The organism is Prochlorococcus marinus str. NATL2A, assembly GCF_000012465.1.
In the GTDB taxonomy this organism is placed as follows: Bacteria; Cyanobacteriota; Cyanobacteriia; order PCC-6307; family Cyanobiaceae; genus Prochlorococcus_B; species Prochlorococcus_B marinus_B.
Genome location: NC_007335.2, coordinates 739,282 through 851,388 on the forward strand (window position 1 = coordinate 739,282; position 112,107 = coordinate 851,388).

General features: G+C 33.8%; 129 protein-coding genes, 3 tRNA genes and 1 pseudogene (2 of these 133 cut by a window edge). 53 read left to right on the top strand and 80 right to left on the bottom strand.

Annotated features, from left to right (window positions below; all coding sequences use genetic code 11):
• The 4 genes from cobW to purQ all read left to right on the top strand — a co-directional run.
• Nucleotides 1-1,034, top strand: the 3' portion of a protein-coding gene (gene cobW, locus PMN2A_RS03870) for a cobalamin biosynthesis protein CobW (RefSeq protein ID WP_011293718.1). Its footprint begins 61 nt before the window's first position; only the last 1,034 of its 1,095 coding nucleotides appear in the window; the start codon falls outside the window, past its left edge; the stop codon is at nt 1,032-1,034.
• A gap of 119 nt (nt 1,035-1,153) precedes the next feature.
• Nucleotides 1,154-1,339 (top strand): hypothetical protein, encoded by a 186-nt coding sequence (locus PMN2A_RS10070; protein WP_011293719.1) that lies wholly within the window; start codon nt 1,154-1,156, stop codon nt 1,337-1,339.
• An 87-nt stretch (nt 1,340-1,426) separates the two neighbouring features.
• The gene (gene purS, locus PMN2A_RS03875; RefSeq protein ID WP_011293720.1) at nt 1,427-1,699 is read left to right on the top strand and encodes a phosphoribosylformylglycinamidine synthase subunit PurS; all 273 of its coding nucleotides are present in this window, start codon (nt 1,427-1,429) and stop codon (nt 1,697-1,699) included.
• Nucleotides 1,700-1,704: 5 nt separating this feature from the next.
• Nucleotides 1,705-2,358 carry a phosphoribosylformylglycinamidine synthase subunit PurQ gene (gene purQ, locus PMN2A_RS03880; RefSeq protein WP_011293721.1) on the top strand — a complete coding sequence of 218 codons (654 nt, stop codon included), beginning with the start codon at nt 1,705-1,707 and terminating at the stop codon, nt 2,356-2,358.
• A gap of 68 nt (nt 2,359-2,426) precedes the next feature.
• Here the strand turns inward: purQ and PMN2A_RS03885 are convergent, their stop codons facing one another.
• From PMN2A_RS03885 to hisA, 17 genes are all read right to left on the bottom strand, one after another.
• Nucleotides 2,427-3,494 carry a class I fructose-bisphosphate aldolase gene (locus PMN2A_RS03885; protein WP_011293722.1) on the bottom strand — a complete coding sequence of 356 codons (1,068 nt, stop codon included), beginning with the start codon at nt 3,492-3,494 and terminating at the stop codon, nt 2,427-2,429.
• A 141-nt stretch (nt 3,495-3,635) separates the two neighbouring features.
• Nucleotides 3,636-4,736: a Gfo/Idh/MocA family protein gene (locus PMN2A_RS03890; protein ID WP_011293723.1), complete on the bottom strand. Its 1,101-nt coding sequence runs from the start codon at nt 4,734-4,736 to the stop codon at nt 3,636-3,638.
• 21 nt (nt 4,737-4,757) lie between these two features.
• A complete protein-coding gene (locus tag PMN2A_RS03895) occupies nt 4,758-5,162 on the bottom strand; it encodes a hypothetical protein (RefSeq protein WP_011293724.1) in 405 nt (134 codons plus the stop codon).
• Nucleotides 5,155-6,039, bottom strand: coding sequence for an acetyl-CoA carboxylase, carboxyltransferase subunit beta (accD, locus tag PMN2A_RS03900; RefSeq protein WP_011293725.1), 885 nt, complete (start codon nt 6,037-6,039; stop codon nt 5,155-5,157). Before accD ends, PMN2A_RS03895 begins: the two co-directional genes overlap by 8 nt.
• Before the next feature lie 51 nt (nt 6,040-6,090).
• Nucleotides 6,091-6,576, bottom strand: a complete 486-nt coding sequence (locus tag PMN2A_RS03905) for a prepilin peptidase (protein WP_011293726.1) — start codon at nt 6,574-6,576, stop codon at nt 6,091-6,093.
• Nucleotides 6,577-6,637: 61 nt separating this feature from the next.
• Complete coding sequence (locus PMN2A_RS03910; RefSeq protein WP_011293727.1) at nt 6,638-7,540, bottom strand: phosphoribulokinase; 903 nt, start codon at nt 7,538-7,540, stop codon at nt 6,638-6,640.
• 87 nt (nt 7,541-7,627) lie between these two features.
• Complete coding sequence (gene leuB / locus PMN2A_RS03915; RefSeq protein WP_011293728.1) at nt 7,628-8,707, bottom strand: 3-isopropylmalate dehydrogenase; 1,080 nt, start codon at nt 8,705-8,707, stop codon at nt 7,628-7,630.
• A gap of 26 nt (nt 8,708-8,733) precedes the next feature.
• Nucleotides 8,734-9,786, bottom strand: a complete 1,053-nt coding sequence (gene lpxD / locus PMN2A_RS03920; protein ID WP_011293729.1) for a UDP-3-O-(3-hydroxymyristoyl)glucosamine N-acyltransferase — start codon at nt 9,784-9,786, stop codon at nt 8,734-8,736.
• Between the two features lie 45 nt (nt 9,787-9,831).
• Entirely contained in the window at nt 9,832-10,914 is a 1,083-nt protein-coding gene (proB, locus tag PMN2A_RS03925) for a glutamate 5-kinase (RefSeq protein ID WP_011293730.1), read from the bottom strand.
• Nucleotides 10,911-11,432, bottom strand: coding sequence for a YqeG family HAD IIIA-type phosphatase (locus tag PMN2A_RS11085; RefSeq protein ID WP_071813622.1), 522 nt, complete (start codon nt 11,430-11,432; stop codon nt 10,911-10,913). Before PMN2A_RS11085 ends, proB begins: the two co-directional genes overlap by 4 nt.
• Complete coding sequence (locus tag PMN2A_RS03935) at nt 11,420-11,956, bottom strand: DUF3727 domain-containing protein (RefSeq protein WP_011293732.1); 537 nt, start codon at nt 11,954-11,956, stop codon at nt 11,420-11,422. The genes PMN2A_RS11085 and PMN2A_RS03935 overlap by 13 nt, the downstream gene beginning before the upstream one ends.
• Before the next feature lie 64 nt (nt 11,957-12,020).
• Nucleotides 12,021-12,455, bottom strand: a complete 435-nt coding sequence (gene ruvX / locus PMN2A_RS03940; protein WP_011293733.1) for a Holliday junction resolvase RuvX — start codon at nt 12,453-12,455, stop codon at nt 12,021-12,023.
• Nucleotides 12,452-13,489 carry a hypothetical protein gene (locus PMN2A_RS03945; RefSeq protein WP_011293734.1) on the bottom strand — a complete coding sequence of 346 codons (1,038 nt, stop codon included), beginning with the start codon at nt 13,487-13,489 and terminating at the stop codon, nt 12,452-12,454. Before PMN2A_RS03945 ends, ruvX begins: the two co-directional genes overlap by 4 nt.
• 38 nt (nt 13,490-13,527) lie before the next feature.
• On the bottom strand, nt 13,528-14,493 hold the full coding sequence (locus tag PMN2A_RS03950) for a hypothetical protein (protein WP_225866331.1): 966 nt from the start codon (nt 14,491-14,493) through the stop codon (nt 13,528-13,530).
• Nucleotides 14,494-14,733: 240 nt separating this feature from the next.
• The gene (locus tag PMN2A_RS03955) at nt 14,734-15,291 is read right to left on the bottom strand and encodes a thylakoid membrane photosystem I accumulation factor (RefSeq protein ID WP_011293736.1); all 558 of its coding nucleotides are present in this window, start codon (nt 15,289-15,291) and stop codon (nt 14,734-14,736) included.
• A gap of 66 nt (nt 15,292-15,357) precedes the next feature.
• Nucleotides 15,358-16,953 carry a DUF3685 domain-containing protein gene (locus tag PMN2A_RS03960; protein ID WP_011293737.1) on the bottom strand — a complete coding sequence of 532 codons (1,596 nt, stop codon included), beginning with the start codon at nt 16,951-16,953 and terminating at the stop codon, nt 15,358-15,360.
• A 127-nt stretch (nt 16,954-17,080) separates the two neighbouring features.
• Nucleotides 17,081-17,851, bottom strand: coding sequence for a 1-(5-phosphoribosyl)-5-[(5-phosphoribosylamino)methylideneamino]imidazole-4-carboxamide isomerase (gene hisA, locus PMN2A_RS03965; protein ID WP_011293738.1), 771 nt, complete (start codon nt 17,849-17,851; stop codon nt 17,081-17,083).
• A gap of 87 nt (nt 17,852-17,938) precedes the next feature.
• Between hisA and PMN2A_RS03970 the strand changes: the two genes are divergently transcribed.
• On the top strand, nt 17,939-18,862 hold the full coding sequence (locus PMN2A_RS03970; RefSeq protein WP_011293739.1) for an NAD-dependent epimerase/dehydratase family protein: 924 nt from the start codon (nt 17,939-17,941) through the stop codon (nt 18,860-18,862).
• Here the strand turns inward: PMN2A_RS03970 and pgsA are convergent.
• Entirely contained in the window at nt 18,834-19,391 is a 558-nt protein-coding gene (gene pgsA / locus PMN2A_RS03975) for a CDP-diacylglycerol--glycerol-3-phosphate 3-phosphatidyltransferase (RefSeq protein ID WP_225866332.1), read from the bottom strand. The two genes, PMN2A_RS03970 and pgsA, sit on opposite strands and share 29 nt — an antisense overlap.
• 822 nt (nt 19,392-20,213) lie before the next feature.
• Between pgsA and PMN2A_RS03980 the strand changes: the two genes are divergently transcribed.
• Nucleotides 20,214-21,101 (top strand): GNAT family N-acetyltransferase, encoded by an 888-nt coding sequence (locus PMN2A_RS03980; protein WP_011293741.1) that lies wholly within the window; start codon nt 20,214-20,216, stop codon nt 21,099-21,101.
• A gap of 11 nt (nt 21,102-21,112) precedes the next feature.
• On the opposite strand, the gene PMN2A_RS03985 is transcribed toward PMN2A_RS03980, so the two are convergent.
• The 3 genes from PMN2A_RS03985 to nth all read right to left on the bottom strand — a co-directional run bounded on the left by PMN2A_RS03985 (nt 21,113) and on the right by nth (nt 22,737).
• On the bottom strand, nt 21,113-21,316 hold the full coding sequence (locus tag PMN2A_RS03985) for a hypothetical protein (protein ID WP_011293742.1): 204 nt from the start codon (nt 21,314-21,316) through the stop codon (nt 21,113-21,115).
• Between the two features lie 21 nt (nt 21,317-21,337).
• Nucleotides 21,338-22,006, bottom strand: a complete 669-nt coding sequence (locus PMN2A_RS03990) for an SDR family oxidoreductase (protein WP_011293743.1) — start codon at nt 22,004-22,006, stop codon at nt 21,338-21,340.
• A gap of 77 nt (nt 22,007-22,083) precedes the next feature.
• Nucleotides 22,084-22,737 (bottom strand): endonuclease III, encoded by a 654-nt coding sequence (gene nth / locus PMN2A_RS03995; protein WP_011293744.1) that lies wholly within the window; start codon nt 22,735-22,737, stop codon nt 22,084-22,086.
• A 190-nt stretch (nt 22,738-22,927) separates the two neighbouring features.
• On the opposite strand from nth, the gene PMN2A_RS04000 reads away from it, so the two are divergent.
• Together PMN2A_RS04000 and PMN2A_RS04005 are read left to right on the top strand one after the other, a co-directional pair.
• Nucleotides 22,928-23,986: an ABC transporter ATP-binding protein gene (locus PMN2A_RS04000; protein ID WP_011293745.1), complete on the top strand. Its 1,059-nt coding sequence runs from the start codon at nt 22,928-22,930 to the stop codon at nt 23,984-23,986.
• A 163-nt stretch (nt 23,987-24,149) separates the two neighbouring features.
• Nucleotides 24,150-24,701, top strand: a complete 552-nt coding sequence (locus PMN2A_RS04005; protein WP_011293746.1) for a ferritin — start codon at nt 24,150-24,152, stop codon at nt 24,699-24,701.
• Between the two features lie 316 nt (nt 24,702-25,017).
• Here PMN2A_RS04005 and PMN2A_RS04015 read toward each other — a convergent pair whose 3' ends face one another.
• Both PMN2A_RS04015 and PMN2A_RS04020 read right to left on the bottom strand, forming a co-directional pair.
• Complete coding sequence (locus PMN2A_RS04015; protein ID WP_011293748.1) at nt 25,018-25,614, bottom strand: Crp/Fnr family transcriptional regulator; 597 nt, start codon at nt 25,612-25,614, stop codon at nt 25,018-25,020.
• Nucleotides 25,615-25,897: 283 nt separating this feature from the next.
• Nucleotides 25,898-26,956: a chlorophyll a/b binding light-harvesting protein gene (locus tag PMN2A_RS04020; protein ID WP_011293749.1), complete on the bottom strand. Its 1,059-nt coding sequence runs from the start codon at nt 26,954-26,956 to the stop codon at nt 25,898-25,900.
• 253 nt (nt 26,957-27,209) lie between these two features.
• On the opposite strand from PMN2A_RS04020, the gene PMN2A_RS04025 reads away from it, so the two are divergent.
• A complete protein-coding gene (locus PMN2A_RS04025) occupies nt 27,210-27,935 on the top strand; it encodes an AhpC/TSA family protein (protein ID WP_225866333.1) in 726 nt (241 codons plus the stop codon).
• A 10-nt stretch (nt 27,936-27,945) separates the two neighbouring features.
• Complete coding sequence (locus PMN2A_RS10270; protein WP_144043264.1) at nt 27,946-28,161, top strand: transcriptional regulator; 216 nt, start codon at nt 27,946-27,948, stop codon at nt 28,159-28,161.
• On the opposite strand, the gene PMN2A_RS04030 is transcribed toward PMN2A_RS10270, so the two are convergent.
• The 4 genes from PMN2A_RS04030 to PMN2A_RS10455 form a co-directional block, all read right to left on the bottom strand.
• Nucleotides 28,158-28,970, bottom strand: coding sequence for an ABC transporter ATP-binding protein (locus PMN2A_RS04030; protein ID WP_011293751.1), 813 nt, complete (start codon nt 28,968-28,970; stop codon nt 28,158-28,160). The genes PMN2A_RS10270 and PMN2A_RS04030 overlap by 4 nt on opposite strands.
• Before the next feature lie 34 nt (nt 28,971-29,004).
• Nucleotides 29,005-30,339: a Rieske 2Fe-2S domain-containing protein gene (locus tag PMN2A_RS04035; RefSeq protein WP_011293752.1), complete on the bottom strand. Its 1,335-nt coding sequence runs from the start codon at nt 30,337-30,339 to the stop codon at nt 29,005-29,007.
• Between the two features lie 192 nt (nt 30,340-30,531).
• The gene (locus tag PMN2A_RS10080) at nt 30,532-30,723 is read right to left on the bottom strand and encodes a hypothetical protein (RefSeq protein ID WP_011293753.1); all 192 of its coding nucleotides are present in this window, start codon (nt 30,721-30,723) and stop codon (nt 30,532-30,534) included.
• A gap of 118 nt (nt 30,724-30,841) precedes the next feature.
• Nucleotides 30,842-31,012, bottom strand: coding sequence for a hypothetical protein (locus tag PMN2A_RS10455; RefSeq protein ID WP_011293754.1), 171 nt, complete (start codon nt 31,010-31,012; stop codon nt 30,842-30,844).
• Nucleotides 31,013-31,363: 351 nt separating this feature from the next.
• Between PMN2A_RS10455 and galE the strand changes: the two genes are divergently transcribed.
• A complete protein-coding gene (galE, locus tag PMN2A_RS04040) occupies nt 31,364-32,407 on the top strand; it encodes a UDP-glucose 4-epimerase GalE (RefSeq protein WP_011293755.1) in 1,044 nt (347 codons plus the stop codon).
• A gap of 597 nt (nt 32,408-33,004) precedes the next feature.
• Here the strand turns inward: galE and PMN2A_RS04045 are convergent.
• The 5 genes from PMN2A_RS04045 to PMN2A_RS04065 form a co-directional block, all read right to left on the bottom strand.
• Nucleotides 33,005-33,081, bottom strand: a tRNA-Met gene (locus PMN2A_RS04045).
• A 52-nt stretch (nt 33,082-33,133) separates the two neighbouring features.
• A complete protein-coding gene (locus tag PMN2A_RS04050) occupies nt 33,134-34,096 on the bottom strand; it encodes an asparaginase (protein ID WP_011293756.1) in 963 nt (320 codons plus the stop codon).
• 3 nt (nt 34,097-34,099) lie between these two features.
• On the bottom strand, nt 34,100-34,597 hold the full coding sequence (locus tag PMN2A_RS04055) for a CGLD27 family protein (protein WP_011293757.1): 498 nt from the start codon (nt 34,595-34,597) through the stop codon (nt 34,100-34,102).
• Nucleotides 34,590-34,964: a ribosome silencing factor gene (gene rsfS / locus PMN2A_RS04060; RefSeq protein WP_011293758.1), complete on the bottom strand. Its 375-nt coding sequence runs from the start codon at nt 34,962-34,964 to the stop codon at nt 34,590-34,592. The genes PMN2A_RS04055 and rsfS overlap by 8 nt, the downstream gene beginning before the upstream one ends.
• Nucleotides 34,957-35,592 carry a DUF3318 domain-containing protein gene (locus PMN2A_RS04065; RefSeq protein WP_011293759.1) on the bottom strand — a complete coding sequence of 212 codons (636 nt, stop codon included), beginning with the start codon at nt 35,590-35,592 and terminating at the stop codon, nt 34,957-34,959. The genes rsfS and PMN2A_RS04065 overlap by 8 nt, the downstream gene beginning before the upstream one ends.
• 120 nt (nt 35,593-35,712) lie before the next feature.
• On the opposite strand from PMN2A_RS04065, the gene carB reads away from it, so the two are divergent.
• Both carB and acsF read left to right on the top strand, forming a co-directional pair.
• Nucleotides 35,713-39,021 carry a carbamoyl-phosphate synthase large subunit gene (gene carB / locus PMN2A_RS04070; protein ID WP_011293760.1) on the top strand — a complete coding sequence of 1,103 codons (3,309 nt, stop codon included), beginning with the start codon at nt 35,713-35,715 and terminating at the stop codon, nt 39,019-39,021.
• 222 nt (nt 39,022-39,243) lie between these two features.
• Nucleotides 39,244-40,350 carry a magnesium-protoporphyrin IX monomethyl ester (oxidative) cyclase gene (gene acsF / locus PMN2A_RS04075; RefSeq protein ID WP_011293761.1) on the top strand — a complete coding sequence of 369 codons (1,107 nt, stop codon included), beginning with the start codon at nt 39,244-39,246 and terminating at the stop codon, nt 40,348-40,350.
• Nucleotides 40,351-40,365: 15 nt separating this feature from the next.
• On the opposite strand, the gene PMN2A_RS04080 is transcribed toward acsF, so the two are convergent.
• From PMN2A_RS04080 to PMN2A_RS04090, 3 genes are all read right to left on the bottom strand, one after another.
• Complete coding sequence (locus PMN2A_RS04080; RefSeq protein WP_011293762.1) at nt 40,366-40,752, bottom strand: 2Fe-2S iron-sulfur cluster-binding protein; 387 nt, start codon at nt 40,750-40,752, stop codon at nt 40,366-40,368.
• 7 nt (nt 40,753-40,759) lie between these two features.
• Complete coding sequence (locus PMN2A_RS04085) at nt 40,760-41,095, bottom strand: hypothetical protein (RefSeq protein WP_011293763.1); 336 nt, start codon at nt 41,093-41,095, stop codon at nt 40,760-40,762.
• Nucleotides 41,096-41,294: 199 nt separating this feature from the next.
• A complete protein-coding gene (locus PMN2A_RS04090; protein WP_011293764.1) occupies nt 41,295-41,513 on the bottom strand; it encodes a hypothetical protein in 219 nt (72 codons plus the stop codon).
• A gap of 136 nt (nt 41,514-41,649) precedes the next feature.
• On the opposite strand from PMN2A_RS04090, the gene PMN2A_RS04095 reads away from it, so the two are divergent.
• Nucleotides 41,650-42,513 carry an NAD(P)-dependent oxidoreductase gene (locus PMN2A_RS04095; RefSeq protein ID WP_011293765.1) on the top strand — a complete coding sequence of 288 codons (864 nt, stop codon included), beginning with the start codon at nt 41,650-41,652 and terminating at the stop codon, nt 42,511-42,513.
• A gap of 223 nt (nt 42,514-42,736) precedes the next feature.
• Here PMN2A_RS04095 and PMN2A_RS04100 read toward each other — a convergent pair whose 3' ends face one another.
• On the bottom strand, nt 42,737-43,135 hold the full coding sequence (locus PMN2A_RS04100; RefSeq protein ID WP_011293767.1) for a hypothetical protein: 399 nt from the start codon (nt 43,133-43,135) through the stop codon (nt 42,737-42,739).
• A gap of 96 nt (nt 43,136-43,231) precedes the next feature.
• Between PMN2A_RS04100 and PMN2A_RS04105 the strand changes: the two genes are divergently transcribed.
• The 3 genes from PMN2A_RS04105 to PMN2A_RS04115 are packed head-to-tail and all read left to right on the top strand — an operon-like array spanning nt 43,232 to nt 45,814.
• Nucleotides 43,232-44,230: an ABC transporter ATP-binding protein gene (locus tag PMN2A_RS04105; protein WP_011293768.1), complete on the top strand. Its 999-nt coding sequence runs from the start codon at nt 43,232-43,234 to the stop codon at nt 44,228-44,230.
• Nucleotides 44,227-45,024: an ABC transporter permease gene (locus tag PMN2A_RS04110; protein WP_011293769.1), complete on the top strand. Its 798-nt coding sequence runs from the start codon at nt 44,227-44,229 to the stop codon at nt 45,022-45,024. Before PMN2A_RS04105 ends, PMN2A_RS04110 begins: the two co-directional genes overlap by 4 nt.
• A gap of 1 nt (nt 45,025) precedes the next feature.
• The gene (locus tag PMN2A_RS04115) at nt 45,026-45,814 is read left to right on the top strand and encodes an ABC transporter permease (protein ID WP_011293770.1); all 789 of its coding nucleotides are present in this window, start codon (nt 45,026-45,028) and stop codon (nt 45,812-45,814) included.
• 56 nt (nt 45,815-45,870) lie between these two features.
• Here the strand turns inward: PMN2A_RS04115 and PMN2A_RS04120 are convergent, their stop codons facing one another.
• Nucleotides 45,871-47,184, bottom strand: coding sequence for an NRAMP family divalent metal transporter (locus PMN2A_RS04120; RefSeq protein ID WP_011293771.1), 1,314 nt, complete (start codon nt 47,182-47,184; stop codon nt 45,871-45,873).
• 149 nt (nt 47,185-47,333) lie between these two features.
• Here PMN2A_RS04120 and PMN2A_RS04125 point away from each other — a divergent pair, with 149 nt between their 5' ends.
• Nucleotides 47,334-47,840, top strand: a complete 507-nt coding sequence (locus tag PMN2A_RS04125; protein WP_011293772.1) for a hypothetical protein — start codon at nt 47,334-47,336, stop codon at nt 47,838-47,840.
• 7 nt (nt 47,841-47,847) lie between these two features.
• Here the strand turns inward: PMN2A_RS04125 and PMN2A_RS04130 are convergent, their stop codons facing one another.
• Complete coding sequence (locus tag PMN2A_RS04130) at nt 47,848-48,231, bottom strand: phosphoribosyltransferase (protein WP_011293773.1); 384 nt, start codon at nt 48,229-48,231, stop codon at nt 47,848-47,850.
• Nucleotides 48,232-48,558: 327 nt separating this feature from the next.
• Entirely contained in the window at nt 48,559-48,726 is a 168-nt protein-coding gene (locus tag PMN2A_RS10460) for a hypothetical protein (RefSeq protein ID WP_011293774.1), read from the bottom strand.
• 137 nt (nt 48,727-48,863) lie between these two features.
• Here PMN2A_RS10460 and PMN2A_RS04135 point away from each other — a divergent pair, with 137 nt between their 5' ends.
• A complete protein-coding gene (locus tag PMN2A_RS04135; protein ID WP_011293775.1) occupies nt 48,864-49,151 on the top strand; it encodes a hypothetical protein in 288 nt (95 codons plus the stop codon).
• A 4-nt stretch (nt 49,152-49,155) separates the two neighbouring features.
• On the opposite strand, the gene PMN2A_RS04140 is transcribed toward PMN2A_RS04135, so the two are convergent.
• Nucleotides 49,156-49,554: a DUF2862 domain-containing protein gene (locus tag PMN2A_RS04140; RefSeq protein ID WP_011293776.1), complete on the bottom strand. Its 399-nt coding sequence runs from the start codon at nt 49,552-49,554 to the stop codon at nt 49,156-49,158.
• Nucleotides 49,555-49,678: 124 nt separating this feature from the next.
• Entirely contained in the window at nt 49,679-49,861 is a 183-nt protein-coding gene (locus tag PMN2A_RS04145; protein WP_011295174.1) for a hypothetical protein, read from the bottom strand.
• Between the two features lie 155 nt (nt 49,862-50,016).
• Between PMN2A_RS04145 and PMN2A_RS04150 the strand changes: the two genes are divergently transcribed.
• Both PMN2A_RS04150 and PMN2A_RS04155 read left to right on the top strand, forming a co-directional pair.
• Complete coding sequence (locus PMN2A_RS04150; protein WP_011293777.1) at nt 50,017-50,226, top strand: hypothetical protein; 210 nt, start codon at nt 50,017-50,019, stop codon at nt 50,224-50,226.
• A gap of 48 nt (nt 50,227-50,274) precedes the next feature.
• Nucleotides 50,275-51,048 (top strand): sulfite exporter TauE/SafE family protein, encoded by a 774-nt coding sequence (locus PMN2A_RS04155; RefSeq protein WP_011293778.1) that lies wholly within the window; start codon nt 50,275-50,277, stop codon nt 51,046-51,048.
• On the opposite strand, the gene PMN2A_RS04160 is transcribed toward PMN2A_RS04155, so the two are convergent.
• Nucleotides 51,043-52,230, bottom strand: coding sequence for a glycosyl transferase (locus tag PMN2A_RS04160; RefSeq protein WP_011293779.1), 1,188 nt, complete (start codon nt 52,228-52,230; stop codon nt 51,043-51,045). The two genes, PMN2A_RS04155 and PMN2A_RS04160, sit on opposite strands and share 6 nt — an antisense overlap.
• Nucleotides 52,231-52,301: 71 nt before the next feature.
• Here PMN2A_RS04160 and PMN2A_RS04165 point away from each other — a divergent pair, with 71 nt between their 5' ends.
• From PMN2A_RS04165 to PMN2A_RS10980, 5 genes are all read left to right on the top strand, one after another.
• Complete coding sequence (locus PMN2A_RS04165) at nt 52,302-54,053, top strand: sugar phosphorylase (RefSeq protein ID WP_011293780.1); 1,752 nt, start codon at nt 52,302-52,304, stop codon at nt 54,051-54,053.
• Nucleotides 54,054-54,057: 4 nt separating this feature from the next.
• The gene (yedP, locus tag PMN2A_RS04170) at nt 54,058-54,855 is read left to right on the top strand and encodes a mannosyl-3-phosphoglycerate phosphatase-related protein YedP (protein WP_041711173.1); all 798 of its coding nucleotides are present in this window, start codon (nt 54,058-54,060) and stop codon (nt 54,853-54,855) included.
• Entirely contained in the window at nt 54,855-55,865 is a 1,011-nt protein-coding gene (locus tag PMN2A_RS04175; protein WP_011293782.1) for a uridine kinase, read from the top strand. The genes yedP and PMN2A_RS04175 overlap by 1 nt, the downstream gene beginning before the upstream one ends.
• Before the next feature lie 122 nt (nt 55,866-55,987).
• On the top strand, nt 55,988-56,365 hold the full coding sequence (locus tag PMN2A_RS04180) for a GIY-YIG nuclease family protein (RefSeq protein ID WP_011293783.1): 378 nt from the start codon (nt 55,988-55,990) through the stop codon (nt 56,363-56,365).
• A gap of 107 nt (nt 56,366-56,472) precedes the next feature.
• On the top strand, nt 56,473-56,607 hold the full coding sequence (locus tag PMN2A_RS10980) for a hypothetical protein (protein ID WP_011293784.1): 135 nt from the start codon (nt 56,473-56,475) through the stop codon (nt 56,605-56,607).
• Between the two features lie 42 nt (nt 56,608-56,649).
• Here the strand turns inward: PMN2A_RS10980 and PMN2A_RS04185 are convergent, their stop codons facing one another.
• On the bottom strand, nt 56,650-56,931 hold the full coding sequence (locus PMN2A_RS04185) for a hypothetical protein (RefSeq protein ID WP_011293785.1): 282 nt from the start codon (nt 56,929-56,931) through the stop codon (nt 56,650-56,652).
• 86 nt (nt 56,932-57,017) lie between these two features.
• On the opposite strand from PMN2A_RS04185, the gene PMN2A_RS04190 reads away from it, so the two are divergent.
• Complete coding sequence (locus PMN2A_RS04190; protein WP_011293786.1) at nt 57,018-57,857, top strand: undecaprenyl-diphosphate phosphatase; 840 nt, start codon at nt 57,018-57,020, stop codon at nt 57,855-57,857.
• A 234-nt stretch (nt 57,858-58,091) separates the two neighbouring features.
• On the opposite strand, the gene PMN2A_RS04195 is transcribed toward PMN2A_RS04190, so the two are convergent.
• The 6 genes from PMN2A_RS04195 to PMN2A_RS04215 form a co-directional block, all read right to left on the bottom strand.
• Nucleotides 58,092-58,165: transfer RNA gene (locus PMN2A_RS04195), tRNA-Pro, on the bottom strand.
• 13 nt (nt 58,166-58,178) lie between these two features.
• Nucleotides 58,179-58,532: a hypothetical protein gene (locus tag PMN2A_RS04200; protein WP_011293787.1), complete on the bottom strand. Its 354-nt coding sequence runs from the start codon at nt 58,530-58,532 to the stop codon at nt 58,179-58,181.
• A gap of 43 nt (nt 58,533-58,575) precedes the next feature.
• Nucleotides 58,576-58,740 carry a hypothetical protein gene (locus PMN2A_RS10465; protein ID WP_011295178.1) on the bottom strand — a complete coding sequence of 55 codons (165 nt, stop codon included), beginning with the start codon at nt 58,738-58,740 and terminating at the stop codon, nt 58,576-58,578.
• Nucleotides 58,740-59,489: a peptide-methionine (S)-S-oxide reductase MsrA gene (gene msrA, locus PMN2A_RS04205; RefSeq protein WP_011293788.1), complete on the bottom strand. Its 750-nt coding sequence runs from the start codon at nt 59,487-59,489 to the stop codon at nt 58,740-58,742. Before msrA ends, PMN2A_RS10465 begins: the two co-directional genes overlap by 1 nt.
• Before the next feature lie 4 nt (nt 59,490-59,493).
• Nucleotides 59,494-59,739 (bottom strand): hypothetical protein, encoded by a 246-nt coding sequence (locus tag PMN2A_RS04210; RefSeq protein ID WP_011293789.1) that lies wholly within the window; start codon nt 59,737-59,739, stop codon nt 59,494-59,496.
• A gap of 90 nt (nt 59,740-59,829) precedes the next feature.
• On the bottom strand, nt 59,830-61,581 hold the full coding sequence (locus PMN2A_RS04215) for an ABC transporter ATP-binding protein (protein ID WP_011293790.1): 1,752 nt from the start codon (nt 61,579-61,581) through the stop codon (nt 59,830-59,832).
• Between the two features lie 74 nt (nt 61,582-61,655).
• Between PMN2A_RS04215 and PMN2A_RS04220 the strand changes: the two genes are divergently transcribed.
• The 9 genes from PMN2A_RS04220 (at nt 61,656) to PMN2A_RS04260 (ending at nt 71,919) form a co-directional block, all read left to right on the top strand.
• On the top strand, nt 61,656-61,967 hold the full coding sequence (locus PMN2A_RS04220; protein ID WP_011293791.1) for a DUF3288 family protein: 312 nt from the start codon (nt 61,656-61,658) through the stop codon (nt 61,965-61,967).
• Between the two features lie 112 nt (nt 61,968-62,079).
• Nucleotides 62,080-63,117, top strand: coding sequence for an anthranilate phosphoribosyltransferase (gene trpD / locus PMN2A_RS04225; RefSeq protein WP_011293792.1), 1,038 nt, complete (start codon nt 62,080-62,082; stop codon nt 63,115-63,117).
• 29 nt (nt 63,118-63,146) lie between these two features.
• Entirely contained in the window at nt 63,147-64,301 is a 1,155-nt protein-coding gene (gene carA, locus PMN2A_RS04230; RefSeq protein WP_011293793.1) for a glutamine-hydrolyzing carbamoyl-phosphate synthase small subunit, read from the top strand.
• A gap of 51 nt (nt 64,302-64,352) precedes the next feature.
• On the top strand, nt 64,353-64,718 hold the full coding sequence (locus PMN2A_RS04235) for an STAS domain-containing protein (protein WP_071813624.1): 366 nt from the start codon (nt 64,353-64,355) through the stop codon (nt 64,716-64,718).
• Nucleotides 64,715-65,113 (top strand): Mini-ribonuclease 3, encoded by a 399-nt coding sequence (locus PMN2A_RS04240; protein ID WP_011293795.1) that lies wholly within the window; start codon nt 64,715-64,717, stop codon nt 65,111-65,113. The genes PMN2A_RS04235 and PMN2A_RS04240 overlap by 4 nt, the downstream gene beginning before the upstream one ends.
• Before the next feature lie 17 nt (nt 65,114-65,130).
• The gene (gene rlmB / locus PMN2A_RS04245) at nt 65,131-66,381 is read left to right on the top strand and encodes a 23S rRNA (guanosine(2251)-2'-O)-methyltransferase RlmB (protein WP_011293796.1); all 1,251 of its coding nucleotides are present in this window, start codon (nt 65,131-65,133) and stop codon (nt 66,379-66,381) included.
• Nucleotides 66,382-66,607: 226 nt separating this feature from the next.
• A complete protein-coding gene (locus PMN2A_RS04250; RefSeq protein ID WP_011293797.1) occupies nt 66,608-66,838 on the top strand; it encodes a DUF1816 domain-containing protein in 231 nt (76 codons plus the stop codon).
• Between the two features lie 30 nt (nt 66,839-66,868).
• Nucleotides 66,869-68,329, top strand: coding sequence for an Asp-tRNA(Asn)/Glu-tRNA(Gln) amidotransferase subunit GatA (gene gatA, locus PMN2A_RS04255; protein ID WP_011293798.1), 1,461 nt, complete (start codon nt 66,869-66,871; stop codon nt 68,327-68,329).
• 71 nt (nt 68,330-68,400) lie between these two features.
• Nucleotides 68,401-71,919 carry a DNA polymerase III subunit alpha gene (locus tag PMN2A_RS04260; protein WP_011293799.1) on the top strand — a complete coding sequence of 1,173 codons (3,519 nt, stop codon included), beginning with the start codon at nt 68,401-68,403 and terminating at the stop codon, nt 71,917-71,919.
• Between the two features lie 8 nt (nt 71,920-71,927).
• Here the strand turns inward: PMN2A_RS04260 and PMN2A_RS04265 are convergent, their stop codons facing one another.
• From PMN2A_RS04265 to PMN2A_RS04285, 5 genes are read right to left on the bottom strand one after another with little or no spacing between them, the layout of a single operon-like run.
• Entirely contained in the window at nt 71,928-72,368 is a 441-nt protein-coding gene (locus PMN2A_RS04265; RefSeq protein ID WP_011293800.1) for a PAM68 family protein, read from the bottom strand.
• A gap of 27 nt (nt 72,369-72,395) precedes the next feature.
• Nucleotides 72,396-72,665, bottom strand: a complete 270-nt coding sequence (gene rpsO, locus PMN2A_RS04270; protein WP_011293801.1) for a 30S ribosomal protein S15 — start codon at nt 72,663-72,665, stop codon at nt 72,396-72,398.
• 50 nt (nt 72,666-72,715) lie between these two features.
• Nucleotides 72,716-73,390: a Holliday junction branch migration protein RuvA gene (gene ruvA, locus PMN2A_RS04275; RefSeq protein ID WP_011293802.1), complete on the bottom strand. Its 675-nt coding sequence runs from the start codon at nt 73,388-73,390 to the stop codon at nt 72,716-72,718.
• A 39-nt stretch (nt 73,391-73,429) separates the two neighbouring features.
• On the bottom strand, nt 73,430-73,816 hold the full coding sequence (locus PMN2A_RS04280; protein ID WP_011293803.1) for a cAMP phosphodiesterase: 387 nt from the start codon (nt 73,814-73,816) through the stop codon (nt 73,430-73,432).
• On the bottom strand, nt 73,813-74,721 hold the full coding sequence (locus PMN2A_RS04285) for a DMT family transporter (protein ID WP_011293804.1): 909 nt from the start codon (nt 74,719-74,721) through the stop codon (nt 73,813-73,815). Before PMN2A_RS04285 ends, PMN2A_RS04280 begins: the two co-directional genes overlap by 4 nt.
• A 48-nt stretch (nt 74,722-74,769) precedes the next feature.
• Between PMN2A_RS04285 and dnaG the strand changes: the two genes are divergently transcribed.
• Both dnaG and PMN2A_RS04295 read left to right on the top strand, forming a co-directional pair.
• On the top strand, nt 74,770-76,797 hold the full coding sequence (gene dnaG / locus PMN2A_RS04290; protein ID WP_011293805.1) for a DNA primase: 2,028 nt from the start codon (nt 74,770-74,772) through the stop codon (nt 76,795-76,797).
• 19 nt (nt 76,798-76,816) lie between these two features.
• Nucleotides 76,817-77,116, top strand: coding sequence for a hypothetical protein (locus tag PMN2A_RS04295; protein WP_011293806.1), 300 nt, complete (start codon nt 76,817-76,819; stop codon nt 77,114-77,116).
• Between the two features lie 13 nt (nt 77,117-77,129).
• Here PMN2A_RS04295 and PMN2A_RS04300 read toward each other — a convergent pair whose 3' ends face one another.
• The 5 genes from PMN2A_RS04300 to PMN2A_RS04320 form a co-directional block, all read right to left on the bottom strand.
• Nucleotides 77,130-77,636, bottom strand: a complete 507-nt coding sequence (locus PMN2A_RS04300; RefSeq protein WP_011293807.1) for a hypothetical protein — start codon at nt 77,634-77,636, stop codon at nt 77,130-77,132.
• A gap of 50 nt (nt 77,637-77,686) precedes the next feature.
• Nucleotides 77,687-78,964: a Y-family DNA polymerase gene (locus tag PMN2A_RS04305; RefSeq protein WP_011293808.1), complete on the bottom strand. Its 1,278-nt coding sequence runs from the start codon at nt 78,962-78,964 to the stop codon at nt 77,687-77,689.
• Nucleotides 78,965-78,966: 2 nt separating this feature from the next.
• On the bottom strand, nt 78,967-79,401 hold the full coding sequence (locus tag PMN2A_RS04310; RefSeq protein ID WP_011293809.1) for a LexA family protein: 435 nt from the start codon (nt 79,399-79,401) through the stop codon (nt 78,967-78,969).
• 62 nt (nt 79,402-79,463) lie between these two features.
• The gene (locus PMN2A_RS04315; protein WP_041711182.1) at nt 79,464-79,901 is read right to left on the bottom strand and encodes a 23S rRNA (pseudouridine(1915)-N(3))-methyltransferase RlmH; all 438 of its coding nucleotides are present in this window, start codon (nt 79,899-79,901) and stop codon (nt 79,464-79,466) included.
• Between the two features lie 10 nt (nt 79,902-79,911).
• Nucleotides 79,912-80,277 (bottom strand): hypothetical protein, encoded by a 366-nt coding sequence (locus PMN2A_RS04320; RefSeq protein ID WP_011293811.1) that lies wholly within the window; start codon nt 80,275-80,277, stop codon nt 79,912-79,914.
• Between the two features lie 110 nt (nt 80,278-80,387).
• Here PMN2A_RS04320 and rsmA point away from each other — a divergent pair, with 110 nt between their 5' ends.
• The 6 genes from rsmA (at nt 80,388) to secF (ending at nt 86,214) form a co-directional block, all read left to right on the top strand.
• A complete protein-coding gene (rsmA, locus tag PMN2A_RS04325) occupies nt 80,388-81,263 on the top strand; it encodes a 16S rRNA (adenine(1518)-N(6)/adenine(1519)-N(6))-dimethyltransferase RsmA (RefSeq protein WP_011293812.1) in 876 nt (291 codons plus the stop codon).
• The gene (ispE, locus tag PMN2A_RS04330) at nt 81,241-82,200 is read left to right on the top strand and encodes a 4-(cytidine 5'-diphospho)-2-C-methyl-D-erythritol kinase (RefSeq protein WP_011293813.1); all 960 of its coding nucleotides are present in this window, start codon (nt 81,241-81,243) and stop codon (nt 82,198-82,200) included. Before rsmA ends, ispE begins: the two co-directional genes overlap by 23 nt.
• On the top strand, nt 82,187-82,549 hold the full coding sequence (locus tag PMN2A_RS04335) for a DUF3082 domain-containing protein (protein WP_011293814.1): 363 nt from the start codon (nt 82,187-82,189) through the stop codon (nt 82,547-82,549). Before ispE ends, PMN2A_RS04335 begins: the two co-directional genes overlap by 14 nt.
• Before the next feature lie 192 nt (nt 82,550-82,741).
• A complete protein-coding gene (locus PMN2A_RS04340; RefSeq protein WP_011293815.1) occupies nt 82,742-83,731 on the top strand; it encodes a pyruvate dehydrogenase complex E1 component subunit beta in 990 nt (329 codons plus the stop codon).
• Between the two features lie 2 nt (nt 83,732-83,733).
• On the top strand, nt 83,734-85,224 hold the full coding sequence (secD, locus tag PMN2A_RS04345) for a protein translocase subunit SecD (RefSeq protein WP_011293816.1): 1,491 nt from the start codon (nt 83,734-83,736) through the stop codon (nt 85,222-85,224).
• Nucleotides 85,225-85,248: 24 nt separating this feature from the next.
• On the top strand, nt 85,249-86,214 hold the full coding sequence (gene secF, locus PMN2A_RS04350; protein ID WP_011293817.1) for a protein translocase subunit SecF: 966 nt from the start codon (nt 85,249-85,251) through the stop codon (nt 86,212-86,214).
• A gap of 305 nt (nt 86,215-86,519) precedes the next feature.
• Here secF and PMN2A_RS04360 read toward each other — a convergent pair whose 3' ends face one another.
• Entirely contained in the window at nt 86,520-86,717 is a 198-nt protein-coding gene (locus tag PMN2A_RS04360; protein ID WP_011293819.1) for a hypothetical protein, read from the bottom strand.
• A 147-nt stretch (nt 86,718-86,864) separates the two neighbouring features.
• Between PMN2A_RS04360 and PMN2A_RS04365 the strand changes: the two genes are divergently transcribed.
• Entirely contained in the window at nt 86,865-88,514 is a 1,650-nt protein-coding gene (locus PMN2A_RS04365; protein WP_011293820.1) for an ArnT family glycosyltransferase, read from the top strand.
• Nucleotides 88,515-88,547: 33 nt separating this feature from the next.
• Nucleotides 88,548-88,691: a hypothetical protein gene (locus PMN2A_RS10470; RefSeq protein WP_011295059.1), complete on the top strand. Its 144-nt coding sequence runs from the start codon at nt 88,548-88,550 to the stop codon at nt 88,689-88,691.
• An 11-nt stretch (nt 88,692-88,702) separates the two neighbouring features.
• Here PMN2A_RS10470 and PMN2A_RS04370 read toward each other — a convergent pair whose 3' ends face one another.
• Nucleotides 88,703-89,047, bottom strand: coding sequence for a hypothetical protein (locus tag PMN2A_RS04370; protein WP_011293821.1), 345 nt, complete (start codon nt 89,045-89,047; stop codon nt 88,703-88,705).
• A 224-nt stretch (nt 89,048-89,271) separates the two neighbouring features.
• Here PMN2A_RS04370 and PMN2A_RS04375 point away from each other — a divergent pair, with 224 nt between their 5' ends.
• Nucleotides 89,272-89,541 (top strand): hypothetical protein, encoded by a 270-nt coding sequence (locus PMN2A_RS04375; RefSeq protein WP_011293822.1) that lies wholly within the window; start codon nt 89,272-89,274, stop codon nt 89,539-89,541.
• A 348-nt stretch (nt 89,542-89,889) separates the two neighbouring features.
• Here the strand turns inward: PMN2A_RS04375 and PMN2A_RS04380 are convergent, their stop codons facing one another.
• Complete coding sequence (locus tag PMN2A_RS04380; protein WP_011293823.1) at nt 89,890-90,192, bottom strand: DUF2103 domain-containing protein; 303 nt, start codon at nt 90,190-90,192, stop codon at nt 89,890-89,892.
• 102 nt (nt 90,193-90,294) lie between these two features.
• On the opposite strand from PMN2A_RS04380, the gene petN reads away from it, so the two are divergent.
• Nucleotides 90,295-90,396 (top strand): cytochrome b6-f complex subunit PetN, encoded by a 102-nt coding sequence (petN, locus tag PMN2A_RS10085; RefSeq protein WP_011293824.1) that lies wholly within the window; start codon nt 90,295-90,297, stop codon nt 90,394-90,396.
• 143 nt (nt 90,397-90,539) lie between these two features.
• Here the strand turns inward: petN and psb29 are convergent, their stop codons facing one another.
• The gene (gene psb29, locus PMN2A_RS04385) at nt 90,540-91,139 is read right to left on the bottom strand and encodes a photosystem II biogenesis protein Psp29 (protein ID WP_011293825.1); all 600 of its coding nucleotides are present in this window, start codon (nt 91,137-91,139) and stop codon (nt 90,540-90,542) included.
• 85 nt (nt 91,140-91,224) lie between these two features.
• Here psb29 and clpP point away from each other — a divergent pair, with 85 nt between their 5' ends.
• The gene (clpP, locus tag PMN2A_RS04390; protein ID WP_011293826.1) at nt 91,225-91,815 is read left to right on the top strand and encodes an ATP-dependent Clp endopeptidase proteolytic subunit ClpP; all 591 of its coding nucleotides are present in this window, start codon (nt 91,225-91,227) and stop codon (nt 91,813-91,815) included.
• A 10-nt stretch (nt 91,816-91,825) separates the two neighbouring features.
• Here clpP and ftsH read toward each other — a convergent pair whose 3' ends face one another.
• The 3 genes and pseudogenes from ftsH to pyk form a co-directional block, all read right to left on the bottom strand.
• On the bottom strand, nt 91,826-93,748 hold the full coding sequence (ftsH, locus tag PMN2A_RS04395) for an ATP-dependent zinc metalloprotease FtsH (RefSeq protein ID WP_011293827.1): 1,923 nt from the start codon (nt 93,746-93,748) through the stop codon (nt 91,826-91,828).
• Between the two features lie 140 nt (nt 93,749-93,888).
• The gene (locus PMN2A_RS04400) at nt 93,889-95,118 is read right to left on the bottom strand and encodes an ABC transporter permease (RefSeq protein ID WP_011293828.1); all 1,230 of its coding nucleotides are present in this window, start codon (nt 95,116-95,118) and stop codon (nt 93,889-93,891) included.
• A 39-nt stretch (nt 95,119-95,157) separates the two neighbouring features.
• Nucleotides 95,158-96,582: pseudogene (gene pyk / locus PMN2A_RS04405) on the bottom strand (pyruvate kinase); the annotation flags it as partial.
• 78 nt (nt 96,583-96,660) lie between these two features.
• On the opposite strand from pyk, the gene PMN2A_RS04410 reads away from it, so the two are divergent.
• Nucleotides 96,661-96,990: a nucleoside triphosphate pyrophosphohydrolase family protein gene (locus PMN2A_RS04410; RefSeq protein ID WP_011293830.1), complete on the top strand. Its 330-nt coding sequence runs from the start codon at nt 96,661-96,663 to the stop codon at nt 96,988-96,990.
• Nucleotides 96,991-96,997: 7 nt separating this feature from the next.
• Here PMN2A_RS04410 and PMN2A_RS04415 read toward each other — a convergent pair whose 3' ends face one another.
• The 3 genes from PMN2A_RS04415 to ilvA are packed head-to-tail and all read right to left on the bottom strand — an operon-like array spanning nt 96,998 to nt 99,423.
• Nucleotides 96,998-97,300, bottom strand: coding sequence for a YggT family protein (locus PMN2A_RS04415; RefSeq protein ID WP_011293831.1), 303 nt, complete (start codon nt 97,298-97,300; stop codon nt 96,998-97,000).
• Nucleotides 97,301-97,324: 24 nt separating this feature from the next.
• Nucleotides 97,325-97,831: an SMC-Scp complex subunit ScpB gene (gene scpB, locus PMN2A_RS04420; protein ID WP_011293832.1), complete on the bottom strand. Its 507-nt coding sequence runs from the start codon at nt 97,829-97,831 to the stop codon at nt 97,325-97,327.
• A gap of 56 nt (nt 97,832-97,887) precedes the next feature.
• Nucleotides 97,888-99,423 carry a threonine ammonia-lyase, biosynthetic gene (ilvA, locus tag PMN2A_RS04425; protein ID WP_011293833.1) on the bottom strand — a complete coding sequence of 512 codons (1,536 nt, stop codon included), beginning with the start codon at nt 99,421-99,423 and terminating at the stop codon, nt 97,888-97,890.
• 119 nt (nt 99,424-99,542) lie between these two features.
• Between ilvA and dxs the strand changes: the two genes are divergently transcribed.
• Nucleotides 99,543-101,429, top strand: coding sequence for a 1-deoxy-D-xylulose-5-phosphate synthase (dxs, locus tag PMN2A_RS04430; protein ID WP_011293834.1), 1,887 nt, complete (start codon nt 99,543-99,545; stop codon nt 101,427-101,429).
• A gap of 69 nt (nt 101,430-101,498) precedes the next feature.
• On the opposite strand, the gene psaK is transcribed toward dxs, so the two are convergent.
• The 8 genes from psaK to PMN2A_RS04470 all read right to left on the bottom strand — a co-directional run bounded on the left by psaK (nt 101,499) and on the right by PMN2A_RS04470 (nt 107,444).
• On the bottom strand, nt 101,499-101,759 hold the full coding sequence (psaK, locus tag PMN2A_RS04435; RefSeq protein WP_011293835.1) for a photosystem I reaction center subunit PsaK: 261 nt from the start codon (nt 101,757-101,759) through the stop codon (nt 101,499-101,501).
• Nucleotides 101,760-101,829: 70 nt separating this feature from the next.
• Complete coding sequence (locus PMN2A_RS04440; protein ID WP_011293836.1) at nt 101,830-102,174, bottom strand: DUF3593 domain-containing protein; 345 nt, start codon at nt 102,172-102,174, stop codon at nt 101,830-101,832.
• The gene (locus PMN2A_RS04445) at nt 102,171-102,479 is read right to left on the bottom strand and encodes a DUF2499 domain-containing protein (protein ID WP_011293837.1); all 309 of its coding nucleotides are present in this window, start codon (nt 102,477-102,479) and stop codon (nt 102,171-102,173) included. The genes PMN2A_RS04440 and PMN2A_RS04445 overlap by 4 nt, the downstream gene beginning before the upstream one ends.
• On the bottom strand, nt 102,472-103,026 hold the full coding sequence (locus PMN2A_RS04450; protein WP_011293838.1) for a peroxiredoxin: 555 nt from the start codon (nt 103,024-103,026) through the stop codon (nt 102,472-102,474). The genes PMN2A_RS04445 and PMN2A_RS04450 overlap by 8 nt, the downstream gene beginning before the upstream one ends.
• Before the next feature lie 16 nt (nt 103,027-103,042).
• A complete protein-coding gene (rpmB, locus tag PMN2A_RS04455) occupies nt 103,043-103,279 on the bottom strand; it encodes a 50S ribosomal protein L28 (RefSeq protein ID WP_011293839.1) in 237 nt (78 codons plus the stop codon).
• Between the two features lie 45 nt (nt 103,280-103,324).
• Entirely contained in the window at nt 103,325-105,229 is a 1,905-nt protein-coding gene (htpG, locus tag PMN2A_RS04460; RefSeq protein WP_011293840.1) for a molecular chaperone HtpG, read from the bottom strand.
• 130 nt (nt 105,230-105,359) lie between these two features.
• Nucleotides 105,360-106,535, bottom strand: coding sequence for an ATP phosphoribosyltransferase regulatory subunit (locus PMN2A_RS04465; protein WP_011293841.1), 1,176 nt, complete (start codon nt 106,533-106,535; stop codon nt 105,360-105,362).
• A 42-nt stretch (nt 106,536-106,577) separates the two neighbouring features.
• Nucleotides 106,578-107,444 (bottom strand): inositol monophosphatase family protein, encoded by an 867-nt coding sequence (locus PMN2A_RS04470; RefSeq protein ID WP_011293842.1) that lies wholly within the window; start codon nt 107,442-107,444, stop codon nt 106,578-106,580.
• Nucleotides 107,445-107,659: 215 nt separating this feature from the next.
• Here PMN2A_RS04470 and PMN2A_RS04475 point away from each other — a divergent pair.
• Nucleotides 107,660-107,746: transfer RNA gene (locus tag PMN2A_RS04475), tRNA-Ser, on the top strand.
• Nucleotides 107,747-107,782: 36 nt separating this feature from the next.
• Here PMN2A_RS04475 and pstB read toward each other — a convergent pair.
• Genes pstB through pstC form a run of 3 tightly spaced genes read right to left on the bottom strand, consistent with a single transcriptional unit; the run spans nt 107,783 to nt 110,486 of the window.
• Nucleotides 107,783-108,586: a phosphate ABC transporter ATP-binding protein PstB gene (pstB, locus tag PMN2A_RS04480; RefSeq protein WP_011293843.1), complete on the bottom strand. Its 804-nt coding sequence runs from the start codon at nt 108,584-108,586 to the stop codon at nt 107,783-107,785.
• 31 nt (nt 108,587-108,617) lie between these two features.
• A complete protein-coding gene (gene pstA / locus PMN2A_RS04485; RefSeq protein WP_011293844.1) occupies nt 108,618-109,532 on the bottom strand; it encodes a phosphate ABC transporter permease PstA in 915 nt (304 codons plus the stop codon).
• Nucleotides 109,533-110,486: a phosphate ABC transporter permease subunit PstC gene (gene pstC, locus PMN2A_RS04490; RefSeq protein WP_011293845.1), complete on the bottom strand. Its 954-nt coding sequence runs from the start codon at nt 110,484-110,486 to the stop codon at nt 109,533-109,535.
• Nucleotides 110,487-110,637: 151 nt separating this feature from the next.
• Here pstC and dnaK point away from each other — a divergent pair, with 151 nt between their 5' ends.
• Nucleotides 110,638-112,107: the 5' portion of a molecular chaperone DnaK gene (gene dnaK / locus PMN2A_RS04495; protein WP_011293846.1), read on the top strand. The gene runs 531 nt beyond the window's last position; 1,470 of the gene's 2,001 nt are visible here — the first part of the coding sequence; it begins with the start codon at nt 110,638-110,640; its stop codon lies beyond the right edge, outside the window.

Consider the following 112,107-nt stretch of genomic DNA (forward strand, 5'->3'; position numbering starts at 1 on the left):
CTCTCTTGAGGCATCTTTTACGTGAAGGGAATCAACGTCTAGCTGTAGTTGTTAATGAATTTGGAACAGTTGGTTTAGATGGAGACCTTCTTAAAAACTGTGGGCTTTGCCCTGATGATGAAGTAGATGAAAGAATAGTTGAGTTAAATAATGGCTGCTTATGTTGCACTGTTCAAGAGGACTTCCTTCCTGCAATGGAAGCTTTGCTTCTTAGATCAAATCAGCTTGATGGAATCATTATTGAAACCAGTGGGCTTGCTTTGCCAAAGCCTTTACTTCAAGCTCTTAATTGGCCGGCAATAAGAAATAAGGTTTTTATTAATGGAGTCGTCACTTTAGTTGATGGATATGCTCTCTCAAATGGAAGCCCAGTAAGTGATTTAAAGAGTATTAATGAACAGATGACAAATGATAATAGTATTGATCACATAACTCCAATAGATGAGCTTTTTAGAGATCAATTGATCTCTGCTGATCTTGTACTAGTTAGTAGGTCTGATTTGCTTTCTGCGAAAGATTTTTTATTTGTCGAAGAAGAGGTAAAAAAACGAGGAAATTCAAATGCTAATGTTCTGCCTATATCAAATGGAATAATTGAACCATCAGTCATTCTTGGTCTTTGTAAAGAACAAAATAATATTTATCGTCTAGATCAAAATAACCAAAACCAAAACCAAAACCAAAACCATGACCATGACCATGACCATGACCATGACCATGACCATGTTGATGTAATTAGTGATCATTTAAGAATGGAAACCCCAATTGATCAAGATGTTTTGAGAGAGATGTTTTTGAGACTTGTCCCGGAATATCAAATTCTTCGAGTAAAAGGTAAATGCTGGATTGAAGGCAAAGCCTTGCCTCTTCAGATCCAAATGGTTGGCCCACGATTTAATTCATGGTTTGAGGCGGCTAATGAAAACGCTTGGCAACCTCGTCAGTCAGGTATTGATATTGTCTTTTTGAGTTTGAGAGAGGGAGTTAAAGAAGCTGTTGTAAATTCTTTATGCATAAGCACTCGTATAAAGTAATTTCCCATACTTATGTTAAAAATCGGTTGTTTTTTTTGTTTTTCCCGCGATTCTGTGTGAGTTAGGAGATAATTCTCTCTACAAACGAAATTAATAGCTTCCAAGCGGACATCATCGTCGTGAGCCAAGCATCTTCTGCTACCAAAAAACATAAAGTTCAAAGTATTGCTAGTACTCTGATCAAAATTACCTGTGATAAATGTGGAGGTAACGGTTACATGAAAACTAGTGCAAATTGTTATCACACCTGTCTTCCATGCCTAGGAAAAGGATACGTAGATGTGCAGAAAGAAAATATCAATTAGAAATTTATCAAATATTATCTAGAATGATTCTGCAAGCTTATTAACTTGGGTTAACCAAGGAAAGTAAAATTCCATTGATTTTTAAAAGTGTCTTTATTTAAAGCAAGAGTTTTTGTTCATTTAAGACCTTCTGTTTTGGATCCAGCTGGAGAAGCTACTAGGTCAGCCACAAAGAGATTAGGAATAGATGGAGTTACTCAGCTAAGAATTGGTAAATCTATTGAACTTGAGATAGAAGCAGCAGACAAGGATGATGCACGTTCGAAGATTGAGTTAATGAGTGATCGATTACTTGCAAACCCCGTAATTGAGGATTGGACTTTGGAATTTAAGGACGAACAGAAAGCACTTAAGAATTAAATAATATGAATATCGGAATTATTGTTTTTCCTGGATCAAATTGCGACAGGGATGTTAGGTGGGCTACTGAGGGATGCCTTGGAGTTCCTACAAGTTTTCTTTGGCATGAGACTACTGATTTAGATGGTTTTGACGCGATTGTCATCCCTGGGGGTTTTAGTTATGGAGATTATCTACGTTGTGGAGCCATTGCAAGGTTTGCCCCTGTTTTAAATTCTTTAATCTCTTTTGTTGATAAAGGTGGAAAAGTTCTTGGCATTTGCAATGGGTTTCAAATACTTACTGAACTAGGACTCTTGCAAGGAGCTTTGACAAGAAATAAGAACCTTCATTTTATTTGTGATAGAGCAAATTTATCTATTGAAAGTACAAAATCTACTTGGATGAAAAACTATAAAAAACATGATTCTATTTCACTACCTATTGCACATGGAGAGGGGAGATATCAATGTAGTTCTGACGTCTTAAAAAAATTGCAGGATGATGACTCGGTTGCTCTTAGATACGCAGATAATCCAAATGGATCAATTCATGATATTGCTGGAATCACAAATAAAAAGGGAAATGTTTTGGGGATGATGCCACATCCTGAAAGAGCTTGTGATGATGCTTTGGGCGATATTGATGGTAAATCAATTCTTAGTACTCTCCTTTCTTGAATTTATAAATCTAAGCATTAAAAAAGCTGCTATCAAAAAGAGATAGCAGCTTTTTTAGCTGATCTGGTTTAGTACTTGTATCCAGCTACAAATAACTGTTCATCAGAAGAAGGCTGAGAACCTGCAACATACAATCCTTTTGATGCCTCAGAGTTTGCTTGAGCCCTTGCAATAAGTGCTTTTTGTCCATCAGCAGTATTGCTGCCTTTCCATGCTTTTAGACATGAATGTTGCAAAGCACGACCATATGAGAATGAAACATTCCACTTAGCCTTTCTGTCGATCTTATTCATCAGATTTAAATAAACTGATGCTGCTTCCTCGCTCAAGCCACCTGAAAGGAAAGTAATACCAGGTACACTTGCTGGTACGCATCGTTCCATTGTACGTATTGTCATCTCAGCGACTTGCTGTGGATCAGCTTTTGTTGAGCTGTCAGCACCTTGTACTGTCATTGATGGCTTTAGGAGAGTTCCTTCTAGAAGAACTCCGTTTACTTGGCAAGCTAGATAAACTTCCTTGATTACTTCTTCTTGGACTGCTGCAGTCTTTTCAATTGAATGTGAACCGTCCATTAGGATTTCTGGTTCAATAATTGGAACTAAGCCAGATTCTTGTACTGATCTAGCGTATCTAGCTAAACCCCAAGCATTTTCCCTTATAGAAAGTTTAGAAGGACAACCATCATCTGTTATTTGAAGTACTGCTCTCCATTTTGCGAATCTTGCACCTTGCTCGTAGTAGTCAGCAGCTCTTTCAACAAGTCCATCTAATCCTGAGCAGAAGGTCTCAACATCATGGCCACCGGCTAATGGTCTTAGACCTTTATCAACCTTGATTCCTGGGATAATGCCTAACTTTTCAAGCTTCTTAACCATTGGCTCACCATCAGGATGGTTTTGGAAAAGAGTTTCTTCAAAAAGAATTGCTCCACTTATGAAGTTTCCAAGACCTTCTGTTGTGAAAAGCATACCTCTATAAGCTTTTCTGTTCTCTTCAGAGTTCTCAACACCAATTGAAGCAAGCCTTTTACCTACTGTTTTCGTTGACTCATCAACAGCAAGAATCCCTTTGCCTGGCTGGGCTATGGCACTTGCGGTCTTCTTTAGTTCTTCTGCGTAGTACGAGAGTGCCATTTATGCAACAAAAATTTCATTAAGATTATTCCATATTGAAGGCCCCTTTTGTTGCTTATTACACTTAAAAAGTTTTTTATTTTTTTTTAATCCAATAATTAATTCTAAAAATTATTTTTACTTGAGTTGAATTGGATTTCTTCAATTGATTTCTATCTTCATACCTATTGAGTTTGATTCCTTTACCTTATCGCAAACTATTTGGCTAGCTAATCCCTCTACTAAGCCTGGAATTACTGGGGTTCCATCTGCAATACTTTGAGCCCACCAGTTTTGTATTCTTGCTACTGGAGCTATTCGACCATCTGTCCATATTTTTGAAAAAGATAGGTCAGAGTCAGGTTGGATATTTTTAAGAACGTCTCCTTTGTTTGAGTACCAAAGCCCAAATCCGTGAACATAATCGTTCTGGTTCTCGCTGCTAAGAACAAGAGTTCCATTGCTTCCATAGATTTCCAGACTAAAACCCCTGCTTTGTTTTGTTACTGCAGATAAATTTACTTGGGCTGGAATTAAATTGTTGTTAATGCTTTTTATTTGTAGTTGAGAAATACTTACATCTTCACTTGTCACTTTTTTAATGGTTTTTGATTGTGGACACTCTCTTTCTTCAATTGAAGTTGAATTTATTGCGCTCAAAGAATGAGTAGGACCAATTAGCCAATGAATCATGTCAAAAGCATGGGTTCCCAAGGCTCCCAGTACCCCTCCACCAGAATTTTCATCTGAATACCAATTCCATGGCCTATCTGGATTAGCCCTGCTACTCATTAGCCAATCAAGCTTTACAAAATATGGTTCATCTAGTTTCTTCTCGGTAATTATTCGCTTTGCTTGCATGAATAGCGGAACGGCACGATATTCGTAATCAACAGCTATTTTTAAATTTCTTTTGAGAGCGTTTCTTTGAAGCTCCATCACCTCATAAGCATTTAAACAAGTTGGCTTTTCAAGTAAAAGATGTTTTCCTCCTTTAATTGCCTCTAGTGCAAGCTCGTATCTGGGTGCTGGCGGAGTAGCTATGATTATTCCATCTACTTTGGAATCATTTACTAAATCCTCCCAGGTCTCGTAGGCACGAAGATTGTGCTTATTGCAGGCTTCTTTAAGCCTTTCTGGCCGAGGATGCCACAATCCCACAAGCTCAATATTCTTATTAGATAATGATGCAGGAATATGAACACTTTCACCGAAACCTAGCCCTGCAATTGCTATGCGAATCGGATGATCTGTATTGATCATTCTTTTAAATAATTTATGAGTTTAAACATTTTCGCAGCTATCTGAAATCACATCATCTAATAGTTTATCCCCATTAGGGTCTTCCCATTTTGGGTATAAATTTTTTTTACCATTAACTGAAATATCTTTGAATTTATTAGTCATACAATTGATTTTCATTATATAAATATTCTCCTCTATTTCCTTTGAAGTACTAGGGGCGATTTTTATGTATTTTGTAGTTAGTTCTATTATTCCATTTTCTTCAATATTAATACTATCTCTATCTAAATATTGAACTCCCGTAGGCATTCGACTAACTTCAACCCAATTAGTATTGGCTCCATATACTATATTTGTACTATTGAAAAAAATTAATAATATTAACACTAATATATTCAAGAGTAGATCAAATTTATTTTTTATTTTTTGATTTATTTTAAGCATTAGTTTGTAATTTTACTACTTGTGTCTTATGTAATCGAAGTATCTTTGCCAAAGTTTCTTTAAGTTCTGTTCTTGGTACAATGGTATCTACGAAACCATGATCTTGAAGATATTCTGCTGTTTGAAAATTATCAGGAAGTTTTTCTCTAAGTGTTTGTTCAATTACTCTTCTCCCTGCAAATCCAATAAGTGCTTTGGGTTCTGCAAGTATTAAATCTCCAAGCATTGCAAAACTAGCAGTAACTCCTCCAGTGGTGGGATGTGTAAGTAAAGGCATATAGAGCAACTGTGCATCTCTATGTCGTTCAAGCGCCCCTGAAATTTTTGCCATTTGCATCAGACTTAACATCCCTTCTTGCATTCGCGCACCACCCGAAGCGCAAACAATTAGCAATGGCAGCTTTTCTTTGGTTGAATGTTCGATAAGCCTTGTGATCTTCTCTCCTACAACAGATCCCATTGAGCCACCCATGAATCTGAAGTCCATTACGGCTAGTGCCATAGGAATAGAATTAACTTCGCATGTCCCTGTTAAAACACCATCTTTAAGACCAGTGCCAGCTTGACTTTCTCTTAGCCTGTCTGCGTAAGCTCGTCGATCTTTAAAACCAAGAGGGTCAACTGGAGTTAAATGATTATTGATTGATTTGAATGTATTTGGATCAGAAATTAGTCTTATTCTCTCTTTACTATCTATTCGATTGTGATGCCCACAGTTACTACAAACACTGCAATTATCTATTAAATCTTTTCTATAAACTACTTGTCCGCATTCTGGACATTTTTCCCATAGTCCATCACTTTCTTCAGATTCCTGAGTGACTTTGCCAACAAATTGGCCTTTCCTTCTATCAGCAAACCAGTCGAATAATGACACTGCTATTTTGTGATTGAAATTAATTTAATACCTTGAGTCCCCTTAAAGGGATTACAAAGTTTGAATCTTATCTATAATCCATGAAGAAAATATCCCAATTGATAGAAAAGGCGCAAATGGATACTGTTCAAATGGTATAAATCTTTTAGTAATTTTTCCATGTAAACTATATATAGCTGAAAGTAAAAATGAAATACACAATGACAAAAAGCTGAATTCAATACCAAGCCATATTGTACTAATTGAAGAGAGTTTTATATCACCCAGGCCTAATGAATTTATTCCAAAGATTTTATAGCTTATATAACTTATTGAATACATTATTATGAAGATAATAATCATTGATAAAGAATTATTTGTTATTAAGTCTGTAATATCTATTTTGTCGTTTGACAAGCCTAGACATGCCAAGTAAATAATACCTGATAGGGCAAAGATTATTAATTTACTTTCACTTATTAGCATTGTGTTTATATCTTCTATCGATATAGAAAACAAAATATATAAAAGTATAAAAGTAAACGATATGATAATCACTATTAATTATTTACTTTATCTATCAATAATAGATATTATTAGCTTTGATTGATTGAATTTGTTATCCTGCCGCCTTTTTCTCTTCTATCATTTTATGAATAATAGGTGTAAGAATAAGCTCCATAGCAAATCCCATTTTCCCTCCGTTAACAACAATACTTGTAGGACTTGACATGAAGGAATCGTGAATCATTCCTAATAAGTACTGGAAGTCAATTCCCCATTTTTCTCTTGAACCTTTTCTGAAATGAATAATTACGAAGCTTTCGTCAGGTGTTGGAATGTTTCTGCAGATAAATGGGTTGGACGTATCAATGGTCGGTACTCTCTGGAAGTTAATATCTGTAAGGCTAAATTGCGGACATATGTGATTAATGTAATCAGGCATTCTTCTCAGAATCGTATCTACGATAGTTTCGGCTGAGTATCCCCTTTCTGCGTTATCTCTATGGATTTTTTGTATCCATTCGAGATTGGTAATTGGTACTACACCAACAAGTAAATCAGCGAATGAGGCCACATCATAATCTTTTCCTACTACTCCACCATGTAGTCCCTCGTAAAACAAAAGGTCGGTTCCTGTTGGAATATCTTCCCAGGGAGTGAATTGACCTGGATCTAATTTTGTTCCTAAACGAGTGTTGTGTTCCTCGGCTTCTTCTGGGCTATGTAAATAATATCTTTTCTGACCCCCGCCAGTTTTTCCATATTGACTGAATAGGTCTTCTAATTTGTCGAATAAATTTGCCTCTGGTCCAAAATGAGAAAAGTTTTCACCTCTTGAAAGTGCCTCAGACATTGCCTTTTTCATAGGCATTCTTTCAAAACGGTGATAACTATCTCCTTCAACAACTGCAGGAACAATCTTTTCCCGAGCAAATATATGCTCAAAAGCTCTTTTAACGGTGCTTGTTCCTGCTCCTGATGAACCAGTTACAGCTACTACTGGGTGAAGCTTTGACATCGACGCTTATGTATTGACTTTCATTTTTACAGGTCAACTGACCCTCAAAGTGAAACTATTCGAAGAGTTTTTTAATTTGTGAACTAATTATTTTAATTTTTCCGCCAATAGTTCACCCATTTGAGAGCAACCAACCTGTTTAGTCGTCTGAATGCTCATTAAGTCAGAAGTTCTATAACCGTCATTAAGAATTTCGTTAATTGCATTTTCTAAAAAAGTTGCCGCTTCTGTTTCATTAAGGGCAATTTTTAACATCATTGCAGCAGATAAGAGCATTGCTATTGGATTAGCTATATCTTTTCCTGCGATGTCAGGAGCTGAGCCATGAACAGGTTCAAAGACACCTGGCCCATCAGTGGTTAACGAAGCAGAAGGAAGCATGCCAATTGATCCTGTCAGCATGGCTGCAATGTCGCTAAGAATATCTCCAAATAAATTACCTGTAAGAATCACATCAAATTGGCTTGGATTTCTAACAAGTTGCATTGCTGCATTGTCTACATATTGATGCGTAAGTTCTATATCTTTGTATTTGTTAGACACCAATATTGTTTCCTCTCTCCATAGTTGACTTACATCTAAAACATTAGCTTTATCAACTGAGCAAACTTTTTGATTTCTTTGTTTGGCTAATTTAAAAGCAATTTCTGCTATTCGATTCACTTCCTCGGAGGTGTATGTCATCGTGTTAAATGCCCTTTCTCCTTTATCTGTTTTTATCCTTCCTTTTGGTTCTCCAAAGTAAATACCGCTGGTAAGTTCTCTAACTACTACTAAATCAACTTCTTTAACAAAGTCTTCTTTCAAACTACTTGCTTTTGTTAAGGATGGAATTATTTTTACTGGCCTTATATTTGCAAAAAGATCCAAAGAAGATCGGAGATTGAGTAGGCCTGTCTCAGGCCTTTTCTCTCTAGGTAATTCGTCATACTTTGGGTCTCCTATTGCCGCTAACAAAACAGCATCAGAGTTCTTACATTCTTGAAGAGTTCTATCTGGGAAGGGGATACCATCTGAATCTATTGCTGATCCCCCGAAAGGCATTTCTTTAAATTTGATTTCAAAGCCAAATTTCCTTGAGACTAGGTCAAGGATTTTATGAGTGACGTTTGTTATCTCTGGACCAATTCCATCTCCTGGCAATAATGTTATTTTGTAAGACTTCATTTTGTGTTCTTAATCAAGAAGAAAACTTACCTGGATTTTTTTCGATCTAATTGACGAATAGCTTTTGCTATCTCAGGTAGTTTTTTGAAATTAGCAGAGCATCTCAACCATAATTTATTTGGAATAGCTGGGAAGCCGCTAACAACAGTTCCTGCCTCGATATTTGATACTATTCCTGTTTTAGAACTGGCTATCACTCCATCGCCAATTTTAACTCTATTGCTGATACCAACTTGTCCAGCAAGAATAACTCCGTCTCCAATCTGTGCTCCTCCAGCAATTCCAACTTGAGCAGCCATAGCACATCCTTTACCAGTAGTTACTCCATGACCAATTTGAACTAGGTTATCAATTTTTGTATCTTCACCAATTATTGTCTCTCCTACTGAAGGCCTATCAATCGTTGATCCACTACCAACTTCTACTTTATTTTTTAAAATAACTATTCCCACTTGAGGCATTTTCTTCCATCCATTTGATGTGGGCACGAATCCAAAACCTTCACCACCAATAACAGCATTGGCATTAATTACACACTTGTCACCAAGTTTAGATCCAGAATGAATAACACTATTTGCGTGAATTAAATTTTTGGAACCAATTCTTACATTTCTATATAGAACAACTCCTGCATGAATGATAGTCCCAGCTCCAATTTCTGTATTATCTCCAATATAAGCATTAGCTCCGATTGAAACTCCAAGACCAATTTTTACATTCTGACCGATGACCGCACTTTTATGTATGCCTTCACTTTCCACATTAGAAGGATAAAGAAACTCTAATGTTTCAGCAAAAGCAATCTTGGGCTCTTTAAGTATTATCCAATCAACTGAAATTTTCTTTGCTATTTCAATAATATAAGTATCATTTGCTGGTAATAATAGAGCAGATGCTTTTGAAGTCTCTATGAGATTTCTAAGATTTAATGGACTATTATTGTCTAGAAAACTTATGTCATTATCCTTGGCATTTTCTAAAGAAGCTGCGGTTAAAATAACTGGATTGTTTTTTATTTTAAAGTCAACGACACCAGATTGACCTTTCTTCAGTTTTTCGACAATTTCAATGAATTGCATGATTTGATTTAATTGGGGAAGTGAAAATTACTATTGTTATCTGAGTTATTCACTTGTTAGAACCAGAACATCTCGGTGGATAACTAGAGGAGATCCTGTTGTTTCGGATCTTGAATTAATTCCTATCTTTATAGCATCACTGCTCATTGAGCAAATTCCCTTAGCAAATTCCTCTCCTTCCGTGTTAATAACTTTTACAGGTTGATTAGCAATAAAATCTCCACTAACTTTTTTTACCCCAACTAATAATAGTGAAGCACCTTTGTTTTTGATAGCTTCACTAGCACCATCATCTAAGTGTATTTCTCCGACTGGTTTAATTGCATGTGCCAACCAACTTTTTCTATTCCCGATAGGGTTTGGATTGGGGTGAAAAACAGTTCCTATTTTTTTTCCATCAAGTAATTCGCCTAATATTTTCGGATCTCTGCCATCTGCTAATTGAACTTTTATCCCGCTTTCAGTGGCGATCTTTGCAGCAGTTAATTTTGTTTTTATTCCTCCAGTCCCCCATGAAGTTTGTTCATTTGCTAGTTCTAAATTATTTAATTCTTTTGAATTGTTAATATCTTTGATTGGCTTAGCTTTACTATTGATTTTGGGATCAGAAGAGTAGAGATGATCGATATCAGTTAATAATATTAATTGATCAGCAGATATAGCTGTTGCAACTAATGCAGATAAAGTATCATTATCACCATACTTTAGCTCTTCATCTGAGGTTATATCATTTTCGTTTACGATTGGTATAACATCCCATTCGAGCAACCTTTTTAATGTTTGCGAAGCAGAATTATAACTATTTCTTGATCCTAATTCTGACCTAGTTAATAATATTTGCGCAACTTTATATCCAAAACTGCTCATAGCCTTTTCATACAAAGCCATTAAATGAAGTTGACCTATTGCAGCAGAAGCTTGAAGAGAGATTATTTCTTTAGGTCTTGTCTTGAATCTCATTTGATGACATCCAAGTCCTACAGCACCACTAGAAACCAATATAATTTTATCGCCATTCCTTTGAGCTTTTGATATATAAGAACAATAATCGTTAATTACATCAAAAGTTGTATATTTATCGTTTCCTCTCAAAAGGCTTGTGCCAATCTTTATTACCCAGGTTGTCATAAAATGTCTCCAGTTATAATTCTTGCTAAGTATCTTTCTAAGGATTGAAAATTATTTTTTTCAATTCTTTTTCCATAATAATCTACCGAATCTACCAATATTGTATACATTCCTAATCTATTGCCTACAAGAATATCTGTAAAAACTCTATCTCCAATTATTGCTACTTCATTTGATGAATATGGAATTTTGTCTATTATCTTCTTTAACTTTTTTTTACTTGGTTTGCCACCAGAGCATGTAAATTCTAAATCTAATTCATCAGCAATTAATTTTATTCTGCTTTTAGATGGATTATTGCTGAATAAGTAAATATAAAAGTATTTTTTTGAATTATCAATCCAATTTTTTATGTCACTTGAAAGTACCGGCTTTTTCCCAGAAATTAATGTTCCATCTACATCAAGTATTAGTGCTTTGACGTTTTTCGATGATAAATCATTTATCGAGATCTTTGAAATTTTATCGTTTACCTTCCAATTTGGAATAAGTAATTCTTTAATGTTTATTCTGATAATCCCCTTCCCTCAAGTTCAGCTTCAATTCCTGATTGTATCTTGTCAAACTCTTCACCTTCAACAAGCTTTACTTCTCCATCTTCTAGCTTTCCGACTATGAAGAAAGGGTCAAGAGGAATGTATAGACCATACTCATTACTTTCAACTCTAAAATTGACAAGTAGCTCGTAGGTTTCTGACTCGTCATCAATGTCTTCTTCCTCAATTTCTTCTGGTTCAGGCTCATCTAATTCGCCTGAGACTGTAAGTGTGATAGCTGAGCGAACAAGTCTAAGATCGTGTTCTTGAAGAACAACATCAGCTACTTCAAGTATTGGCTCATTCTTTTCAATTGTTTCTATTAGCTTGGGATCTTGATCGTCAATCAATTGAAATAGAGATACAGGAGTATCTACTGGAGTTAACAGGGCATATTCATTGCCTTCAAGAGGTACTACTTGTTCAAGAAAACACAGGAGATCTGAACCTTGAGAATCTTTAACTAAAAGAGTCGGTACTTGGTCGTTTTTATTTGTTGTTGACATAGTTGAGTTCTTATTAATCTGTGTCTAGTTTTATTTGATTATGTTTTTACATCATATTCAAAATTTAATTTGAGTCATCCAGATCAGGTCCCTCAATAAGCCATTGTTGTAAAAGTATAGCGGCAGCTGCACTATCTATTCTTCCAGTCTTGTCATTTTTTAAAGAGAACTTTTCTTTAGCCTCTACGGTTGAACAATGTTCATTGATAAAAGCCAAAGGAAGTTTTAAACATTTAGCTAATTTAATCCCATATTTTTTACATCGAATAGATTGTTTAGTTTCCATGCCATTCATATCAAGAGGATTACCACAAATGAGCCCTTCAACTCTTCGGTCAAAACATATTTTCTCGAATTCTTTTAGATCTTTTTCAAAGCTATCTCTAAAAATTGCGGGGAGATGAGTTATTGATATTCCAAGTGGATCACAACCTGCAATACCAATCCTTTTATCTCCAATATCAAGACTCAAAACTGAACAGGGTTTTGGCTGAATCATTTGTTATTTTCAATATGAATAGTTGAAGGTAATTCCGGTTGTTGTTGTAAATTGCCTACAAGATTAGTTAATAGTTCAGTTTCGATAGATTTTAATTTATATCCATTTTGTTTTTTCCAAATACTTCTTCCTAGAAGAACTCTCTCCTCTGAAACTTCCCAGTCACTTTTATGTAAAATGTCATTTAATTTATTGTCTTCACTAGTTGTTTCTATATAACAATTACTTTTCCCAGCTTTCATATTATTAATTCTATTTGGAATAGATTGATTTAGTCTTTCATCCCAAGCTAATCCTCTTATTAATTCTAATGAATAATTATTTTGGGGGCAAACAGATGGTATTAACCCAGCGATAATATTATTTTCTTTTGATTTAATTACACCAGTTAATGTATTTCTTTTTTCATAAATATCATGCCACTGCCTATCAAAAATTGACCTAAAGTTAATTGACTCTTTAGCTTGTTCAAGTCTCCATATTTGTTGACTATTCTCTTCATTTAGTTTTTCCCAGGTGAAATTATCTTTATACTCTTTTTTTCTATATTTAATATCTTCTTTTCTATTCCAATATTTTATTATTCTTAGCGGTTGAAAACCAGATTGTCTAATAACAGATAAATTTTGATTATCATTTGTTTTTATAGAAGTTAAAAAACTTTGAGTATTAATATTGCTTTTATAAAGAACTTTTCTTAATAAATTCTGTAATAAGTTATAACGACTGAAGGATATTGATTCTCCTATAAAGTATGGCTCTGATATACACCAACAAGTACCTCTCCGATTTATTGGAGTCGCTAAAATGTATGCAATTATATTATATCTTTCTACTGCTACTAAACATGTTGAGTTCCGAGTAGGAATTAAATTAGTTAAGCTGGACTCTAATGAAGAAAACCATTTTTTGCATAATAGAATTTGAAATATACCAAGGTATTTTGAATTATTGTCAGCTCTAAGCATTGATAAATGCTTGAGCTTAAGTGGCTCAATTGATAAATCCGAAGATAATGAGTCATCATTTTTCATTTAATTATTTTATTATATTTTTAACTTTCATGTGACTATTAACCTGTTTCATCTGATCTGATGAGTACTAGGGGTGTTTGTTGGTTAGCATTACCTGCTGGATTTGATGTTAAAGATCTTTTAATTATTTCAGCATTATCAACATTACTTGTTGATAGAATTTTAACTCTTCCTAAATCATTTACATCTACAACAGCAACATTAACGTTTAGTTTTTTTGCGGCATTAATACAAAAAGTTTTAGTATCTTTAGGCCCTAAAACTATACTTTTGTCATAGGGCGGCGTTGTACCAGTGATGTCATCAATCAATCTTGCTTGTTCACCTGCTAAACGATAAAACATACCCTTAACACCAAATAATTTTAATATTCCTCCAATTAACCATGAAATTATTACGCGTGTTGGACCAGAAATATTTATTAGTGTTTGCATTCCGGCAGCTGTAGCTAAACTACTAGTCGGGTGAAATCCTTTGCAAAGTATCCTTGAAATTAGATTTGATTTTACGTTCCTATAATCTATGTATCTTCCTTGCATTACGGCTAGTGGTGACTCTCCAATTGTAAGAATATCTGTAGGCAAGTAATTTGGTGGCATGTAGGATTCTAATACTCTAATAGGATCATCTAAACTGCCAAGAATATGAGTTCTTATTGGATCTACTAGATTAGTACTAGAAGAATTTGCTTTGGATATATCTAAAGAATTAGGTAATACAAAACCATCGAATCTTTTGAAAGAACCGAATGGTCCGTAATTAACCCATTCTATATCTAGCCACAAACATTTAATCTTATCTATAGCTGTACTTTTAATTTCATATTCAATTTCAATTTCGACAAATATCGATTTTTTCCCTTTTAAAATATATGCAGTCCAATAGTCATTATTTTGATGTTCTTCTTCATCTGTGTGAAGTGGTTTGATTTTTGTCTGAATATTTATTATCTCATTTTTATCTATACCAATTAGCTGAGGATGAACATTAAAAGAAGGAATCATAACTTCCATTCTTTTCTTTGAATTTTTAATTTCAACACGAGTAATATATTTGTGCTTAGAATTGAATATGATTTTTTTAAATTCTTTGGGTTTCAGAACTAATGGCGAATATTGTCTGAAACAATGATTTATTTCAATTAAAAAAAATATGGTTATTATGAAAAAAAGAGAATTTAATAACATTTTTAATGAGAATATTTGATAATTTATTAAAAAATTGTTAGTACTTTTATTACATTTTTAGGTGCCTCTAGGTTTATTATAACCTTCTTTAGAGGGCTCACTATTGTATTCGTTAAAGCTTTTTACTTCTAGATCAAAATCAGGTTTCTTTAGACCTGTAGCTTTAGTTATTGCATCATTAAGTTTATCGAAAGATACCTGACCTTCTTCGTCTAGGAGAACATTGCCTTTTCCGTCAAGTATCACTGTCTGAGGTATCTTCCCATGCCAGTAATAGCCAGGGTCCGTAAAAGTTTTCTGGTCATCATTGTCTAATTCATCGATTGATAGAGGAATTAAATCAACAGATGAGCTCCACAATAACTTAATGCCTGAAACTACAGGGGCAAATTGTTTACTAGTACTACTATCGTCTAGATAGAAAACTAAAACACTTGTTCTTTCGTTCTTTAACGATTCTGATAATGTGCTTTGCGGTGGAACTAATGATCCGTTACCAGCATATATTGGGTAAATATTTCCATCATAGCTATCAGTATCCCTAGCAGAATAAACTGGATTAACAAATAGAAGAAAAAGTATAAGCAGTGAGGAAAATATTCTTAACAAAATCAATGTATGTACTATTTTCTAAATTCTAAAGTCTTAAAGCAAATATAGCTATAGTTATTAATAATTCAATTATCCTTTGGATAAGTTTCTTCCCATACCTTGAGCGATACCTCTACCAATTAATCCTATAGATCTTCCCACAACTTTAGTGAGGATTAGAACTATTAAATCACCTAAGTATTGAATTATTGCCTGTACTTGTGGTGCCAAGGCATCTCTTAATTCTATTATAAATGCTATTTGTCTTTGGGCCCAGTCTAGTTTCTTTAATTCATCATCTCTAGGTTCAAGAGTGATAATTTTTTCAATTTTATTGTTTTTGACTGTATAATATAATCTTTTACTTTCATATAATCTAACCGGCTTTTTAAATAGATTTTGAAGTTGATTATTTGTATTTATATGATTTCGTTTGCGTTCAAGTTCCCTTGTTGAAACTAATTCTTTATTTAGAAAGTATTTACGTAATTCTGGCCATTCAGAACATGAAGATATAATCTCTTCACTAACTATTTCAGCTGTCCTGAATATCCAATTTAGAATAAATGTTTCTAATTGAATAATAGATCTAGGGTCTTCTATTGATAAATAGTCTCCATCCAGAAGAAGCGGCTTATTATTTAGTATTGGATCTATTATTAATGCTATTGATGGTAGTTCATCATCAAGTATTCCAAGATCTGCATTATGTACTAGAAAGTCTGAAATAAAAACGTCAACACCATTCTTTTTTAAACGATCATATGAATCTATGAAATTGCGCAATGTATTAGCTCGTAATTCAGGAGTAATTGATTGTAAAATCTCCTCTAATCCTTTTTCTCGATTATCTTTAGAATCAAGTTTGATTATAATAGTTGAAAATTCTTTCAGAAGAGTTTTTAAAAGATTATATCGTTTGCTTTTATTTAATGAATAAAGAGCTGCTAGCTCGCCCGTAGAATTTGTCAGGTCATCTTGAAGTCTCTCCTTTACCCGTTTATAAATAACATTCCATAATTCATTAGTTGAGGTATTTTTTATTGTTATGTCAGTATTGTATTTGTTGATTATATTTTTATTGTTATTACTTTTAATGGGAGACTCTATTAATACCTCTAGCGGCCCCCATAACCAGAGAATTAATCTCTTCGCTGTTAATAGTTCTCTTCTTCTACCTATTAATATGAAAAGATAAAATGTATTTATTGATTTCTTGGCTATTATTTGATCTATAGTGTATAGATCTTTATTTATTTGTGATAAACCACTTGTTAATAACCAATGTCCTAGGCCATATGAATTATGAATGGAGTCAGCATTGTAATTTGTTTCATTATTAATTTTAAATACTCTGCCGCCGCCAATCAAAATATTGATTGTATCTCTTAAAAGTTCAACAGTAGGATCTTGAATAACTCCTTCACTACCAAAAGTCATCAAATCATCAGAGGATAATTTAATACTTTTTGGTAATACAATTAGGACAGGAGATTGCTCCCATCTTTCTTTTAACTTATGAATTTCTAGTTTGATTGAGTTTGAGAGTTCTACTTCTTCAAGGCAAAATAGAATAAGTTTAGGCAACCCATTTATATCTTTTTTGTCTAGGAGTATTTCTAAATTATCATCTTGAGATGTTAGCTGTAATGCTAATGACTCGCCTAACAGTGAAGGCGCTATCATTAAAATTTGTTTTGCTCTTTCTTCTATCAATTTTAAATCTAGAACCTATCCTTTTTAAGATAACTTGATTTAAAAATACTTCCAGCCCTATTTCAAAAATCCAAAGGATTGAACATTTTTTTAAATGTTAGACAAGAAATTTATCTTTCTCATTGAAAGCATCTTGCAGAAGAAGATTTTTTAGAGTTAAAATCGCTTCCTTTAAATCTATTGAGCCGTCATATAGTGCTCTGCCTACGATTATTCCTTCAATACCTTCATCCGCGAAATCTGCTAGTGAAATTAAATCAGCTATTGAACCTATCCCCCCTGAGGCAATTACTGGATTAATACTTATCTCAGCTATTTCTCTTAAGGCTTGAACATTAGGTCCTTTTAGAGTGCCATCGGTAGCAATGTCAGTTGATATGATTGCCGCTAAGTCAAGATCGTTAAGTTGTTTTGCTAAGTCTAGAGAAGATATTTCGCTTTGTTTTAACCAACCTCGAGTGGCTACCATTCCCTCTTTGGCATCAATTCCTACTGCAATTCTTTTTGGATATTCTTTAGATAGGTCTTTAACTAATTCGGGCTTCTCTATTGCAATTGTTCCTAAAATAATTCTGTCTATTCCAATGTCGAATAATTCTTTCGCACGATCAATACTCCTAATTCCACCGCCAAGTTGAATAGGTATTGTAATAGATTTTTTTATCTCTTTTATAGTTAGATCATTTATGGGCTCACCTGTCTTGGCACCATCAAGATCTACAAGATGTAGTCGTTTTGCTCCCTTGCTTTCCCAAATTTCCGCTTGTTTTACAGGATCACTATTGAACTTAGTAACTTCATTATAATTTCCCTGATTTAGTCGAACACATTTACCATTCAGTAGATCTATTGCAGGTATGATTTCCATCAAGAAAAAAATTATTACTATTCATCTAACATCATTTATGTAGCTCTGGGAGATTATCTATAGGCTTTAATATAAATTTTTTAATAAATGATCTTGAAAGTTCTTTTTTACGGTGGAACAAGGTTTGTAGGAAAATCCCTTGTCTCGAACTTGTTATCAAAAGGACATGAGATATTTGTTTTTACACGTGGAAATTTACCAGTACCAGAAAATATAACTCACCTAAAGGGAGACAGGTCAAATGATGAGGATCTAAAAAAACTATCTGATCATTCATTTGATCTGATTGTTGATAGCTCTGGACGAAAGTTGGAGGATACTCAAAGACTTCTTAAATTTTCAGGTCTTCCTAGTTACAGATTTATCTACATAAGTTCTGCAGGCGTATATGACAACACACAATTATTTCCTGTTGGTGAAGATAGTCCAATAGATCTTGCAAGCCGTCATATAGGTAAAGCAAAAACAGAGTCTTGGCTCAAGGCTGAAGGTATTCCTTTTACGAGTTTTCGCCCGACATATATTTATGGCCCAGGCAACTACAACCCTATTGAAAAATGGTTTTTTGATCGTATAACTAATGGTCGATCTATTCCTGTTCCTCTTGATGGTCAAGCGATCACGCAATTAGGACATGTTTCTGATTTGGCCGAGGCTATTGCGAAATCTCTTGAAACAGATAAAGCGAATAATCAAATTTATAACTGTTCAGGAAGAAAAGCAGTAACTTTTAAAGGTTTAATTGAAACGGCAATTTTAGCTACTGGAAACAAAGTCACTGATTTTGATTTGCGTTCTTTCGATCCATCAAAACTTGATCCTAAAGCAAGAAAACTTTTCCCTCTACGGTTAATTAATTTCTTTACTGATACTTCTAAAATTGAAAAAGATTTATCTTGGGAGCCCAAATTCGATTTGTTAAATGGTTTAATTGATAGCTATAAGAATGATTATCTATTAGCTAATCACGAACAAGTTGATTTTAGTTCTGATGAGCTTCTTTTTGATTGAATATATAATTGATAGCAGAACTTAAAGTAAGAAACAATGCTATCCAGAATGAGAAATAGCCTATTTTATTAATAATATTGATTGTATAAATTGTACCCCACTTTTTTGGCCATAATAATAGAATTATACTTGCAAACTGAAATGTAGTTTTATATTTAGCCTGAATTGACGCTGGACCACCTGAGGTTTTACCTGATCGCCAACAAGTTATTAACAGTTCTCTCGATATTATTAACCATATAGCCCATAGCGGCACTAGATTCTCATGAACCAACCAAATCATTGGACCAATAAGAAGGATTTTGTCTGCTAGAGGATCAAGCTTAGCGCCAAAAGCAGATTTATGATCATATTTACGTGCAAAATATCCGTCTAGATAATCAGTAAGACCAGCTATCAGGATTAGAAAAATAAAAACTTCATTGTTATAATTTTTCAGTGTAATAATTATTGGCAATCCAAGTAATATCCTTGAAATTGTAAGTCCATTTATAATCCTCGGCCAAGTCATAAATCTTTTTGCGTTCATAATTCTTTTGTTCATTTCATCTAAAATCTTATGTAGTTAAATTGTTTAAAAATACTAAAGCATAGCCTATAAGGAACCTATTATATTATAATCAGACTTAATAGAGAAAAATCATGACCACGTTTCTTATATTCATGTTTTTCTTATCATTAGGCGTAATGGCATTTATTGTTAAGAAATTAGAGCAAGAATAACCTAAAAGTTTTAATTACTAATAACATTAATTTGATCGAACATTCTTTTTATAATTTGCTTCAGGAGTAGACGTTTATAATTCATTAAATTAGTTGTATAGAGATCATAACTTATTATTCTTAATAAGCGCTTTTGGTGACCTTTTAAAAGTTTCAAACAAACTCCTTTTAAATGATAAACCAGTAATTTTGAATAGGAGTTATACATAATAACTTTAAGTTGATACATATAATCAACTGATTCATGTCCTCAAATAAGTTTAAATGGTTAAGAGATTATGCTTCTTGATTATATTTATATTAAATATTAATATTTTTTTTGACTAATGATAGATATTTTATTTATTTTAGTAATAAAATGTCTATTTGTACTTTCTCTAAATTATTTATTATAAACAGTTTATTGGTGTTTATTCTGAGCTATTAAATCTATCTAATAATGGTAATATGTTCTATTTTGTTGATTAATTAATTTTTCTAATCCCTTTGTACTATATGAATAATATATCAAAGAATATATATTTATCAATAAATATTATATATATGTTTTAACTAGATGTTTATTTTTGCTCATATTTATAGATTTATAATTCATTTTTATTAAGGTTATTAATAGAAAATATCATTTATGGATAACCTTTTATCTATTAAATCTCTTTGTGATGAAGATATTGATTTTGTTACTGAAATATCTCGAAAAGAAGGATTTGCGCCTGGAGTTGGTGATTTAAGAATTTATCAAAATACTGATAAACAGGGACTTTGGGTTGGTTGGTTGGATAACAATCCTATTGGTTGTATTGCAGGTGTTCGATATAATCAATATTACGGATTTCTTGGATTGTTTTTAGTAATTGAGGAGTATAGAGGTAGAGGTTTTGGCCTTCAGCTTTGGAAAAAGGCTTTAAGTCATTTAAGTGATTTGCCCTGTGTTGGTTTAGAGGCTGCGCCAGAGAGAATTACTGATTACTCAAAATGGGGCTTCACGATATCTTCGAAAACTACAAGATGGCAATTGTTGGGTGATGGGAAATTAGTTGAGGAATACTCTAAGAATGATGATTTTGATGATTTCAGCTTTGTTGAAGGCTCATCAATACCTCAAGATGCCGTAAAAAAATTTGACGAAAAAAGAGAAACAACTCCTAGACCTCATTTTTTATCGAATTGGCTCAATCATCCAGCTGGAAAGGTAATAGCAGTTATTGATAAGAAAAATTGCTGTCATGGTTTTGGTCGGATAAGACCATGTCTTTTGCAAAACGGAGATGGATGGAGAATTGGTCCTTTAATGGCTGATACTCCTATGCTTTTGCAAATTTTATTAAAGAAATTAATTGAAAGCCATCCTGGGTTGATAATTATCGACGCTCCTGGCCTAAACAAGTCAGCTTCTGAAGTCTTCAGAAAATTAGGTTTCAAATCAGAATCTGAAACTTTCAGGATGTATAGAGGTTCTCAACCTCCTGTTTCTATGAATGATGTATATGGTTTGGCTTGCTTGGAGTTAGGGTAATATTTTATTTTTTACCCATTAAAATTCAATTTTCCTCTGTGAATTTGTTTTTCTTCATTCAATTGAGTTTCTAATTGGTCAATAAGTGTCGTAACTAATGATTGGAATTCTGGTTGGCATCCTTTGAATGCAGCTTTATGTCTTATTGATTCGTTCCGTGTTCTTAGATCAGTAAGCATTAGCTGCAACGCGTCAATTTTAGCGTTGGTGTTCATAGTGAATTTTGGTTTTTATAGTCAAATACTAAACGCCTTTATTGCCTTACTCATATTTGTTTTGGGATTCTCTTCGCTACTAGTAATCTCGATGATTTTTTCTATAGAATCTTTTGTTTTTAAAGCTTCTATACAGGCTTTTGCAACAAGTCTTCTGGGAATCGAGCCTTCTTCTTGAGTTTTATCACCAGAGAACAAAATATTTTGATTTTTTAAATTAGTTTCATTTTCATTCAGACCTCCAGGACGTATGACAGTCCAATCTAGACCACTTTTTTGTAGAGATCTTTCACCTAATCTTTTCCATATAAGTATTAGACCAAATAGATTTAGAGGGTGTATCAATTTCCCAGCGCAAAGTGAACTAACAAGAACAACCCTATTTAACTTTTGTCTTTTACAGCTTTCAATTTGTTTTTTGATATTTAGATAATCTACTTTTGCTGGACCTGTTAAATCGATAGATGGCCTCGCACCTGTTGCTATAACTAGGCTCTCACAACCTTGTAATGCATAATCAAGAGTGGTTCCATTAGTGTCTGACAAAACGTACCTTTCACAACCTTGTATGGATTCAGGAATATCAGACTGTGATCTAACTATCAATCTCACTTCATATCCAGCTGATATAGCTTCCTCTGCTACTCGAAAACCTGTTTTTCCCGAAGCTCCTGTTATGGCTAATTTCATTAGAATTAAATTTCTTTAATATGTTTCTAGCAAGAAATAGTCCTTTTTGTTGCGATAATAAAATTAATAGATAATTATTAAGCCTTTATACAAATAATTGCTTTCTTTCTATTAGGGTAAAGTTCCTTACATAAGTTACAGATTGTGCCGTTACATCCTCTCGCCGAGCAATATTCTCTTCCGTAAAAAATTATCTGTAAATGTAACTTATTCCAAAGTTTTTTTGGAAATAATCTTTTTAGATCCTTTTCCGTTTGGATAACATTTTTACCTGAAGTTAATCCCCATCTCTGAGATAATCTATGAATATGTGTATCGACAGGAAATGATGGTACACCAAATACTTGAGACATAACAACACTAGCTGTCTTATGGCCGACACCAGGGAGTGACTCAAGTTCTTGAAATGTATTTGGAACTATATTATTAAATTTTTCATAAATAATCTTTGATAAGTTATGAGTATTTTTTGCTTTAGTTTTCGCAAGTCCAAGTTGTTTGATGTAATTATATATTTTATTTTCACCTAATTTATACATTTTCTCAGCTGATGGAGCAACCTTGAAAAGTTCTTTAGTTAATTCATTGACTTTCTTATCTGTTGATTGTGCACTTAATACAACTGCTACGAGTAGTGTGAAACCATTTTGATGATCTAATGGTATCGGTGTCTCAGGATATATTTCTTCAAGTCTCTTAATTATTATCTTTATCCTTTCATCTTTTTTCATTGCATTATGAATTGCATTGTTTATAAAGTTACTTAATTAAAACCCTATAACTTGAAGCAATAGTCTTTAATGAAAATAAACAGGTATCATTTTATACACTTGAGTGTGATTTTTGTCTATGAATTTTTTCTTTTAAGGTTGGTTTGTTTTTAATTGATTTCTAGAGAATAGAATATTCAAAAATAGTTTTGTGAGTACTGAACTAGAAGTCCACAATTTATGGCATGAATTTAAGTCTAATAAAAATAATAATTGGGTTCTAAAAGATATTAATTTTACTCTAAAAGCTGGAGAATTGATAGGTTTGCTTGGTCCTTCGGGTTGTGGAAAAACTACCCTTTTAAGATTGATAGCAGGTTTTGAAAAGCCAAAACGTGGATTAATAAAAAAAAATGGGCAGATAATTTCTAATAATCATTACCTTCTCTCCCCAGAGCGAAGGCAAATAGGGATGGTTTTTCAAGACTATGCTCTATTCCCTCATTTGAATGTTTGGGATAATGTTTGCTTTGGTATAAATAAGAAAGAGAAATCTATTAAAAGAGCAAATTGGCTATTGAATTTATTGGATATTTATGAGTTTAAAAATAGATATCCTCACGAACTTTCAGGCGGACAGAGCCAAAGAGTTGCCTTGGCTCGTGCTCTAGCCCCTGGGACTTCTTTGGTTTTGCTTGACGAACCTTTTTGCTCTTTAGATGTTGAAGTGAGATCTAGATTGAGGTCAGAACTTTCTTCGGTTTTAAAATCCTGCTCAGCATCAGCAATTTTAGTAACTCACGATCCTCATGAAGCATTAGCTATTTGTGATCGGGTGGCTGTCTTAAGAAGTGGTGAAATTCAACAATACTCAACTCCTTTTGAGATGGTTTTAAACCCATCAAATGATTTTATAGGTCAATTTGTATTGCAAAAAAATATTTTGCCAATTCAATACATTGATAATGCCTGTTCAACATGTATTGGTAAATTGAGTGTGCCTTTCGATATGTCGATTTCATCGAAATCTGTTTGTATGTTCGATAGGAATGCTATTCGGATCGAACCTTGTTCAAATGGTTCTTTTACTGTCATATCAAAAGAATACCGTATTAATCATTATGTCTATACTGTGATAAGTGAGAGTATAAAATTAAAATCAGAAATGAACTTGGATACATCTTTATCTATAGGAGATAGATGTAAAGTCCAACCAATTCACGAAAAAAACTTCTTAGTTCTACCAGAAAATATTAAATGTAAATTCTAATTAGTTAAAATGCTAAGAAAATTATATTTAACTATTTAACGCAATTGAGATTCATTATCAAATAATTTTTTTTAATTTTGGCATCAAAATCATACAAAATGAGTTATTATTTAATTGAACAAAAAATTAGTTTTTGCGTTCTTTGACCTAGCTTTTTTTTGTTATGCAATCATCTACATCCAATTCAATAGGACTTAACGTTGGTCCTTCAGGTCGTGCGATTGCACAGCCTATGGATATTGACCTTCTTGAGGCCCTTTATCAACATACTTCTCTTGAAAGGGTTTCAAGCGCACAATATTTAGCGATGTCCCTTTGGTTCCTCGAGAGAGAATTAAGAGGATTCTCTTCATTTTTCAAGAAAGAGTCTTTATCAGAGCAAGAGCATGGATTTAACTTTGCTAAATACATGATTGCTCGAGGTCAAACTGTTGAACTTGAAGAAGTAACTAAACCAATACAAGAATGGAAGACAGTCCAAGAATTAGTAACTTTGTCTTTCCAAATGGAGGCTGACGTTACAACCTCTGTTCAACAGCTTTATTCTTTGGCAGAGAGATCCAATGATACTCGTACAACGGTATTCCTTGATCCAGTTATCGACGAGCAAATTAAATCAGAAGATGACATGGCTTATTTACTTGGTAAAGTCAAATTTGCTAATAATGATCCTTCAGCATTGTTTATTATTGATAATGAATTAAAGATAAATTAAATTTATCTTTTGTTGAACTTAGTTGAACTTATATTTGTTGAAAAGAATTAGATCTTTTAGTTATTTCTAATAGGAATTCTAAGGATAAATCATCAGAGTTTGTTTTAAACATGCTTTCAGATATGGATAATATTTTTAGTCTATTTTTATTTAACTTATCTAATTCTAACCTTAATCTTTTTGATAAAGATTTATTATGACAAGTCTTAAGGGATCTATTAATGTTTTTGGATCTAATCTTTATAAACTCTATCTCTTTGCAGAGTGAAAAAACAATAGATTCGGAATAGAAAAATATCTCTTGATTCATTATTTATTACACGGTTAATGGTGATGACTCAATGAAGTCCGGAGAAAGACTTAGAGTCGGATCACCTGATGACGCTTTTAGTAAATCGGCTGTTCTCAGTCTTGAAATTAATCGAGTAGAAGTAACCCTTGTTGATCCAATTAACTCTCCAATTCTTTCATGAGTAAGCCTGAATGGTAATTGGCACCAATCACCGCATCTTCTTCCAAGTCGGTTAACTAATAAAGCAAATAAAGCTTGCAGTCTTTGTTCAGCATTACCTAAATGTCTAATTCTAAGTAGCTGAAGAGTCCACTCGTTGACAGCGTCGTACCCTCCTAATTCAACTGACGTTTCAGCATCACTTACGAAGCAAAGAGCGGTTAAAGCTTCTACGCATACACCTTCACTGCAAAGCCGGTCCGTTCTTAATTGATCTCCAGACTGCAAGAAAGCCAATGTCATCCCCTCTGTTTCTTCACACGGGCAATAAACACGTGCTACACCTTCTAAAACCTCTAAGCAAGTATCTCCTCTTCTTGAGGAAGGATCTATCAGCACGGATTGCCCGGTTGCCATTCGAACAGCTGATGAAGGAGTTTCTGCGTAGCTTTTAAAGCTCATTAAAAACGAATGGACCTTGATTGAATTCTAATTTACACAAAATCCGAAGCTTTTTGCAACCGATTCTCAATAGCAACAAGCTCTTGAGATTTTTTGCCAAAGGATGTATCAAAAGTGACGTCGACAGCGATTTTTTGTTTCACTTTTTGGGCTTTGAGTTAGTTAATTGTGACATTAGTGTTATCAGCTTTGTATTTATATCTACCGATGGTTTTCATTAAAAAAAGGCCCGCAAGCGGGCCTTTTTTTAATTCACTAATTTAATGAGAAATTAAATTAATAATTAACCGTTAGTGATTTTTGCGTTTTCCATATTGTCGAACGCTTTACCCACGCGTCTGAAGTCAAATCCCATAGCTCTTAGTGCATGCCAGAGATGCCCCTGGATGAAGAAGAAGCCAAGATAGAAATGAACATTAGCTAACCAAGCTCTAGCTGTATGAGCGCCAGCAGCAAGTGATGGGTCGGTATCAACAAAATAAGGAGCGAAATCAAACTTAAGTTGAAGTACTTCGCCGAAGAATTCTGTGGAGTAAACAGTTGTGTTTGTTGAACTCCAGAAAGCTGCAACAAGTGCACAATAGCCAACACCAGCTAATGAGTATGAAAGAACAGCTTCAGCGGAAAGAAGTCCTTTCCCTTTGAATTCTGTGTACTCACCAAATTGCTTAGTGATGATGTGGAATGCACCACCAATAATTTGGAAAAATGCTAAGAAAGCATGACCGCCCATAACATCTTCCAAACTAGTGATTTGAAGGAAATCAGCTTGGTGATTCCATATCATTCCTAAATCTAGGTTGTAAGAAACTGTACGAGTAGCTCCTAAAGCAGTATCCCAAATACCATGATATTGAGCCCATTCAACGAATTGAATGTTTGCCAAACCTAGGAAAATAAGGTGATGACCAAGAATAAATGTAAGTTTGTCTGGATCGTCCCACTCGAAGTCAAACTTTTTAGGACGACTTCCTTCAGGATAGTTTCCTAAATCACCGTCATATCTTGTTGAGTGAAGAATTCCACCAGCACCAAGAACACCAGAGAAAATCAGGTGAAGTACAGCAATAACTGTGCAACCGTAAGGTTCAGTTATTACTCCGTTTTCAATTCCACCTATTCCAAGTTGTGCAAGGTGAGGCAAGCAGATCAAGTTTTGATTACCCATCGCAACGGATGAGTCATAACGAGCTAGCTCAAATAAAGTGAACGCACCTGCCCAGAACATCATCAAACCAGCATGGGCAGCATGCGCAGCGATGAATTTTCCGGAGCGATTGGCCGTCCCTGAATTACCCGCGTACCAGTCATAGGTAACGCTAGGATTCCCGTAGGTCTGCACGAGAAATAAACAAAGAACAGTAAGAGGATATATTTATAGGTCTATAAGTTCCATATCCCTTCACATTGCTTATTGAAATTGTAGGTTTTGTACATATTTCATGAACATCTGCTACTAAATATGATCTTCGTGTTAGGGCAATATCTTATCCTTAGAGTCATTGGGATAACTATGATATTTGCTATTAATCAAAGTAAAAGATCATATTCCTTGTGTTGACTTTGTTATTTTGAAAACAAACCATAATAAATTAATGAATTATAAAAATGTCATTAAAGAGTTTTTTGGAAAAGAGAGAATTTTTCTCGATCAGAGAAAAAGCCTAATAGTTTTGCTTGGTTCTTTTGCTGATTTTGATAGTTTTGAATACTCTCAACAATTATCAGCTCAATCAAATTGGTTAGCAAAGCACTCAGTTGATTTGATTTTGATAGGTATTGGGAGTGAAAAATCTAAAGAATCTTTTTGCAAGTTCAATAAAATTGATATTAATAATGTTATTGCCGTAAAGAATGCTGACCTTCATGAGAAACTTAATCTGAATGCTGGGCTTGTAACACAAATGCCTGCAATTATTAATCTATTGATTATGTGCACAGGTATAAATTCTAGAGGTACGATCAAGGAAGTTTTAAGAGGTTATTTTGGGGATAAAAATGCAGGGAGTTTATTCACTTTTGATGAGGATATAAATTTAGGTCCTTTTTCTTTGTTCAAAGGAAGTATGTTTGATATTTTTTCAAAAAAACAAAATTTACGCCCTTTTGAGCTTGCCACCAGAAGACTTATGAATATGATTGAAATTCTTTCGAATTGGAATACTTATGTACCTGATTCTGCATTCTTAACTCAAAGAGGAGCAACAATTCTATTGAATGAAAAAGATGAGGTCTTATATGAATTTATTTCTGAAAGTCTTTTAGGGTATGCAAGTAAAATGAGTGCACCATTATCATTCTTAGATGATATTTTGAATTAATTCACCTCTTATGATCGGAAATAAATGCTTAGTATGTGGAAGCTCTAATATGAGAGCTGATCGCGCATTATCCGGAAGATTAGTATGTAATTCATGCGGAACTCCTTTTGGAGTTGGTAGGCGAGTAAATTATAAAATAGGTATTTACAGTAAGTTTTCATCTAATAATAAATATATTCTCTTTATATGTATATTAATAGTAGCCTTTATTCTTGTGGTTGTTTAGCTGCTCAAAGGAATCATTCTCCAGTATCCTTCTTGTTCTATTACTTTGATTGATATATTGAAAAGATCGCTAAGTGTTTTTGTATTAATTAGTTCAGAAGGACTTCCATCATTTAATATTTTACCTTCTTTTATTAGAATAACTCTATTAGTTTTAGGTAAAATAGATTCAACATTATGTGTGACATAAATTAAATTTACTGAGTGCTTGATTAATTCATTTAGGTTTTGATTCAAGATGATATTTGATTTTAAATCTAAATTACAAAAAGGCTCATCCAGCACAAGTATATTAGGCTCGTAAACCAAAGCTCTAGCAAGTAATGCTCTTCTTTTTTGACCATCAGATAATGTTTGAAATTCATTATAAATAATATCACCTAGCTCCCATGTATTTATTAGATTATTAATTTTAATCTTTTTACTTTCTGAAAGTAAATTTGTATATTTAGAATTAAATATTCCTGAGAAACCTGAACTGATTACATCATATAATGTGACCCCATTATTTACCCTTTGCTCCATTTCTTTAAATAGAAATCCAATTTTTTTCCTTAAGTCCCAAATATTTATGTTTTCTTTGTTAAATAATTTAAATGAACTATCTTTAGTTGTGATTGGATAAATTGACCTGTTTAATAACTTTAGAAAAGTTGATTTACCAGATCCATTTGGTCCTAATATCAGTATATTTTCTCCATAACGAAGATTTAAATTTATATCTGAAAGGATCTTATTTTGATCAATATATACATTTATATTTTTTAAATAAGCCCAGATCTTTCCATCTTTACAAGATTCATTACTCATTTATGTAATCATTTAAATTTATAATCTATTTTAATTATATTAATAGCAGAATAAAACTTATTGGGAACAATAATCTAGTTAAAAGTTTTATAATTATCTGTCTATTGTTTTTTATAGCCATATTAGGATTTTCTGGAGGATATTGCATCCCTCTATCCTCATGAACTGTGTTCGTTAATGAATTGGTTGGATGTATGTCCCACGGCTTTTCTTTATTTAATGCATTTTGAAGCCAGTCCCAGTAATATTGAACCATTTTATCTTCACCTAACAGCTTTACATTATCTTTTTGTATATAGCCCATTTGATCATTAAAAGTTTGGGTTTTTAAGACTAAATAATCTTCAGTAAAAATCTTATAAAATGTTCTTCTTTGTAGATGACTAAATAAAACTAAATTTGTAAAAAGTTTATTTTTAAGGAACTTTCTATAATGCCTTACTATTACTCTTGCTTTATTATTTCCTAGTGGAATATGATCAAGAACTTGAATATATCTTGTACTTTCAGGTGAGCCCTTATATATAAAAATCCTTCCAGGAGGTACGAATTTTATTCTGATAAACTCTTCTTGCCCATTAGTTTTATATGAATATATACTTTCTATTTGCCTATTATCTCTTTTTATTTTTTGATTGAAGCTGGTTATTGTTTCTCGGTTTACGTTCTTGTCGGGGATCGTATCTCCGTGCATCCAGAATACATGCAATATATCCAGATGATTTTCTATAATTCTCGCCCAATCTGCTTTGAAATCTACATAAACTTCTTCATATTCATATTCTAAAGATGGAAACCCATAGGAATCAGGAAGAAGGCTGTTGATTGAAGATTTTATTTGAAAGTCTTCAATATTTGCTAAAGGTGTCCCTGTATAATAAATATAAATATAGCCTTCTTTTTCTACGCATGGATATTGAAAAAGTTTTATACTTTTTGCATAGCTATCGTAATTAGAATCAATAATATGTTGACAGGTTATTCTATCTAAATTTGTGCAACTTCCTTGAGATGAGAACCTTGCACCGTGATAAGGACAAACAAGTTGTCCATTTATCACTTCACCGCCTAGAAATGAAGCTCCTCTGTGAGGACATACATCTTTTACACATCTAACAATACCTTCTCTATCGCGATACAAAACAAGTGGCTCATTATAAATTGTGAAGTGATTTAATTTACCCTCCTTTATTGATTCGCTACTCGATACAGAATACCAACCTAATAGGCCATTAGTTAGTTGATTAGAAGGTTTGGGAGCAATATTTTCTAGATCTTGTACACTTTCTTTCTCATTAAAATTAGATCTAATGAGGTTATTAGTCTCATATTCAAATGGTTTATTGTTTTTTCCATTTTCTTCGTTCATAGCCGAGCAGCTCTTTTAGTGAGAAATAATTTGGCTCATTTAAAGAGTATTCTCCTGATATGTTTAAAGTCTCAAAAAAATAGCACCTAATGCCTTCCAGTATCGATTAAATTTACATAAAAAAACTTCAACGTTAATTCCACGTTGAAGTCAATTTATTTGAGTCATCATTATCGTTTAGAAATCCCTTGCTTAAAGGGATTTAGGGGATAGCTCAATGCTAGATACAAATTCTGTTGCTTCGTGGATATCATTACAGAATTTACATGTCCCTAGATAGCAGCCTAGGTATCTCATGAAGGACGTTTTACCGCCTGAAAGTTGATATTTATGTATAGTACCTCCCTGAGGAGTGGCTTTAACAAGTTGAGGTAAAGGAGGCATTTATAAATTCAATTTTTTATAATTTGCTTTCAATATTCTTTTATAGCAATAGGTAAAATTACCAAATAAATGAATAAAAAGACTACTTTTGCCCCTCAGTCAATTCAAATCAAGTGAACTAATCTGCATATCCATCATCATCTTCTGCATTGATTATCCTAGGGGTATTTTTCATATGTTCATCCCATGGATGAACATATGACTCTTTATCAGAGTAGACCTCACTCTTTAACTCTTCTAACAAAGTTTCAAACTGTTTGATGATTCTTTTCAGGTTGTCTTTTTTCATGAATATACTTTTTGATAAATTACTATAATAGTATAATTATCAATCTCTTTTATTTATATTTTTACATTTTTTTCAACTTATAAAACATCAAATAAATTGGTTTTTCCAATAAATTATATCTCGGTTTAAACATTATTGAGATTAAAAATATAGGGTTAAACAATCTTTCATCTGAAATTAGATTTTCAAATAATATAAATAAAAAGTATTTTTATTAAAAGATTAGCTTAAGAGTTAAATAGGTTTAATTCTGATGCTAATCTGCCATTTATAATTAATGAATGTAGATTCTTTCTGTTTTTAAGCTGACGTCGAACGACGTTTTGTTTATAAATTATATTCAGGGCTATTATGAGGGTTCTTTTAACTGGTGGTTCAGGATTCATAGGTTCTCATGTCGCTTTGTTGTTGATAGAAAGGGGATTGGATGTTTTAATATTAGATTCTTTTGCTAATAGCTCATCTAATGTTATCAATCGAATTAATACTTATTTAGATGATAAACTGTTAAAATATAGATTAGAAATAATTAATGGTGATATTAGAGATAAAAAACTTTTAGAAAGTATTTTTAGTGATTCGATTAATAGCCATAAACCTATAGATATCGTTATACATTTAGCTGGCTTGAAATCTGTAGCTGAATCTCTTACTAATCCTATTCACTATTGGGATGTGAATGTTCATGGAACACTAAATCTTTTACTTACAATGAAAGAATATGAATGTTATTCCTTTGTTTTTAGTAGTAGTGCCACTATTTATGGTTTAAGCGATTCCGTTCCTATGGCAGAAGATCACAGGATCTCACCAATTAACCCCTACGGCAAAACTAAAGTGGCAATTGAGAATATGTTTTATGATTTATATAATTCTAATAACTTATGGAAAATATGTTCTTTACGTTATTTCAATCCTGTTGGAGCGCATCCATCAGGATTGATTGGTGAAGATCCCATTGGGATTCCCAATAATCTTTTTCCTTTCTTAACTCAGGTAGCTATAGGAAAGCGAAAATTTTTAAATGTCTTCGGAGATAACTGGGATACGTATGATGGCTCAGGTATCCGTGATTATATTCATATTATGGATTTAGCTGAGGGCCATTTAGCCTCATTAGATTATATTAGCTCTTCTGATTCATGTTTGGAATTTATTAATTTAGGCTCTGGTAATGGATATAGTGTTTTTCAGATTATTAGACAATTTGAGTTGACTACTGGTTGCCAAATTCCTTTTTCTATTCAAAACAGAAGAGATGGTGATGTCGCTATATCTTATGCAGATATTTCAAAAGCCAAGAAATTATTAGGTTGGACTCCAAAAAGAACATTAGAACAAATTTGCTTAGATGGATGGAACTGGCAAATTAGAAATCCAAATGGTTATAACTAATTGATCCTGGTCATCTTTTTATCAGTTCACTACAGAATGTCTCATCTTTAGAGTTAGATAATTAACCGGCAAAAGTTACCCTTTTAAATAACTATTTAATATGAGGGAATTACCTTTTCTCCTAGAGGAATTTTGCTTTCATTACACAAGCCCCTTGGGGTATGTGTTTTTTTAAGGATGGTGAAATATTTGAACTTCCGACCTTCGGGTTATGAGTCGGCAGTTATTAATAATAGAACCGTTGCAATAACTAGCTTTATAGAAAGGTGTGTACTCAGTAATGTACTTCATTATTTGTGGAGCTTCCGCTGCAAACAAACCTCACCCGCTTAAAAGATCAGAATGTAGCAAGAATGGAAAGCTCCAAAAAAATAATAATGCATTTTGATGAAATTTAAATTCTTTTTTGTTTGTTATGACCTTCGGGTTAGTAGCCCGATGGCCCAAAAGTTGAAAAAGTGTACTTGAGGGTGTACTTGGTAGAAAACAAGAATTTAGCTATAACTGGGATCTCTTGTTTTATGTACTTTATACTTTTCACCTTGTTAAGTATAAAAAATAGCATTAAAAAAACCAGTCTAAGACTGGCTTCTTAATTGGTGGCGGGGGCAAGATTTGAACTTGCGACCTTCGGGTTATGAGCCCGACGAGCTACCAGACTGCTCTACCCCGCGAAGCATAAGAAGCATACATCTTTATGTGACTTAAAATACTAGTTTGTTTGGGTTAGGGGATCTTTAATTCTCCTTCAACTTCTATATAGATACCAGGTTTTTTTTGAAGGATGATTTCATCTAGTTCTTCAATTGCTGTTGGAGTTATCCATTCAAGTTGTCGAAGAAGATGTATCGCTACTGCGTGCTTTGCTCTTTTTGATCCATCCTCAACCTTAATTGAGAGCCCGATACCTTCCCCTAGAAGACCAATACATTGGATACCTTCACTCCCACCTTTGCTGATAATTTGATTGTGACCTCTTTTTATTAATTCCGAATCAAAATATCCTTCGCCAGCAATAAGGTCTGGATTATTTGTCATAGCACGGGTTATTTTTTCAAATTCAGGTTGGTCAGATTTAGATAAATGAGCATATAAAACCGCCATTTGAGATAAACGCAAAAGTAACGTAGGAGCACCACAGTCATCTCTTTCGGCAATTAATTCCTCGGCAGGTATTTTTAGTAACTCAGCAACTCTTCTGAAAATTTCTTTCTGCAGTGGATGATGTCCCATTAAATAACTATCTAGATCCCAGCCCATTTTTTTGCAGGTTGCTAGAAATGCTGAATGCTTTCCTGAGCAATTATGTTGAAGTTTGCTTTCTCTATTTTGAGGTGTTGGGCATTTCAGTTCTTTTATATCTATATCTGCATTCCAAAGGAGTTTGAATGCTGTTCTCGCTTGAACTGATGAGCCACTATGAGAACCACATGCCAGCGCTAATGTTTTACTATCTAAATTATATTTTTCCGAAGCACCACTTGTAATGAACGGCATTGCTTGGAAAGGCTTTAATGCTGATCGTATGAAAGTTTCATATTCACATGAACCTGCTTTCATTAATGTCCTTCCTTTCGTGTCACATATTGAAGCGTGGGCTCTATGAATGGATTCAACACTTGAGCCTCGTTTTACTAGAACCTTCAAATAATTGTTGCTGTGATCTGACGAATTGTTTTGTAAATTCATTTATTAATTCATTCCTGAAAGTATAAATAAAATTGAAGATATGATAACTGATATTAATAGTACTATTATTACTTCTAAATGATTTAAGACTGGTTTGATTTGGTATTGAGCTATCAGTAAATCTTTTGCTCTCCAATCAATTGGCTTTTCCCAGGTCTGTCCATCATACCAACCAGATTCTTCATATTCAATGTTTTCAGAATTAAGTCGTTTATATATGTATACCCAACTTAACCATTGCCTGATTAGTAGTAATATAGGAAAAGCAAGAGATGCAGTTAGGCTAATAAATATAAGTTCAAAAAGGTTGTTTTTGAGGTAATCGCTTCCATAAGATATTGTTAAACAAACTGGTGTAATTATTAACCAACTAAATGTTAATTTCCTGTAAAAAATAATTCTTTCTAAAAAAGGCCAAGAGATTATCCATGAATTTCTAATGCTATTAAATTCATTTAATGGCCTCTGGTTTAGAGGCACAGGGCATATTATTTTATTCATCCATTAACTCTATTAATTTATTATTTATAAAATCATGGATAATGCCATTGCTCCAGAATGACTCTAAGTCATAGAATTTTCTTTCATTAGGTTGAAAAACATTAATTATTAGATCTCCATAATCTAATAACGCCCATTTAGCCTCATTTATTCCTTCCTTTCGAAGAGGTAGCAGATCTGCTTCCTCTCTGATTGTCTTTTCTACATTATTAACTATTGCCCTTACTTGAACATCTGAAAGTCCTTCAGTAATTAATATCCAATCAGCAATACTTGATACTTTATCAACTTTTAAAAGTTTTATATCACCAGCTTTTCTATCATCGCAAGCAACTGCAGCTAGTTCAACTAACCTAATACTATCCATAAACATTTTCACTAGTAACTGATTTTTGAGATCCTTCTTGAGATGCCATTTCTGCGCGAGCTCTTTCAGCACTCTTTCTTAGAGCTTCTAATCTATCTTCATAGAATGTGCGCTTTTTTTTCTTTCTAGATTTTTCAACTAAATCTTTTAAAGCACCGCCAAGACTCTTATAAGCATTTGGAACGCTATATCCAAATCTGCAGGCCAAATCTATAGCTCTTTCATCAGCAGATATTGCATCTTGTAATCGTTTTTCTGAATTATTTTTTAAGTAAAGCCGATAACCTGCAAAACCTGACAATCCGAGTGCCATTAAAAGTAGCAAACCATCTTGAACCCATAATTCTCCAATAGCACCACCCAGACCTATTGCAAGAGCAGCCATTTCCCAGCCATCTCTTGGGATGGTGTCATTTTGAATGCGTCCCACCTCATGCCAAAACAATAGATTTCTATGATCTTGAGCTAAATAGTCCCATTGCTCAAGGTCAACTTGAATCTCCACTTCATCGCGCCCGATTTCTTCAAGCGTGATTAGAGGAGGATCTATTGCTGCTGCGGCTTCAATGAATACCCAGCTTTGGTTTTCTGGTGGCAGCAGCCCTTTTAGGCGCTGTAGTTCGCTCATACTCTTTGTTTCTTATTCGGAAAGTTAGTTAAACTTTAATGGTAGTTTGCCGATCTAGACAGTAGATGATAAACAGATACCTAGAATGCGTGACATAAATGAAGTTTACAAGAAATTCAAATGCCACGGCGTAAAGATATACGTCGGATTTTGATACTAGGGTCTGGACCAATTGTTATTGGACAGGCCTGTGAATTCGATTATTCCGGGACACAAGCATGTAAAGCGCTAAGAAGCGAAGGTTTTGAAGTCATTTTAGTTAACTCTAATCCAGCTTCAATAATGACTGATCCTGAAACAGCAAACAGGACATACGTTGAACCATTAACGGCTTCAGTTGTTGAGCAAATTATCAAAATAGAAAGACCTGATGCCCTTTTGCCCACAATGGGTGGGCAAACTGCTTTGAATATTTCAGTAGAATTGGCAGAATCTGGAACTTTAGAAAAATATAATATTGAATTAATTGGTGCTGATCTTAATGCAATAAAAAAGGCTGAGGATAGAAATTTATTTAAAATAGCGATGAAAAATATTGGGGTTGATGTCTGTCCCTCTGGCATAGCTTCCAATCTTCAAGAAGCTGAAATAGTTGGAAATGAAATTTCTTCATTCCCAAAAATCATTCGTCCTGCTTTCACATTAGGAGGAAGCGGAGGTGGAATAGCTTATAACCAGGATGAATTTTTGGAATTATGTAAAACAGGCTTAGATGCTAGTCCTGTTTCTCAAATTCTCATCGAAAAATCTCTTTTAGGTTGGAAAGAATTTGAGTTGGAAGTTATGAGGGATTTATCAGATAATGTTGTAATTATATGCAGTATTGAAAATGTTGATCCTATGGGAGTTCATACTGGAGATTCTATTACAGTAGCTCCTGCGCAAACTCTAACTGATAGAGAATATCAACGTTTAAGAGACTATTCAATTTCAATAATTAGAGAAATTGGAGTAGCAACTGGTGGAAGCAATATCCAATTTGCAATTAATCCTAATAACGGTGAAATAATAGTAATTGAGATGAATCCACGTGTTAGTAGATCATCAGCTTTAGCAAGTAAAGCTACAGGTTTTCCTATTGCCAAAATTGCCGCTCTTTTAGCTGTTGGTTATAGACTAGATGAGATTATTAACGATATTACTGGTAAGACTCCCGCGTGTTTTGAACCTTCAATTGATTACGTAGTTACTAAAATACCTCGTTTTGCATTTGAAAAGTTTTCAGGAAGTTCTTCAATTCTTACTACTTCTATGAAGTCAGTTGGGGAGGCCATGGCAATAGGAAGATGTTTTGAAGAATCTTTTCAAAAGGCAATACGATCTTTAGAAACAGGACTAAGTGGTTGGGGATGTGATCGCGTTGATCAGAATGTATCTTCTATTGAGTTAGAAAGACTATTAAGGACGCCTTCTCCAGAAAGAATAATGCATGTTCGATTAGCAATGAAAAATGGACGTAGCGATAATGAAATTTTTTCTTTTTCTAAAATAGACCCTTGGTTCTTATCAAAACTCAGGAACATAGTAGAAGCAGAGGATCAATTACTTAATTATGAAAATATTACTCAATTAGAGCCTAATTTTCTCTTCAAACTAAAACAACTTGGATTCTCTGATCGTCAGATTGCCTTTGCACTAAATACTGATGAATTAATAATTAGAGCTAGAAGAACCCATCTTAAAATATTACCTGTTTATAAAACTGTTGACACTTGTGCTTCTGAATTTTCATCGAATACACCATATCATTATTCTACATATGAAAGGCCAGCCTACAATATTGATAACGATGGGAATATAATCAAGAATATTAATCTTAATGAATTAAAAAATAATAATAAAAATAAAATTTTAATTTTGGGTGGAGGTCCAAATCGTATTGGACAAGGTATCGAATTTGATTATTGTTGTTGTCATGCTTCTTATCAAGCTCAAGAGGATGATTATACAACAATAATGATAAATAGTAACCCTGAAACCGTTTCTACTGATTATGACACGAGCGACATACTTTACTTTGAACCTCTAACTCTAGAAGATGTTCTAAATGTTATTGAATTTGAGGAACCTCATGGAATAGTAGTTCAATTTGGAGGGCAAACTCCTTTGAAACTCTCTTTACCAATTGTCAATTGGTTAGAGAAATTGGAAAACTCAAAATTACGAACTAAGGTTTTAGGTACTTCTCCTATCTCAATAGATTTAGCAGAAGATAGAGAGCAATTTGACAAGGTTTTGAGGAGATTAGATATTAGGCAACCCAAAAACGGTCTTGCTAGAACTTTTGAAGAATCATTGAGTGTAGCCAATAAAATTGGCTATCCATTGGTTGTTAGGCCTTCATATGTTCTTGGTGGTAGAGCTATGGAAATTGTTTATGAGCAAGATGAATTGGAAAGATACATAAAGGAAGCTGTAAATGTTGAGCTAGATCATCCAATCCTTATCGATCAATATCTAGAGAATGCAATTGAGGTTGATGTTGATGCTTTGTGCGATGTAAGCAAAAATGTTGTCATTGGAGGATTGATGGAGCATATAGAGCCCGCTGGTATTCATTCTGGCGATTCAGCCTGTTGCCTTCCTTCCATAACGCTCTCTGTAGAATCAATTAAAACAATTAAGCATTGGACAAAATCTTTAGCTATTGAACTTGATGTAGTTGGTCTAATTAACCTTCAATTTGCTGTCAAGAGAGATCAGGAAGGCAATGAGATTGTTTACATTATTGAGGCAAATCCAAGGGCTTCAAGAACAGTTCCTTTCGTTTCTAAGGCCACTGGAGTCCCTCTTGCGAAAATTGCAACGCAGTTACTTTTAGGTAAAACACTAAAAGATATTGGATTAAATCAAGAACCAATTCCTCCACTTCAGACAATTAAAGAGGCTGTTATGCCTTTTAAACGTTTTCCCGGCTCAGACAGTCTTTTAGGACCAGAAATGCGTTCAACTGGTGAAGTGATGGGATCTGCAAAAACTTTTGGAATGGCCTACGCAAAATCCGAACTCGCAGCCGGTGAGGGATTGCCTACTTCTGGTTTTGTTTTCTTATCTACTCATGATCGAGATAAACCGGCATTGATTCCAGTAGCAAAGAAATTAATTGAACTAGGTTTTTCAGTTCTGGCAACATCTGGCACTTCTAACTATCTCGAGAAATTTGATTTAAATGTAGAAAGGGTCCTTAAGGTTCACGAAGGAAGACCAAATATTGAGGACATGATTCGATCTGGAAAGGTTCAGTTGGTAATTAATACTCCAATTGGTCGTCAAGCAATTTATGATGATAAATATCTTAGAAAAGCAGCTCTAGACTACTCTGTTCCAACTTTAACAACCTTAAAGGGCGCTAGTGCTGCTGTAAAAGGTATAGAAGCATTGCAGAACCAAATTTTATCTGTTTCAGCTTTGCAAGATATTCATTCCTAAGCTTTTTTTACTAGTTGTTTAAATTAATAATATTTTGAATTTACATTTAAAATATTATTAATTTTGTGGATTTGATTTACTTAAATTGTTAAATATATATTTTAAATACATTTTTTCTCCTCCTTCTTTATCGTTTTAGGCAAAGCTCTATTACTACCTGATTAAAAATTCACCTTTTTTTCAAATAAAGACATACAATTATGTTCTTGCTTGATAATTGGAATGACCGCAACAGCTTCTTCTTCCCCAAAACTAAGAGTTGATACACGCGGAACAAATGAGTTGCCGCCACATTTAGATGAAAATCTTTTAACCCCTCGTTTTTACGTAACCGAATTCAAAAAAGCAGCTAAGACAGAATTAACTGATGCCCGCGAAGAGTTTGAAGCAATGCTTTCAGAAATGAAAGCAGACTATAACTGTACTCATTTTGATAGAAAGGCAAGTCTAGATAGATTGCAAGAATTGCCTCAAAAGGCTAAAGAGACTTACGAGAGTTATTTAGTTAGATCAGTAATATCAGAGTTTTCTGGATTCCTGCTATTTAAAGAGATTTCAAATCGTTTGAAGAAAGAAGGAAATAGGGATCTTGGAAAACTATTTCAGTTTTTAGCTAGAGACGAAGCTAGACATGCAGGTTTTCTAAGCAGAGCATTAGTTGCAGAGGGTATTGAAGTGGATCTGCCTCATTTAGGAGGAAAAAGGGCAGCGACTTGGTTCCCCATTAGTTGGGTTATTTATTCTGTGTATCTTTCAGAAAAGATTGGTTATTGGAGATATATCTTGATGGATAGGCACCTTAAGGCTAATCCAGATCAGGCTTTTGCTCCTCTTTTTGATTTCTTTGAGCCATGGTGTCAAGACGAGAACAGACATGGCGATTGCTTTACAGTAATGATGAGATGTTGGCCTGGAATCACCAAAGGATTTAGAGGTAAGTTATTAAGTCGTTTCTTCTTGTGGAGCGTTTTCCTTACTCACACTTTGACAGTTTGCGAAAGAGGCGAGTTTTATGAATTACTTGGTATTGATCCAAAGGAATTTGATGAGGAAGTGATAAAAAGAACAAACCACACATCAAAAAATGCCTTCCCTTGGGTTTTTAATCTTGATGACAATAAGTTTTGGGATTTGAGAAACAAAATTATCGAATCTTTCAGAGCTTTTGTAGGTGCTAAAGGTTTAACAAAGCCAGTTAAATTTGTGAAATTCGCTACTTTGATTTTTAAGCAATTTGCACTCCCAATGGAGAAGACAGATGCATTGAGATATGATAAAAACGTGAATTTTACAGGTCAGGATATTTTGAATTTTTGGACAGATAAATAAGCTTATTTGGATAAATTAAATATCAAAAGGATTACCAGCTTGTGTGTCTAATCCTTTAAAATATTTTCCAAATTGTGCGTTATATACTTCGTCCTCATCTTGAGTCTCGCATTCCAATGGTCCAATAGCTTTTGAAACACATAACAATCCGTATCCCTTGTCCCTCATCTCTTTAGATAGACCAATACAAGCTTGTTGATCCATTTGTCCTGAAATTATTTTAACTGCGCACTCAGAACAACATCCATTTCTGCAAGAGAATGGCAATGTGTCTCCAATTATTTGTCCATTTTCATCTTTTGATTCAAAATTTCTCAATATATACTCACCTTCAGGGACATCAAAAGTATATGTTTTTCCCTCCTGTTTATGATGAATAGTTATCTGGTGAATTGGTTTCATTGAATATCTATTTCGGCGGTGTTATATCTCTTCTTTCTGGAGGTTCAGGGGGCTGACTTGCATGTTGCCAAAGCTCTTCAATATCTAATGTTTTAGTTAACCTTTCCCCACCAAATCGAAGTTTTAACCAAGCAATCGTTGTTGAATCTTCCGCTATAACTGCTTCATAACCTTCTTCTTCAGTGATTTTGAATTTGTTAACTAATAAAGAATTTAAGAACCACATAGGATAGTCCGCACCTTTGCGACTCCTTCTCTCATGAAAGGATTCTCTTAATTGTCCATTACCCTGTAATTGACCTTCTGGGGCTAGAAGAACATTTAGGGTTTTGGTCTCCGACATTATTTAAGAATCAAAAATGGTCTTGATCTTAGGCGTGATATTTCCTAGGACCTTAATCAAATAACTTTAGTAAAAGGAATTACGTAGACGGAAATTGTTTGATAGATCTTCACAAGATTTTCTTGATTATCTGTAAGTAATCTTTCTAATTATTTAAAAGGTCTATATATAAGGTTTTTCTTAATTGATAATTGATTATTTAAGCCTCTTTTTTGGGTGCCTCAGCTTTTGCTTTTAGAGCCTCAGCTTCTGCTGCTTTCTTAGCTTCTTCAAATTCAATTCTGTTTTGTAGTTGCCCTGAAGCTCTCATCCAATCGTTAACACTAGCTTCCTTGCCAGCGGCTTCACATTCCTCTTGATACTTCAAGAATGGATACCAATGATGAGTTGCATTCTTGGAATCTGTAAAATTAGTCAATTTCTTAAGTATTCAATGAGTTGATTATCGCATCATATTTTCTTCTTTTGGCAGCATATTAATTTTTTATAGTAATAGTTCAAACCTTAGTTGTACTTATTACTCTTAATTCGTTTTGAATAGAAATCTGATTTTAATGAAACTAGCTTTTATTGGTCTTGGCGCTATTGGGAAGCCTATGTCTGAGCGTCTTATTGATAATGGATATGATTTGAATATATATAAGAGAGATAAACTAAAGAATAATGATCCAAAAAAATATTTTGTTGACCCTATAGAGGCTGTTACTGACTGCGATGGACTCTTGATTTGCGTTACTGATGATAATGCGGTTGAATCTGTTCTATTTGGTGATAATGGTGTAGCAGACTCACTAAAGCCTAAATCTTTTGTGATTGATTTCTCTACAATAAGTCCTAATAAATCAATCTCTATACATAAGAGATTGTCCAAAAAAAATATCTTTTATGTTGACTGTCCAGTTTCAGGGGGGACAGAGGGGGCTTATAAAGGTTCACTGTCTTTGTTTATTGGTGCAAGCAAAAAAGAGTGTTTATCTTTTGAACATATATTTGAAGTCCTCGGCAAATCAATTAATTACTTTAATGGCGTAGGTAAAGGTCAACAAGTCAAAGCTCTTAATCAAATATTAGTCGCAGGAACATATGCAGCAGTAGCCGAGGCAATGGAATTAGGGAAATTGCTTGATTTGCCCATGGATGATGTGGTTGCTGCTTTAAAAGTTGGAGCAGCTAATTCATGGCCATTAGAAAATAGATCAAAAGCAATGTTGATTGATAAACATCCCTTGGGATTCAAATTAGAGTTGCATCATAAGGATTTAGCTATTGCTATTGATCTGGCTAAATCTATAAATATTGATTTACCCATAGCTTCTAAAGTAAAAGAGATTGAGCAAAGATTAATGCAGGCTGGGTTAGGTGAATTAGATGTTTCTGTACTGCATAGATACATCTCTGGAGCAAAAAAAGAAGGCTAGAATTACTGCTAATATTAGATTTATGTTACTCATTTGTTTACAAATTGATTACTATATGCTAAGTTAAAAATAAGTTAAAAAATTATTTAGAATAAGTTATGAAGCTAGGAAAGCAGCATGCAAAATTAATAAAGTTACAAAGTAAAGCTGAGTCTTGTCTTTCTCGCGATGAGGCACAGAAGATTATACGTAAAGCCGAAAAAACTCAAATGAAAATTTCTGGCTAATTTTTATTTTTTAGGTTGTTGAATATTATTCCCTCATGTTTTTTAAATTCAATACTCCAAAGATTTGAACATATTGATTTTAATTTTTCTAATAAAGTATCTGTATCTCCACTATTAATCCAATTTGATTTAATTACTGGAATATTATTATGCATACTTTCAAAACTAATTTCTGCTAGTAATAATCCAGTTTCATCGTTTGATATTTTAAGACTACCTTCAGTAGTTCTTTGAAATATCCTTAGTAATAAATCAAGTATTATCTTTTCGACTTCTTTTTTAGACGATTGACTTAAAGTATCAACTCCAGAAAAAGTTTTTCCTCCAAGAGGCATTAATCTTTTATTATTTTGCTCTGCAAGAGCTATCGCTATTACATATTTTTGTTCATCCATTTATTTTTAAAAACCTATAGATTTTTAACTACTTTGATTTTATCGACTATGTAGGCAAAAATGTTTTATCTTAATGTTGAAGCATTTGAAAATTAATTGCACAATAATCCTAGTGACTTGATCGTTGTAGATCAGCTGAGTAAATATTATCGTGTTGCAAACAAACAGCCTGGGTTTAAGGGTACTCTTAAACATTTTTTCGATCGAAAGACTTATGACGTCCCTGCCGTTACTGATATTAGTTTTAAAATCTCACCAGGAGAGGTAGTCGGATTTCTTGGGGCTAATGGAGCTGGTAAGACCACATTATTGAAAATGATGTGTGGTCTTATTCATCCATCGACAGGGTTAGTTGATGTTGGTGGTTTCTCTCCTCAAAGAAGGCAAACGGCTTTTCTTAAGGAGATAACTTTGGTTATGGGGCAAAAGCAGCAGTTGATTTGGGATCTTCCTCCCATGGACTCTTTGTATGTAAACGCAGCTGTATATGGTTTGTCTGACCACGAAGCAAAAGTAAGAATTAATGAATTGGCAGAAATGCTTGAACTAGGAGAAGAACTTACAAGACCTGTAAGAAAGTTGTCGTTAGGACAAAGAATGAAATCTGAAATTCTTGCTGCCTTATTGCATAAACCATCAGTCCTTTTTTTAGATGAACCTACTCTTGGTCTAGATGTAAATGCTCAAGCTAGAGTTCGTAGTTTTTTATCTGAATACAACAAAAGAACTGGAGCGACAATATTGCTGACTAGTCATTACATGGCTGACATAACAGCATTATGTCCAAGAGTTATTTGTATTCATAAAGGAAAGCTTTTTTATGATGGTGACCTTGATTCCCTAGCTAATTCATTATCTCCCTCAAGAGAGGTAAAAGTTGAATTGAAAAATCAATGTGCAAATGAACAATTTGAAAAATATGGTGAGATTCAAGATTTAAATGATCGTTTTGTATGTTTATTAGTTTCAAGGGATAAATTGACAGATGTAGTAAGTAATCTATTAACTGATTTCGATATTATCGATTTAGAGATTAGTGATCCTCCTATTGATCAATTAATTGGAGAATTATTTATTAAAGGTGAAGTCAATTGAGAATATTTGGATTGTCTTTCAAGGTCATTAAGACCTTACTTACAACGCAATATGCATACATGTTGGAATATCGCATCGAAATAGCTTTGTGGGCTCTTTCTGGAGTACTACCATTTATTATGTTTTCTCTTTGGAGTCAAAATGATGTTGGCAATTCATTTGGTCTAAATGATATAGGGTTGGCAAGATATTTTTTAAGTGCTTTTCTAGTTAGGCAATTTTCAGTTGTTTGGGTTGTCTTCTCGTTTGAGGAAGATTCTCTTTCTGGTCGATTATCTCCATATTTGCTGCAGCCTTTGCACCCTCTATTTAGATATGTTGCTTCTCACTTGGCAGAGCAGGCAACAAGACTTCCTTTCGCAATAGCCATAGCTATTACTTTTTTTATATTAAATCCATCATCTTTTTGGCTTCCCTCACTACCTCAATTGTTTTTGGCGTATTTATCAACTCACTTCGCTTTTACTATTGCTTTTCTTCTTCAAAGTTTAGTCGCTGCACTTTGCTTTTGGACTGAAAAATCTAGCGCTCTTGAGAGATTAATATTTGTTCCTTATCTTTTTCTTTCTGGTTTATTAGTACCTTTATCAGCCTTTCCTTCTAACGTTCTAAAAGTAGCAATGTTAACGCCATTTCCCTATCTAATTAATTTTCCAGCAAAGATTTTATCTGGGATGCCAGTTGATATTTTTAATGGCTTTTTAGCTCAGATTTTGTGGATTTCAATACTGGTACCTTCTGTAAATATTCTTTGGAAACTTGGCGTAAAGAGATATACAGCAATGGGAGCCTAATATGCAGCGATACCTTAAAACTATTAGGTTATTTTGGTCTACAGCATTTGCTTCTCAACTTGAATATCAATTAAATTTTTTGATTGAGTTGCTCGCTATGTTGGGAACCCTTTTGGGAAGCGTATTTATATTATCCCTTTTTTTTACTGGAGGAAGGCAATTAGGAGATTGGACTTGGGAATCAGCCTTGGTTATTCAGGGTGTTTATACATTTCTTGATGGTTTAACGAATGCTCTTTTACGACCAAATTTAACCGAAATTGTTAATTACGTTAGAGAGGGTACTCTCGATTATGTTTTATTAAAACCAATTGATAGTCAATTTTGGCTATCAGTTAAAAAGTTTTCTTTTGCAGGATTGCCTGAAATTATTTTAGGACTTTCAATTGTTTTTTGGGCGGCTATCCAATCAGGTTCAACTTTTTCAATTTACTCATTATTCGTATTCATTATTTCCTTATTGATTGGTTTTATTATTCTTTATTCTGTTTGGTTTCTAATTGCTGCATCAAGTATTTGGTTTGTTAAGACATGGAATGCTACAGAAGTTCTTAGAGCTTTGTTAGCTGCAGGCAGATACCCTGTTTCAGCTTATCCTGTTATTTTAAGATTCATATTTACTTTGGTTTTACCTGTAGCTTTTTTAACCACTTTTCCTGCTGAGGCCATTCTAGGAGAGCTTAAATTTAATATTTTATTTTTTGGCCTAATATTAAGTAGTTTATTTTTTATTTTTAGCAGACTCTTCTGGAAATTTGCTCTTAAACATTATACTTCTGCCTCAAGTTAATTATTTAATTAACTTCATTAACTATTTTTATTTTAACGAAATTATAAATTATGAGCTTATTGTCCAATACCAAAGAATGAGTTGAATATGAATAATAAACTAAAGACCGAGAGGAATGAAATCCCAAACCAGCAAATTGTTTTTAGAACAATTCCATAACGAAATTGACTTTTTACTAATGAGCTATTCATAGTATCCATAGCCATCCAGGCAAACAAAGGAGCTGTCAGGAAACTACCGGTCATAGCACCGAAGACATAGTCTTTAACTCCAATTCCTCCAGATTTGGCAATAAGAAGTGCACAAAGTGAGGCAAAAACATGAAAAATGATCCATTTTTTGAGACGTTTTTTTTCACTCAAAGTAGAGCTATTTCCCTTGTCTGAGCGAGCTATCAAACCATGAGCTGATGAGATGCTCCTGGGATATGCATCTAGACATGTAAGCGTGGTGCTAAACATTGCAGCAAAAGCTGCAGGTACAATTATCCACTTTGCCCACCCACCAATGGATTCTGTATACAAGCGAATTAAATTCTGAGCAAAACTAACTCCTGATCCTGTAAGCATTTCATCCCCAGTGCCATACATTGTGTATGCACCAAGAATTAGAAAGAAAATAGCAGTTAAAACAGTGATGAAATATCCAAGATTGAAATCGAATTCTGCTTCTTTTAACGTAGCGGTGTGATCCGTATCTTTGGCTCTTGAAAACATCCATAGTGATGGCCATATACAAAGCTCTACTGGACCAGGCATCCAACCCATAAGAGGAATTAGAAAACCAAGGTTTGAGAGAGTCCAGGGAGAAGGAGTGCTATTCAAGAATGAAATATTGATATCTCCAGCAGGGCCTTTAAAAAGTAAAGATATAACAGCAAAAAATGTTAATACTGTAAGCAAAAATACAAGAATTTTAGATATCCTATCAAGGGCTTTATATTGGCCTATAAATAATATTAATGAACATACTATTAATATCCCTATAGCTAAATCTAGAGGAGGGAAGGATGAAAATATTACTATATTTTTTAAAAGGAGTCCTGTAACAAAACTAACGGCAGAAATAGTAAAGGTTCCAGTAATTAATCCAACAATTAAATATATAGGCAAATAAAATTTATTACGTTTTTGAAATCCCTCTAAAAGTGATAATCCAGTAACAGCTGTAAATCTTGTTCCGACAAGTAAAAATGGATATTTAACTAGATTTGTCAATAAAATAAGGGCAATAAGAGAAAATCCAAATTTAGCTCCAGCTGTAGTAGATGACATTAGGTGTGATCCGCCTATGCATGCTGCCGCTAAAAGGATTCCAGGGCCAAGACTTTTTCTATAACCAATGGATTTACTAGAGATTAATTTGTCCATATATTTGAGAGGTTGTTATTATTTTTACAATTAAATTAATTTTTTCAATTTAAGTACATAAAGTTTATTATTTTAGGTATATCTATCTTTTTATTAAATTAGTCTTATCTCTCTCCTATTTATTTCCTGGCTTTTATACAATTTAATTAATGACTAAATCTGTTAATCTATATTTGGCATCAGGTGTAAGTGAGGGAGTTGGTTTTTGGGTTGTTAACTTTACAGAGGAGGATAACATTTTAAATTCGCTTTGTAGAAAATTGCTTGAGTGCTATAGAAAAGAACTATTTGGTCTTGAGGGTGCAAAAGAGGTTAAGGATGCAATTAATACAACATTAGATATCCTATGTTTAGATTCAAAATATGAAAAATATAAATTAGATAATTACAATACAGGTTATTCTTCCGAGATTCCTATTAACCTCATTGAGGACATCTATGATCTTTGGGCATATAATTATAGTAATAAAATTCTATGGAAAAAATATATAGGTTTATTGAACTTAAGAAAAAAAATAAAAAAAAATAATAATTATATTAATATAGGATTGAAAGGTGATACTTATGAATTTGCTACTAAATTAGATGAATTATTGAGTTTTAGACAAGTTGATTTGAAATTTAGACAAGATAAATCTAACGATTTAATGTGGTAAAAATTGATTATCTAGATTTATAAAATAAATCTCTATCTTTATTTGCTGCGTTTACACTCTCCCAAGGGAAAATAATCCATTCATTATCTTCTATATATCTATATGAATTCCACCAGGTAGGTTTTTTTTTGCTCACCCATACATGAGTCTCTGAACCTTTTATATGCTTTATTTTCTCAAGTGTATAACCAGTATCATAAATATCATCAATTATGAGTGAATTGTTTTTAGGCTCTTCTAGTAATGGCAGCTCAAGCGAATGACTTAATGCAACTGCAAGACATAAACCTCCCCGAGGGAAACCATAAACTCCTTCAAATTTTTTATTTTTGCATTGATTATGTATTGAATTAATGCATTCATCAAATTCAATCCAGCTTAACTTATTCATTTTTTATCTTATAATTATGTTCTCTTCACTCTTTAAGGTATAACTTCTAAAACTTCCTAGATAAACTGTAGTAGCCCATAAAGCCGCCTATAGTAAGAATACCGGCAATTGGAGCGGATAGATTTAATGGAGTCGCCCAATCATGAACCATCAATGATGCGAGCATAAGTAAAGATAAATAATTAGTATTCAAAATACTACATTTAAGATAGTTTTGTTGTTTTAGTTCGTAATAATTCACAACTTTATAGAGTTATTAATTTAGTCCAAATAAATTACTTTCAAATATTTTTAATTTATAGATATAAATAACTTTAATATTTTTATTTAAGATTCATTCTTTTTATTGCCTTCAAACAATTTAGCTAATTGTTCATATATTTTCCCAAATAGCCATGAAATAGCAATAAGACCAATAATTCCTAAAACTATTGTTAGTGCTGATATACCTGCATCATTTGGACCATAATTTATAGCTGGGTCAAATCCTTCCACGATGATTTAAATTCACTTTTATACATTTTAATATTTTTTGGATTCAATTACTGATTCTTTACTTTTTTGAAATCTGAATACATCAATATTACTTATAATTGAATTATGTATAATACATATTACCTTAAATCATATTTATGAAGTGGGAGTACCAAGTAATCCATCTCAATGTAGACAATTCGTCAAGTAAAAGCGAAGAATCAAGCAATCCTGAGGCCGCAAGTGAAAAACTTAAGGGTTCACTAAGTCCAGATTTTCTAAAAGATCAATTTCCGGAGCAATATCAGGAAAATGAAGGCTCTGAGCATCCTGCTATTCAACTAAGTAAATTTCTAAATAAAAAGGGACTTGATAGTTGGGAACTTTCTGAAACATTAAAAATTGGAAAGATGTTATTTCTTATCATGAAACGGCCAGTTGAATAATAATTTAGAAAATATCTTTCAGTGTGAATATTATCCATTTAATAAGATTTATTGGATTTGCTATCGTCTTAACTTTCCTGTTCCCATTTAATTCATAAGCAACTGTATATTTTCCTAATATAAGGTCATTGTTTTTCGGGTTATAGTATTTTTTCGTATCTTCAATCCTATATTCTCTTTTTGTTTGTTCTTTTAACTCGGTGTCAAAAATCCATATCTTAAGATTATTTTTAGTCATTAATACATATCCAATACCCATACCATCTGTCATTTTATAATCAACAATTTCTCCACTTATAATTTTTGGTAAGTTATCCAATAATTTGTCTGGCAGTAGATTTTCAATTTTCGACTTATCTACTTCTATCATTTCCCCAATTGGTATTAGCGGATTTACTTCCATTATGATTAACTTTAGATTTGACTAAATTAACATATTTTACGAATCAGTGAATTAACTATCGATCTACTAATAATTTCATTATGTGTTGGAAGCATATCTTCTGTTTTCGCTTAATTTTCTGAATTTAAAAACCTTTGAGTTTCTTTTCTTCTTTTTCTTCTTCCTTTTGTTTTAAATAATTCGCCTTTACATAGTTTATTCCAATTATGGTTAGCTTTATAAAGGCAAATGCCGTAGCTATGAATCCGACTAAGATAACAGTTGATAAAAGAGCTGATCCAAGATCTATTTCAGATAAATTGGGCATGTGAAAAATCTCTACTAATTTAATTAATATTTTATGAATAGAAGTTTAATTCAATACTTAAATTTTAAATAATTCATAATTTATATTGGTTACAAGACATCCGTAGATAATTTTTTCAAATCGATGCATAACTGAAATAGGAATATAAATTGAAAATGAATCAAACTCAATTTAAAATCCCACTTTCAAGTTTAAGGCCTTACACAGTTCATTATAGGAACTGTGATAACCAACGTCTTGAGAATTGCTTTTATGCCTGTGATGCATATGAAGCGAGATTACTTGCAATGGAATTTAATAGATACATTCATGAGCATCCAAATTGCATTGATCTTATAAGAAGGGAAATGATTAAGAATATCTAGATTCATTTATAATTAATATATTTTTTAAAAAAATCCAGTTTAATTTATATGTTAAATAATGATATTTTTTCTCATATTATTTTGGGAATTATATCTTTTTTTTCTAATTTTATTTCTGCTTTATCTGGTGGAGGTGCTGGGCTAATACAACTCCCAGCCCTTTTGTTTTTAGGATTACCGTTTTCTAAAGCATTGGCAACTCATAAAGTTGCAAGCGTTGCACTAGGCTTAGGTGCTTCCATTCCTCATCTAAAACGACGCAGCTTAAAGATAAACTATGCTTTTTTGATATTAATTTCTGGGATACCAGGTGTTTTGTTAGGTGCCTATACTTCCTCCATATTGCCTAGTAGTTTTTCTACTACCTTATTAGGATTATTGACTTTATTTCTTAGTTTTTACTCAATAAAGCAGAAAAATCTTGGAAGTTCAAATCAAAAATTATCAATTAATAAGTTAAGGATTCTTATTGGCTCATTTGGTCTTTTTATTATTGGTTTCCTTAATGGCTATCTATCCTCTGGTACTGGATTATTTGTGACGATTTGGATGATAATTTTATTTGACTTATCCTTTTCTGTTGCTGTTGCTTACACTTTGATTTTTGTTGGAATCTTTTGGAATGGTATAGGAGCTTTCTCCTTAGGAATGACTGGGAATATTATTTGGGACTATATACCCGTATTGATTTTAGGTTCTCTTTTAGGTGGATACTTAGGAGCTAAGTTCTCAATAATTAAAGGGACCAAGTTTATCAAAGTTGTTTTTGAATTAGTCTCTTTTTCTGTAGGAATTTCATTACTAGTTAAAGGTTTTTTATGAGCTGCCTGCTTTTTCTAAATCATCTTGTAATTTAATCTCACAATCTAGAACTCTTGCCCAACATGGTAATTGCTGCTTTACAGGTGATTCAAGGAATTTATTGATGGCAGGCCTTAATAGTTTTCCAAAAGTATGAACTGCTAGTTCTTCTTTATGTCTACTGTAAGGCAATTGATTAACTGAGGAATCTAAACTAAATTGTTTAACTCTATCTTCTCCTGCTCTTCTATATAAAACCTCCAAGTTTGCTAATTGAGAACTCGTAAGTGTTCTTGCTTCATGTTCCATTAACCCTCTTAAAACACTTGAAAGAATTTCTGTAGACATTTTTTGGAGGCCTTCATTAGGCTTTGAACCAATTTCTTTGTGTTTGTGGTCGAAAATACCGAGATCCACTTGTGCGATTCTTGATATCCTTACGTTTTTATAAACCTCAGAGAGTAGCCCTATCTCTAATCCCCAGTCGCATGGGATTCTTAAATTCATTGCTAAGTCAGTAGTAAAAGCAAATTCTCCAGCTAATGGATATCTAAAAGACTGTAAATATTGGAGGAATGGCGCATTACCTATCAATTGTTCCAAGCTTGATAGAAGTGGTCCTACAAATAATCGTGTAGCTCTACCTTGAAGAGCATTTGTCTCAAGAGATAGGCGGCTGTAAAAAGCTTTTACATAAGAAATCCCATTTGACTTTTCTAATAAAGGTCCCAACATTCTTGCTGGATAATTGGAGTTGAATGTTCTTATATCAGCATCGAAAAGTGCTACTACTTCTGAGCTTTTTGTTGCCACACCCACTCCTTGCCATACTGCCCATCCTTTTCCTGGAACACCTAAGAGATCTAATCCATTCTTCTCTTGGTCTTTTAGCAATTCAATAACCGCCGGACTATTAGTCCATTGGACGTGGACTGGATATGGCATTTCTTTAAAGAAATCCCTAGCCTTAGCCACATCCTCTTTATTACTTGCAGATAAGGCTATGACTAGTTGATTTAAATTTCTTAATTCTTTTAAAGTGCTTCTTATAAGTTTTAATGCTGGCCTACTGAACTCATCGAATAGGCATGGAATAAGTATTGATGTTGGCCGTTTTAATAGCTCTTTATTTAATTGAGATACTGGATCTTTTGCTAATCCGTACTCATGAATAGTTGTGATTAAACCCTGCTGAAAGTCCATTCAAGAAAAAAGTTTTACAGATTCAAGGTGGGAGCTACGATGAGGTAGAGATGATCGTTTTTCTTTAAAGAGTGTCTGAGTTGGATAGTGAATTAGATGAGCTGAGATTATCTCTCAGAGAAATTTATCCTGGGCACTCTGAACAAGAAATCAATTCAGTGTGGTCGCAATTGTTGCAGATTCTTGATCCATTTTGTGTTAACAAGGGCAAAGATGAATTAGAGATCGAATCAATTTGGGATTCTTCAAGTGTTGTTTTGATTACTTACCCTGATTCAATTTATAGGAAGGATGAATCAACTTTAAAAACATTAACTGAATTCGTAAAAAATAGATTAGGTGGCCTTTCATCAGTCATACATGTTTTACCATTTCTTCCTTCTACAAGTGATGGAGGATTCGCTGTTTCTAATCATGAAAAAATCGATGATTCCTTTGGGAATTGGAATGATTTAAAGGATTTATCTGGTAAGCATAAAATAATGGCAGATCTAGTTTTAAATCATGTCTCTTCTTCTCATCCATGGGTTCATCAATTTATAAAATCAGAGGATTCAGGTCCGTCTTACATTGTTTCTCCTTCTGAGACTAATGTTTGGGAAAATGTGATAAGGCCCAGAAATACATCACTCTTTACCAATATCAATACTAAACAAGGCTTTAAGAGTGTTTGGACAACCTTTGGACCAGATCAGATTGATGTTGATTGGAGGAATCCAAATATCTTTTTAGAGTTTTTGAAATTATTGGTTAGATACATAACTAATGGAGCTGACTGGATTCGACTTGATGCAATTGCATTTATTTGGAAGGAGCCGCATACTACTTGTTTACATTTAGACCCAGTACACTCAATAGTTAAGCTGTTAAATAAATGTTTGAAGATTATAAAACCTTCGGCAGTATTAATTACCGAGACTAATGTTCCAGAGAAAGAAAACCTTTCTTATTTGATTGAAGGAAATGAAGCTAATCTTGCTTATAACTTTACTCTACCTCCTTTATTATTAGAAGCTATTTATACCGGTAAAACAGATTTATTGAAGAGTTGGTTGTCAACGTGGAAAGAGTTGCCAAGGCACACTTCTTTGCTCAACTTCACTTCTTCACACGATGGTATTGGATTACGAGCACTAGAAGGCATTATGGACGATCAGAGAATACATAATCTCTTGGTTGAATCAGAGAAACGAGGAGGATTAGTTAGTCATCGTCGCTTGTCAAATGGAGATGATCAACCTTATGAATTAAACATTAGTTGGTGGAGTGCGATGTCAAACGAAGGCTCCGATAATACGGTATTTCAATTTGAGCGTTTTTTATTAAGTCAGCTTTTTACTTTATCCATAAAAGGTGTTCCAGCTTTTTATCTTCCATCTGTATTAGCTTCTCCGAATGATATAGATTCTTTTAGGAAAACAGGGCAAAGAAGAGATTTAAATCGAGAAAAATTTGAAGCTAACCAATTACTTGATGTACTTAAGAACTTTGATTCTCCCGCTAGTAAAAATATTTCATACCTCACTCATATAGTTAAAGTCAGGTCAAGACTTAAAGCTTTTCATCCGGAGGCGAGTATGAAATGTATCTCTACGAATATAGCTAATTGTATAATTCTTCAAAGAGGCTTGGATGAAGATAGTGTCTATGTTATTTGTAATATGTCTAGTAATTTCTTATGTATTTCTCCATTAAATCAAATTAATTCATTAGAATTAACCCCTGAGAAACGTTTACTAGATAATATTACAGGTTCTTATTTCAATACTGATACTTTTAAACTTAATCCTTATCAAGTCGTTTGGCTTACATTAGATGATTAGTCTTATGAAAAATAATTCTAAATATTGGATAGTTACAGATCTTGATGGCACTTTAATGGACGAAGATTACGATATAACTCCTGCCAAAAAAACCTTGAAAATATTGGCAGAATTGAATATTCCTGTAATACCTTGTACTAGTAAAACTGCTTCTGAAGTTAGATATTTTAGAAAAGAGAATGCATTGACAGATCCTTTTATTGTCGAAAATGGAGCAGCTGTTTATGGGGGTTATGAACAAAATTCGTCTGAATGGGAATTGATCTTAGGAAAAAGTTATTTTGAATTAAAAACTATATTATTTAATATCTCTAAAAAAGTTAACTACCACTTAACCCCATTAAATGATTTAAGCAAAAATCAAATATATGAACTTACAGGATTATCTGATCAAGGTATTACTAGAGCTCTTGATAGGTGCTGGAGCGTTCCTTTCTTAAATCCTCCTGATGATATTTTTGAGAATGTAAAGTCTATTTGTGATTTTTATAATGTGCATGTTTTCAAAGGAAATAGAATGAGTCATTTACTCTCCAGTGAAAGTCATAAAGGTAAAGCTGTTAATAAATTAAAGGTATATCTACAGAACAATGATGTAAAGATTATTGCACTTGGGGATTCGCAAAATGATCTTCCTTTACTTGAATATGCCGATATATCTATCGTTATTCCTGGTAAAAATGGCCCAAATAAGTACTTACAGAATGGTATTGATAATGGCTCTTTTAGATTAGCAAATGCCCCTCACGCAGAAGGGTGGGCAAATAGTGTTCAGGATATTATTAAAGATTTTAAGGATTGATGAAAGATAAAGATATTAATAATGATTTTAATCATATTTTCCCAAAGGATATAAGGGACGATTTCCTTTTTTCTCTTGATAGTTATCGTCTATTTCTTGAAGGCTTGTCTATTAACCCTTCACTCTTTTATCAAAAATGGTCTGATGTTCATCTTCAATCAATTATTGATAAATATTGGAAACCAACTCAAAAATCAGATTGGAAATGGTCGTTAGCACTTCCAATTTTTTCTCTTTTAGAAAATTATATAAATACTTTTAATAAACCAATAATAATTGGTTTTTCAGGACTTCCTGGATCTGGAAAATCTACTCTTGGACTTTGGATTGATAGTGTAGCTAGAGAACTATCTTTAGATATTAAGGTTATATCTTTGGATGATTTTTATTTGCCTGGCCATGAAATGGACGTTGCAATGACTGGTAATCCATGGAATGTTCCTCGAGGTTTTCCAGGGAGTCATTCTTTAGATTTATTGAATCAATCATTAGACGTTTTCTTAAAAACTGGTGTGTTGAATAGTCCGACTTTTGATAAGTCATTAAGAGATGGGAAAGGAGATAGATCAGGATGGTGTGATTCACAACCTAGAGTTTTAATTTTGGAGGGTTGGTTCGTAGGCTGTGAAGCTGTTTCTGATTTATCGAAAATAGATTCCATGGCTGCGGACGAATTTAATTTGTCATTGAGTCAGAGTGAAAAAGATTATCGAATTTTGATTCAAGAATCACTCTTTGAATATAGTCATATTTGGAAAAAATTTGAAAAGATTTGGCATCTTAAGTCTTCTCAATTTAATAATACAATTCTGTGGAAATCACAGCAAGAAGGAGAAATGATTAAGTTGAAAGGTTCGGGTCTAAAAGGAAATAATCTAAGTAATTTTATTCGAATGATTCAAACCTCTATTCCACAGCAATCGTTATCATTTATTAATTCAGATACGACAGTTGGAATTAATCAAGATCGTAGGATTAATTTTCTAAAGACTAGTAAATACTATTTTTGACACTCTTCAAACCAATTAAAAATAATACGTCTTATTATTTATTTTATCTTTTGTTAAACTTTTATCTTTTTTTCTATTTACACTCTATCATTATTAAATATTAATCCTCCCATGCCTATAAAATGGCTTCATATGTATATTTGATTCAGAATGGTGATTTATTCAATATTGGTTTTACAGACAACCTTGAACGAACAAGAATTAATTTAAGACCTGGAGAATTGGTAGCATTTCTAAATACTGATAACCCTGAACCGCTTATTAAAAATATCAGGAAAATATATGTTGATAACAGATTACCTGGATCAGATTATTATCGACTTGCGAATTCACAAGTAAAAGAATGCAGAACTCTTCTAGAAGGAGATGGGTCGAATAATTATTTTCAGCCATTTCTCAAGGGACCAAGTTTATTTGTATTCTTTATTTTTTCTTGGATTTTATTGACTTATTTTATTATTGAGTTTGCTGTAGATCCTGTTCTAAGTCGGTTTACCTAATCCTTACTATTCTTTGATTAAATATATTAATGATTTATACATAATCTTGCTTCCATAGATTTAATTTCATTGTTAGATTAGTGTAAATATTATAAATTTAGTCTGATTTGAATTTATCTAGTTTTTTGATTTTTGCTGCATTCCCTTTTGTTGTGTCAACAGTATTTTTTGGCACTAAGAATGGATATTACAATAGCGATGACTATGAGGGAGATGGTTGTGCTCATGATGTTCAGAGGTGATAGTTTCTCCAATCGACCTTTTGCTAAATATATAAGTATCTTTTAATTGCTTGAATTTTTGATGCATGTCCATTTGCTATCAAATTGCCAGACAGGCTTATAGATTTCATCTTCAATTGTTTTCCCAGCTTCTATACACATCTTTTTCGTCCCAATTGGAATAGCAAATAATGATGGACTTGTGATGCCACTTACTTGTGGTTTACCTCCAGGTCCCTGTCTATAGCTACCTATTACTAACCAGTAATCTGCTTTAGCCTTTTCTTGAATTCCCGCTAAGGAGGTTAGGGCAATAATAAATGAGAATATAATTTTTTTTCGCATGATTTATTTTTATTTTTGAAATCATATATATACTAATTGAAAATTTCTATATATTTAGCGAATTGTGTTTTTATTATCTTCTAAATATGCCTGAAGATATTAGTCGGTATCTATTTATTTGCTTTAAATCAATTTTCTTAGGTATTATTCAAGGCTTTACTGAATTTCTTCCAATTAGTAGTACGGCCCATTTAAAAGTTGTACCTTACCTTTTTGGTTGGAATGATCTTGGGGTGTCTTTTTCCGCTTCTATACAATTAGGAAGCGCAGTAGCTATTATTTATTATTTTCGTAATCATATTAGTTTAATTATTAATTCTTTCTTCTCATCTTTTAATCCTTCTAAAGGTTTCAAAGATGAAAATTCTAGACTATTCCTCTATATCTTTGTAGCTAGTATTCCAATATTAGTTTTTGGCTTACTTATTAAATTATATTGGCCCAACTATTCTGATTCGAATCTCAGAGGTTTATTTTCCATAGCGATCACTTCTATTGTTATGGCACTATTGCTAGCTCTTTCGGAAATTTATGGTAAAAGAAATAAGTTGTTTGTGGACATTAATTTAAATGATGTTATAAAATTGGGCCTTGCTCAATCTTTGGCTTTATTCCCCGGAGTTTCTAGATCTGGTATAACTCTAACCTCTGCTTTGTTTTCAGGTATTGAAAGAAAAACGGCAGCTAGACTTTCTTTTCTAGTTGGTATTCCAGCTGTTTCAATCTCAGGACTTGTAGAATTATTTTCTTTATTTAGAGTGTTATCAGTTATTGATATTATACCTATAATTATTGGTATCATTTCATCTTTCTTTTCTTCAATATTTGCTATTGATTTGTTTCTTAAGTTCCTATCTAAAAATAATACTTTGGTTTTTGTTTATTATCGTTTAGCTTTTGGCATATTTATATTGACAACTTTATAAATATTATTTTTCTAGATTCTTTGGTTTAGTATTGCTTTATGAGATTTATTTGTTTTTAATGAGTTATTTACCTGATTTATTCATTGTTTCTTTTGGGGAGATCGATATACCACCATTACTCTTTGCGTTAATTATTTTTTTAACTATATTCGTTTTTTTAGCAGTTCTGATTAGTACAACAAAATTAATCCAATCTTTAGTAAAGGACTCTGATTAGTCACGTATTCAATTTTATCGGAACGGCGGGATTTGAACCCACGACCCCCACTACCCCAAAGTGGTGCGCTACCAAGCTGCGCTACGTCCCGCATTTTTAAATTATCACAAGGGCTTGCGGATAGTTGAAATTTTTAATGATTTCCATTTAATCCTTTTCTTAGACTTTCTATTTATTCGTCTGATGAGTGAATTCCTATCTTCATTAGAATATCCATTAATAGATAGTCTTTTAGCCATTAATCTTAACTCGTAAATATTCATCTTTGAGAGTTTTAATTCAATATCTTTATTCCAAGCCTCTCCCTCCTTTGGCAATGTAGCTTTATGTTGTGAAACTTCGATTGAGTAGATTAATTCAGCAAATAATTCTGGAATAATTACAATTAAAATAGCAAGAATATTGTATAAGTTTATTCGAGCTCTTTCCAGATTTTTCTCTAATTTATTATTTCTCATATTTTATAAAAAGTAAAATCCAAGTAAAAAATATATTTTTTCTCTAACTTGGATAAGCTAATTCAGTATTTAATGAACTATCCATCCATTGAATTGTTTTCTCTTGTTCAATTTTATCAGATTTAAAACTAAACACTAAAAAGAATACTAACAACAAAGTAGCTAATATTATTAGCAAAACAGTTCTATCTGGTAATTGATCATTCATTATAAATTAGATTCAATAGGTGTGTTCTCTCCTCTAAGAATACAATGCGTTATGTCCCAATTATAGTTAGACCAAATTTTTTCATTTAGTTTAAAGTTTGCCCCACTAAAATTTTTAAATGTTACCTTTGTTGGCATCGCAGAGCAATATGGTCTGCTACCAGGCTTTGCTAAATATTGTTGGTGATAGTCCTCTGCAAAATAAAATTTAATATCATTCTCAATCTCTGTAGTAATAATGCCAAAGCCATTATTTTTTAGTTCTATTTGATAGCTATTTTTGCTTTCTATCGCTTTACTTAGCTGCTCTTTGCTTGTCGTATAAATCGCTGATCTATATTGGCTTCCACTATCGTTTCCCTGACGATTGCCTTGTGTTGGGTCATGGCATTCCCAAAATAATTTTAGTAGATCGCTTAGATCAATTTCATTGTTATTCCAAACAACTCTCACGACTTCGGTATGACCTGTTAGTCCAGAACATACCTCCCTGTAGTTTGGATTTTCCTTCTCGCCTCCTGCATAACCTACTGAAGTTGTTATGACTCCTGGAAGCCTCCAGAAGCCTTTCTCTGCACCCCAAAAGCAGCCACATCCAAAAAGTATTTCTTGCTCATTATCTTTTAGCTTTGCTGTAAGATCATTTTTTAATATTGTATGTTGCAATTTCTTATTTGTTTTTTCTATACTTTTAACAGAATATAGCTTATCAATTATTAGGGTTAAATATTTAATTATCTTTTTAATCATAACTTTAATTTATAGTTTCTATTCTTATATGATTTATTAGTGTAGTAACAAATGCAAATAATAAGAAAGGGAGGCTTAATACAAGTATTAAACCAACACCTAAAAGAGCAAAAATTGGTCTTGATGAGCCCATTAATGCAAGACCTGCAGCAAGACTTACAAAAATTACACCCATCCATGCAAGTATTTGAATGTAAATATCACCAAATGCAAGGTCGCATATAAGTTTATATTTTGTTAGTGCGCTCATAATTTCTTAATTATCTCAATTAAAATAATTGTTTTTTTAGCTTATATCTAATTCAGATCGAATTGATTAAAAAAAGTTAATAAGTAATGATTAATCATCTGATTGAATTTGTTCTTTGGCTTTTTCTCTCTCCCACATGCTTTTATACAAACCATCTTTCTTAATTAAGAATTGATGAGTTCCCTCTTGTACAATTTTTCCATCATTCATTACCAATATTCGATCACACGCAGCAGCAGCTGAAAGTTGATGACTAATCATTAATACTGTTTTACTATATTGTTTTTTTATTGTTTGAAGTATTGCTGACGCGGTTTTATTGTCCACACTTGCTAAGGCATCATCAAGAACAATTATCTTTGAATCTACTAATAAAGCTCGACTTAAAGCAGTTCGTTGTCTTTGTCCACCGCTTAGAGTTATTCCTCTTTCACCGACAAGTGTTTTAAGTCCATCAGGAAAACCTTTTATGTCATCTGTCATTCTCGCTTCATAGGCTGATTCTTGGACTTTCTCTGTGGACGCTTCTGGATTCCCGTATTTAATGTTTTCTGAAAGTGTTTCTGTAAAAAGATATCCCTCTTGAGGTACTAAAGCGATATTGCTTCTTAACTGATTCAGTTTTAGGTTCATGACATCATTATCGTCTAAATACAAACATCCTTCATCAATTTTTATTATCCTTCCTAAAGCTCTTGCCAAGGTTGTTTTACCGCACCCTACAGGTCCTACTAAGGCGACTATTTCTCCGGGGGTTATTTTGAATGAAATTTCATCTAGTATTTTCCTTGGTGAATCTTCATAACTTACTGAAAGATTTTTTGCTTCTAATTTTCCTGAAATAGGTTTAGTTATATTTACAGTATTATCTTTATCTTTGATTGTAGGTTCATGATTAAGAAGTTCTTCTACTCTCTCTAAACTTACTTGACCCAATTGAAAAGTATTAAGTGTAAAACCTAATAAGGCTGTAGGGAAAACTAGTCTTTCTACATAAAGAATTAAAGCTACTAAGCCTCCAACCGTAAGAGTTCCACTGCTTAGTTGCCCACTACCAATTGCAATAAGTAGAAGCAATGAAATTGAGGATAAACCTTGAAGTAGTGGAAATAAAGTACTTGCAGTTCTTGCAAGGTTAATAGCAGCGTCTCTGTATCTGATATTTAATTTCTTGAAAGCTTCTTGCTCAGCTCGTTCTTGACCATAAATCTTAATGGCACTAATGCCAGATAGATCTTCTTGAATTAGTTCACTTAGTTCGGATAAAGCTTGTTGTTGCCTCTTTCTTTGTTTAACCATTCTTCCTCCGAACAATCCAACGGTGCCAAATAAAACTGGATAGACGGAAATAGCAAAAAAGGTTAAAAGCGGATTAATTGTCAGCATTGCTGGCAATGTGAAGGTGTATGCCAATAATGTGTTTGTAAGACTAAGAACCGTAAAACCAAGCAATCTTCGAATGTTTTCCAAATCGCTAGTTGCTCTTGTTATGACTTCTCCAGTCCCTATTGTTTGAACCCAGCCGGGATCCTGTTCCAGCATTCGATCAAATAATTTTTGTCTCAATGAAACTTCTACTTGTCTGCCAACCCCAAACACGAGTTGCCGAGATATCAATCTTGCTCCCCCCATTACTGTCGCCATGAGTATTAACCATGTCGACTTATTTAAGACGTATGAAAATGTAAATCCTTCTTTTAGATCATCAACTATATTTCTCACTTCCATAGGAATAGCAACGCTTAGAATATTTACAAAAATCAGACAGAAAGCACCTATTATTAGTTCCCTCTTGTGTGGTCTCAAATAGTTTTTTATTAGATCTAGTCTTAATGCAGCCATTCTTTTATTAATATGCCCATTAACCTAGGCAATATAAGCCCATGGACGTGAGCAAAATTCAAATTAACTAATTTATGAACGAGCCACAAAATCATCCGCTTTATTCAACAGATCGTGAAAATCTTGACCGACTATGCGCGATAGATTCTCCTACCTCAAATAATTTTGTTGAATTAGCTAGATTAATGATTCGATATCAGGATTTCAGAGGTGCTGAAGATCTTAATTCAGATATGGAAAAACTATTAAAAAAATGGAGCATTAATCGTGACAAATTAGAGGCAATAACAAGGAAACTTTGGTCGGAGGGATTTCGGCCTGCAAGTCATTCAAGTTCCGATAACGTCGGTTCTGGATTTGATACGTCAGATTCCAGTCAAGCTTAATGTTAGGAAATTATTTTTTTATTTAAACAACTTCCATAGTTGATATATTAATGATTAAGTTATAAAAAATATTGTTCTTGGAACGCTTAACACTCAGGCATTTTTCTAATAAATGACCATTTTAAATCCTATAACTTTTCCAGTAATTCTTGAATCACTTCTTGCTTCCAATGATTTAACTGAAGAGCAATCTAATTATTTAATGAATTCATGGCTCGATAATAAAATTGAACCAGTTCAAACGGGGGCATTTCTAGCAGCATTTAGAGCAAAGGGTGTTTCTGGTGATGAACTTTCGGCAATGGCAAAAATTCTTCAAGATGCCTCAACGACTCCATCAGATCTACCATCTTTTGATTTGGTTGATACATGTGGAACTGGCGGAGATGGAGCGAACACTTTTAATATTTCTACAGGAGTTGCCTTCGTATCAGCGGCTTTAGGGGTGAAAATTGCTAAACATGGAAATCGAAGTGCAAGTGGCAAGGTTGGATCAGCTGACGTATTAGAAAATTTAGGATTACCTTTAAATGTTTCCTCCGGGAAAGTTGTTGAAGCTTTAAAGAAGTTAGGTATTACATTTCTTTTTGCTCCTTCTTGGCATCCTTCATTGGTAAATCTTGCTCCTTTAAGAAAAAGCTTAGGAGTCAGAACTATCTTCAATTTACTGGGTCCATTGGTTAACCCACTTAGACCAAAGTCTCAAGTATTGGGAGTAGCCAAAGCTGATTTGCTTGATCCAATGTCAGTAGCTTTAAAAGGAATGGGACTTAAAAGAGCTGTTGTGGTTCATGGAGCAGGAGGCCTTGATGAGGCTTCACTTGCTGGTGCTAATCAATTTAGGTTCTTAGATAAAGATGTTATTAGATCTGAAATTATTAGCCCTGGTGATCTTGGACTTACTCAAATCTCTAATGAATCCTTAAAAGGTGATGGTTTGAAAACTAATTCTCATATCTTAAAGTCTTTACTTAATGGAGAAGGAAATCAATATCACAAAGAAGTCATAGCATTAAATACTGCTCTGGTTTTATGGGTATCAGGAACTGAGGATGATTTATCTTCAGGTGTCAAACGAGCATTAGATTGTTTGGATACAGATAAATCATGGCTCCTTTTCGAGCAATTAAGAGACTTTTTAGCCACTTAATTCTTTCAAACTGATAAACCCTATTCCTTATGTTTTTTGATACTGATAGCTCTGCAATTTTGTTATTAGAGGATGGGACATATTTTGAAGGATTATCTTTTGGTGCGGTTGGAACTATTTCTGGTGAAGTCGTATTTAATACAGGTATGACAGGTTATCAGGAGGTCATTACTGATCCAAGTTATTATGGTCAACTTATTACGTTTACCTATCCAGAGATTGGAAATACTGGAGTAAATTATGAGGATAATGAATCATCGCATCCCTCAGTTAAAGGTGTGATAGCTCGTCAAATATCCAAAACTCCCAGTAACTGGAGACATGAAATTTCGTTTGAAAATTGGTTAAACGATGAAAAAGTTGTTGGAATTCATGGAATAGATACAAGATCACTTGTTAGGCATATAAGAGAGTCAGGTTCTTTGAATGGAATTATTTCATCAGAGTCAAAATATTCAATCGCTGAATTATTTTCACTTTTAAAAAAATCTCCTTCAATGAGTGGTCTTAATCTTGTCGATAAAGTAACAACAAAAAGAGCTTTTAATGCTAATTCAAGTTGTCCTGTTGCATTTGATATGAGAATTAAAAATACTCAAACAATTCCATACAAAGTTGTTGCTATAGATTTTGGGATAAAGCAATCGATATTGGATCGACTAGTTGCCCATGGTTGTGAAGTAACTGTCTTGCCTGCAAGTGCTGAAATGACCGATGTATTAGCTTTATCCCCTGAAGGTGTTTTTCTTTCCAATGGTCCTGGTGATCCTTCCACCGTCCATAGTGGTATTAATCTTGCTAAAGATTTAATTGAATATAAAAAACTACCTGTTTTTGGAATCTGCTTAGGCCATCAAATCCTTGGATTGGCTTTAGGTGGTAAAACTTTTAAACTTTCTTATGGACATAGAGGACTAAATCATCCATGTGGATTGAACGGAAAAGTTGAAATTACTAGTCAAAACCATGGATTTGCTTTGAATTCAGAATCTTTAAATTCCGAGAAAATAAAAATCACCAGATTAAATTTAAACGACCAAACAGTTGCTGCTATTTCTGTTATTGATAGGCCTTTCTTTGGTGTTCAATATCACCCCGAAGCGAGCCCTGGTCCTCATGATGCTGATCATCATTTTAATCATTTCGTAACCTTAATAGAAGAACGACGAAGAATCGTGGATTAATTTGGTTTCTATCACTACACTTCCATCATGAAGTCATAGGGGACTAATCCCATAACTGAATTACAACGACTTACAGTTTCTCTTAGAGGTGGTTCTAAACAGCAAAATGGTTGTTTAGTGATTAATTTCACTGGTCAACTAGATGCTTATTCAGAGAAACAATTCACAACATATATCAATGAAGTTTTAGCTTCTAATCAGCTATCAGTTGTAATTGATTTATCTAATATCGATTTCATTGATTCTTGTGGCTTAGGTGCAATGGTTCAGGCCGCTAAGAAATGTACTGAGTCAAAAAGATCATTTAATGTTGTAGGAAATCCTAGAGTAACTCAGACAATTAAACTTGTTCGCTTGGAGGAATACCTTCATCTGGCACCTGATCTAAGTACCGCAATTGGTAAATTATCAGCTTGACGGATTGGATTCGCTCTTACAAATCAACCATTTCTCCCGATGGATTGGGCCCTTTGCAATTAGCCTGGTTAGGTGATGCTGTTTGGGAAATGCATCAAAGGTTGAGATATTGCAGTAGCCCAATGCGCTCGAAGGATCTTCATAATGCAGTTGTAAGGGAGGTAAATGCATCCAGTCAAGCGAAGGCAATCACGAAATTAGAGCCTTTTCTTACAGATACTGAAAAGGACTTTCTTAGAAAAGGTAGAAACAAAGCTGGAAGAGGTCCTAAAAATGTAGATGCTGCCACATATGCAATTGCTACCGGATTTGAGACTATTGTTGGTTGGTTGTTTTTGAAAAATCCAAATCGGCTTGCTGATTTATTCGATCTTCTTGATCGACCCATTAACTAGAAAATATTTCTTATAAAATGAGTTATCGCTTCAATAAAGACACAAGGAATTCAAAAAACTCTTCATCTAATAAACGAAGTAGTAATTATTCTCGTCAAGATAATGACTCCAAAAAGTCAAACTTTAATGATAGAAGAAGAACCAATAACAAAATAAATCGTCATTCTTCTGATCAAGTAAATCAATATTCATTAGGTAAAGAATTTTCTGATCGATCAAGAAGTAGTAACGAGGCTAATTCCAACTACAGAGGATCTAATCGATTCGAGAGGAAATCGACCAACTCTTCGTATAGAAATCAAGACTCTCAGGAAACAAACAATTACAGAGGATCTAATCGATTCGAGAGGAAATCGACCAACCCTGCGTACAGAAATAAAAATTCTCAGGGAGCTAGCAGTTATAAAAGAGAAGAAAATAATGAACCTCTTTCATATTCTGAAAGCTTTAGCAAAACATTAAGTGATGATCTGATTTGGGGCCGCCATTCAACTGAGGCAGCCCTTGTTGGCGGCAGGGCAATTCACAGGATTTGGTGTACCTCCGAATTACGCAGTACACCAAAGTTTTTTCAACTTCTCAAAGATCAAAAAGCTTCTGGGGTCTTAGTTGAAGAAGTTTCATGGTCAAGGCTTGGCCAGCTCACAAATGGTGCAGTCCATCAAGGAATAGTTTTACAAATTGCCGCATCAAAAACACTTGACTTGAAGAATTTAATAGATGCTTGCAAAGCTTTTGGTGATTCATCATTGCTCTTAGCTTTAGATGGCTTAACTGATCCTCAGAATCTTGGGGCAATAATTCGATCTGCCGAAGCCCTCGGTGCTCAAGGATTAATCCTTCCACAAAGACGAAGTGCAGGATTAACAGGATCCGTAGCAAAAGTTGCCGCTGGAGCTCTGGAACATTTGCCTGTAGCAAGAGTTGTTAATTTAAATAGGTCTTTGGAGAAATTGAAAGATGAAGGTTATACCGTTGTTGGCCTCGCTGAGGAGGGATCATCTACTTTATCTGAAATCAAATTTCAAGGTCCTTTAGTAGTAGTAGTTGGCTCTGAAGATAAAGGAATTTCTCTAATAACTAGAAGATTATGTGATCAGTTAGTAAGAATTCCTCTCAAGGGAGTCACTACAAGCCTAAATGCATCAGTTGCTACGTCTATTTTCTTATATGAAGTTGCTAGATCCAAATGGATGCGCTCAATCTCTGGACAAGACCCTTCTCCTAGATTATTGAAACCTCAGATTTCATCTGAAAAGATTAACTAATCTCTTTAATTTAACCTTTAAAAGATGCGTATATTTTTTATAGTTTTTTTAGAATTTTAAAAACTTCATAATTAAATTATACTATTAATTACTTCAGGCACAGCTTTTTATACTCAACTTTTCATGACTTCAAATATATGTTTCATCATCAAGTGAACATAATATTCCTTTTTTATTTGATAAACATCTCGTTAAGAAAGTATAATAAATTAAATGCAGTTTACTTATGGGTCCCATTAGGGCTCTTCGAAGCTTAGGTAATAGTTTTGGCTTGGCCTGGTGGGCCAAGGTTGAGACAATTCAACCTGAGGTGACTTATTGGTTTGGTCCTTTTCTCACTCGCCGTAGCTTGAAAGTCAGATTAAATGGTTTTATAGATGATCTTTCTGCAGAGTCACCCAAGAAAATTAATCATAGTTTAATTAGGTGTCGCCGTAATGAGCCTTTAACGTCATAAGCTTAAAAATATTTTTTTTATAATCTAATAATGACTTTTGAAGACTTACGCCAGAAATTAAAAAGTGGTGAGGTTTCTTCCAAAGAACTTGTTCAAGAAAAAATAAACCGAATAAATGAATTAGATCCAACTCTGAATTCCTTTTTAATTGTTAATACTGAGCTAGCTCTAAGCAAAGCAGAGCATATCGATAAACAAATCGCTTCTGGCGATCATTTACCGCCTTTGTCAGGGATACCCATTGCTATAAAAGACAATCTTTGTACAAAAGGAATTAAGACAACTTGCGCAAGCAAGATTTTGGACAACTTTGTCCCCCCATACGAGTCAACAGTTACAAAAAAGCTTTTGAACGCAGGAGCAATAATGATTGGCAAGACAAATATGGATGAATTTGCTATGGGGAGCTCTACAGAAACCTCTGCATTTGGTCCTACTTTGAATCCATGGAACATTACAAAAGTTCCAGGAGGCAGCTCTGGTGGTAGCGCAGCTTCTGTTGCTGCCGGATTATGTTATGGATCTCTGGGTTCTGATACTGGCGGGTCAATCCGACAACCTGCTTCTTTTTGTGGCGTTGTTGGCATGAAGCCAACTTATGGTCGAGTAAGTCGATGGGGGTTAATAGCTTTTGCTAGTTCTTTAGATCAGGTTGGTCCATTTGCGAATAATGTTTCTGATGCAGCTGAGATTTTGCAAGTTATATCTGGCAAGGATGAATTGGATTCAACTACTGTTGATATTCCCGTTCCCAATTATTTAGAGACTCTTTCTAAGTCAATTAAGGGAATGAAAATAGGTTTAATTGATAACTGCTTTGATCATGAAGGTTTAGCCACTGATGTTAAAGAATCTGTTCTTAGCTCTGCCTCGCTGCTAGAAAACTTAGGCGCAGAAATTGTTAATATTTCTTGTCCTCGTTTCAATGATGGAATTGCTACTTATTACGTTATTGCCCCATCTGAAGCTTCAGCGAATTTAGCTAGATATGACGGAGTCAAATATGGATTCCGCGCTGAAGATGAACAATCTCTTATAGAGATGACCTCCAAAAGTCGAGCACTTGGTTTTGGAAGTGAAGTTAAAAGAAGAATTCTTATTGGAACTTATGCTCTATCCGCTGGTTATGTTGATGCTTACTACAAAAAAGCCCAGCAAGTTCGAACTTTGATACGTAGAGATTTTGATGATGCTTTTAAAAAAGTAGATGTTTTGTTAGCGCCAACAGCACCTACTACTGCTTTTGGTTCTGGAGATAATATTGATAATCCAATGGCGATGTATCTATCGGATCTATTAACTATTCCAGCAAATTTGGCTGGATTGCCTGCAATCAGCCTGCCGTGTGGTTTTGATAAATACGGTTTGCCTATAGGGTTGCAGCTAATAGGAAATGTTTTTGAAGAAGGGAAGCTTTTTCAAGTAGCTAATCAATTTGAGAAAGCTGCTGAGGTTTATAAGAATAGGCCTAAAACAGATTTCACGTTATAAAGTTTGAACCACTTCATGTGGAGAATATAATTATCGCTACACTATATGCAGTGTAGTTCCGTGGAATATTAATGGCTTTTGTTCCCATTCATAATCATAGTGACTACAGCCTTCTTGATGGAGCAAGTCAGCTCCCTTTAATGGTTCAAAGGGCAAAGGAATTGGGGATGCCAGCTCTAGCTCTTACTGATCATGGAGTAATGTATGGAGCGATTGAATTATTGAAGTTATGTAAGGCTGCGAATATAAAGCCAATTATTGGGAATGAGATGTATGTTATCAATGGTTCAATTGATGACCCTCAGCCCAAAAAAGAAAAAAGATATCATCTTGTTGTTGTAGCGAAAAACCAGATTGGTTATGAAAATTTAGTAAAGTTAACTACGCTTAGTCATTTAAACGGTGTTAGGGGAAGAGGTATATTTTCAAGACCATGTATAGATAAGTATTTATTTAAAAAATATAGCGAGGGGTTGATATGTTCAACAGCTTGCTTAGGTGGTGAAATTCCACAAGCGATTTTAAAAGGAAGAAATGACGTTGCTAGAGAAGTAGCAGCTTGGTATAAAGAAGTTTTGGGTGATGATTTTTATCTTGAAATTCAAGACCATGGATCAATTGAGGATAGAATTGTTAATAGTGAAATAGTCAAAATATCCGAAGAACTTGATATTAAAATTATTGCTACCAATGATGCACATTATTTATCAAAGAATGATATTGAAGCACATGATGCATTGATTTGTGTTTTGACTGGAAAGTTAATAAGTGATCACAAAAGATTGAGATATACAGGGACTGAATATATTAAATCTGAGGATGAAATGAGAAGTTTATTTACTGATCATTTAGACAAAAATGTCATAAATAGTGCAATAGAAAATACAGTTAAACTATCAAACAAAGTTGAAGAATATAAGATATTAGGCACTTATAAGATGCCAAATTTTCCTATACCTGATGGTTATCAACCAATTGAATATCTTAAAGAGATAACTATCAAAGGTTTACTAGAAATTTTAGATATTTCTAAATTTGAAAATCTTCCAATCACATATAAAGAAAGACTTGATTATGAGTTAAAAGTAATAGAACAAATGGGCTTTCCTACATATTTCCTTGTTGTATGGGATTATATAAGATTTGCAAGAGAGCAAAATATTCCTGTAGGCCCTGGTAGAGGTTCAGCAGCTGGCTCTTTAGTCGCTTTTTCTCTTCATATAACTAATATTGACCCAGTAGAAAATGGTTTGTTATTTGAAAGATTTCTCAATCCTGAGAGAAAGTCAATGCCTGATATTGATACTGATTTTTGTATTGAAAGACGTGGCGAAGTTATAGACTATGTAACTAAAAAGTATGGTGAAGATAAAGTTGCACAGATAATTACATTTAACAGAATGACATCTAAGGCTGTTTTGAAAGATGTTGCTCGTGTACTTGATATTCCCTATGGAGATGCAGACCGCTTAGCGAAATTAATTCCAGTTGTGAGGGGAAAGCCTGCAAAATTGGCAGCTATGATTTCAAAAGAATCGCCAAATAAAGATTTCTATGAAAAATACAATAATGATTCAAAAGTAAAGAAATGGGTTGATATGGCAATGAGGATAGAAGGGACAAATAAGACTTTTGGTGTTCATGCAGCAGGTGTAGTTATTGCTGCTAATTCACTTGACAATTTAGTTCCTCTTCAAAGAAACAATGATGGACAAATAATTACTCAATATTTTATGGAAGATATTGAATCACTTGGTCTTTTGAAGATGGACTTTTTAGGACTTAGAAATCTTACAATGATCGAAAAGACAATTGATTTAGTTGAGAAATCAATTGGTAAGAGATTAGATCCTGATTCTTTGCCTTTCACTGATGAAAAAACATTCGAACTTCTTTCTAGGGGTGATTTAGAAGGAATTTTCCAACTTGAATCTAGTGGAATGAGACAAATAGTAAAAGATCTAAAGCCTTCATCTCTTGAGGATATTTCTTCAATTCTTGCTCTTTATCGTCCAGGCCCTCTTGATGCAGGATTGATTCCTAAATTTATAAATAGAAAACATGGGAAGGAGAGTATTGATTTTCAACATCAATCACTTGAGCCAATTTTAAGTGAGACTTATGGAATCATGGTTTATCAAGAGCAGATCATGAAGATTGCACAGGATTTAGCAGGATATTCGCTTGGGCAAGCAGATTTATTGAGAAGGGCAATGGGTAAGAAAAAAGTATCCGAGATGCAGCGCCATAGAGCGATCTTTGTTGATGGAGCTGTTAAAAATGGTGTCACAAATGTCATCGCTGAACAGTTATTCGATCAAATGGTTTTATTTGCTGAATACTGCTTTAACAAAAGTCATTCAACTGCTTATGGAGCGGTTACTTATCAGACTGCTTATTTAAAAGCACATTATCCTGTCGCTTATATGGCGGCATTGCTTACCGTTAATGCTGGATCGGCTGACAAGATTCAAAGATATATTTCTAACTGTAATTCAATGGGCATAAACGTAATGCCTCCAAATATCAATACCTCTGGTGTTGATTTCACTCCAAAAGATAATTCAATTCTTTTTGGTTTTTCGGCTGTCAAAAATTTAGGTGATGGTGCAATTAGAAAAATTATCACCTCTAGAGATGAAGATGGCCAATTTACTTCTTTAGCACAATTCTGTGATCGAATTTCACTTGGTTCCGTTAACCGAAGAGGACTTGAGGCGTTGATACATAGTGGAGCGCTTGATTGTCTTGAAAAAAATGCAAATCGCGCTCAGCTTATTGCTGATTTGGATTTAACTATTGAATGGGCTTCTTCTAGAGCAAAAGATAGAACGAGCGGTCAAGGTAATCTCTTCGATTTATCTAATTCCACAAATAATGAATCATCACCGACTGATGATTATTCATCAGCTCCAAAGGCGAAAGAAGTCCAAGAGTATCTTCCTTCAGACAAACTTAAATTAGAAAAAGAGCATGTTGGATTCTATCTATCTGATCATCCTTTGAAGCAACTTTCAGAACCAGCAAAATTGATTGCTCCTATTAGCCTTAGTTCTTTAGAAGATCAAAAAGATAAGTCAAAGGTTAGTGTTATTGCAATGATTCCAGAAATGAGAGAAGTCACAACTAGAAAAGGTGACAGGATGGCAATTATTCAACTAGAGGATTTAACTGGTTCTTGTGAAGCTGTTGTTTTCCCAAAAAGCTATGAACGATTATCAGATCATTTGATGGTTGAAACGAGGTTATTGATATGGGGCAGCGTAGACAGGAGAGATGAAACTGTTCAATTGCTTATTGATGATTGTCGTGAAATTGATGACTTAAGATTTCTCTTGATTGATCTTCGTCCTGATCAAGCTACAGATATCAATATTCAGCATAAATTAAGAGAATGCCTTTCTAAAAACAGACCTAACAGAAATGAATTAGGTGTACGTATCCCAGTAGTAGCATGTCTAAAGGACAACACTAATACTAGGTATGTAAGGTTGGGCGATCAATTTTGCGTTAAGGATGCTGACCTGGCTTTGGAGGCACTATCTAAGGATTCATTTATTGCAAGATCAAGTAAAAGCCTTGTAATTTAAACTTATTTTCAACTTGAAATATCTTTTTGACTTGTTTTGAATGCATCTTTCATCCTATTGATGTTTGGCTTTATGTTTTCAAAACCAAGAAAACTTCCAGTATTTAAATCCCAACTAGCTGAGAGTATTCCATAACTTAATCCTAATAAACCTATAAGGAAACAAAGCGCTGAACTTACAAGAGTGACTGTTGGAGATATTTCAGCAATACCTTTGCTTATTAAAAAATAACTTCCAATAAATACTCCCATGCCACTTAGGGTTGGAATGCCTGTCGTAAAAGCTATTCTTCTTGCCATTCTATTTGCAACATAGCTTGGTATTCCTGATTTCTTGCTACTACTTTTTGAAGATTTCTTTGAAACTATTTTTGGAGTCGAGTTATTGCTGGATAATCCTATTTTTACTTCTTTAGGTTGGTCCTTTTTGTTTTTCTTTGAACCTTTCATTAGCTTCTAGCAATCTAGTACCAGCCATTATCCTCTAATAGCTAATTTTTCAATGAGCTCTGTATATCTTTTTTCACTTTTAGAACGTACATAACCTAAAAGTCTTTTTCTCTGCCCAATCATTTTGAGCAATCCTTGTCTTGAGGAGAAATCATGGATATTGCCTTGAAGATGTGTGCTTAATTTTGAGATCCTTGTGGTAAGCATCGCAACTTGAACTTCTGCTGAGCCAGTATCAGTTGGATGTACTTGATGTGTGTTGATTAGATTTTGTTTCTCTTCTGTGCCAAGTGACATTTGTTTAGCTTTTCTTATTGAGGAATTCTAATTTAATCCCTAGCCTTCTATCAAGTACTCTTTTCACTTAATTTCATAAGAATCTCTTTGAGATGTTTATCCATTAGATCTGCTTTTTCTTCTGCAGATGATGAATTCAATAACAAAGAATTTTCTTTTTCATTGATTGTGATTATTTTAATTGATTCTTTTATTTCATTATCTACATAGCCAAGTGAATTTAGAATTAAATATATTTCATCAATATATTTGGAGAATTGATTAGCCTCTATGTCATTTTTGTTTTCATGAATTGTTTTATCATTATCTGTAAATCTTTGAAGTTTATTTCTTAGCTCAACTATTAATCTCTCTGCTATTCTTTTACCTATGCCTTGGGTTTTTGTTAATAAATTAGATTCTTTATTTTCTATTGCATTAACTAATTGAGGAACTTCAAATTCCTCTAACATAGCCATACCTATTTGGGGGCCTATTCCATTTACACTGATTATTTCTCGAAATAGATCTCTTTGATTAACCTCTATAAAACCATATAAACTTGTGCCATCTTCACGATCTATTTGATGAATCCATAATTCAAACTCATTTAAAACTTCAGCTTTATCTATTTGTTTTGGTAATAGTTGTATTTCATAGCCAACACCACCAACATTTAGAACGACTCCTTTTCTTGAGGATATTTTCCAAGTATGAACTTTTTCGCCTTTTAACCAGCTAATCATTATTTATTTTGATTAAATTTCTGAAAATATAAAATATTCTCAACCACCATCAATCTGACATCCAACCATTGACCCTCCTACCAAACCAGCAGGAATTGCCCACCAACGATCTTTTCCTCTGGATATTGCTGTAGCGAAGCCAGCGCCTAAAATTCCTCCTGCAATTTTGCCTTCAGAGCAATCATTGTTATCAAATTCATTGTTATCGAATGTTGATCCAGCACCTGGGCAAGGAACTTCAACTGTTTCCTCCCATTTTTTGACATATCCAGGATCTTTTCTTGTCCCCGGAATATATTCTTCTCTATATTCGTTTCTCGTGCAAGTTTTACTAGAAGAGTAGCCTCGCTGATATTCATCTGCAAGAATCGATGTTGATCCACTGCAAATAAAAACTATTGAAAAAATTAAAGATTTACAATTCATATTTTTGATTGTGTTCTCTTGGATGCACTCATACTAATAATAGTAGAAATAAGAACGCAAAATCCACCTAAGTATATTGAACTTGTTATTTTTTCTTGAAATATCAATACTCCCCATATACTTGCAAATATAACTTGTGAATAATTTAGTGAAGTTGCTTGGCCAGCTGGTAGTAGTCTTAACCCCTCTGTTATACAGAGTTGTCCAATCTGTGTAAAAATACCAATACCTATTATCCAGAACCAATCTGTACCAGAAGGTAATACAAAATCATTAATAATAAAAGGAATAGATAAGGGGATAGAGACCAAAGGGAAGTAGTAAATAATTACAAGAGGGTGTTCTTTGGAAGAAAGCTTCCTTACACATATATATGCCAATGATGTCATCAGTGCACCAAATATTGCAATGATTATTGCTAATATTGTCTCTTGAATATTACTGTTGCCGGTGAATTCAGGCTGACTAACTAAAACAATTCCTATCCAACCAATAATGATTGAATATACTATTCTACTTAATATAAATTCCTTTAAAATTATGTAAGCACATATCACTGTAAAAGTTGGATAAATGTATTGTATTACTGTTGCTGTTGCAATAGGTAATATTGTAAGAGCTTTGAAAATACAAAATAGTGCAACTGTTCCTAGTAAACCCCTTATAATTAATAATCTTTTCTGATATCCCCAAGGGTTAATGTTATTTTTATATAAGTAAAATCTTGTTATTATTATACTTATTGTAGCTCGTGCAAATACAAGTTCTGAAATAGGGATCCTTCCCCCAATCGCCTTCACACAAACAGTCATAAGGCTAAATGCAAAACCGCTTCCTATTAAAAATCTGATCCCTTTAAAATTTTTTTCTATATTTAATTTATTGGTAAGTAGTTTTTCTCTCAATTCCTAAATCTCTTAACTAAATATTTAAATATCAATTAAAATTATCATATGGCTTCTGCTCGACTACATCCTAAGACAATTGAGTCTGTAAAAGAGCGCGTAGATATTGTTGATGTTGTTGGTGAACACGTCGTTTTAAAGAAAAAAGGTAAAGAATATGTTGGAATATGTCCTTTTCATGATGATAGTAAACCTTCAATGTCAGTAATTCCTGGCAAGCAATTTTATTATTGTTTTTCATGTGGAGCTGGTGGAAATGCAATTAAATTCTTAATGGAGTTTCAGAGACAAAGTTTTAGTGATGTTGTTCTTGAGTTGGCTAAGAAATATCAAGTACCAATTGATACGATTGAAGGACCTCAACAAGAAAGACTCAAGCAACAGCTTTCACGTAGAGATACCCTTTATCGTGTTTTAAAAACCGCTACTGGTTGGTTTAGAAATCAATTGAATTCTCCATGTGGAGAAAATGCACTTAATTACCTTAAGAATAAGCGTAATTTAAGTGATGGAACTTTAATCAATTTTGAACTTGGTTTTGCTCCAGATAATTGGGATTCACTGCTTAAATATTTTGTAGACATTGAAAAAGTCAGTGTTGAAATCCTTGAATCGGCGGGATTGATTGTTCCTCGAAAGGGTGGTAATGGTTTCTATGACAGATTTCGCAATCGAATAATTGTTCCTATTCACGACAGGCAAAAAAGAGTTATTGGTTTCGGCGGACGAAGTCTTGATGGTTCAGAACCTAAGTATTTAAATTCACCTGAGACTGAAATCTTTGAAAAAGGAAAAAATCTTTTTGGTTTTGATAAATCCACACTTTCCATTAGGAAAAAAGATTATGCAGTTGTTGTAGAGGGATATTTTGATGTGATGGCACTTCATGATTCGGGTATTACAAATGTTGTCGCTTCTTTAGGAACAGCATTAAGTCGCAATCAAATAACGCTTCTTTCTCGTGCCACCGATAGTAAAAAGATCCTCTTAAATTTTGACTCAGATAATGCTGGAATTCGTGCGGCTAATAGAGCCATTAGTGAAGTAGAAAACCTTGCTATTCAAGGTCAACTAGATTTACGAGTCCTTCAATTACCTTCAGGTAAAGATCCAGATGAATTTCTTAAGGATAATTCTCCATCCGAATATGAAGCATTAGCGGCAAAATCACCTCTTTGGATGGATTGGCAAATTGATCAATCATTGAAGGATTTAGATTTAAGTAAATCTGATCAATTTCAGGAAGCCGTTAGCAGCTTAGTAAGTCTCCTTGGAAAGCTTCCTCAAACTGCAATTAGAACTCATTATCTACAGAAGGTTGCTCAGCGTCTTAGTGGAGGTCAAGGTAGATTCTCTCTACAACTAGAGGAGGATTTACGTAATCAAATAAGTGGTCAAAGATGGCACGGTCGATCGAAAAAAATTGATAAGCCTCAAGAAATTAGTCTCAGAGAAAGAAGTGAGGCAGATATACTTTTTACTTATATTCACTGTCCTAATTATAGATCTTTTATTCGTTATGAACTTCGATTAAGGGATCTTGATGATTTCGCGATTAATCATCATCGTGCAATATGGTCTACAATAAGTAACATTGAGGAAAATATGTTTGGTCCTGAAATTGTTGAGAAGATTAATCGTTTTAATGATTCTAATAATATTTTAGCTGATGTTGATTTAATTAAAAAGTTGTTAGATAATTTCCTATCCAGTGATAATGAGCATCTTCCTAAACTTACTCCTTTACTAGATGTTAATGAACTTCGTTTGGCAACATTAAATGACCCCGAGTCGCTCATCCGTGGAGCTTTGGCTGCTCTTGAAAAGCAAAAATCCTTAAAACGTTGTAGACATTTAATTGATGCATGGAGTTCGCAGAGATTGCAAACCCTTGAGAATTGTATAGCCTCTCTTATTGTTCAGGAAAAATCTGAGCCTAGCGATTCATCTGATATGGAACAGAGAGTTATTAGCATGTTTGAAGACTTAAATAATGATGCTATAAATTTTCAACAACTTTATTACGCGGAAAGAAAACACATACTAAATCTAGATCAACAGAGATGTTATAAATAATTTTATATAGTTTTTATCAATGAAAAATATCTCACCTTTTAATTTGGATCAATGTTCTTTATCTAATGATCTATGGCCAGATTTTATCAATAAAATTGGTCTTATTAAGGCAAATTTAGCTGTACGACAATCTCTCGATCTTCAGAGAATGCAGGGATCGACTTCCACTCTACCGGTCCTTATTCTTGAAACATGTGGTACTGCTCTGGTGAATTCCGATGCCGTTAAGACTTATATTGGTCTTTCATATTTGGAGCAAGGAATGGTTTTAATCTTTAGTAGTAAATTAAACTCTATTCAGTTACTTAGAGACAATTAATATTACTAAAATATTATAGACAATATTTTAGTAATTCATTTTTTACTAATCTTGGTTTATCTTCTAATATATATGCTTGTCTTTCTTTTTCTTCCTCTCTGGAAATTCTAATAGATCCATTAAAAGCATTGATCTTGGATGGATTCATTGATAGCTTTCTGTCTATTTTTAATAACTTTCCATTATTGCACTCTTGTGCGACATGAACAGCTTCATGCCTTAAAGCTTTTTTTATATGTAAGGCTGTCCTTTCAAAGACATCCTTATTTTTCTTTCTTAGATGCGTATATCCTTCTCGATTCTTTGCGTTATTTGTACAAATAATAATTTCCTTTTTTACACGATTAAAAAAACCCACATAGTTCTCACCTAACAAACATAATTTTGTATTTTCTGCTGTCTTATATCCCGCCTTTTCAATCATCCTTATTATTTCTACTTCTGTTCTATCTATAAATTCTATGAACTCCACTATATTTTTTTTTCTAGGACTTCTATTCTTTTCAATGTAGCATGACACTCAGTTTGAATTTTAATATGTAGCATCATTGTTAAATATTATACTAACTTCTAATTAGCATATATAGTCGGAATATTTTCTATATTTGTTGTTTTTATACTAGATAGATTTTTTCTTCGGGGGCTCCATTCTGTATCCATCATTGATGATCCCCAATTTATTGTATCTATACCATTTTTCGAATTAATATTATCTATTACATTATCTAGTCTCTGTAGATATAATTCTTCTTTAATATTCTGTGCATCAAATATTAGGTTTTGTTTGTATTGATTGCTTTGAAGTTTATGTAATATTACACCTGCTTTTATAAAATTTTTATATGGTTTAAAAATTTCTTTTGTTAGTGATAGGCTTTTTTCAATCATGATCTTTGAGTTAGAAGTTGGAACGCTTATTTTTTCTGTTGCTTCACTCCTAAAGAAATCTTTTGAATGAGTATTTGTATTCGTAAAAACCGTAATAGCTGAAGATAATTGATTGTATTTTCGCAACTTAGCACTTGCGATTAAAACGTATTTAATAATTGCTTGGCTCAAATCATCTAAGCTATCTATGGGATGTGCAAAACTCCTGCTTACGCAGATTTCTTTTCGATCTGATGAGTTCTCTTTTATAGGGATACAGAGGTTTCCTTTTAATTCATTTTGAATGCGTAGACCAACTACACCATACTTTCCTTTGATTTGGTCGCTTGACATATCTCTAAGTTCTCTCGCATTAGTGATGCCTCTGTCTTTTAGCCATTTAGACATCCTTTTGCCGATACCCCAAACTTTATCTACATTAATTAGATCAAGATAATGATCTTTATTTTCAACACGACCTATATCAAATATACCTGAATTCGTTTGTATCTTTTTTGCTAGATGATTAGAAATTTTTGATAGAACTTTTGTCTCACCAATACCAATAGATATTGGTATTCCTATGTTTTGATAAACCAAAGCCCTTAAATCTTTTCCCCATTTGTATAAGCACTTTTCTTTTGGACGTTTTATAGTTCCAAACGCTTCATCTATAGAGTAAATTTCCAGTTCTTCGCAATTTTTTCTTAGTAGTTGCATTAATCGATTACTTATATCACCGTACAGTTCGTAATTTGAACTTCTCACATTTATATTTAATTGATTTAGTTTATTCTTTAACTTGAAATAAGGCTGTCCCATAGGAATTCCCATTCTTCTGGCCTCTGAACTGCGAGCTATTATGCATCCATCATTATTCGAAAGTACTACTAATCCCTTTCCTTTTATGGAAGGATCGATCATTTGTTCACACGAAGCATAGAAATTATTCCCATCAATTTGAAGTATTACTTTGGACATAATTAGACTTTTGATTGTTGTAGTTCATGTATCGAATAAATCGCTACTCCCCATATTTGTATATCTATATATTCATATAAGTTTATTGCTGGATAATTTTCTTTATCTGCTTTCAGATAATAACTATCTTGCTTTTTGATAAGTCTTTTTAATGTGAATTCTCCATCCAAGAGAGCAACTACAATATGTCCAGGATTTGGGTTTATACTGCGATCTATGATTAATAAATCGTTGTTATAAATTCCTGCGTTATTCATTGAATTACCGCTTACACGTAGAAAGAAGGTGCTTATTGGATTCTTGATTAAGTATTTGTTTAGATCGATACCGAGCTCTATGTAGTCTTCCGCAGGAGAAGGAAAGCCTGCAGAGATAGTTGGAATTAATAGTGACGACAAGCCTTCTGTTGATGAAGAGCGAGAGCGATTTGAACCCATAGGAGCAGATCAATACTATGCATTATAGTACACTTGAACTATTACTCCGCCTTCGGATCTGCTTATTCCTTGTGGTAAGGGCCTCCTTGGGTGATTGCTTTTGCGCGGTAGAGCTGTTCTATTAGTAATAGGCGAGCTATTTCATGCGGAAAAGTTAGAGGTGAAAGACTTAATTGCCAAGAGGCTAAATTGTTAAGGGAAGAGGAAAGACCTGAAGCACCTCCAATAACAAAAGTAATATTTTGATTGTGAGAATTTAGAAGTTTTGTTGCTAGTTGTTTTGATGTAAATGATTGCCCATTTTCGTTAAGAGTTACCAGAAATTCATTTTTGCTGATAATTTCTTTGATCGTATGTTCTTCTTTTAATTGTGTGCTGTCTTTAATTTCTTTAACTTCTAAACCAGGTAATCTTTTTAGGTACATTTCTATACCTTCTTGAATCCACTTTTTTTTTATTTTTCCTATAGCAATGATTTTATAGTGTGAAATATTAAGCATAAAGTTTTTTCTAATCGATATCATCTTCAAGTAGAAATTTTTGAAATTGTGTGTATAGGTTTAGGGCCTCTTCAGCTGAAAGATCTTTAGAACTTTCATTGATCTGTGGATCTGAATTTGAAGAAATTTTCACATTATTTGATTCAAGTTTTTTTAGTCTTTCTAGTAAATGAGGTGGTACGTTCCCATCTGGACTTATTTCCATCAACTCTCGAAAAAGTTGTTCAGGGTTAGTTTCGGTTTCAACTGGGTGTAACTGTTGTGTTTTAGTTTCTTTTTGATTATTTAATTCATTTGATTGAGGTTTTGATATCTCTTTGGGAAGTTTACGTCCTAGCTCTTTTAGACGCTCAAGGCTATGGCTATCAAAAGTCATTTTTAAAATGTATATTGATTGAAGATCTTCTTGTGAGTATATTTTAAATAATTTATTTTTATTTGAGTGAAATATGTGATCGTTTCCAATGTGGTTTGGAGTTTATGCGTATGGGTGGTGATAACACTTTGAATGATTTTAGGCACATCCCAAGAAAACGCTTTGGACAACATTGGTTGAAAGATCAGGGTGTTTTGGATCAAATAGTCAAGGCGGCCGAATTGAATCCTGAAGATTGCGTATTAGAAGTTGGTCCGGGTAAAGGTGCTTTAACTGAAAAATTAATTGAATCCCAAGCAAGATTCATTCAAGCAATAGAGCTAGATAGAGATTTAGTCGTTGGCTTGAAAAAACGTTTTAGCCATCAAAATAAATTTAGTTTGAGAGAGGGAGACATTCTTTCTGCCCCACTGGATGCTGAGAATGGACTCACTATCAACAAAGTTGTAGCTAATATTCCTTACAACATCACAGGGCCACTATTAAAACGATTGATTGGTGAATTAAGAAAAGCGCCTGATAATTGTTTTGAAACTTTAGTGTTACTTATGCAAAAAGAAGTTGCACAAAGACTTCTAGCAAGACCTGGGACAAGCAATTTTAGTGCTTTAAGTGTACGGATCCAGCTTTTAGCTAAGTGTCAGGACGTATGTGATGTGCCTTCTAAATGTTTTCAACCAGCACCGAAGGTGGATTCTAAAGTAGTCATGATTAAGCCCTTTGCATCTATTGATCCAGATTTTTATGAGGTAGGGAATTTATTAGAGAAACTTTTGAAACATGCTTTTGCTGGTAGAAGAAAAAAATTACGAAACACGATTGGAAGTTTTGTTACTTCCAACGATCAAATAAAGGAATTTTTCGCCTACAGAGGTATTAGTCTTGATCAAAGACCACAGGAAATTTCACCTTCCAATTGGTTCGGCTTGGCAAAAGCTTTAAAAGAAACTTGTGTTATCGAAAATGGTACCTTCCAAAGCAAATGAAGATTTTCTTATCGCAAATGCACATGCAAAAATTAATCTACATTTAGAGGTTTTAGGTATTAGGAGCGATGGCTTTCATGAATTAGCAATGGTCATGCAAAGTATTAATTTAAGTGATCAATTGAAAATGATAAAAAGAGTAGATAATACTATTAATCTAAAATCTAATAATAAAGAAATTAGTAATGGTGACGATAATCTAATAATAAAAGCTGCAAAGCTGTTGAGAAATAAAGTAGAAAATCAAGAATTAGGTGTTGATATTGAACTTGAGAAAAACATACCTATTGGGGCAGGATTGGCAGGGGGATCTACAGATGCAGCTGCAACATTACTTGGATTAAATAAACTCTGGAAGCTAAATCTTAAGATTGATGAATTAGAGAACCTATCAAAAGAAATAGGATCAGATATCCCTTTTTGCATATCAGGAGGGAGGCAAATATGTTTTGGTAGAGGTGAAATTTTAGAAAAATTGAAATTTGATCAAATTCAGTTAGGTCTTGTTTTAGTTAAAGACCCTTCAATACAAGTATCTACTCCAGTTGCATACAAAAAATATAAAGAGCAGTTTGGTGAAAGCTATCTTGAAGATGATAGGGATTTTGAAATCAAAAGAAACTCTATTAGATCTATTGACTGGTCTGATCAGTCGCTTTTTGATAATCGTAAAGAAATACAAAATGATTTACAAAAAAGCATTCGCCCTATGACACCAGAGGTTGAGAAGTCATTGAATTTATTATCTAGTTTGCCAGATTCACGTCTTGTTTCAATGAGTGGTTCTGGTCCAAGTTGTTTTGCCTTGTTTCAAAATTATGACCAAGCAAATAAAGTACTCAAAGAACATGTTAACGAATTTGAAAGGGCTGGTTTATCAGCTTGGGCATGTTCAATGATGTCTAATGGAGTTGAATTAAGAAATGAATTCACCTAGTAATGGGTTTAAAAATGAATCTGATGAATTAGCTAATCAATCATCAAGTTCTTTACATCCCAATAGCCCTGAACCACAGAAAGGCCCCATAAGCTTTCTCTCAGGTTCCATTACGAGCTTGTCTTTTAGCTTCTTAAGTCTTTTTATTAGTAAAAAGATAGTTATATATTTTTCTATTCATTCTCCTAATTATTCTTCACCGTTTGCCCAGAGTATTGCTTCTGGTTTTAAAACACTGATTATTGGGATTAGCTTTCTTGCAACTTTTACGTTTGGTTTTATTGGACTGGGTTTGTTTTTAGTATTTATTCGAAGTTTGATTGAAGGCAAAAAGGAAAAAACTGACTAGTATTTAAAGATTAAATTGTCATATTTATCTTTCTATGACTCTTCACGATTTGGGACTTTTGGTTTTATTACTATCTCCTGGGATGTTGCTTTCCATATTGCTTTTATCGACTTTTGCCGCAGGTGGGTAATTAGGCACTGTTTGAGATAGTTTGGAATAACAAACCGGTAATCCGGACGATCTGTTAAAGCTGTGAAAGGGACTCTTTTATTTAATGCTCTTCGAGAAGCAATTGATGAAGAAATGGGTAGAGATCCACTGGTATGCGTGATGGGTGAGGACGTTGGACAATATGGCGGGTCTTATAAAGTGACGAAAGATTTATATGAAAAATATGGAGAGTTCAGAGTCCTAGATACCCCTATTGCTGAAAATAGTTTTACTGGTATGGCTGTTGGTGCAGCCATGACAGGTTTAAGACCAATTGTGGAAGGGATGAATATGGGTTTTTTGTTGCTTGCGTTTAATCAAATATCAAACAATATGGGAATGCTTAGATATACGAGCGGGGGAAATTTTACTATTCCAACAGTTGTAAGAGGCCCTGGTGGTGTTGGAAGGCAATTAGGCGCTGAACACAGTCAAAGACTTGAAGCCTATTTTCATGCAGTTCCTGGTATCAAAATTGTCGCTTGTAGTACTCCTACAAATGCTAAAGGTCTAATGAAAGCTGCTATAAGGGACAATAATCCTGTTCTTTTCTTTGAACATGTTCTTCTATATAACCTCACAGAAGAGCTGCCTGAGGGTGATTATGTCTGTGCCCTAGATCAAGCCGATCTAGTAAAGCAGGGAAGCGATATTACTATTTTGACTTATTCGAGAATGCGTCACCACTGTTTAAAAGCAGTCGAACTTCTCGAGGCTAAGGGAATTGATGTCGAATTAATTGATTTAATTAGTCTTAAGCCTTTTGATATGAATACAATCTCTAAATCAATTAAAAAAACTCATAGAGTAATTATTGTTGAGGAATGTATGAAAACAGGAGGTATTGCAGCTGAATTGATGTCTTTGATTACTGAAAATTGCTTCGATGATTTAGATTCTCCTCCTGTTCGTTTAAGCAGTCAGGATATTCCGACTCCTTATAATGGAAACTTAGAAAATTTAACCATTATTCAACCTCATCAGATAGTAGATGCTGCTGAAAAAATTATTAATAATGGTGGGTTAGATTAATAATGGGCAGAAAGAATTACTGGTTTCTTTTCGTTATCCTTTTTGCAATATTTAGTATTTTTATATGTACAAATATTCCTTTTCAATTAGGATTGGATTTAAGAGGAGGTAGTCAACTAACTCTAGAGGTTCAGCCTACTAAGGAAATTACAAAAATTACTCCTAACGAAATAGAAGGAGTTAAGGCTGTTCTTGACAAGAGGGTAAACGGATTGGGAGTTTCAGATTCTCAACTTCAAACTGTAGGAACAAATCAATTGTTATTAGAACTGCCCGGCGAGCAAGATCCTTCTGGGGCAGCGAAAGTATTAGGAGAAACTGCTCTATTAGAATTCAGAATTCAGAAAAATGGTACAGCGGCTCAATTAAGAGATCTACAAACTCAACGAAATAGTGTTGAATCTATAATTAGCTTATTAGAAGAGAATAATAATTCAGCTCAGTTACTAAAGGAGATCAATATTAACAATGATATTAATCAGTTATTCGAAAAATATAATATTCAATCTGACCAGATATTAGATGAAGTTCAATTTAATACTTTAAGGAATAAAATAAGTACTGAAATAGCAAGTCTTTTTGAACCAACATCATTAACTGGACAGTATTTGACAAATGCAGGAAGACGACAAGATCAAAATACCAATAATTGGGAAGTCACTTTAAGCTTCAATAATGAGGGAGGAGAATTATTTGCAGATCTCACAAAATCCATCGCTGGCACGTCTCGATTGCTTGGAATTGTTATTGATGGTATCTCATATAGCGAAGCAAGTGTTGGTAAGCAATTTGAAACAGCAGGTATTACTGGGGGAGCCGCGACAATAAGCGGTAATTTTACTGCGGATGATGCTAGAAACTTAGAAGTTCAATTAAGGGGAGGTGCTTTACCACTACCTATTGAGATTGTTCAAATAAGAACAATAGGCCCATCTTTAGGTACACAAAATATTCGTTTAAGTCTTTTTGCTGCTCTAACAGGCTTATTTTTCGTAGGTATTTTTATGATCTTTATCTATAAACTTGCTGGATTTGTTGCTGTCTTGGCATTATCTTGTTATTCGCTATTTACTCTCTCTATTTATGCTCTACTCCCAGTAACTCTTACTCTTCCAGGTATAGCTGGATTTATATTAAGTATAGGAATGGCGGTTGACGCTAATGTTCTTATTTTTGAAAGATTAAAGGAAGAACTACTTAATGGAAATACACTGATTCGGTCAATAGATGCAAGTTTTAAAAACGCTTTTTCATCAATAATTGATGGTCATTTAACAACTTTAATAAGCTGTATTACGTTATTCTATTTGGGAACTGGATTTGTAAAAGGTTTCGCAGCAACCTTAGGTATAGGGGTTATGTTGAGCTTATTTACTGCCTTAACATGTACAAAAGCAATTTTGAAGTTCTTGATGAGTTTTCAAGGTCTTCGAAAAATCTCTAACTTTATTAACGTTAATCAGATTCCATCACCATCTATCAACGTCCAATAACAACTAGTTCAAATTTTTTAAATTATGAAAGCTAAATTTAATGTTCAAATTTATAAAAATAGAAAATATGTGTGGCTTATTTCATTCTCTTTATGTTTAATTTCAATAATTGGAATGCTAATTTGCCTTAAAAGTACTTCTATTAATGCCCCTTTAAATCTTGGCTTAGACTATACCGGAGGAACTCAAATAACCTTAGAGAGGAGTTGTACTGATGAATGTATTAGCTTAAATACAAGTGAAATATCTAATAATATAATCGCTTTAAAAAAACAGGACAAAAGCTTTAGTTCAAATACATCTCCCAACTTATCTAGATCACAGATTCAATTACTTGATAATTCACAATTAATATCCATTAGGCTTCCATTTTTATCGGCAAATCAATCTGAGTCTGTAGTGGCCGAGGTTAATAAATCTTTTGGCCCATTTAACAATGAAAATACGTCTGTTGAAATTATTGGTCCAAGTCTTGGGAGGCAGTTACTTAAAAGTAGTTTAATTTCTTTATTCTTTGCTTTTCTTGGAATAGCTTTATATATTAATTTTAGATATGATCGACGATACTCATTTTTAGCATTATTAGCTCTTTTGCATGACATACTTATTGTTTGTGGTGTATTTGCATGGCTGGGGTATTTCTTTAATGTAGAGGTCGATTCCTTATTTGCTGTATCTCTTTTAACCATTGCAGGCTATTCAGTAAATAATACTGTTGTCGTTTTTGATAGGATAAGAGAAAAAAGTTTAATAGAAAATCAATTAAGTTATAAATATCAGATTGATAAAGCCGTTGGTGCAACATTGACGAGGACGATATATACAAGTCTTACAACACTTCTTCCATTAATATGTATATTAATTTGGGGAGGATCAACATTGTATTGGTTTGCATTTGCGTTGTTAATCGGAGTTATAATTGGATCATGGTCGAGTATAGCTTTAGCTCCTTCATTGTTATCAATAACAAGTACAAAGAAGCTTGATTGATTAAACATGAGCTTAATTTCAATTGGTAGACTATTTATTTATTTAAGATGCAATTGGCTACAAATTATTTTAATTATTCTTTCAATATATGATTTAAGAATTGACCTTAGAGTTCTAATTGATTTTTTTACTTTTTCGACTCTTTTTTATACTATTTCTGAACACCCGTTGGCAATTACGATACTAATTACAAGTCCATCTCTTTTAAAAAACAATAAATAATTCTAAATTTAGAAACTAACATATTATTTTATATTTAGTAACTTTAAATTATCACTGGCTTGTTAAAAAGAAATGAGTCGAGTTTATTTTTTTGCTTTTCTTGATGATTTTGGTTCAATTACTACTAAAAGCTCCTCCATTTGCGTCATTAATTTTTTTACTTCTGTTGGTTCTGGTAGGGCCAACTCTTCTGTTACACCTAAATGCATTTTTCTCAGTTCAGCTCTTAAGATCTTGAGGGATGCCTTTACTTCTTCCTTCTTTTCCTTAGCGGTTGCCATCTTTTCCAAGTCTTATAATATCTATCATTATACATGATGTTATTAATTCATACTTTTTAGATTCCCAAATCAAATCACTAAGTATATAATTTGGTTTAAGTGTAGTTCATTAAAAATGAACGTTTGAGTTTCTAGTCATATTCGAATATGCAAATTCCTTTATCTAATGTTATTAACTATATGAAGATTAAAGTAGTAGTTTTAAATTTTTTCTTAAAGAACAAAAAAATTATTTTACCTTTCTTTGCTATTCTTTTTTTTATATCACTTTATTTCCTTATCGATTTTTCTAGTCAAAGTCTTGTCGCTCATGACGAGGGACTTTACGCGAGAAGAGCAAGATTGACTGAGTCCTCTGCTAATTGGTTTTCCCCCCCCTTCATATCCCCTCACCATAAGACAGTAGGAAGTTATTGGTTTATAGCATTATCTATAAGGTTGTTTGGGAATAGTGAACTAGCTGTAAGGCTTCCAAGTATTCTTTCTTCTTTCCTTTGCTTAATAACCTCATACTTAATAGCATTAAAAACTACAAATAGTAAGTCTGCATTGATTTCTTTGTTTTCACTTTCATCAATGCCATTATGGATTCAATATTCAAGATATGCAAGTCCAGATCTACCATTTGTACTTTGTATTCTATTAGTTATATTATTTTTCCTTAAATCACTAGATTCTTCAAAATATATAAGTCAGTATTTAAATTTATTTTGTTCAGGCCTTTTTATTTCTTCTTCTTTTTTTATTAGAAGTTATATGGCCTTTGTTCCTTTTATAGGTCTAACCCCTTTCATTTTTTATCATTTATTTAGAAAAAAGTTTACTTTTAAACTTTTCTTTTGTACTGGAATAGCTGTTGGGTTTATTCCCACGTTTCTTAATCTGTATTTTTCGTTTCAAAAGTTTGGGATCTCCGGAATTACAAGCCTTTTTGATTTTGCAAAGAAACAGGCTCTCGGTGAAGTTTCTTTTAATAATTTATTACTCGTACCTGTTAATTTTCTTTATTTAACATTTCCGATTGGAATATTACTTCTTTTTCTTTTTGTATTCACTGGATCCAATAATAAGGCTAAATATCCATTATTGATTTATTGTTACCCTCTTTTATCTTTAATCTTACTATTATGCATGTCTAGATCATATCCACATTATTATCTTTTTCTCTTACCTTCTTTATCTATAATCTTTGCCAACTACCTAACATCTAATTCACCTAGATATTCATTTTCAAGCTCTATTATTAGCTATTTAGTCTTTATTCTACTTTTAATCTTATCATCTGTTCTATTATTTTCAATTCTTAGATTTTCAGACCAAGTACTTCTTTATTCAAGAGGAAATCCCTTAATAGTGTATATTCTTATCTCATTAATTGTGTTATCCTATATTACTTCACTTAGATTTCTATTTGATATTAAATATCCAAATTCTAATATTATTAATTTCTTTTATAATATAATCATACCGCAATATATTTCTTTATCATTATTATTTAATTTTGGTGTGCTAGGTAATCCCAATCTTAATACGAAACTTTTCCTGAAGGACGCAGATGTTTCATCAATTATAAACTCTAATACTATTTATCTATTTAGTGTTGACAGTAAGATTCAGACTTTACTATCGTATTATTTACCTTCCTCTGTGATTGTAGATGAGTTTGAAGTAATTAGTAAATATAAGTATGTAATTACTTCTAATGCTAATTCATTAGAAAAATTAAAATACAAACAAATCTTTGTTCCTGTTAAAAAATTTGACAATCACTTATTATTAATGAATATTGACTCATAGTATTATACTAATTATTTTGAACCACATAATAAAATGAATAAGATGCTTAAAAATGCCTACGCGAAATTTTGGGTTCCGGTTATGGGCAGGTTTATTTCTAAATTGATTCCTTTACTTGAGGGAACGGTTCCTGAGAAACCACCAACATATGATATTGATCGTGATAAATCTAAATAACTAACATGTGATTATTCTGGTAAGGAGCCACCATGACAATATCCAACTGCTAGTGAATTTATATCTATTGCATTTTGTGATCTGTTTGAATTATTAGATTTTAGATACTTTGTCGTTTTGTCTATACATGAGGCACTTGATGATGTATACCTTACTATTGGATATATGTATAATATACCTGCAATTATTATCGCGGAATAGACAATATTTTTTTTATTTTCATTAATGAAATTTGCAGCTTCTTTTTTCTTCTTGAGATATTTAGAAAGCCATGAATCAGGTAATCCGATTTGAACAAACAAGAGTTCAACCCACCATGGTAGCTTTGATTGGTTTTTATCTGATTTACTTTTCATATTGATAGTTAGATTAATTAGCCCTTAAATAAAATTGATTAGGGCTAATATCATATCGATATTATACCAATTAAAATATATACCATTTTTATAAAAATGGTATAGTCATCTACTTCTTTTATGAGTATTTACTCTTAATCTACTTTCCTTTTGATTTCTAAGATTCTTCTTATTGATTTTTCGATTAAAGATAGTGTATTATTTTTGAGGATGAATTGTATTCAATGGCAAAAAGAAGACGTAAACTTAGTCCTGAATTAGAGAAAAAAATTTCATTAGCTAAGAAGCAAATCGAATTAATTACAGCCATAATTCATGATATATATGAGGATGACATACAAGAAGAATATAAATCTGCATTTTTACCTGTAATGAGTGCCTATCTTTCTCTTGAGCAAATGTATAAGGAAGTCGGTTTTAATGATGATACTTCCAGTCTCCATGAACTTTACTTAACGAATTTAGACAAATTTAAAAATGAATATGAACTTTAATCTTTGAGTTTTTTATTCTTTTAGTTTTATTAATTAGGCCAATAGCAAAATGATTAACTATTTTTAATCTTTTGTGTAAATTATTTTGATTTAAGATTTATATATAAAACTATTTTATAGTTTTTGATCTTTTTTGATTAAACTTTATTTAAATCTGTTTTTTTTATTAATTAACATAGCTTTTCTGTTTTAGAGAATTATATTTATAAAAATAAGTGACTATTTCTATGGCAGATAACCTATACGACATTGACTCGGCGATGAATATGATCAAAGAAGATATCATAAAAGAACTTTCTGAATGTGTATCTAAGCAAAATAAAAATGTGTACTATCGACAAGGTTCATCTAACAACCTTTCTTTTTCCGATAAGACTTTGGATTAGTTTCTTCAATTATTTTTTTAATTTCACTGTCAGCCAACCTTGTAACTAGGAAGACCTCTTGGACCAGTCTACCTTTCCTCGCTAGGAGCTTATAACCTTCATTTGTTTTCACTGTAACTTTTAGTTCAAGCTTCTCACCTCTACCGTTAGTCTTTGATAGCGAGGCGGGTGTAACTGTTTTTACCTCTTTGCTTGCTGCAATTTTCTTCAACCATTTAATTAGGCCTTCTATATTTGTGCTGTGGTTTTGGACAAGTCTTCCCATTTTTAGATGCCTTTTTTCGGATTTTTTAATTTCTTTTGATTTCTCTGGGAGTGAAGTACTGACCTTTCTGATAAGTTATAATTTAAGAAAATAATCCTAGTCATGATCTTTACTTTGGGTTGGGCTTCATTAGCTGCGATTTTCACCTTTTCTATAGCAATGGTTGTTTGGGGTAGAAACGGTGATGGCTCGATTGATCTATAGCCATAGCTATGCCTATAGACTTTAATCTATATAGTTTTTTATCATTTTTTTCTATTGCGCTTCTATCATTTATCACAATAGGTGTGATCTATATTAGTTATATTGATTGGAAGGATAAAAGACGAAAAAAATGACATCTATTTTTATTTAGTTTTTAGGTTTAGTGCGATAATTTCTAATGCTTGTTTCATCTTCTCAATATTTGATTTATACATACTTATATCTTTCTCAACCCTTGAATATTGGTAGCCAAGAGATTTAGAAATATCATTTATTTCTTTATTAAGATCTTCCTCTTTTACTTCCTTAAATAATGGCATTTCGCTAACTAACTTATATATACCAATAGCATTGATACGACTATAGTAGTCATAGCCTTTGTTATCGTTATTCGTTTTTGATAGAAATGAATTTAAATCTTCTTTTGTAAATGATTTCGCATTGCTAACTAATTGTTCTGAGGAGTTATTTATCTCAGTTGGGTTAAAACCATTACAATTGCATATTGCGTCGAATAGCTTTGTAGCATGTTCGCTGGGTTTATACCCACTCGTAAATTTACTGAATACTTCTTTCAATCCTGTAGAAAAAATTGAATCTTTCTTAAAGTTTTTCTGATGACTCAACAGGTGAAGTTCTACTAGCAGTTCATCTGCAAGCTTTCTATAAATAGCTGGAATTACATAAGGAAATTCCTTATGGAAGTCAGATTTGCTGTCTGAAATTGTTGCTCTAACGCTCAATGCCAAACCTAGTTAATTCTTAAGAGACCTTAGCTTATCCCCCGACTTAGCTAGGATCATGAAAACCGACCATTATTATCGTTCAATGATTCCAATAGTTATTGAAGAATCTGGAAGAGGAGAAAGAGCCTTTGATATTTATTCAAGGCTTTTAAGAGAAAGAATTGTTTTTTTGGGTGAACCAGTAACAAGTGATTCTGCTAACAGAATTGTTGCTCAACTCCTTTTCCTTGAGGCTGACGATCCTGATAAAGATATCTTTCTGTATATCAATTCTCCAGGTGGATCTGTTTATGACGGCCTAGGGATTTTTGACACAATGCAGCACGTTAAGCCTGATATTCATACCGTTTGTGTTGGACTAGCTGCAAGTATGGGCGCCTTTCTGCTTTGTGCAGGTGCAAAAGGAAAGAGAAGCAGTTTGCTCCATTCAAGAATAATGATTCATCAGCCACTGGGAGGTGCAAGAGGTCAGGCGAGTGATATAAGGATCCAAGCTGATGAAATCTTATTTATAAAAGATAAATTAAACAAAGAATTATCCGATAGAACGGGTCAACCCATTGAAAGAATTAGAGAGGATACAGACAGAGATTTTTACATGTCTCCATCTGAAGCCATCGAATATGGAATTATTGATAACGTCTTTAATAAAAGGCCAATAAATTCAGTATGAAATTGAACTACTATTTTGCATCCGGTAGAACAGGTATAAATCTATCTTTCTCAGGAATAGTCGTATATTGAGATAATATTTTGCAGAATTCATCTCCATCCATAGTTTCCTTTTCGATTAAAATTTCAACCAATTTATCCATGGCTGATCTATTCTTTTCAACCAATTCAAGTGTTTCTTGGTAGCACTTTTTAACTATTGATCTGACTTGTTCATCAATTTGCTTTGAAATTCCATCTGATATATCAGATGTGTTCATTAAGCTTCTTCCTACAAATACTTCTTGGCTATCACCTTCTAATGAAACTGGACCGAGGCTGCTCATGCCAAACCTCGTAACCATTTGCCTTGCCATTGATGCAACCATTTGTACATCACCTCCAGCCCCAGTTGTTACTTCTTCTCTTCCGAAAATAATATCCTCTGCAGCTCTCCCTCCAAGAGCCCCCATAATTCTTGCTTTTAATTGTGCCCTGCTAATCAAAGACTGATCATCATCTGGAGAGAACCATGTCAAACCCTGTGCTTGTCCTCTTGGGATAACAGTTACTTTTTGAACAGGATCATGATCTTTTACCAATGACCCTATCAAGGCATGACCAACCTCGTGATAGGCGATGAGTCTCTTGCTTCTTCCATCTACTAGTGGTGTCCCTTCCATTCCTGCAATGATGCGATCAACAGCATCATCAATTTCAGAAAGACCTATTTGATTCTTTCTTCTTCTGGCTGTAAGAATAGCTGCTTCATTTAGCAAATTGGCTAAATCAGCACCTGTAAAACCAGGGGTTCTTCTAGCAATACTTTCTAAAGTTAAATCCTTTTCTAATTTTTTATTTCTTGAGTGAACTTTGAGAATTGACAATCTCCCTGATATGTCTGGCGCGTCAACGGTTACTTGTCTATCGAATCTACCTGGCCTCATCAATGCTGAGTCAAGAACGTCAGGTCTATTTGTAGCTGCAATGATGATGATTCCACTATTACCTTCAAATCCATCCATCTCAGTCAGAAGTTGATTGAGTGTTTGCTCTCTTTCGTCATTACCTCCTCCAATTCCAGCACCCCTCTGTCTTCCGACTGCATCAATTTCATCAATAAAAATCAAGCAAGGACTGTTTTCTTTGGCTCTTTTAAATAAATCTCTGACACGACTTGCACCTACACCTACAAACATTTCTACAAATTCTGAACCTGAAAGAGAGAAGAAAGGAACTCCAGCTTCTCCAGCAATAGCCTTTGCTAATAGGGTTTTACCTGTTCCTGGAGGACCAACTAGTAAAACACCTCTTGGTATTTGAGCCCCTACAGATGTAAATCTTTCAGGTTGTTTTAAAAATGTGACAACCTCTTCTAAATCCTGTTTCGCTTCATTTACTCCTGCTACATCATCGAATTTGACACCAGTCTCAGCTTCCATTGCAAATCTTGCTTTTGTTTTACCAAATTGCATAGCTTGCCCTGGACCGCCTGGCATAGAGTTTGATCTTCTTGAAAGTAAAATCAGACCTCCTATTAGAATAATTGGAAAGAGAAGGTTGCCAAGAATTCCAACTCCCGCTGGTGCCGTTTTAGGTGGATGAATGTCAAAACTGATTCCCTCATCTTTTAGGGAGGAGACTAATTCAGGAGCCAAACCTGGTAGATCAACTCTTAAACGTTGAATTCTGTTATCAATTTCGGGATCAACGGACTCGACGATTGCATTTCTACCACCTTCGTAAATGTCAACAGAAGTTACTCTTCCAGCTTTTACATAATCAAGAAATCTTCCATAACTGATCTTTGCAACCGGAGCATTTCTTGATGGATTAGATGTATTTGTTTGATTAACTTGGGTATTTGTTGAAGAGCCAAGAATTTGCCACGTAATTAGTATTACTATCGTTATGGGTAGCACCCAAAGTGCTACAACTTTCCATTTCTTATCCATAATTCTTTAAAACTTTGAACGATTCTAATAGTGCAATGCCCCTTTCTGTTGGATGGTTTCATCAGTTTCTCAGAAAGATTTAAAAAATTATATTTCGAAAATTCATGAAATAGCCAATACTTTTGATAGACAAATCATATTTATAAACTTCTAAGTGCGGTAATTGGATCTAGTTTTGCGGCTCTTTTTGCTGGCAGAACACCAAAAGTCAAACCTATTGTACCGGAAATTATAACTGTTATGAAGACAGTACCAAGTCCAATTGTTGCAGGTAGAGGTGTTAATAAGGCTACAACTTTTACAGTGGTTAGTCCTAAACCTGTTCCTGCAATACCGCCTAGACTAGAAAGAATTAATGATTCAATTAGGAATTGTGTTGATATGTCAAGTCTTCTAGCTCCTAATGCTTTCCTAAGGCCTATTTCTTCAGTTCTTTCGCTAACAGATACCAGCATGATATTCATAATACCTATTCCACCAACTAATAATGAAATACCTCCTATTGCAGCAAGCATTAATGTTAAACCGCCCGTAATAGTTGAAACTATTTGCAAAGCATCTTTTTGAGATCTAACAGCAAAGTCATCATCTCTAATTATTTTATGTCGTTGTCTTAATAAGTTTGTTATCTGAAATTTTGCAGCCTTTGTTGATTTTTCATTTATTGCTTCAACACTTATGAAACTTAGACTTACTCCATAGGTTGGATCTTTACCAGTAATTCTGCTGACCATTGTGGATAAAGGAATGTAAGCGTTTTCGTCTTGATTATTTCCAAACACAGCACCTTTAGGCTTCATTACTCCCACAATTTCAAAAGACTGATCTTTTATTCTTATCCGCTCTCCCAAACCTTCTCTATTTTTAAAAAGTTTCTCTTCAAGATCGGGACCAATTACCACTACGTTCTTAGCTCCTTTTGTATCTTGATTATTGATAAAACGTCCTTTTGCAATTTCAAAGCTTCTTACAATTAAGAAGTCACTTGTAACGCCTGAAATAGAACTACTAGTACTTTTAGAACCAGTTTGGATGACTTCATTAGATGATATTTGTGGGGCGACTCTTTTAACAGTAGGAACTTGTTCTTTTATTGCTTTTGCATCTTTAAGAACGAGATTCTTGGGAAAAGCCACTCCTCTTCTTCTTGTGTCATTATTCCCAGGAACAACAAATAAAACATTTGCTCCAAGATTGCTTAGTTGATTTTCCGCAAGATTTTGTGCTCCTCTCCCTACACCTACAAGTGTTATGACAGAAGCATTTCCAATCACTATCCCTAGCATTGTTAATAAGCTTCTAAACTTATTTGACTTAAGATTCTTTATTGCCATTCCCGAAGTTTCAGCAAGCGGGAGTTTTCTTTTCATATGTTTTTAGATAAATAAAGATTCATTTTCATCTTCTGAACTAACTATCCCAACCTTTACCAAGTCTGTTGACCCACTTACACCTGAAAGTGTTCCAGCTGTCTCAACAACAAGATCTCCTTGCTTGAGGATTTTCATTTTTTTGGCCATATTCATGGCATCATCAAATGTTTTTGATGTGCTTGTTTGATTTTCTATTAGAAGGGGCGTTACTCCCCAGACAAGTTGAAGCGTGCTGGCAACACTCTTTTCATTAGTTACTGCCAATACTGGAGTGGGAGGTCTAAACTTGCTTACGTTTTTAGCGGTAGCACCACTTTTTGTTAAAGGTATTATTGCTGCAGCGTTTATTTGTCTAGCAATACTGCTTACAGCCGCACTAATCGCATTTGGAATAGTGCTTGGAAGATGACTTTCTAATGCTTTTTGTGGATAATCTCGTTCGATTCTTTTCGCAATAGTAGCCATAGTCGCCACAGACTCAATGGGATAATCACCCACCGCAGTCTCATTTGAGAGCATTACAGCATCCGTGCCATCGAGTATTGCATTTGCAACATCACTCACCTCAGCTCTTGTAGGCCTTGGGCTTGAGGCCATTGAATCAAGCATTTGTGTGGCTGTAATAATTGGTATGCCAAGGCTGTTTGCCTTTTTGATAAGTTGTTTTTGTAATAATGGAACTTCTTCTGCTGGCATCTCTACACCTAGATCTCCTCTAGCCACCATGACTCCATCACATAATTTTAAGACAGCGTCTATTTGATCAATTGCTTCAAATTTTTCTATCTTCGCAACTACTGGAGTGTCATATCCATGATTTCTAATTAAATCTTTTATTTCTATTAAATCAGATGGATTTCTTACAAAACTTAGTGCTACCCAATCAACACCTTGTTTTAAACCAAATGCTAGATCTTTTTTATCTTTGTCTGTTAAAGCCCTTATGGAGAGTTGAACATCAGGAAAATTAACTCCTTTGTTATTTGATAGAACCCCACCCACAGTTATTGAACAAATTAATCTTTGTTCTTTTAAATCTACTTCTTCAACTTTCATCTCAACCCTTCCATCATCCAACAGAATTCGATTCCCAACATTTACTTCTTCAGCTAGCTTGTCGTAAGTGACATTTGCTTGGTCCTGATTACAGTCAATATTTTTCGATGTAAGAATAAATTTATCGCCATTTTTGACATTAACTGGGCCATTTTTAAATCTACCAAGTCTAATCTTAGGCCCCTGAAGATCCTGAAGAATTCCTATGTGAATGCCTAGATCATCAGAAACTTTTCTAATTGTTTTTATTCTTTGAGCATGTTCTTCATGATCTCCATGACTAAAATTTAGACGGAAAGTAGTCGCACCGGCCTCTACTAACTTGCTTATTTGACTCGCACTCTCAGTTGCGGGTCCTATGGTAGCTACAATCTTGGTCCTTCTGGCTAGGTCGAGTATTTTCATTTATGTGACTTGTGATAACAAAAAACTAACATCTGATTGTGTTTTATTTGTCAACTTTACTTTTTCAAGAGAATAAAGATGGAATTAAATGATTATCAAAGAGAATCTCGTAAGACAGCTCTTTATCCTGATGTTGGTAGCAATGCTATTTATCCAACCTTAGGTCTTGTTGGTGAAGCAGGGGAGGTCGCTGACAAAGTAAAGAAAATCCTAAGAGACAAAAAGGGTGTATTTGATAAAGATAGTAAGGATGCAATTAAATTTGAACTAGGTGATGTTCTTTGGTACATATCCCAGCTCTCGAGTGAACTGGGTTATGAATTGGAAGAGGTCGCTCATGCAAACTTACAAAAGCTAAACAGCCGAAAAGTTCGAGGAAAAATTCAAGGCAGTGGTGATAATCGATGAACTTCAACTATCCATACATTTGAAATCCTCCCATCGCCAATGCAGCTGCATTTCCTAGAATTCCTTGAACGACTCTAATAACAACAAAAGCTAAAATAGGAGATAAATCTAAGCCTGCTAATGGAGGTATAATTCCTCTGAAAAAATTTAGATAAGGATCAGTAATAGCACACAAATTTACAAGTATGGGATTACTCATATCAAGATTTGGGAACCAGGTCAGCAAAACCCTAATGATCAATATTGTTGAATAAATTCCAAGTGTTTTTAAAAGTACAAGAAGAATTGTCGGAATAATTTCGTAGCCCATTAGCCTTTGATTTTTTGTATTATATTACGCCGCCTTTTTGTCTTCTGCTTGATCTGGTTCAGGTAATACAGAAAATGTTTGATGAAATTTTTCTGAGAGAGTTAACCAGAAAGAACGTCCATCCTTTTGCCGCCTTCTTTCAACGAAGTTTTTTTCTACAAGCTCTTTAATGTGATCGTATGCGCCAGATCCTCTGAGATCAACCAATTCTGATTGGAGTATTTTCTTTTTGAGTGCAACAGTCGCCAATGTTCTTAATGTCGCAATCGATAAATCTGCTGGAAGGAGATCTTGAACCAACTCACCTAGCCCTTGCCTTAATTCCAAGCTGTAATGACTTTTGTTTTCGTTTATTTCTAGAGAAGTGTCACGCTGAGCGTATCCAGCCTTAAGTTCCCAAAGTGCTTTTTCAATTTCAGCAATATCTTTATCCAGTAATTCAGCCATCTCTTTTGATGATGTTGGCCTTCCTTTGAGATACAGGATTGCCTCAATCTTCGCTGGTAATGAAATTTGTATGCTCTCACTCATAACATTAATACCAAAATTATTTTTCTGTATATCCAAAATTAACGCGTCTAATTAAACTATGCACCTAAAAATAATTTATATGCTGGATTATCTGTCTCATCCCAATTTTTATAACCTATTTTTTTGACAAACTCATTCCAAGCTTGAATCTCGGAATCGTTTACTAATACACCTATTACTATTCTTCCAGTATCAGCACCATGGTTTCGATAATGGAAGATGCTTATTGTCCACTCTGGTCTCATTGAGTTAACAAATCTCATTAAGGCACCAGGCCTTTCAGGAAACTCAAATCTATATAGCAATTCTATATATTCTCCTTTAGATATTTGACTGATTGCTCTTGGTAGCCTGCCGCCAACCATATGCCTGAGATGAACTTTTGATAATTCATCATTACTTAAATCATGACAATCAAAACCTCCCCTTTTGATCTCAGCTGTTAATAATTCCCTATCATTATTATTCGAAACTTCTACACCCATAAATATTTGAGCTGTTTTACCTTCTGAAATCCTGTAACTAAATTCAGTTAGACTGCGTGACCCAAGTGTTTTGCATAAAAGTTTTAAACTGCCCGCTTTTTCTGGAATTCCTACTGCAATCATAGCTTCTTTTTCTTCACCTAATTCGGCTCTTTCTGCTACAAATCTTAGTCGTTCAAAATTCATATTTGCACCACAAGCTATTGCAACTAGGTTGTTGTTTTTTAACTGATTATTTACAACATGTTTTTTTAAGCCAGCTATAGATAATGCACCTGCTGGTTCAAGAATTGATCTTGTATCCTCGAAAACATCTTTTATCGCGGCGCAAATTTCGTCAGTACTTACAGTAACCATTTCATCAATATTTTTTTTGCAAATCGAGAACGTCGTTTCTCCTACCTTCCTTACCGCAACTCCGTCTGCAAAAAGGCCAATACTCTCAAGTTCAATAGGCTCATTTGCCTTTAATGAAAGTGTCATTGCGCAGGCATCTTCTGGTTCAACACCAATAATCTTTGTATCTGGCCATATTGCTTTTACGTACGCACTTACACCAGCAATAAGTCCCCCGCCTCCAACAGCTATGTAAATCGCATCAGGCGGAGTTTGACTTTGTCTAAGTATTTCTAGACCTATTGTTCCTTGTCCTGCTATGACTTCAGGATCATCAAATGGATGTATGAAAGTTAGATTTTCTTTCTTAGATATATCTAGTGCCTTTCCATAGCACTCATCATAAGTTTCACCGAAAAGAATAACTTCTGCCTTGTGTGATTCAACTGCCCTTACTTTCATAACGGGAGTTGTCAGTGGCATAACAATTACTGCTCTGCATTTCAGGAATGATGCACTTAATGCAACTCCCTGTGCATGGTTTCCAGCGCTTGATGCAATTACTCCTTTATTTAGCTCTTCCTTGCTCAGCTGAGACATGCGGTTAAATGCACCTCTTAACTTGAATGAAAAGACAGGTTGAAGGTCTTCTCTCTTAAACCAAATGTTATTTTCGAATTTTTTGCTTAAGTTTTTCGCCTTTTCTAATGGGGTTTCTTCAGCAACGTCATAAACGCGAGCTCTTAGTATTTTCTGTAAATAGTCCTCCATATCTAGTTTTTCAACGATTTTTGATTTTTGTGTTTTCTACATTCCATTTGTTCTTGTGCAAGTTTTATCAAAATGTACGGTAGACCTCGTAGATTGGAGGGATTCAATCTCAGAGTTATATGCGTCTGAGCCAGTTAAGTCATCCAAATGAGCTTCATGGCTTAGCCATTAGTGAATTGGAAGATGTTGCTTGCCAAATTAGAGAAAGGCATCTTCAAGTAGTTTCTACTAGTGGTGGGCACTTAGGTCCAGGTCTTGGTGTTGTTGAGTTAACAATTGCTCTCTATCAGACTTTAGATCTAGATGTAGATAAAGTTATTTGGGATGTTGGACATCAAGCTTATCCTCACAAGTTACTTACGGGAAGATATAACCGATTTGATTCTCTCAGACAGCAAAAAGGCGTAGCTGGTTATCTAAAAAGAACAGAAAGTAAATTTGATCATTTTGGAGCTGGACATGCGAGCACATCAATTTCTGCCGCTCTTGGTATGGCTATTGCTAGAGACCGAAAAGGGGAAGATTATAAATGTGTTGCAGTAATTGGAGATGGTGCTCTTACCGGTGGAATGGCTTTAGAGGCTATTAATCATGCAGGACATCTTCCAAAAACACCTCTTTTGGTTGTCCTAAATGATAATGATATGTCGATTTCTCCTCCTGTTGGAGCATTATCGACTTATTTAAATCGTATGCGTCATAGCCCGCCTGTTCAATTCATATCTGATAGTGTCCAAGAAAGTGTGAAAAATCTTCCTTTCATGGGAGATGCTATACAAGAGGAATTTAAATCTCTTACTGGCAGCGTTAGACGTTTAGCAGTTCCAAGTGTTGGTGCAGTTTTTGAGGAATTGGGTTTTACTTATATGGGTCCTGTAGATGGGCATGATATTGCCGAATTGACTAGAACATTTAATGCTGCGCATAAAGTTGGTGGACCTGTAATGGTCCATGTCGCTACTACAAAAGGAAAAGGTTATCCATATGCTGAAGCTGATCAGGTTGGTTACCATGCTCAGTCTTCCTTTGATCTAACAACAGGAAAATCTATTCCTTCTAAAACTCCTAAACCTCCAAGTTTTAGCAAGGTATTTGGTCAAACTTTAGTAAAGCTTTGCGAGCAAGACAGCAAAATTGTAGGTATTACTGCTGCAATGGCAGAAGGTACAGCTTTAAATCTTTTACAGAAAGCTATTCCTGATCAATATGTTGATGTTGGTATAGCAGAACAACATGCTGTAACTCTTGCTGGTGGTATGGCTTGCGAAGGCATCAAACCAGTTGTTGCCATTTACAGTACTTTTTTACAACGTGCATATGATCAGTTGATCCATGATATTGGAATACAGAATTTACCTGTAACTTTCGTATTAGATAGAGCTGGAATTGTTGGTGCTGATGGCCCAACTCATCAAGGGCAATATGACATTAGCTATTTAAGGTGTATTCCAAACTTTACTGTTATGGCTCCAAAAGATGAGTCTGAATTGCAGCAAATGTTGGTGACCTGTATTAATCACAATGGTCCATCAGCTCTAAGGATACCTAGAGGTTCTGGAGAAGGTGCAGCTTTGATGGAGGAAGGATGGGAATCTCTGGAAATTGGTAAAGCTGAGACTTTAGAAGAGGGCGAAAACTTATTAATTATTGGTTATGGCTCTATGGTTTTCCCAGCAATTAGAACAGCAGCAATACTTAAAGAATTTGGAGTCAATAGTACTGTTATTAACGCTCGCTTCATAAGACCATTAGATGAGGATACTATTCATGAGGCAGCAAAAAGAATTGGCAAAGTAGTAACAATGGAAGAAGGAACACTATTGGGCGGCTTTGGATCTGCTGTTGTTGAATCTTTTAATGATAATGATATTTTTGTCCCTACATTAAGAATTGGAATACCAGACAAATTAGTTGATCATGCAACGCCACAACAAAGCAAAGAATCGCTTGGCTTGACACCAGAAATGATGGCTGATCAAATTAGAAATAAATTTAATTTTAATTAATTATCAAACAATAAAAAAAGGATTATTGATTAATAATCCTTTTTTTTCTATTTAATTTAGAAACTTAATTTATAAAACGCCTCTAGCAGCAAGACCCAATATTGATCCTATTCCTAATACATGACCTAAGCAGTTTGCGGCTACAACAGAACCATGACTTAGCCCACCAAAAAATTGAGAATTAGGAATTGGGAACCCTTCGTTTGGCTTTTCAATATTTGATCTTGCAATTGCATAAGCAAGTATATTGCAAATGATCATCACAACGGCACATTTTGGAGACCACTGAAATGTCACTGGATCAGCTGCTGCTAATAATGTTGTGAGCATCTTTTATCCCTATTGAATAAATACATTATCAACCATAAAGATTGATTTTGCGTCAAATGTTACTTACCTCTTAAGAGTTTTTTACTTCTGCTTTATTTTTAAATGACTGGAGCATCAAAACAAAACCGTAAACAACAAATGCATCGCTAATCGTTAAGAACGATTCTGCTAGTCCATGCAGTACATCAACATTTGTTAATTCATCCCCAAAATAAATTTGTGCGATTATTGCAAAAACAATCGTCATGAATACAAATAAAAGAGTTAACTTAAAGCCAATAAATGATATTTTTGGTATCGCTTTTGTTTTGCCCGCGTAACGCAGAAATACTAGATAAGGGATTAGTGAAATGACGAAAAATGGACTGGGGTCAATTCGTGCTATTGAATCAAGACTAAGAATTGAAATATTCATTGGTTCGATTGTGATGACTCAGACCTAAACAAGTTCCAAGCAGCAAATGCAAGACATATATTTCCTACAGTTGTAAGAGCCGCCTGTAGTACAACTAATCCTTTTAATTCAATACTGTTGTCGAATATATGCCATGTGATTGCTGCCATAGCACTAGCTAAATTTGGCAACATTGCTAAAGCAAAATAACCCAAAGCCTTGTTATTGGTTATTGATGAAATATAGTCAATTATTATTATTGCAATTGCCCACTCAAATAGAGTCGCAATATGGATAAACCATGTTCCTAAAGATAGTTCATGCATATATTTTTTGTTGTTTAGTAAGCTCTTTTAAAACTTCTTGAGCATGTCCAATTGGTCTTACTCCTATCCATTTATATACAACTATACCTTCTGGGTTGATCAGAAATGTATTTCTTTTTGAGTAGGGATCTAACCATGAATCGTATGACTTGCTAATTACTGAATTTGCATCTGATAGTAATGTATATCCAAGATTTTCGGATGTACAAAATGATTCGTGCTCTTCTTCACTATCTGCACTGATCCCAACTATTGAGGCATTAATTTTATTATATTTAGAAAGATTATCCTGAAAATTTTTAGCCTCTAATGTACAACCACTTGAGAAATCTTTAGGATAAAAATATAAAACTAACCATTTTTTTGAAAAATCATCCAATGACCATTGCTTTTTATTTGGGCTGTTTTTGTTATATCCATTCAACAAAAAATTGGGTGCCTTTTTGCCAATTTTAACTGAATTTATACTTGCAAATAGTCTCGAAGGTTTAATAAATAAAATACTAGAAAATAAAATAAAGGATTTTATAAATTCACTTCTTTTCATTTGATAAAAATCAAATTTAAAGTTTGTTTAAATCAACCCCTAATGATTTGGCATATTTTCCTAAACCTTTTTTTTGAATAGTTTTTAGTGCTCTTGTCGTAACTCTTATATTAATCCATTTGTTTTCTTCTTCCCACCACAATCTACGCTGCTGCAAATTTGCTTGCTGCAATTTTTTAGTTCTGATATGGGAATGGCTGACTGACATTCCGTTATTAGCCCTTGTGCCTGTAAGTTGGCAAACTCTAGACATTTTTTAATCTTATTCGTTTATTTATTCTATCAAATGAGGTTGAGTTTATACGAAATTTTTCATTAATTTCCCTAGCAGCTCAGCATTTCTATTTTGAAAAGCTGCTATATCTTTGTTCTCAAGCCCTCCAATTGATAGTTTTGCCATCTCATAAACATGTATAGCGATGTCGCTAGCTAATTGACCTTCTTCTGATTTACTGGATCCTTCAATAACTATTTGGTTAGAATTTAGCTTGAGTAAGCCTTGAATAAGTGGGTGGTTTGAATTGACTATTAAATTATGATATTCGGGAAGACCAGGCAGTTTCTGTTCCATTAATGCTGTTATATCATTTATTCTTCTCATTTGTTCTGGTAACAAAATTAATGAAGGTGGTGAATTATCACCTTTTAAATTCTGTATTTGTACTGTGACTTTTTCATTGTTTAAAGCCGAACTAATAATTTTTTTAAGTGTTTCTGACTTTGTATTTCCGTCTTTATCTGCAATCTCAGGCGAATCATCTTTAATACTTTCGTCCAGTTCGGAATCGACTCTTACAAAATTTATTTCTTTATTTTTTTCCTCTAGCCAAGGAATAAACTGAGTATCAATAACAGTATCAAGTTTTAAGACCTCTTTACCTTGTGAAGTCCACATATTGAGTGCTGTTGATTGAGAGACTTCATCTGTTGAATATAAAATCTTTTTGTTCTCATCAGTAAGCCTATTCTTATATCCTTCTAGGGTAGTAAATGTTTTTGAACCAGATTTTACCAACCCGTTATTCTCTTCATTATCTTCAACAGGAACTTTTGTTGTTGAATATAAAATTATATCTTTTACTTGTTCGGCAAATTTCTCATCTTCCATAGCTCCAATTTTTATAAAGGGGGCTATTGAGTCCCATATGTCAGCATAAAATTGGGTTTCATCCTTCTTTAATGTTTTAAGCTTATCGGCTAATTTCTTAGCAATAAAGTTACCTATAGATTTAACTCTTCTGTCTGATTGTAATGCGCTTCTACTAACATTTAAGGGAATGTCTGGTGAATCTATCACACCCCTCAACGGTAATAGATATCTAGGAACTATCTCTTTAATTGAGTCACTAACAAAGACCTGATTACAGAAAAGTTTTATTTCACCACTTTCCCAATCTGCTCTTCCACTTATCTTTGGAAAATATAATATTCCTTGCAAATTATATGGATAGTCAGTATTTAGGTGAACCCATAAGAGAGGATCTCCTTGAAAGGGATAGAGATATTTATAGAGTTCAATATAATCTTCATCTTTAAGATTTTGTTTGCTTTCTCTCCATGGTGGATTCATTTTATTGATAACTTCTTCTTCAAGTGAGATTTCAATAGGCATGAAATCACAATATTTTTTAATTAATGTCTTAATTCTGCTTGGTTCTATATATTCAATTTCTTCTTCCATTAAATGTAAAATTATATCTGTACCTATCTCTTCTTTATCTGATTCATCAAGTGTATATTGAGGCGATCCATTGCATTTCCATTGAATAGCTTGTGAGTCATTCTTTGCTGATTTAGTTATTATTTCAACTTCTTCTGCAACCATAAAACTTGAGTAAAAACCGAGTCCAAAATGACCTATAAAACCATCATCAGGTTGCTTATATTTTTCAAGAAATTCTTCTGCGCTTGAGAAAGCTACTTGATTAATATATTTCTTAATTTCATCACTAGTCATTCCTATTCCATTGTCACTAATGGTCAATGTCTTATGCTCTCTGTCAATCGAAATTTTTATTTTTTCATCGTCAGCAGCGACACAATCTCCTGCAAAGGCGGCCATTTTCCTTTTCTTGATTGCATCTACGGAGTTACTTATAAGCTCTCTAATAAATATCTCATGATCTGAGTAAACTGCTTTTTTTATTATTGGAAATATATTTTCTGTGTGAATAAGAATTGTTCCTTCTTCTTTAACGGGCATGTCTTGTCTAAATTTTTATTATCATAGCGATACAAATTTCTATTTAGGCGTTAAATGCAAAAGTGTTATTGATTACAGCTCAATAGTTTTCAATTCCTGACAATTATTAAAAATTTAAGGCTAATTTATATCAATCTATCCATTCTATTTTATTACATCTGTTAGTTTTTAAGAGTTGATTTGTTTCATCAATTGTCTTTAAAGGTTCATGTGAAATTACTGAAATAATCCCCTTTCTATGCAATTCCTTTTGTTGTTTTAATGCTTTATACAAATTGGCACTTTGCTTATATGCGATTAAAACTTTTACATTATTAACAAGTTTTTCTTTGCTTGTGGAGACTAATTCTCTAACTTTATCAACGCTAATACTAAAACCAATTCCATAGCAATTTTGGGCGCTTGAACTAAATTTTTTAACTAAATCATCATATCTACCACCTTTGGCAATAGTAACAGGAGCACTTGTTGATGATGAAACAAGAGAAAATGTTAATCCACTATATAATTTATATTTGGTTCCTAATGTAGGGTCTAGTTGTACTTCTATTCCTTTCTCTTTAGCTAATGGCTCAATAATGGTAAATAATTCCTCTAGTTTATCAATGTATGAATTTGAGCCATATATGTTTTGTAGATTAGTTAACACTTTTTCAGGTTTTCCTCTCATATTCATGATGGTTTTGATAAACATTCTTTGTTCTTCTTTTACATCAAGTGTAGTCAATGCTATGTAATCAAGATCGGAGAGAATTTTTTTTATTTGGTCTATCTTGGTTGAATCAAATGAGCTTAAAATAAGTTCCAATAGATATGTATTTCCAATAAGCAATGTCATTTTATATTTTTGATCAATTTCAATTACTTCTAATGATTCGATGAGAAGAGATAGAAGTTCTATTTCTGCATTAATTGCTTTTGTTCCTATCAATTCAACTCCGCTTTGAAATGACTCTTCAATATCAATACCACCATCAATGCTTTGATTGCATTTGAATGAGGTTCCTGCTGACCAAAAACGAAGTGGCCTTTCATATTCATTAAATCTAGTAGAGGCAGCTCGAACAATTGACGCTGTTATTTCAGGTCTTAATCCAAGAGGTTCATCAGAAACGATTTTTAGTATTTCATTGTTCGAAATCCCACCAGCTGCCGTCAGTGTGTCTAGACGTTCTATGTGCGGCGGTGATATTCGCTCATATCCCCATAGTTGATATAGAGAGGAAAGTTTTGATGCAATGAGATGGTTCTTTCTTACTTGCTGAGGATTTAAGTCGCGCGCACCCGAGGCAGGTTGCAATGTCATTATTTGAATCTTTTTATTTCTTAAGGATCACATAAATTAAGACTATTTTCCACCATAAGAGTTAGGGGTTAATGGTTTAATTTTTCCAAGTTCTTTTATGAGCTCATTTTGTATCTCTGGATTACAAGCAAGAATTCTGCCGTTATTGAGATCAAAATCTCCGGAAGGATAATTGGAAACTATTCCACCCGCCATTTCGACTAGTGGTACTCCTGCTGCCATATCCCATTTTGCAAGTCCACGTTCCCAAAAACCATCAACTTTGCCTGAGGCTACAAATGCTAGATCTACAGCGGCTGCTCCTCCTCTTCTTACCCCATGGGTAAGATGGGTTAGCCAACAAAATTCTGAATAATTATTATCTAATACTTCTCGTCGGTCATATGCGAAACCTGTAACTAAGAGTGAATCAGATAAGGAATTCGTGTTCGTTACATTTATTTTTTCGCCATTACAATATGATCCATGTTCTGGAGAAGCGTAATAAATTTCATTCAAAGAAGGTACTGATATTGCTCCCAATATTGGTTTGCTATTCCAAATTAAACCTATTGAAGTTGCGAAAAATGGATATCCATGGGCATAGTTAGTTGTTCCATCAAGAGGGTCTATACACCATTTTAATTCACCATCCTTTGACTTATATCCACTTTCTTCAGCAAGAATAGAAATGTAAGGAGTCTCTTTTTCTAAATATTCTATTATTAATTTTTCACATTCTATATCTGCATTAGTAACAAGATCTCCAGCAGTTCCCTTACATTTTATCGTTTTAATCCTTCCATAATTATTCATTAGAGATGCTCCCCCTCTTTCTGCGGCCTGCTTGGCAAGTTCTAATAATTTATTAATTTCATCTTTACCCAGACCTGCATTCAAAGCAGCGGTTTTACAAGATGGTATAACCATGACTATTGTTTTTATTTATATTAATCGTCTACTATTGGTAGATTCTATTTATCTTTAAATCAATTTATTCTCATTAATAAATTAATGATTACTAGGAACTTGTTTGGTATAAAAGTATTTAATAAATAAATCCGATAGTTAAATTTTTAACATGACCTCTCTTGTGGTATATATTTAAATTCAGCATTTGAGAGACATTTCATGGCTGATTCCAAGGAGAGGTGGCCGAGTGGTTGAAGGCGCAGCACTGGAAATGCTGTATAGGGGCAACCCTATCGAGGGTTCGAATCCCTCTCTCTCCGTATCGCAAGCTAACTTTTAATAAAAAAGCTTTAGTGTTATCCAAATTTTCCAGAGATATAGTCTTGAGTCGATTTTTGCTTTGGTGAATTGAACATGTTTTTTGTTTTATCAAACTCAACTAAAAATCCAATTTTTCCACCTAAATCCTTATCTTTTTTCTCTGTGTTGAAAAAAGCTGTGTAATCACTGACTCTATTAGCTTGTTGCATATTGTGCGTAACAATAATGATTGTAAAATTCTTCTTTAATTCGTGAATTGTCTCTTCAATTTTTAATGTAGATAATGGATCAAGTGCTGAGCATGGCTCATCCATTAAGATCACATCAGGTTCAATAGCGATTGTCCTTGCTATGCATAATCTTTGTTGTTGACCGCCAGATAATGAATAACCACTTTCGTTTAATTTATCTTTGCACTCATCCCAAACAGCTGCCTTTGTAAGAGATTCTTCTACTAATTGATCCATATTACCTTTATATCCATTAACTCTTGCACCAAAGGCAATATTTTCGTAAATACTTTTAGGAAAAGGATTTGGTTGTTGAAAAACCATTCCAATTCTTCTTCTAACTTCAACTGGATCTATATCCTCTGCATATATATCTATCCCTTCAAAAATAACACTACCTGATAATTTGCAACCTTCTATTAAATCGTTCATACGATTGATTGCTCTAATGACGGTTGATTTACCACATCCTGATGGACCAATAAAAGATGTAACTTGATTCTTTTCAATATCACAAAACACATTTTTAACTGCAACTGAATTGCCATATCTAATTGATACATTATCTAGTGAGACTGAAGATGTAGTTTTTATATTTTTTTTATTCATTATATTATTTTATTATTAGTTTTGGTCATAATCATACTTTATTTTTTGAAAAAGCACCAAGTGTGCCTATCCATCTTGAAAGGATATTAAGACTTAAAAGTACAACAACTAATATGAATGATGCTGCCCATGCTAGTTGATTTTGGGCTTCATATGGTTCAAGTGCAAAATTGTAAATTAACACTGATAATGAACCCATTTCATAGAAAAGATCATCAAAACTTGTAATGTAGTAACGGGAGAAAAGAGCTGTAAATATTAATGGAGCTGTTTCTCCTGCGGCCCTGGCGAGTGCTAATAATACGCCTGTAGAAATTGAACTAAATGCTGCTGGTAATGTAATATTTGTTATCATTGTGAATTTTGATGCACCAACTCCAAATGCAGCTCTTCTCATGTCATTTGGAACTAATTTAAGTGCTTCATCAGTAGTTTTTATTATTGTTGGCACCATTAAAATTGAAAGTGATATTCCGCCTGCAATACCGCTAAACATTGAACCAAATAGTATTTTGGTAGAGACAATAATTGCGTATATAAATACACCAGCAATTATAGAAGGAACCCCTGCAAGTACATTTGATCCAAACCTTATAAATTTAGCAAACTTTCCTGATTTTGAATATTCGGCAAGATATATTCCACCTCCTACTCCAACAGGTATTGATATTATTGAAGCTATAACTGACATTATAAAAGTTCCAGTAATTGCTGGCCCTATTCCTCCAGCTGAGAGAAGATCATCTCCGGGTGGCTCGGGTTCAAGTATTAATGTATCTAAGTTTATATAACTTCCACCTTTAATTAATACATAGCTTATGACTAATATTAAAGGAAGTACAGATATGATAGCAAAAAGAGCAGAAGCTATAGTTAAGGCTTTATTCCCAATATTTCTAGTTAGAGAGGGATTATAAGTTAGTGATTTTTTTGAAGTGTATTTCATTTATTGATATTTTAAGCTTAATCTTTTTACAATCCACTGAGCAAATACATTAACCAATAGGGTTAATATCATTAGGATTAATGCTGCATACATTAGTGAAGAGACTTGGCTTCCATCTGCTTCACCAAATTGATTGGCAAGCATGGAGGAAATTGTATATGAAGGAGCAAATATTGACCAACTAAAGTTATTTGAATTGCCAATAATCATTGTGACTGCCATTGTCTCACCCATTGCTCTTCCAAGAGCAAGTAAAACTCCTCCTGTTATCCCAGAAATTGCGGCTGGAATAATAACTTTAAAAATAGTAGTCCATCTTGACGCTCCAATTCCATAGGCTGCTTGCCTAAGTTTTGATGGAACTTGATTTAGAGAATCTTTTGAAATCGATGTAATTATAGGTAATATCATTACCACAAGTATTAATATTGCTGGCATCATTCCAGCACCCAAAGGTTGGGTTCCAAAAAATGGTATAAATCCAAATAGTTCGTAGATTATGTTCAAAAATGGTCTAATAAAAGGTTCCATAATAAATACTGCCCATAGTCCTAAAACTACTGATGGAATAGCAGCTAAAAGCTCAACCATTATTCCTATTACATTTCTTATATATTTTGGAATTATATTTTCAGTTATAAATATTGCAGTTCCGACTCCTAATGGAATGGCAATTAATAACGAAGCAATCGATGTAAAAAGGGTTCCATAAATAGCTGTGAATGCACCGTACTCATCTGTAACTGGATTCCATGCAGAGCTAAAAAGAAACCTCAGTCCATATCTTGAAATTGATTCAGTAGATTCATAGTAAACGACTGCAAATATGGAAAAAAGAACTATGGCTACCATTGAAGCCATGGCGACAACAATATTTTTAAAACTAGCATCTACCAACTTCTCTGAAGTAGGTCTTGTTCTCAGTGAAAATTTCGATTTAATTGCTTTGTCCACGCCTAAAAGCAATTTACATTATGAATCTAAATCTAATTTCAAATTTTTCACTAAGAGAGGGTTAATGATTGGCTTTAAGTGTTGAAGGGTACATAATAAGTATTGAATACCCTTAAATGCTAGTTACTGTGGGGCTTAAATAAGTATTGCCATGGGGAGAATAGTTGGCATTGACTTGGGAACGACTAATTCCGTTGTAGCGGTGTTGGAGGCTGGTAGGCCTGTTGTTATTGCTAGTGCTGAAGGTGCTAGAACTACGCCATCAGTTGTTGGCTTTACTAAGGAATCTGAATTGTTAGTCGGTCAACTTGCGAGACGCCAATTAGTTCTTAATCCTAAAAACACTTTCTCAAATTTAAAAAGATTTGTTGGCAGAGCATGGGATGAGCTTGAAGAAACAAGCCTTTCAGTTCCTTATAGCGTCCGCTCAAATGATCAGGGAAATGTTCGCATCACCTCTCCCATAACAAAACGGGAATATGCGCCTGAGGAACTTATTGGCAATATCATTAGAAAGTTAATAGATGACGCTGAAACATATTTAGGAGAAAACGTTGATGCAGCTGTAATCACTGTTCCCGCTTATTTCAACGATTCACAAAGACAAGCTACCCGTGATGCTGCGATTTTGGCGGGCATATCTGTTGAAAGGATTCTAAATGAACCAACCTCCGCCGCTCTTGCTTATGGATTTGATAAAAGCTCATCTAGAAAAGTTTTGGTTTTTGATTTAGGTGGGGGAACATTTGATGTTTCTTTAATGTCTATTTCCAATGGTGTTTTTGATGTAAAGGCAACTTCAGGTGATACACAATTGGGAGGTAATGATTTTGATCAAAGAATTGTTGATTGGCTTGCTGAAGATTTTTTAGCAAAAAATAAACTTGACCTAAGAAGAGATAGGCAATCATTACAAAGACTTACTGAAGCAGCTGAGAAAGCTAAACAAGAACTTTCTGGTGTTCAAGCCACACCAATCTCACTCCCTTTTATTTCTACAGGAAAAGATGGACCATTACATATAGAAACTACCCTAAGTAGAAAAAAGTACGAGAGTCTTTGCAATGACCTTTTAGACAGATTATTTGATCCTGTTAATACTGTTATTGATGATTCAGGGTGGAATCCTGAGGATATTGATGAAGTTGTTCTTGTAGGTGGAAGTACACGTATGCCAATGGTAAAGCAATTAGTTAAAACATTAGTTCCAAATCCACCTTGTCAATCTGTTAACCCTGATGAAGTTGTTGCTATTGGTGCGGCAATTCAAGGTGGGATTCTTTCAGGCGAGTTGAGAGACCTTTTATTGAATGATGTCACACCTCTCTCTTTAGGACTAGAAACTGTAGGTGGATTAATGAAGGTTCTAATTCCACGTAATACGTCCATACCAGTTAGACAATCCGATGTGTTTAGCACATCTGCTTCCAACCAATCATCAGTTGAAATTCATATATGGCAAGGAGAGAGGCAAATGGCCTCAGACAACAAATCACTGGGAAAATTCAGATTATCTGGTATTCCTCCAGCTCCTCGAGGTGTTCCTCAAGTTCAGGTGGCTTTTGATATTGATGCCAATGGTTTATTAGAAGTAAGTGCTACTGACCGAACTACTGGGAGG

What these genes read in the sequence shown, in the direction of transcription:
- purQ (WP_011293721.1), top strand. Translation starts at nt 1,705, where the DNA reads ATGAATATCGGAATTATTGTTTTTCCTGGATCAAATTGCGACAGGGAT.
- PMN2A_RS03885 (WP_011293722.1), bottom strand. Translation starts at nt 3,494, where the DNA reads ATGGCACTCTCGTACTACGCAGAAGAACTAAAGAAGACCGCAAGTGCC.
- PMN2A_RS03890 (WP_011293723.1), bottom strand. Translation starts at nt 4,736, where the DNA reads ATGATCAATACAGATCATCCGATTCGCATAGCAATTGCAGGGCTAGGT.
- PMN2A_RS03895 (WP_011293724.1), bottom strand. Translation starts at nt 5,162, where the DNA reads ATGCTTAAAATAAATCAAAAAATAAAAAATAAATTTGATCTACTCTTG.
- PMN2A_RS03910 (WP_011293727.1), bottom strand. Translation starts at nt 7,540, where the DNA reads ATGTCAAAGCTTCACCCAGTAGTAGCTGTAACTGGTTCATCAGGAGCA.
- leuB (WP_011293728.1), bottom strand. Translation starts at nt 8,707, where the DNA reads ATGAAGTCTTACAAAATAACATTATTGCCAGGAGATGGAATTGGTCCA.
- lpxD (WP_011293729.1), bottom strand. Translation starts at nt 9,786, where the DNA reads ATGCAATTCATTGAAATTGTCGAAAAACTGAAGAAAGGTCAATCTGGT.
- proB (WP_011293730.1), bottom strand. Translation starts at nt 10,914, where the DNA reads ATGACAACCTGGGTAATAAAGATTGGCACAAGCCTTTTGAGAGGAAAC.
- PMN2A_RS03935 (WP_011293732.1), bottom strand. Translation starts at nt 11,956, where the DNA reads ATGTCAACAACAAATAAAAACGACCAAGTACCGACTCTTTTAGTTAAA.
- ruvX (WP_011293733.1), bottom strand. Translation starts at nt 12,455, where the DNA reads ATGATTCAGCCAAAACCCTGTTCAGTTTTGAGTCTTGATATTGGAGAT.
- PMN2A_RS03945 (WP_011293734.1), bottom strand. Translation starts at nt 13,489, where the DNA reads ATGAAAAATGATGACTCATTATCTTCGGATTTATCAATTGAGCCACTT.
- PMN2A_RS03950 (WP_225866331.1), bottom strand. Translation starts at nt 14,493, where the DNA reads ATGATTCCTTCTTTTAATGTTCATCCTCAGCTAATTGGTATAGATAAA.
- PMN2A_RS03960 (WP_011293737.1), bottom strand. Translation starts at nt 16,953, where the DNA reads ATGATAGCGCCTTCACTGTTAGGCGAGTCATTAGCATTACAGCTAACA.
- hisA (WP_011293738.1), bottom strand. Translation starts at nt 17,851, where the DNA reads ATGGAAATCATACCTGCAATAGATCTACTGAATGGTAAATGTGTTCGA.
- PMN2A_RS03970 (WP_011293739.1), top strand. Translation starts at nt 17,939, where the DNA reads ATGATCTTGAAAGTTCTTTTTTACGGTGGAACAAGGTTTGTAGGAAAA.
- pgsA (WP_225866332.1), bottom strand. Translation starts at nt 19,391, where the DNA reads ATGAACGCAAAAAGATTTATGACTTGGCCGAGGATTATAAATGGACTT.
- PMN2A_RS03980 (WP_011293741.1), top strand. Translation starts at nt 20,214, where the DNA reads ATGGATAACCTTTTATCTATTAAATCTCTTTGTGATGAAGATATTGAT.
- PMN2A_RS03985 (WP_011293742.1), bottom strand. Translation starts at nt 21,316, where the DNA reads ATGAACACCAACGCTAAAATTGACGCGTTGCAGCTAATGCTTACTGAT.
- PMN2A_RS03990 (WP_011293743.1), bottom strand. Translation starts at nt 22,006, where the DNA reads ATGAAATTAGCCATAACAGGAGCTTCGGGAAAAACAGGTTTTCGAGTA.
- nth (WP_011293744.1), bottom strand. Translation starts at nt 22,737, where the DNA reads ATGAAAAAAGATGAAAGGATAAAGATAATAATTAAGAGACTTGAAGAA.
- PMN2A_RS04005 (WP_011293746.1), top strand. Translation starts at nt 24,150, where the DNA reads ATGCAATCATCTACATCCAATTCAATAGGACTTAACGTTGGTCCTTCA.
- PMN2A_RS04015 (WP_011293748.1), bottom strand. Translation starts at nt 25,614, where the DNA reads ATGAGCTTTAAAAGCTACGCAGAAACTCCTTCATCAGCTGTTCGAATG.
- PMN2A_RS04025 (WP_225866333.1), top strand. Translation starts at nt 27,210, where the DNA reads ATGAATTATAAAAATGTCATTAAAGAGTTTTTTGGAAAAGAGAGAATT.
- PMN2A_RS10270 (WP_144043264.1), top strand. Translation starts at nt 27,946, where the DNA reads ATGATCGGAAATAAATGCTTAGTATGTGGAAGCTCTAATATGAGAGCT.
- PMN2A_RS04030 (WP_011293751.1), bottom strand. Translation starts at nt 28,970, where the DNA reads ATGAGTAATGAATCTTGTAAAGATGGAAAGATCTGGGCTTATTTAAAA.
- PMN2A_RS04035 (WP_011293752.1), bottom strand. Translation starts at nt 30,339, where the DNA reads ATGAACGAAGAAAATGGAAAAAACAATAAACCATTTGAATATGAGACT.
- PMN2A_RS10080 (WP_011293753.1), bottom strand. Translation starts at nt 30,723, where the DNA reads ATGCCTCCTTTACCTCAACTTGTTAAAGCCACTCCTCAGGGAGGTACT.
- PMN2A_RS10455 (WP_011293754.1), bottom strand. Translation starts at nt 31,012, where the DNA reads ATGAAAAAAGACAACCTGAAAAGAATCATCAAACAGTTTGAAACTTTG.
- galE (WP_011293755.1), top strand. Translation starts at nt 31,364, where the DNA reads ATGAGGGTTCTTTTAACTGGTGGTTCAGGATTCATAGGTTCTCATGTC.
- PMN2A_RS04050 (WP_011293756.1), bottom strand. Translation starts at nt 34,096, where the DNA reads ATGAATTTACAAAACAATTCGTCAGATCACAGCAACAATTATTTGAAG.
- PMN2A_RS04055 (WP_011293757.1), bottom strand. Translation starts at nt 34,597, where the DNA reads ATGAATAAAATAATATGCCCTGTGCCTCTAAACCAGAGGCCATTAAAT.
- rsfS (WP_011293758.1), bottom strand. Translation starts at nt 34,964, where the DNA reads ATGGATAGTATTAGGTTAGTTGAACTAGCTGCAGTTGCTTGCGATGAT.
- PMN2A_RS04065 (WP_011293759.1), bottom strand. Translation starts at nt 35,592, where the DNA reads ATGAGCGAACTACAGCGCCTAAAAGGGCTGCTGCCACCAGAAAACCAA.
- carB (WP_011293760.1), top strand. Translation starts at nt 35,713, where the DNA reads ATGCCACGGCGTAAAGATATACGTCGGATTTTGATACTAGGGTCTGGA.
- acsF (WP_011293761.1), top strand. Translation starts at nt 39,244, where the DNA reads ATGACCGCAACAGCTTCTTCTTCCCCAAAACTAAGAGTTGATACACGC.
- PMN2A_RS04080 (WP_011293762.1), bottom strand. Translation starts at nt 40,752, where the DNA reads ATGAAACCAATTCACCAGATAACTATTCATCATAAACAGGAGGGAAAA.
- PMN2A_RS04085 (WP_011293763.1), bottom strand. Translation starts at nt 41,095, where the DNA reads ATGTCGGAGACCAAAACCCTAAATGTTCTTCTAGCCCCAGAAGGTCAA.
- PMN2A_RS04095 (WP_011293765.1), top strand. Translation starts at nt 41,650, where the DNA reads ATGAAACTAGCTTTTATTGGTCTTGGCGCTATTGGGAAGCCTATGTCT.
- PMN2A_RS04100 (WP_011293767.1), bottom strand. Translation starts at nt 43,135, where the DNA reads ATGGATGAACAAAAATATGTAATAGCGATAGCTCTTGCAGAGCAAAAT.
- PMN2A_RS04115 (WP_011293770.1), top strand. Translation starts at nt 45,026, where the DNA reads ATGCAGCGATACCTTAAAACTATTAGGTTATTTTGGTCTACAGCATTT.
- PMN2A_RS04120 (WP_011293771.1), bottom strand. Translation starts at nt 47,184, where the DNA reads ATGGACAAATTAATCTCTAGTAAATCCATTGGTTATAGAAAAAGTCTT.
- PMN2A_RS04125 (WP_011293772.1), top strand. Translation starts at nt 47,334, where the DNA reads ATGACTAAATCTGTTAATCTATATTTGGCATCAGGTGTAAGTGAGGGA.
- PMN2A_RS04130 (WP_011293773.1), bottom strand. Translation starts at nt 48,231, where the DNA reads ATGAATAAGTTAAGCTGGATTGAATTTGATGAATGCATTAATTCAATA.
- PMN2A_RS04135 (WP_011293775.1), top strand. Translation starts at nt 48,864, where the DNA reads ATGAAGTGGGAGTACCAAGTAATCCATCTCAATGTAGACAATTCGTCA.
- PMN2A_RS04140 (WP_011293776.1), bottom strand. Translation starts at nt 49,554, where the DNA reads ATGGAAGTAAATCCGCTAATACCAATTGGGGAAATGATAGAAGTAGAT.
- PMN2A_RS04145 (WP_011295174.1), bottom strand. Translation starts at nt 49,861, where the DNA reads ATGCCCAATTTATCTGAAATAGATCTTGGATCAGCTCTTTTATCAACT.
- PMN2A_RS04150 (WP_011293777.1), top strand. Translation starts at nt 50,017, where the DNA reads ATGAATCAAACTCAATTTAAAATCCCACTTTCAAGTTTAAGGCCTTAC.
- PMN2A_RS04155 (WP_011293778.1), top strand. Translation starts at nt 50,275, where the DNA reads ATGTTAAATAATGATATTTTTTCTCATATTATTTTGGGAATTATATCT.
- PMN2A_RS04160 (WP_011293779.1), bottom strand. Translation starts at nt 52,230, where the DNA reads ATGGACTTTCAGCAGGGTTTAATCACAACTATTCATGAGTACGGATTA.
- yedP (WP_041711173.1), top strand. Translation starts at nt 54,058, where the DNA reads ATGAAAAATAATTCTAAATATTGGATAGTTACAGATCTTGATGGCACT.
- PMN2A_RS04175 (WP_011293782.1), top strand. Translation starts at nt 54,855, where the DNA reads ATGAAAGATAAAGATATTAATAATGATTTTAATCATATTTTCCCAAAG.
- PMN2A_RS04180 (WP_011293783.1), top strand. Translation starts at nt 55,988, where the DNA reads ATGGCTTCATATGTATATTTGATTCAGAATGGTGATTTATTCAATATT.
- PMN2A_RS04185 (WP_011293785.1), bottom strand. Translation starts at nt 56,931, where the DNA reads ATGCGAAAAAAAATTATATTCTCATTTATTATTGCCCTAACCTCCTTA.
- PMN2A_RS04190 (WP_011293786.1), top strand. Translation starts at nt 57,018, where the DNA reads ATGCCTGAAGATATTAGTCGGTATCTATTTATTTGCTTTAAATCAATT.
- PMN2A_RS04200 (WP_011293787.1), bottom strand. Translation starts at nt 58,532, where the DNA reads ATGAGAAATAATAAATTAGAGAAAAATCTGGAAAGAGCTCGAATAAAC.
- PMN2A_RS10465 (WP_011295178.1), bottom strand. Translation starts at nt 58,740, where the DNA reads ATGAATGATCAATTACCAGATAGAACTGTTTTGCTAATAATATTAGCT.
- msrA (WP_011293788.1), bottom strand. Translation starts at nt 59,489, where the DNA reads ATGATTAAAAAGATAATTAAATATTTAACCCTAATAATTGATAAGCTA.
- PMN2A_RS04210 (WP_011293789.1), bottom strand. Translation starts at nt 59,739, where the DNA reads ATGAGCGCACTAACAAAATATAAACTTATATGCGACCTTGCATTTGGT.
- PMN2A_RS04215 (WP_011293790.1), bottom strand. Translation starts at nt 61,581, where the DNA reads ATGGCTGCATTAAGACTAGATCTAATAAAAAACTATTTGAGACCACAC.
- PMN2A_RS04220 (WP_011293791.1), top strand. Translation starts at nt 61,656, where the DNA reads ATGAACGAGCCACAAAATCATCCGCTTTATTCAACAGATCGTGAAAAT.
- trpD (WP_011293792.1), top strand. Translation starts at nt 62,080, where the DNA reads ATGACCATTTTAAATCCTATAACTTTTCCAGTAATTCTTGAATCACTT.
- carA (WP_011293793.1), top strand. Translation starts at nt 63,147, where the DNA reads ATGTTTTTTGATACTGATAGCTCTGCAATTTTGTTATTAGAGGATGGG.
- rlmB (WP_011293796.1), top strand. Translation starts at nt 65,131, where the DNA reads ATGAGTTATCGCTTCAATAAAGACACAAGGAATTCAAAAAACTCTTCA.
- PMN2A_RS04250 (WP_011293797.1), top strand. Translation starts at nt 66,608, where the DNA reads ATGGGTCCCATTAGGGCTCTTCGAAGCTTAGGTAATAGTTTTGGCTTG.
- gatA (WP_011293798.1), top strand. Translation starts at nt 66,869, where the DNA reads ATGACTTTTGAAGACTTACGCCAGAAATTAAAAAGTGGTGAGGTTTCT.
- PMN2A_RS04260 (WP_011293799.1), top strand. Translation starts at nt 68,401, where the DNA reads ATGGCTTTTGTTCCCATTCATAATCATAGTGACTACAGCCTTCTTGAT.
- PMN2A_RS04265 (WP_011293800.1), bottom strand. Translation starts at nt 72,368, where the DNA reads ATGAAAGGTTCAAAGAAAAACAAAAAGGACCAACCTAAAGAAGTAAAA.
- rpsO (WP_011293801.1), bottom strand. Translation starts at nt 72,665, where the DNA reads ATGTCACTTGGCACAGAAGAGAAACAAAATCTAATCAACACACATCAA.
- ruvA (WP_011293802.1), bottom strand. Translation starts at nt 73,390, where the DNA reads ATGATTAGCTGGTTAAAAGGCGAAAAAGTTCATACTTGGAAAATATCC.
- PMN2A_RS04280 (WP_011293803.1), bottom strand. Translation starts at nt 73,816, where the DNA reads ATGAATTGTAAATCTTTAATTTTTTCAATAGTTTTTATTTGCAGTGGA.
- dnaG (WP_011293805.1), top strand. Translation starts at nt 74,770, where the DNA reads ATGGCTTCTGCTCGACTACATCCTAAGACAATTGAGTCTGTAAAAGAG.
- PMN2A_RS04295 (WP_011293806.1), top strand. Translation starts at nt 76,817, where the DNA reads ATGAAAAATATCTCACCTTTTAATTTGGATCAATGTTCTTTATCTAAT.
- PMN2A_RS04305 (WP_011293808.1), bottom strand. Translation starts at nt 78,964, where the DNA reads ATGTCCAAAGTAATACTTCAAATTGATGGGAATAATTTCTATGCTTCG.
- PMN2A_RS04310 (WP_011293809.1), bottom strand. Translation starts at nt 79,401, where the DNA reads ATGGGTTCAAATCGCTCTCGCTCTTCATCAACAGAAGGCTTGTCGTCA.
- PMN2A_RS04315 (WP_041711182.1), bottom strand. Translation starts at nt 79,901, where the DNA reads ATGCTTAATATTTCACACTATAAAATCATTGCTATAGGAAAAATAAAA.
- PMN2A_RS04320 (WP_011293811.1), bottom strand. Translation starts at nt 80,277, where the DNA reads ATGACTTTTGATAGCCATAGCCTTGAGCGTCTAAAAGAGCTAGGACGT.
- rsmA (WP_011293812.1), top strand. Translation starts at nt 80,388, where the DNA reads ATGGGTGGTGATAACACTTTGAATGATTTTAGGCACATCCCAAGAAAA.
- ispE (WP_011293813.1), top strand. Translation starts at nt 81,241, where the DNA reads ATGGTACCTTCCAAAGCAAATGAAGATTTTCTTATCGCAAATGCACAT.
- PMN2A_RS04335 (WP_011293814.1), top strand. Translation starts at nt 82,187, where the DNA reads ATGAATTCACCTAGTAATGGGTTTAAAAATGAATCTGATGAATTAGCT.
- secD (WP_011293816.1), top strand. Translation starts at nt 83,734, where the DNA reads ATGGGCAGAAAGAATTACTGGTTTCTTTTCGTTATCCTTTTTGCAATA.
- secF (WP_011293817.1), top strand. Translation starts at nt 85,249, where the DNA reads ATGAAAGCTAAATTTAATGTTCAAATTTATAAAAATAGAAAATATGTG.
- PMN2A_RS04360 (WP_011293819.1), bottom strand. Translation starts at nt 86,717, where the DNA reads ATGGCAACCGCTAAGGAAAAGAAGGAAGAAGTAAAGGCATCCCTCAAG.
- PMN2A_RS04365 (WP_011293820.1), top strand. Translation starts at nt 86,865, where the DNA reads ATGCAAATTCCTTTATCTAATGTTATTAACTATATGAAGATTAAAGTA.
- PMN2A_RS10470 (WP_011295059.1), top strand. Translation starts at nt 88,548, where the DNA reads ATGAATAAGATGCTTAAAAATGCCTACGCGAAATTTTGGGTTCCGGTT.
- PMN2A_RS04370 (WP_011293821.1), bottom strand. Translation starts at nt 89,047, where the DNA reads ATGAAAAGTAAATCAGATAAAAACCAATCAAAGCTACCATGGTGGGTT.
- PMN2A_RS04375 (WP_011293822.1), top strand. Translation starts at nt 89,272, where the DNA reads ATGGCAAAAAGAAGACGTAAACTTAGTCCTGAATTAGAGAAAAAAATT.
- PMN2A_RS04380 (WP_011293823.1), bottom strand. Translation starts at nt 90,192, where the DNA reads ATGGGAAGACTTGTCCAAAACCACAGCACAAATATAGAAGGCCTAATT.
- petN (WP_011293824.1), top strand. Translation starts at nt 90,295, where the DNA reads ATGATCTTTACTTTGGGTTGGGCTTCATTAGCTGCGATTTTCACCTTT.
- clpP (WP_011293826.1), top strand. Translation starts at nt 91,225, where the DNA reads ATGATTCCAATAGTTATTGAAGAATCTGGAAGAGGAGAAAGAGCCTTT.
- ftsH (WP_011293827.1), bottom strand. Translation starts at nt 93,748, where the DNA reads ATGGATAAGAAATGGAAAGTTGTAGCACTTTGGGTGCTACCCATAACG.
- PMN2A_RS04400 (WP_011293828.1), bottom strand. Translation starts at nt 95,118, where the DNA reads ATGAAAAGAAAACTCCCGCTTGCTGAAACTTCGGGAATGGCAATAAAG.
- PMN2A_RS04410 (WP_011293830.1), top strand. Translation starts at nt 96,661, where the DNA reads ATGGAATTAAATGATTATCAAAGAGAATCTCGTAAGACAGCTCTTTAT.
- PMN2A_RS04415 (WP_011293831.1), bottom strand. Translation starts at nt 97,300, where the DNA reads ATGGGCTACGAAATTATTCCGACAATTCTTCTTGTACTTTTAAAAACA.
- scpB (WP_011293832.1), bottom strand. Translation starts at nt 97,831, where the DNA reads ATGAGTGAGAGCATACAAATTTCATTACCAGCGAAGATTGAGGCAATC.
- ilvA (WP_011293833.1), bottom strand. Translation starts at nt 99,423, where the DNA reads ATGGAGGACTATTTACAGAAAATACTAAGAGCTCGCGTTTATGACGTT.
- dxs (WP_011293834.1), top strand. Translation starts at nt 99,543, where the DNA reads ATGCGTCTGAGCCAGTTAAGTCATCCAAATGAGCTTCATGGCTTAGCC.
- psaK (WP_011293835.1), bottom strand. Translation starts at nt 101,759, where the DNA reads ATGCTCACAACATTATTAGCAGCAGCTGATCCAGTGACATTTCAGTGG.
- PMN2A_RS04440 (WP_011293836.1), bottom strand. Translation starts at nt 102,174, where the DNA reads ATGAATATTTCAATTCTTAGTCTTGATTCAATAGCACGAATTGACCCC.
- PMN2A_RS04445 (WP_011293837.1), bottom strand. Translation starts at nt 102,479, where the DNA reads ATGCATGAACTATCTTTAGGAACATGGTTTATCCATATTGCGACTCTA.
- PMN2A_RS04450 (WP_011293838.1), bottom strand. Translation starts at nt 103,026, where the DNA reads ATGAAAAGAAGTGAATTTATAAAATCCTTTATTTTATTTTCTAGTATT.
- rpmB (WP_011293839.1), bottom strand. Translation starts at nt 103,279, where the DNA reads ATGTCTAGAGTTTGCCAACTTACAGGCACAAGGGCTAATAACGGAATG.
- htpG (WP_011293840.1), bottom strand. Translation starts at nt 105,229, where the DNA reads ATGCCCGTTAAAGAAGAAGGAACAATTCTTATTCACACAGAAAATATA.
- PMN2A_RS04465 (WP_011293841.1), bottom strand. Translation starts at nt 106,535, where the DNA reads ATGACATTGCAACCTGCCTCGGGTGCGCGCGACTTAAATCCTCAGCAA.
- PMN2A_RS04470 (WP_011293842.1), bottom strand. Translation starts at nt 107,444, where the DNA reads ATGGTTATACCATCTTGTAAAACCGCTGCTTTGAATGCAGGTCTGGGT.
- pstB (WP_011293843.1), bottom strand. Translation starts at nt 108,586, where the DNA reads ATGAATAAAAAAAATATAAAAACTACATCTTCAGTCTCACTAGATAAT.
- pstA (WP_011293844.1), bottom strand. Translation starts at nt 109,532, where the DNA reads ATGAAATACACTTCAAAAAAATCACTAACTTATAATCCCTCTCTAACT.